This window comes from Isoptericola sp. NPDC058082 (assembly GCF_042885055.1).
Lineage (GTDB): Bacteria > Actinomycetota > Actinomycetes > Actinomycetales > Cellulomonadaceae > Isoptericola.
The window spans coordinates 56,080-168,477 of the sequence record NZ_JBHVSQ010000002.1 but is presented as its reverse complement, the minus strand read 5'-3'; the positions used below and the strand labels follow the sequence as shown (position 1 = coordinate 168,477).

The window sequence follows — 112,398 nt, the reverse complement described above, 5'->3', positions numbered from 1 at the left end:
GATGGGTGAGGGCAACACCTCGCTCATGGTGGGAGCTGTCCATGCTGGCCCGCCCCCCACGAACCCCGTGGGGTAGCCCGAGGGAGGAGAACCACCTCCGTCCCGCGGCGGGCTCGCGCGCTATCCTGGCGCGCGACACACCCCCACGACGTGTCCGCGCGCATCGAGCGGCACCCGAGCCGAGGATCCCCATGCACCAGACCCGGACGCGCGCTGCCCTCGTGGCCGGCGCGCTCGTCGTGGCTGTCGGTGTCCTCGGGGCCTGCTCGCCGGAGGCCGACGAACCCGCCGCCGTCCTGCCGGCCAGCCCGAGACCCTCGCCCACCGTGGACGCGGCCGAGCAGCAGGCTGTCGAGGCCGCCGAGCAGACGCTGCAGGACTTCTACGACCTCGGTGCGAAGGTCGGCAACGACGGCTTCGCGAGCTGGCAGATGATGCAGGGCTTCTGGACCGACGACGAGCAGTGGCAGGCCCAGCGGACGACGTACGAGCAGCGCGTCGCCGACGGCTGGAAGACCGAGGGCGCCGCGACCTTCACGGACGTGGAGGCCTCCGACTTCGACCCGGGCGGGGACTCGCCGGGCGACGAGCGGGTGACCCTCGAGGTCTGCAACGACACCTCCGGCGTCACGACCCTCGACAAGGACGGGGCGAAGGTCCCCCGGGCCGAGGGGGTGCCGGAACGGTTCACGGTCGTCTACACGATGAGCGCGCGCGGGGAGGACCGATGGGGCATCGACAGCCGCGAGGCCGATACGGAGCAGTCGTGCTGAGGCAGGTCGCACGGGTCGTCGCCGTGCTGATGCTGTTCACCGGGGTGGCAGTCGCACCGTCGGTCGCGACCCCTGCCCCCGCGGTCGCCGCACCCTGCACGGGTGAGGGAGGCGCCGACAACGAGGGCAACGTCGGCGGCGAGGTGACCTGCCCGGGCGAGGACGGCGACGACGGCTCGGACCCCGGCGGCGGAGGCGGGGACGGCTCCGTCCGCGAGTGCAAGTACGGCTCGCACGTCATCCCGTGCAAGAAGGGCAAGGCCGTCTACAACAGCGAGCGTGGTTGCTACATGGCGCTGGCCAACCCGCAGCCCCCGAAGGACGACAAGATCTGGGACGGCAAGACCGAGGGCTACATCGTCGCCTGCGTGCCGCCGGAGGACGAGTGCCTGGACGACGTCGAGGGCTACACCTATCTCTGCGCCCCGTTCCGGCTGTGGCAGGAGGACCCGCCGCCGACGGAGGTCGGTCCGTCGCCGCTGGAGCTGGCGGAACGCGCGTTCGCCCGCATGCAGCTGACGATGGGCGAGATCGGCTCGACACCGCCGACGACGGAGGTGGACGGGGCCGCGATCGGGATCGTCGGGATGCCGGTCTGGCTCTGGGTGGCGAACCCGGCGGCGAACACGACCGGCCCCATCACGGAGTCCGAGACGGACGGCGGGCTCACCGTCACCGTCGAGGGACAGCTGGACCGCATCGTGTGGACGCTGACCGACGACGACACCGGCGAGGTCTACGCCACGACCACCTGCGCGGGCTCCCGCGCGCCGGGCACCCCCTGGTCGGAGGCCGTGAGCAGCGACGCCCGCCCGTCCCCGACGTGCGGGTTCGACGGGGCCGAGAACCGGCGCTCCGGGAACATCACGGTGACGGGGACGGCGTACTGGACCGCGGAGTGGGATGGCGGCGGCCTGGACGGCAAGATCGACGTGCCCGCCCAGACGCGCGAGTCGACCCTCGCCATCGGCGAGGCGCAGGTCCTCGTCCAGTAGCGCGACCGTGGTGCGGCGCTGACGCCGTCCCGATGCCTTCGGTGCGACGTCGTGGCACGATCGCGGCCATGACAGTGGCGTTCGTGCTCGGCGGCGGCGGGGTGCGCGGGGCGGTCCAGGTGGGCATGCTGCAGGCGCTGTTCGAGGCGGGGGTGACGCCCGGCCTCGTGGTCGGCACGTCGATCGGCGCGATCAACGGCGCCGCGGTCGCCGCCGACCCGAGCATCGCCGTCGTCGACCGCCTCGGTGCCGCGTGGGCGTCCCCGACGGCGAACGAGGTCTACGGCGAGGCCTGGTACCGACAGCTCGGCCGCCTCGCCAAGTCCCGCACGCACCTGTACGACCCGGCCGCGCTGCGCCGGCTCATCGCGGGCACCCTGGGGGAGCTCACCACCTTCGAGGACCTGACGGTGCCCCTCGTGGTCGCCGCGGCGAGCATCGAGCGTGCGTCGGAGCACTGGTTCGACTCCGGGCCGCTGGTCGAGGCGGTGCTCGCCTCGGCGTCGGTGCCGGGCGCGCTGCCGCCCACCGAGATCGGCGGCGAGCACTACGTGGATGGCGGCATGGTGAACTCCATCCCGCTCGGCGAGGCCGTGCGCCGCGGCGCGACCACGGTCTACGTGCTGCAGGTGGGGCGGGTCGAGGAGCCCCTCACGGTGCCGTCCAAGCCGTCAGACGTCGCGCGCGTGAGCTTCGAGATCGCGCGGCGGCACCGCTACTTCCGGGAGCTGGAGGAGGCCCGCCGGGTCGCGACCGTGCACGTGCTGCCGACCGGCGGCGCGCTGCCGGGGGACGAGAAGCTCGGCGCGTTCCGGCGCATGGACTCCACCGCGTCACGCATCGCCCAGTCGTACGCCGCCGCGCGGGACTACCTCGCGGCAGCGCCGCCGGGACCCGCACCGGGGCCGACGCCCCCGGACGCGGCAGGGCAGCCGTGATCGCGCCCCCGCCCCGCTGGGTCCGGCGGGTCGTGCTGGCGCCGCTCGTGGTGCTGCTGGCGGTGCTCCTGGTGCCGACGTCGATCATGCTCGCCCTGGTCGTCGGCGCCGCGCTGACCTGGCTGCTGCCGGGCCGGCTGCGGGTGGTGCGCCTGCTGTGGATGCTGTCGTTCTACGTGCTGTGGGACGCCGCCGCGCTGGTGGTGCTGTTCGGGCTGTGGGTGGCGTCCGGGTTCGGGCTGGCGATGCACCGCCCCTGGGTGCAGCGGGCGCACGTCGCCGTGGCGCGGGCCGCGCTGGCCGTCCTCTTCTGGCAGGTGCGGTGGACGCTGCGGCTGACCATCGTCGTCGAGGTCGAGAAGGGGGCGAGGCTGCCCGACGTCCCCGTCCTCGTGCTCAGCCGGCACGCCGGTCCGGGGGACTCGTTCATCCTGGTCGACGTCCTCCTCGGTCGCGCCCACCGCGCGCCCGCCATCGTCCTCAAGGACACGCTCCAGTGGGACCCGGCGATCGACGTGCTCCTGGGCCGGCTGCCCGCGGCCTTCGTCACGCCCGTCGCGCGGCGGAGATCGGGGCAGCCCGGCGCCGCGGAGACCATCACGCGCATCTCGGCCGACCTGGGGCCCGGCGACGCCCTCGTGCTGTTCCCCGAGGGGGGCAACGTGACGCCCCGGCGCCGCGCGCAGCGGATCGACGCGCTCCGTGCCCACGGCAAGGACGCCCTCGCCGACCGGGCCGAGCGCATGCCGCACGTCATGGTGCCGCACGCGGGCGGTTTCCTGTCCGCGCTCGACGCCGTCGCGCCCGACGCCGCCGTGCTGGTCGTCGCGCACACGGGCCTGGACCGTCTCGTCACGGTCAAGGACATCTGGCGCGAGCTGCCGATGGACAAGACGATCGTGCTCGGCGGCACCCTGGTGCGCGTCGGCGACCTCCCTGCCGACGTCGAGGGCCGGGAGCTGTGGCTCTTCGAGCAGTGGGAGCGCGTGGACGCCTGGATCACCGCACGCTCCGCGGACCTCGACGCCGCCAGGCCGTGACCGTCGTGGTGGCGCCCGTCGCCCCGCGCCTCTTCCGGGCCGACGACGCCACGCACGCCGTTCTGCGCGCCGGGAGCGGCCGACTGGGGGATGGTGGTGACAAGGCGAGCAGCGCTGAACACCCCGTTCACGGAGGCAGCCGGGCGGTGTAAGGTCTCCCGGCCGCCGAGACCCGGTGGTACAGACCACTCCAGTAAGGAGCCTCAACGATGCAGCTCATGCGGAGGCGCTCGATCGAAGCCACGATCGCGGCGTCCGACGAGCCCCAGCGCCAGCTCAAGCGGACCCTCGGCGCCTGGGACCTCATGGTCCTCGGCATCTCGGTGGTGATCGGCGCCGGAATCTTCTCGAAGGCCGCGCAGGTGTCGGCCACGCAGACCGGCCCGTCGGTCGTGATCTCGTTCGTCATCGCCGGCGTCGTGTGCGCCCTGGCGGCGTTGTGCTACGCCGAGTTCGCGTCGTACATGCCGGTGGCGGGCTCCGCGTACACGTTCTCGTACGCGTCGATGGGCGAGCTGCTCGCGTGGATCATCGGCTGGGACCTCATCCTGGAGATGTTCTTCGCCGCGTCCGTCGTGGCGAAGGCGTGGGGCCTCTACTTCGACAACTTCCTCAACGTCTTCGGCCTCGGCGGCGTCGACTCCGAGGGCGTCGCCTCCGGCATCCACAACACCGTGAGCCTCGGCGGCGTCTCCTTCGACTGGGGCACCGCGATCCTCATCGTCGTGCTCGCGACGCTGCTCGCCGTCGGCACCAAGCTCTCGACGCGTGTCACCGGCGTCCTCACGGCCATCAAGGTCGCGATCGTGCTGCTCATCATCGTGGTCGGCTTCGCGTTCTTCAGCGCGTCCAACCTCAGCCCGTTCGTGCCGAGCCCGGAGTCGTTCGGCGAGTCCACGACGCACAACACCACGATGACGCAGACCCTCTTCTCCTGGATGGCCGGCGCCGAGCTCTCCGTGGGCGGCGTGATGGGCATCCTCGCGGGTGCCGGCACCGTGTTCTTCGCGTTCATCGGTTTCGACGTCGTCGCCACCGCGGCGGAGGAGACCAAGAACCCGCGGCGGAACGTCCCCCGCGGCATCCTCGGCGGCCTCGCCATCTGCACCGGCCTCTACATCGCCGTGTCGATCGCGCTCTCCGGCATGGCCACCCCGCAGCAGCTGCGCGACGCCACCCCCGACGGCGGCGCGTCCGCGACGATCATCACCGCGTTCCAGCTGCAGGAGAACGCCCCGACCTGGGCCACCCAGGTCATCACGGTGGGCATCCTCGTCGGCCTCACCACCGTGGTCATGGTGCTCATGCTCGGCCTCACCCGCATCGTCTTCGCGATGAGCCGTGACGGCCTGCTGCCCCGCGGCATGTCGAAGACGTCGGAGAAGCGCGGCACCCCCGTGACGATCCAGGTCGGCACCGCCGTGCTCCTGGTCGTCGTCACCTGCTTCTTCTCCGTCGACGTGCTCGGCAACATGGTGAACATCGGCACCCTGTCGGCCTTCGTGCTGGTGAGCTTCGGCATCCCGATCCTGCGTCGTCGCCAGCTCAAGGCCGGCGGCGGGGAGGTCAAGGCCGACCACTTCAAGGTGCCGTGGTCGCCGGTGCTGCCGATCGTCTCGGGCGTGCTGTGCCTGTGGCTCATGCTGCAGCTGGACGTCGAGACGTGGCTGCGGTTCCTGGTGTGGCTCGCGCTCGGCTTCGCGATCTACTTCCTGTACGGCTACCGCAACTCGCAGCTGGGCAAGAACCCGTCGCAGCTCGCCGCCGACTACCGCGAGGCCCTGCAGACGGCCATCGGTGTGGACGACGACACCCCGCGGCGCGACTGACCGTTCGCGCCCGGCACACCACGGCGGCCCGCCAGAGCACTCTGGCGGGCCGCCGTCGTACGCGCCGGGACGGGAGGCCTCTCAGCCGGCGAGCGACTCCAGCACCTTCGCGACACGGCGGTCCCGGGTCTCGTCGGTCCTGGCGCCGTCCACGCTGAGGGCGTGCGCCTTCTGCCTGCTCGGCGACAGCTTGCCCCAGGCGGCGGTGGCCGCGGGGTCGGCGGCGAGCGCGGACGCCAGGGCGGGCGGCACCTCGACCGTGCGGGGCGCGTCGTCGACCTCGAGCCGCACCTCGACCTCGTCGCCGGCGCCGCGGCCGGTGGCCGCGCGGGTCTCGGCGTTGAACGAGACCAGGAAGCGCCCGCCCATCGACGACACGGTGGTGCGGTAGGTGTAGCCGCCGTCGACCGTCACGACGACCGGGACCCGCCGGCCGCGCCCGAACGCCGCGACGACGGTGTCCGGCACGGGCAGCCCGACGTTGTTGCCGCCGGTCGCGAGCAGGGTGGTGGTGAAGGTCTGGACCGCGGGCGCGTCGCTCATGGGCACGACCGTAGCGACGGTCAGGCCGACTCGCCCTCGACGAGGCGCGGCACGAAGATCTGGGGCTCGGCGGGCACGTCGGCCCCGCCGAGGACGTCGAGCAGGGTCGCGGTCGCGGCCGTGACCATCTCGACGACGGGCTGCAGCACGGTCGTCAGTCGCGGCGTCGTCCGCTCGGCGCCGAGGGCGTCGAACCCCACCAGGGCGACGTCGTCGGGCACCCGCCGGCCGGACTCGCGCAGCACCTGGAGCGCGCCCGTGGCCATGAGGTCCGACGCGGCGAACACGCCGTCGACGTCGGGGTGCCGTGCCAGGATCCGCTCCATCGCGGCCGCGCCGCCCGCCACGGTGAAGTCGCCGTTCTCGACGGCGGTGGCCGGCAGCCCGGCGTCCTCGAGCGTGTGCTGCCAGGCGTCGTGACGGTCGACGGCCGCGGTCATGTCGAGCGGGCCGGTGATGGTGGCGACCCGGGTGCAGCCGCGGTCCACGAGGCGCTGCGTGGCGGTGCGCCCGCCCGAGGCGTTGTCCACGTCGACGAAGTGCAGGGACTCGGTGTCGAACGGCCGGCCCACGAACACCGACGGCAGGTGCGAGCGCATCAGCTCGGACTCGAGCTGGTCCTCCCGGTGGTGCGACGCCACGATGACGCCGTCCACGTGCCCCGACCGCAGGTAGCGCGCGATGTGGCCCGGCGGCTCGCCCGGCCGGGCGAGCAGCAGCACGAGCTGCAGCTCCGTGCCGGTCAGCCCCTCGCTGACGCCGCGCAGCACGCCCGCGAGGAACGGGTCGGTGAGGATGCGGGCGTCGGGCTCGGGCACCACGAGGGCGATCGAGTCGGTGCGACGGGTGACCAGCGAGCGGGCCGCCCGGTTCGGGGCGTACCCGAGCCGGGCGACGGCGTCGTCGACGGCGGTCTGCGCCTCGGGCGACACCCGGTCACCGCCGTTGATGGCGCGCGAGGCCGTGGACCGCGAGACCCCCGCGGCCCTGGCGACGTCGTCCAGCGTCGGGCTGGCATGCTCGATGACCACGTCCGGAGACTACTCTGCGTCCGCGCCGTCGCGTGCCGGCACGACGCCCGTGCGGGCGACCTCGCCGTACCAGTGTCCGGAGGACTTCACGGTGCGCTCCTGCGTCTCGTAGTCGACGTGCACCAGGCCGAAGCGCTTGGAGTAGCCGAGGGCCCACTCGAAGTTGTCCAGCAGCGACCAGGCGAAGTAGCCGCGCACGTCGACGCCGGCGTCGATCGCGTCACGGACGGCGCGCAGGTGCAGGTCGACGAACGCGAGGCGGTCCGGGTCGTCGACGCGGCCGTCGGCCTGCACGACGTCGGGGTACGCGGCGCCGTTCTCGGTGACGTACATCGAGGTGCCACGGGGGCCGGTGTAGTCGCGCTGCAGCCGCGTCAGCAGGCGGGTGAGGCCCTCCGGCTGCACCTCCCAGCCCATGTCGGTGAGCGGCAGGCCGCGGCTGTGGTGGTAGATGCCGTCGGGCACCGGGTTGGGGGAGCGGGTCTCCCACACCGCGGCGTCGACGCGCTCGCCGCCGGGGTCGGCCGTGCCCGCGGGCGTCTCGCCCGCGGCGCCCTGGGGTCGGGCGGAGACGGCGCCGCCGTTGTAGTAGTTCACGCCGAGCACGTCGATCGGCGTGGAGATCACGTCGAGGTCGCCCTCGCGCACGACGTCGGCGAACCCGAGGTGCGCGACGTCGTCGAGCAGGTCCTGCGGGTAGGCGCCGCGCAGGATCGGGTCGAGGAAGAAGCGGTTGAACATGCCGTCGTCGCGGCGCGCGACGTCGACGTCCGCCGGGTCCGTCGGGTCGACGGGGTCGGAGACGGTGAAGTTGAGCGTGAGGCCGAGCACGGCCTCCGGGTCGCGCCCGCGCAGCGCCCGGACGGCACCGCCGTGGGCGAGCATGAGGTGGTGGGCCGCGGCGAGGCCGTCCGCCGGGGACTTGCGACCGGGGGCGTGCGCGCCCGCGGTGTAGCCGAGGAACGCGGAGCACCACGGCTCGTTGAGCGTCGTCCAGACCTTCACCCGGTCGCCCAGGGCTTCGTGCATCGTCACGGCGTAGTCGACGAAGCGGGCCGCGGTGTCCCGGTTCGGCCAGCCGCCCAGCTCCTCCAGCGCCTGCGGCAGGTCCCAGTGGTACAGCGTCAGCCAGGGCAGCACGTCGGCGGCGAGCAGCTCGTCGACGAGGCGCGAGTAGAAGTCCAGGCCCTCCTGGTTGATCGTCTTGCCGTCCGGGACCACCCGGGCCCACGACGTCGAGAACCGGTACGCGTCGAGGTTCAGGCGCCGCATGAGCGCCACGTCCTCGCGGTAGCGGTGGTAGTGGTCGTCGGCCACGGACCCGTCGTCGCCGTTCACCACGGCGCCGGGGATGCGGCAGAACGCGTCCCAGACCGAGTCCTCGCGGCCGCCCTCGGTGGACGCGCCCTCGATCTGGAAGGCGGCCGTGGCGGTGCCCCAGAGGAAGCCGTCGGGGAACGTGACCGCCCCGGTCGCGTGCGGGGAGCTCGTGAGGGGGGTGCTGGGCGTGAACGGCACGGTCGTGCCGGGGGCCGCCCGGCGGGCGCCGGGGGTGGGGAGGGTCATGAATTCGGATCTTTCCATCGGTGGTGGGCCCACGCAGCCGCACGACGGTGCGGCTGCGTGGGCGTGACGTCAGGCGGGGGCGCCGGCGGGTCAGCCCTTGACGGCGCCGGCCATGATGCCCGCGACCAGCTGCTTGCCGACGAAGGCGAAGATCACCAGCAGCGGCAGCGTCACGAGGAAGATGCCGGCCATCACGAGCGAGTAGTCGACGAAGAAGTTGGCCTGCAGCGACTGCACCACCAACGGCAGGGTCGGGTTCTCGCTGTTCAGCACGATGGACGGCCAGAAGAAGTTGGTCCACTGCTGGACGAACGTGAACAGGCCGAGCATCGCGGCGGCGGGTCGCGCGGCCGGCAGGGCCACGGACCAGAACGTGCGGATCATGGACGCGCCGTCCACGCGGGCCGCCTCGATGAGCTCGTAGGGCAGCGCCTCGGACAGGTACTGCGTCATCCAGAAGACGCCGAACGCGGTGACGAGGGCGGGCACGATGACGGCCTGCAGCTTGCCGATCCAGCCCAGGTCCGTCATGAGGATGTACATCGGGATGACGCCGAGCTGGGTGGGCACGGCCATCGTGGCGATGACGAAGACCAGCAGGGGGCCACGACCGCGGAAGCGCAGCTTGGCGAACGAGTAGCCGGCGAGCGTGGAGAACAGCACCACCGACAGCGAGGTGAGCACGGAGACGATCACCGAGTTGGTGAGGGCCTTCCAGAAGTTGATCCGGGTGGACTCGATCACGGTGGCGAACTGCTGGAACAGGCTCGTGTCGGGCAGCCACTGCGGCACCGCGTTCTTCGCGATCGTGACCGGGTCGGACGACCCGAGCAGCAGCGTGAAGTACAGCGGGAAGATCGAGATCAGCAGCGTGACCCCGAGCAGGGCGTAGGTGACCCAGCCGGGACGGCGCTGTGCGCTGCGGGTGGCCCGCGAGCCGCGGTTCCGGCGCTTGGTGGCCGCGCGGGCGGCGCCCCGGCCGGCGGTCTGGGCGGTGACGGCGACGGAGCTCATCGGCGGTCCTCCCGGTCGGTGGTCGAGGTGGTCGGGGGGAAGGTGGGCGGTCGCGGGGGCCCCTGGTTCGCGCCCCCGCCCGCGGGGGCGGTCGCACCGGTCGCCTGCGCGACCCGGGCGTCCGCCGCGAGGCGACGGGTGTGCCGGCGGCCCACCTTCTCCTTCTTCGGGCCGGAGGTCGCGATCCGCTGCGTGATGAGGAAGTTGACCATGCCGATGACGATGATCAGCAGGAAGAGCAGCAGCGCGACCGCCGACGCGCGGCCGAGGTTCTTCTGGTTGCCCCACGCGACGTCGTACAGGTAGACGACGGTGGTCATCCAGTCCTGGTCCGGTCCGCCGAGGCCCTTCGGGTCGAACATGCGGACCTCGTCGAAGATCTGCAGGCCACCGATGGTCGACGTGATGACGACGAAGATGATCGTGGCGCGGATCTGCGGCACGGTGATGGAGAAGAACTGCCGCGCGCGGCCCGCGCCGTCGATGACAGCCGCCTCGTAGAGCTCGCGGGGCACGGCCTGCATGGCGGCGAGGAAGATGAGCGCGTTGTAGCCGGTCCAGCGGAAGTTCACCATGCTGGCGATGGCGACGTGGCTGGCGACGCGGTCGGTGTGCCAGCCGATCGGGTCGACGCCGACGAACCCGAGCAGCTCGTTGATGAGGCCGTAGTCGTCGGCGAACAGCCGTCCGAAGATCATGGAGACCGCGACCGGCGCGACGACGTAGGGGATCAGCACGCCCATGCGCCAGAAGGTGGCGGCGCGCAGGTTCTGGTCGAGCAGTGCCGCGATCGTGATCGCGAGGATCACCTGCGGGATGCTCGAGAAGACGAAGATCGAGAACGTGTTGACCAGGGACTTCCAGAACAGGGGCTGCGCCAGGACGGCGGCGTAGTTCTCCAGCCCCGTGAACTCGCCCTGGCCGCCGAGCAGGTTCCAGTCGTACAGCGACACGAACAGCGTGTACCCGAGCGGGAACAGGCCGGTGAGCGCGAACAGCAGGAAGAACGGCGAGATGTACAGGTACGGGGAGACCTTCACGTCCCAGCGGCCGAGGCGCTGGGTGAAACCGACGCGTCGGGGAGGACGTGGCCCGGTCGCACCTCGTCGGTGCGTGGGCTGGGTGGGGGAGAGGACGGCCATCTGCTGCTTCCTGTGCTCGCCGGTCCGCCGGCCGCCGGGCGGGCCCGCCGAGAGCGTGTCTCGGCGGGCCCGCCCGGCGGTGCGGCGGGGGTCAGGGACTGGTCAGGGGGTCAGAGCCCGAGCGAGGCGTACTCGTCGAGGGCGCCCTGCCAGCTCTTCTCCGCGTCGTCACCGTTGAGGTCCACGCGGTTGAGCGCGTTCTGCACGGCCGTGTGGATCGCGAAGTAGTTCTTGCCCTTGAACGGGGCACCCTCGATCGCCTGGGCGCGGGCCGAGAAGATCGGGCCGACCGGGGCGTCGTTGAAGAAGTCGTTCGTCGAGTCCTGCACGGCGTCGGACGCCTGGGCGTCGAGCTGCGACGGGAACGTGTTGGCGTTCTCGTACGCCTGGGTCTGGACCTCGGGCGAGGTCAGCCAGGCAGCGAGCTCCTTGGCCGCTGCGGCGTTGTCGCCGGAGGAGGGGACGGTGAGGAACGAGCCGCCCCAGTTGCCGCCGCCGCCCGGGAAGACGTCCGCGACGTCCCAGCCCTCGACGCCGCCGGCGTTCTGCTCGATCGACGCGGTCATCCACGGCGGGCAGAGCATGGTGGCCCAGGCGTTGTTCTGGAAGCCGGCGACCCAGTCGTCGCCCCACTGCTCGAGGCCGGCGGACAGGTCGTCGTCCACGGACGCGGTCAGGACCTGGTCGTACAGGTCCTTGATCTCCTGGTTGGTCTTGAGGTCCTTGGGGTCACCCGTCGCCGGGTCCTCGTAGGCGCCCTCGAGCTGGTTCACCATGCCCTGGTACGTCGGCACCGCGCCGTCGAACCAGGCCGAGTCCGACTTGGCGACGAACTTCTTGCCGGCCTCGAAGTAGTCCTCCCACGTGGCGTCCGCGCCACCGAGAAGGTCGGCGACCTCCTCGCGGTCGGTCGGCAGGCCGGCCTTCTCGAAGAGGTCGGCGCGGTAGCAGATGGCCTCGGGGCCGATGTCCGTGCCGTAGCCGATGAGCTTGCCGTCGGGCGTCGTGGCCTGCTGGACCTTCCAGTCCACCCACCGGCCGTCGAGGGCCGGGTCGCCCAGGTCCTCGAACAGGTCGGGGAACTGCATCAGCTCGGGCAGCCAGTCGACCTCGATGCCCTCGATGTCGGCGAGGCCCTCGCCGCCGGCGGCGAGCTTGGTCGTGAGGTTGTTGCGCGCGTCCTCGGACGTCGCGGCGGTGACCTGCTTGACCGTGACGTTCGGGTGGTCCTCGGTGTACGAGGCGAGGAGCTCGTCGGTGTACCCGAACTGGTTGAAGGTGGCGACGGTCAGGGTGATCTTCTCGTCACCGGAGGCCGCGTCGTCGCCGTCGTCCGAGCCGCCGCAGGCGGTCAGGGCGAGGGCGAGGGTCGCGACGCCGGCGGTCGCCGCGACGACGCGACGGGTTCGGCGGGTGGGTCGGGTGCTGCTGAGCACGGTGACTCCCTTGTCTGGGTCGGGCAAAGACGGAGGTTTGGTAGCGCTCCCACCTCCATGGTGGTAGCGCTCCCACGGCCAGGTGATGATGCTGGCCGTCGGTGGCGACGAAAGTCAAGCCCGCTGAGGGCGTCGATGCCGTTCTGTGACGGAGCGCGCGGCGTCTGTGCAGGTCAGGGGCCTGCGCGCCGAGCGCGTGTCCGGATCGTTACCCGTCTTCACCCGGTCCGGTCGACGCCGCGAGCCACTCCTGACCGGCCGCGCCCTCGGCCTCGAGGGTCGAGCGGACCGCCCGGGCGGCGGCCTCGGCCACCGCGGCGCCGAACAGGGGAACCGTCGCGCGGACCTCGCCGTCGTACACCTGGCGCGTGCCGCCGTCCGCCGTCGACTCGAGGCGCACCGTCCCGGTCACCCGCACGGGTGCCCCGGCGATCTCGACGGCGATGGTCCCGGTGCGCAGACCGCCGGAGGGGGCCTCCCACACCTCCGCCTGGCGCACCTCGAGGTGGTCGCCGACGAACGGTCGCACCTGCGCGGGGATGAGGTCCGTGGGCAGGGTGCGCCGCACCGCGATGGTGAAGCCGTCGGCCGGGCTGCCGGTCACGTCCGCCTGCTCGACGCGGCCGCCGGGGCCGCGCAGCGCCCGCCAGCGGATGAACGCCTCGTCGGCGAGCATCGCGACGACGGCGTCCGCGTCCGCCGCGTAGGTCAGCTCCACGGTCAGGTGCACGAGGTCACCCTACCGAGGCGGGGGCGGGGGGAGAGCGCCCGTAGGCTGGTGGGCGTGTCCGCCATGAGTGACCTCATCGCCCAGAACGCCGACCTCTCCGAGGAAGACGGCGAGTGGCTGCACCTCCTCGTGGGCGACTGGCAGCTCGTGTCCGACCTCGCCTTCGCCGACCTGGTGCTGTGGCTCCCCACGTCCGACGGCGGCTTCGTCGCGCTCGCCCAGTGCCGCCCGTCCACCGGGGCGACCGTGCACTACGACGACATCGTCGGGTCGTTCGCGCCCGACGGGCAGCGTCCGCAGCTCGCGGCCGCCATGACGGAGGTGCGCGCGCAGCGCTCCCGCGAGCCGCGCTGGTTCGGCGCCTACGCCGTCCGCGAGGAGGCGGTGCCGGTGGTGCACGACGGGCGGCCGATCGCCGTCGTCGCGCGGCAGACCAACCTGGGGTCCGGCCGCACGCCCAGCCGGCTCGAGCTCAACTACGTGGAGTCGGCCGACGACATCCTCGCGATGATCGCGCGCGGCGAGTACCCCGCGACCAACGCCGCCACCGGGCCCCGCCGCGGCGCACCGCGCGTCGGCGACGGGCTGATCCGCCTCAACTCCGAGGGCGAGGTGCTCTACGCCAGCCCGAACGCGCTGTCCTGCTTCCACCGGCTCGGGGTCATCGGGCCGCTCGTCGGGCAGTCGCTGGTCGAGGTGACCGCCGACATCGTGCAGTACCAGGACACGGTGGACGAGTCGCTGCCGCTGGTCGTCATGGGCCGCGCGCCGTGGCGCACCGACATCGAGGCCAAGGGCGTGGCGCTGTCCCTGCGCGCCCTGCCGCTCACGGACCACGGCCAGCGCATCGGCGCGGTCCTGCTGTGCCGCGACGTGTCCGAGCTGCGCCGTCGTGAGCGCGAGCTGATGACCAAGGACGCGACCATCCGCGAGATCCATCACCGCGTGAAGAACAACCTCGCCACCGTGGCCGCGCTGCTGCGGCTGCAGGCCCGCCGGATGGACGTGCCCGAGGCACGGGCCGCGCTGGAGGAGGCGATGCGCCGGGTCGCGACCATCTCGATGGTGCACGAGTCCCTGTCGCAGACCCTCGACGAGAACGTGGAGCTCGACGGCATGCTGAGCCGCGCGCTGCGGCTCGCCGCCGACGTCGCCTCGACGCGCACGCAGGTGCGCACCCGCCAGTCCGGGTCGTTCGGGATGGTGCCCGCCCAGGACGCGACCCCGCTCGCGCTCGTGCTCACCGAGCTCGTCACCAACGCCGTCGAGCACGGCTTCCCCGGCCGGGAGTCGGGCAACGTCGAGATCGACGTGCAGCGCGACGGGGCCTCGATGCGCGTGGTCGTCGCCGACGACGGCGTGGGGATGCCGGAGGGCATCGCGAGCCTCGGCCGCGCGTCGCGCAGCGGCCTGGGGTCGCAGATCGTGCAGACGCTCGTGACGAACGAGCTGGGCGGCACCATCGACTGGGAGGCGCGCGAGGGCGGCGGCACCCAGGTGGTGCTGGAGCTGGAGCTGCGCGACGGCCAGGCGCCGCGATAGAGAAGCTCCGCGCGAGACGCAGAAGGCTCCCCGCACGAGAAAGGGGGCGGACCGCAGGCCTGCGGTCCGCCCCCTCTCGCGGGGAGCCTTCTCCGTCTCGCGGAGGTGCTCAGCCGGCGCGGCGGGCGCGGGCGGTACGGCGCTTGAGCGCGCGGCGCTCGTCCTCGCTCATGCCGCCCCAGACGCCGGCGTCCTGGCCGGACTCGATGGCCCACTTCAGGCACGTGTCGACGACGTCGCAGCGACGGCACACGGCCTTGGCCTCCTCGATCTGCAGGAGGGCGGGGCCGGTGTTGCCGATGGGGAAGAAGAGCTCAGGGTCCTCGTCGAGGCAGGCGGCCTTGTGGCGCCAGTCCATGTCATCTCCTCGGTGCAGGGGGACCTGGTCCGTCAGAGGGGCGCGCGCGAGGGCGCGCCAAACCGGGTCCGGTGGGTGGGGGTTGATCTGCCGTCCAGCGTCACACCTCGTGAAGCGCCGCACAAGGGGTTACGTGAAAGTTTCTCCTGCGTGAAGCGTGAGTGCTTCATCACACTGTCGTGAAACCGCAGGTCGCACGTATTCTGACGTGTCATGCGCGCTTCTGTCACCCCCTCGTCCGACGCCGACGGTGTCCCGGAGGGCTCACGCCCGCCGGGCCTGAAGGTCGTCGCCGCGGGAGTCGTGATCGAGGCCGTCCTCCTCGTGGGCGGGGCCCTGCTGGTCGGGGTCGAGCTCGTCCGCGGCGCCTCTCACAGCGTAGCCGTGAGCGTGTTCCTCGTGCTCTTCTTCCTCGGGCTCGCGTGGCTGCTCGTCGGGTCCAGCCGAGCCCTGTGGGCGGGGCGTCACGGCGGCCGGGCGCCCATCGTGGTGTGGCAGATCATGCAGGGCCTCGTCGGCGTCAGCCTGCTCACCGCGGGCGTGCTCTGGGCGGTGCTCGCCGGCCTCGGCCTGCTGCTCGTCGCCGCCGCGGTGCTCGTCGCGGTGATGTCGCGCCGGGTCGTCGAGTCGACGTCCGGCTGAGACCGCCGGGGCCGGGTCCGCGTCCGCCGGCCTGGCCACCTGCACCACCCGTACCCGCCCCGCCTCCACGAGCGCGCCGTGCCCCGCGCGAGCCGGTCCGGGGTCGACGGCGTCCGCGAGCGGGACGCCCCACAGGTCGTCCGCCCCGCGCTCGCCCGGGTGCAGCACCACCCCGGTGCGCCGCGCGCGGAGCTCGGCGAGGGCGCCCCGGTGCGCCAGCGCCGTCCCCGTCGAGCTCGCCGCCGCCACGAGCGCGAGGCCGGTGCCGTCGGTCAGCGCGGCGATCCGTTCCGCCTCGAGCGGGTGCTGCTGGGCGAGGACGTCGAGGTCGTCCACCACGAGCACGTCGTGACCCCGGTGCGTGACGGCGGCGTGGTCGACGAGCCCTTCGCCGGTCGCGCGGCCCGTCAGCCCGTCCTGAAGCCCGTCGAGGAGTCCGGGCAAGGACGCCGGCGACGGCGCCACGGCCGGCGCGTCGCCGGCGTCGCGGCGCAGTGCGGTGTCCCGCGAGACCACGCCGGCCAGCCGTCCCGCCGCCGCCAGCCGCCGGACGACGAGGCGCAGGACGGTCGTGCGGCCGCTGGCGCGCGGTCCGGTGACGAGGGCTCCCTGCGCGACGTCGAGTGCGACCGGGGCTGCCGCGTCGCCCCCGATCCCGACCGGGACGAGGAGCGCGCCGCCGTCGGGCGGGTCGGCGGCGCGGTGGCGGGGCCCGCGCCCGGGCGCCGGGGCCAGATCGGCCTCCTCGACCGTCGTGGGCAACGGCCGGACCCGCAGCGGCGCAGGGGTCGCGCGTTCCGTGCGGCCGCCGGGACCGGCGTCCGGGACGGACGGTTCGCCCGGCAGCAGGACCTGGCACAGGACCGGCTCGCGCGTGAGCCACGCGGCGCGACCCGCGAGCCCGCCGCGCCCGGCCAGGCCCGACGGCGCGCCGAGGAGCACGTCGGCGTGCGCCTCGCTGCCGAGCAGCACCAGCCGCGGCCCGACCCGCGCGGCGAGCCCGCCGAGGGTCGCGGCGTCGGACGCGAGCGCGAACGCGACGCCGACGGCGGCCAGCGCGCGCACCAGCGGGTCCCACGGGTCCGGCCCGGCGAGCGCGGTGCGCAGCTCCTCGACGCCGTCGACCACGACGAGCGTCCGCGGCCGTGCGGGCACCGCGTCCGCCGCTAGCAGGCGCAGCAGCCGTGCCGCGCGCCGGGGCGACGCGGGGCCGGCGAGGGTACCGAGGCCCGGGTGCCCCGTGAGGGCGGTGTACCGGGGGAGCGCGGCGGCCGGTGCCAGCACGTGCACGTGCCAGCCCTCGTCCAGCGCCGCCCCCGCCAGCGTCAGGAGCGTCGTCGTCCTGCCCGAGCGCGCCCGTCCCACGACGCCCAGGTGCCCCGTGTCCGGGTCCCAGCGCACGACGGTACGGCGCTGGCGGTCGGGGTCGTCGCCGAGCGCGAGGCGGAGGCCGGCGGAGTCGTCGTCGACCTCGGGGAGGTCCCGCGCCCGGACGCGGCCGGGCAGCGGGGGCAGCCACGGCGGGGCGCCCGGGCGGAGTCCGCGCGCGGCGGCGGCGTCCACGCAGGCGTCGACGAGCGTGCCGACGCGGCACGACCGCGCGCCGGTCTCAGCGAGGCGCTCGTGCGGGTCCGGCCCCGGCGGTGCGGCCGCGGGCGGCGTCCCCCAGGCCGGGGCGTGGCGCACCCGGCCCTCGGGCGTCGTGGGGTGCCCCGCGGCGAGGGCGCACTGGAGCGCCACCGGGGGTTCGGCCCCGCGGCGCAGGACGGCGCGCCCCGGCGTGCCCGGCAGGATCCGGGCGGCCGCGGGCGTCTCGACCACGTCGAGCGAGTCCGCGGTGTCCACGACCCGCAGCGCGAGCCGCGCCGAGACGTTGGCCCGCACGTCGGCGCTCACGGCGCCCGCGGGCCGTTGCGTCGCGAGCACGAGGTGCACGCCCAGGGAGCGCCCCTGCGCCGCCACGCGCAGCAGGCCGGGCAGGAAGTCCGGCAGGTCGTCGGCGAGGGCGCGGAACTCGTCCACCACCACGACCAGCCGCGGCGGGGCGTCGGGCAGCCCCGGGGGCAGGGCGGCGAGGTCCGCGACCCCGTGCCGGGCGAGGACGTGCTCACGCCGGCGCAGCTCCGCCCGCAGACCGGCCAGGGCGCGTCCCGCGAGCCCGGGGTCGAGGTCCGTGACCTGGCCGACGACGTGCGGCAGCCGCCCGCACGCGCCGAACGACGCGCCGCCCTTGAAGTCGACGAGCGCGAGCGCGACGTCGCGCGGGGACCGCCGCGCCGCGAGCCCCAGCACGAGCGACTGCAGCAGCTCGGACTTGCCCGCTCCCGTCGTGCCGGCGACCAGCAGGTGGGGGCCGTCCGCCACCAGGTCGAAGGTCACGGGGCGGCCGCGGGCGTCACGCCCGAGCGGCACGGCCCAGCCGGCGGCGGTGTCCCAGGCGGGGCCGGGGTCGGGCCGGCCCTCGAACAGGTCGACCAGCGGGACGGCGGCCGGGAGCCGCGGGTCGGTCGGGTCGCCGTCGTCGCCGGGCCCGACCACCTCGTCGTGACCGTCCGCCGAGTCCAGCGCGCCCAGCGACCGTCGCAGTCCCGCCAGGCCGGCGACGAGCCGCGCGGCCTGCTCCGCCCAGGCCGGGTCGACGCCGACGAGCGGGCCGGCCGTGGCCGAGCCGTCGGGCGCGGCCCTCCGGACCCTGCCCGCGCGCACCCGCCACGTCGTGCGGCACCACGACGGCACGGGCGCCCCGTCGGGCAGGCACAGCAGCACGGCGCCGCCTCGCGCGAGCACGTCGTCGGGTCGCCCGGTGACCGCGGCGAGGTCGGACACGTCGGGCACGTCGACGACGAGCAGGGGCGGGCCGGCGGTCGGCAGCCAGCGGCACCACGACCAGGCGTCGAGCGCCCCGACGACCTCCACCGACGCGCCCGCCGCGGCGAGCTCGGCGACCACCGACCGCGCGGCCGCGAGCACCTCCGCGCGCGGCCCCACCACGGCGACCGAGCCGTCGGGGACCAGCCGGGCGAGCGCACCGGCCGCCACCCCTCCCGCCCGGCGTCCACGACCGGAGGTCCCAGCGCCGGCGCCCCCGGGCGTCGTCCCCGCGAGGGGGCCACCGGCGCGGGCCCGGGACGCGGCCCGCGCGCACGCGTCGTCCCACGCGCCGTCGGACGCCTGGTGGGCCGCGACCAGCCGGGCGAGCAGGGGACCGGGGGCCTCGCCCACGACGCGGGGCGGCGCCGCACCGGGCTCCGGCGCTCCACCGGGCACGTGGTCGGCGGCCGGGCCGCCCGGGGCGGACGACGCGCCGGCACCGCCGCGGCGCCGCCGCCGCGCGGCGAGGAGCTGGGGCACGAGGGTCGCGACTCCGAGCAGGGAGAACAGCGCGTAGGCCGGCTGCCGCAGCACCGCGGCGAGGACCAGCGAGCCCACGACGGGCAGCGCCGCGGTGGCGAGCATCCCGGCGCCGGGCCCGGACGGCGACGCGCCCTCGGCGGCCTCGGCACGGCCGGGGGTGGCGTCGAGCCAGGCCGCCACGGTGCCCGAGCGGTGCAGCGTCCACGAGCGCGTCCCGTGCGGTCCGGTCACCTCGAGCACGCCGCCGGGGCGCCAGCGGCGCGGCCGACGCCCCACCGCCCGCGGACGCCGTCGCGCCGGGCCCGTCCCGCGGACGAGCCGCGCGGTCGGGCGCGGCCCGCGGGCACGCCCGTCGCCGGACGGTGGCGTACCGCTCCTCGCGCCCGGGGACACCGTGCTGCCCGTGCCGCGACGGGTGCGCCGCACCGTGACACGGTCCGGCCGCCGAGGGTCCGCGCGCACCACGACGCCGTGCTCGGGAGGCGGGCCCGCGTCGTCGGGCAGTGCCGTCGACGTGCCCGGTGAGAGGGCGACGGTCGCCCCGGCGGCGGGGCCGTCGGCGCGGGCGGCGAGCCACGGCCCGTCGAGGATCGCGGCCGCCGGGCGGGCGGTGTCGTCGCGCAGGGCGACGACGGCCCCGGGCAGGAGCGGGCGGTGCCCGACGACGTCGTCGTCGGACACGAGGACGCCGCCGGCGCGCACCGGGACGTGCCGCAGTTCGGGCCGGCGCAGCAGGTCGGCGAGCCCGGCCCGGCACGCGCCGAACGGCAGCCCCGCGGGCAGGAGCACGTCCTCTCCCGGGCGCACGGTGACGCGGACGTCGCCCGCCCGCCCCCGGCGGAGGCCGGGCGCGGGGACGACGAGGGCGGGCACCGCGGAGGTCGACATGACCTCCAGGGTGCCCGCCCGGGACGGCCGTCGCGGACGGCCTGTGGACAGCTCCCGCTACTCGCTCGCCAGCGCCTCCACCGGCGAGGTCTTCACCGCCGTGCGGGCGGGGGCGACGGACGCCACCAGCCCCGCCACGGCGGCCACGACGAGCATCACCAGCACGTCGCGCCACGGGACCACGATGACGGGCGTGCCCGCCCAGCCGAGCGCCGCCGCGGCGCCGGCCCAGCCGTAGACCAGGCCGAGCAGCACGCCGAGCACGGCGCCCACCAGCGCGATGAGCAGGCCCTCGACGGCGAGCATGCCGCGCAGCTGGCCCTTCGACAGGCCGATCGCCCGCAGCGTGGCGGACTCCCGGCGTCGCTCGATGACCGACAGCGACAGCGTGTTCGCCACGCCGATCAGCGCGATCACGACCGCCGCCGCGAGCAGTCCCACGACGATCCCCAGCGCGGTGTCGATCACCTGCTGGAAGCCGGCGCGCTCGACCGCCGCGCCCATGACGTCGGCGGGCGCCTCGGTGTCGGCCACGGCGTCCTGGATCGACGGCACCACGGAGGCCGCGTCGGACGGGTCGTCGAGACCCACCCACAGGCTGGTCACCGGGGCGTCGGGGTCGAGGGCGGACAGGTCGTCCGGCACCACGACCAGGCTGCCGTCGGCGAGGTCGGTGACCGCGGCCGTCACGTCGAGCGACCCGTCCGGGCCGGTGAGCGTGAGGGTCTGGCCGTCGTCGACCCCCCAGACGTCGGCGACGTCCTCGGGCACGACGACCGTGCCCTTCGCGAGCGGCGCGACCGTCTCCGTGCTGCGCATCACCGACGCCGCGTCGTCCGGCGTCACGCCCCGGACCGTGAGGGCGAGGCCCTCGTCCACGCCGTCGCCGGTGACCGTGGCGGCCGTGGCCGGGGTCTCGACGACGCGGGAGACGCCGGTGACGTCGCCCACGGTGCCGGCGAGCGCCGACGGGACGGGGGTCACGGCGGCGTCACCGGCGGCGACGCTCGTCGGGTCGCTGGACAGGTCGGTCGAGACGGTGACGTCGACCGGGTAGCGAGAGTCGAGCTCGGAGTCCATCGTCACGCGGGCGCTCGCGGCGCCCGTCGACATCATCCCGACGAGGGTGACGCCGATGAGCAGGGCGGTGGACGTCGCCGCGGTGCGGCGCGGGTTGCGCAGCGTGTTCGCGGCCGCGAGCCGCGCCGTCGGGCCCGACGCCCCGACCAGGCGACCGGCGAGCGCCACCACGCGGGGCAGCCAGAACACCGCGCCCACGAGGACGCCGACGAAGGACAGGACACCACCCGCGAGGGCGACCAGGAGTCCGGTGGTGGGCTCCTGGCCGACCGTGCTCAGCGCGACGCCGCCGCCCAGCAGGGCGAAGCCGATCACGGAGACGAGGATCGACAGCACCAGGCGCACGCGGCCGGCGCCGCGGGCCGCCGACGGCGCGTCGGCGGGGCGGAGCGCCTCGAGCGGGGCCACGCGGGTCGCGGCCCGGGCGGGGGAGAGCGCCGCGACCAGCGTCACGAGGGTGCCCACAGCCAGCGGGATGAGGACGACGGCGGGGGTGATCGTGACCGTCGCCGGCAGGGGGACGCCCAGGTCCATGCCGCGGCCGATCGTGAGCGCGGCCTGCGCCAGCCCGACTCCGGCCACCAGGCCGACCGCGGAGGACAGCAGACCCAGCACCGCCGCCTCGAACAGCACGGACCGGCGCAGCTGGCCCTTGTCCGCGCCGACGCAGCGCAGCAGGGCGAGCGTGCGGGTGCGCTGGGCGACCAGCACCTGGAACGTGTTCGCGATGACGAGCGCGGCGACGAGCAGCGCGACGGCCGCGAAGACCAGCACGAACAGCGTGAACATGACGTTCTCGCCGCCGGTCATCTCGCTGGCGACCGCCTCGGCGTGCTCCTCGGGCGTCACGACCTTGAGGTCCGCGGTGTCGGCGCCCGACGCCGTGGCCGCGTTGGTGAGCGCGCCGGTGATGGCCGTGCGGGCCTGCTCGACGTCGGCGGGGTCGTCGAGGGTGACGAGCACGGTCGTGGGCTCGAGGACCTCCTCGCCCGGGGCGTAGAGGTCGGCCTCCCAGCCGGCGACGTCCGACGCGGGAGCGACGGCGGCGCCGCCCTGCATCGAGTACGCGCCGAACGGGTCGGTGAGCGTGCCCGACACGGTGAGCTGCTCGCGGACCTCGGTCCAGGCGTCCTCCTCCGAGCTCTGGTCGCCCTCGAGGACGTTGCGCACGAGGGTGACGGTGTCGCCCGGGGACGCGTCGAGGCGCTCGGCCACGTCGACCGGCAGCGCGATCTCGCCGGAGGCCCCGGGCAGCGCGCCGTCGGCGACCTCGAGCGGCAGCACGCTCGTGTCCGTGGGCTCGGCCAGCACGCCCTGGTAGATGGTGCGGCCGCCGGACTCGAGCTGCTGGTACGTCATGAGCTGGGGGTCGGCCGTCGCCACGCCGTCGGCGCCGCGCACCGCGTCGAGGGCGGCGTCGTCCGCGGGGACGCCGCGGACCACGAGGTCGGCGCCCGTGAACTGGGCGGCGATCGAGTCGTAGGTGGTGCGGGTGATGACGTTGCCCGCCACGAGGGTGATCGCGACGAACGCGGTGCCGATGACGATCGCCAGGCCGGCGGCGGCGAGCCGGCCGGCGCTGCGCCGCATCTGCGACAGGGTGAGGCGGATCATCGCGAGGCCACCGTCCGCAGCGCGTCGAGGCCGGCCAGGGCGGACTCCGGCGTCGGGTCGGTGATGTCGCCCGCGATCTTGCCGTCGGCGATGAGGACGACGCGGTCCGCGTACGCGGCGGCCGCCGGGTCGTGCGTGACCATGATGATCGTGCGGCCGAGCTCGCGGACCGAGCGGCGCAGGAAGCTCAGCACCTCCGCGCCGGAGCGGGAGTCGAGGTTGCCGGTCGGCTCGTCCGCGAACACGACGTCGGGCTGGGCGATGAGGGCGCGTGCGATGGCGACGCGCTGCTGCTGGCCGCCGGACAGCTCGCTGGGGCGGTGCGTGAGCCGCTTGCCGAGGCCGAGGGTGTCGACGAGGGTGCCGAGCCACTGCTTGTCGACGGTGCCGCCGGCCAGCTCGACCGGCAGGGTGATGTTCTGCTCCGCCGTGAACATCGGCAGCAGGTTGAACTGCTGGAACACGAAGCCCACGCGGGTGCGCCGCAGCGCGGTGAGGGCCTTGTCGTTCAGCCCGGTCACCTCGGTGGAGCCGATGAACGACTGCCCGCTCGTGGCCGAGTCCAGGCCGGCGAGCAGGTGCATGAGGGTCGACTTGCCGGAGCCCGACGGGCCCATGATCGCGGTGAAGCGGCCGGCCGTGAAGTCGACGTCGACGCCGTCCAGCGCGCGCACCTGCGCCTCGCCGCGGCCGTACGTCTTGGTCAGGGCGCGCGCCCGCACGGCCGGGGTGACGGTCGGTCGGGCTGCGGTGCCCTCGTCGGGGATCGGGACGTACACGGTCGTGTCCACGGAAGCTCTCCGGTGTCTCGGGGTGGTGGCCCGGGAGCTCCGTGGAGCCCTCGGACCAGGACACCACCGACGCTACGGAGGGCCCGGGGCGCCGACATCGGCCCGGGGGTGGGTCCTCGCGCGCTTCCAGGTCATCCTCAGGTATGACACCGACCCTGACCGACCCCTGAACCGTCCCTGACCTGCACCCCCCGCGACGTGTCAGGACGTGTCAGGGTGGGCGCGGCCTATACCCCGCGCTCGTCCTGACAGGTCGGGGGTCAGGAGCCGGGGCGGACCAGGCCGGTCTCGTAGGCGGTCACGACGGCCTGCACGCGGTCGCGGGCGTCGAGCTTGGCGAGGATGCGCCCGACGTGCGTCTTCACGGTGGCCTCGGCGACGAACAGGTCGGCGGCGATCTCCGTGTTGGACCGGCCGCGGGCCATGAGCACCAGCACCTCGCGCTCGCGGTCGGTGAGGCCGGCGAGCGCGTCGCGCTGCGGCGCGGCCTCGTCGGCGGGCAGGGCGGTGACCAGGTGCTCCAGGAGCCGGCGGGTGGACGACGGCGCGATGACGGCGTCCCCGGCGTGCACGGTGCGGATCGCGGCGAGCATCTCCTCGGGCGGGGCGTCCTTGAGCAGGAACCCCGACGCCCCCGACCGGATGGCCTCGAGCACGTACTCGTCCAGGTCGAACGTGGTGAGCACGATGACGCGCGGCGCGTCGGGCGCGGCGGTGAGGCGGGCGGTGGCGGTGAGCCCGTCGAGGTGCGGCATGCGCACGTCCATGAGCACGACGTCGACGCGGTGGTCGGCGAGCAGCCGCAGCGCCTGGGCGCCGTCCCCGGCCTCGAGCGCGACCTCCAGGTCGGGCTGCGAGTCGATGACCATGCGGAACCCGGCGCGCACGAGCTGCTGGTCGTCGACCAGCGCGACGCGCACGACGCCTCCCGCGGGTCCGGGCGTGGGGCCGGGCGCGGGCGGCGCGACGTCGGCGGGCGGGGTCATGCGTCCTCCTGGGTGGTGGTCGGCGCGGGCGGGGCGGTCACCGGCGCCCCGGGCAGCGGCAGCTCGAGGTGGACGCGGAACCCGCCGCCCCGGCGGGGCCCGGTCTCGAGCGTGCCGCCGTACAGGTTGGCCCGTTCGCGCATCCCGCGCAGCCCGAACCCGGGGTCGTTCCCCGTCGCGGCGGCGCCGCGGCCGTCGTCGAGCACCTCGAGCTCGACGGTCGAGGTCGTCCAGCGCACCGCGACCGTCACGGCCGGGTCGGGGCCGGCGTGCTTGCGCACGTTGGTCAGCGACTCCTGGCACACGCGGTACAGGGTGAGCCCCATGCCCGCGGGCAGCGTGCGCGGCTCGCCGACGCGCACCAGCGACACGCGCTGCCCGCCGTCCCGCGCCTGCGCGACGAGGTCCTCGATCTCCTCGACGCCGGGCTGCGGCGCGGGGCGTGCCTGACGCGGCTCGTCGGCGGCGGCCGACGCCGGTCGTGCGCCGCCGGCCGAGGGGCCGGTCGTGAGCGCGGGCGTCGCCCCCGAGCCGGGCGACGCCTCGTCGCGGGCGGCGTCCTCGTCGTCCTGCGAGCGCAGCACGCCGAGGAGGCGGCGCATGTCGGTGAGGGCGGTGCGCCCGGTCTCGCTGATGGTGCCCAGCGCGCGGACGGCGGCCTCGGGGTCGGACGCCGCGGCGTACCGGCCGCCGTCGGCCTGCGCGACGACGATGGACAGGGAGTGCGCGACGATGTCGTGCATCTCGCGGGCGATGCGGGCGCGCTCGGCGGCGGCGCTGATCCGGGCCTGCTGGTCGCGCTCGATCTCCAGGCGGTGCGCGCGGTCGCGCAGGGCGTCCATGGTGACGCGGCGGGACCGCCGCACGAGGGCGAACGCCCACACGGCGAGGCCCGTGACGAGGCAGAAGATGCCCACGGGCACCATCTCCGCGATGCCGGAGGCGCCCAGCCCGCCGCGGACGGCGACGGCCACGGGCAGCACGATCACGCTCCCGACCGCCGTCGAGCAGATCGCGGTGACGTGCGACCAGGTGGGCCCGTAGACGGTCACGGACCAGAGCGCGACGAGCACCAGCAGGTCGCCGGGCATGATCATCGGGTAGCCGGCGAGGATGTGGGCGAGCGCGACGCCGAAGACGCCGACGGCCGACGCCACCGGCCGGGTCCGCCGCCACGGGAGCGGGGCGAGGAGAGCGACGGTCCAGGCGATGGACTCGCCCCGGCCGAGGTCGGGCTGGGAGGAGTACAGGTCGGTGGCCGCGACGAGCATGACGCCCGCGAGCAGCACCGTCGTCGTCAGGTCGACGCCGAAGCGGTGCGCCTCGAACCAGCGCCCCATCCTCTCGATCCAGCTCATGTCCGCCAGGGTAGGTGGGCGCCGGAGCGGCCGCGTCCGCCCGGGGGCGGACCGCGGGCGCCGCGCGTCGTCCCCCAGGGGGACCGGCCGTCGTCGCAGGTCGACGACGGCACGGGTGCCACCGTCGTGGACGACGACGTGCCGGGGCGTCATCTCCATGTCACACCCGACTGGCCCCGACGCGGCGTGGGGAGGGGTCCAGGACCAGCGACGTTGCCGCTAGCATGAGGGAATGACCCACGTACTGCTGGCCGAGGACGACCCGGCTATTGCCGAGCCTTTGGCGCGGGCTCTCACGCGTGAGGGTTACGACGTCATCGTGCAAGGAACTGGTCAAGGAGCCGTCGACAACGCCGGGAACGCGGACATCGTCGTCCTCGACCTGGGCCTTCCGGACATGGACGGCCTGGACGTGGCGCGGGAGATCCGCGGGTCCGGCCTGACCGTGCCGGTGCTGGTGCTCACCGCCCGCGCGGACGAGGTGGACCTGGTCGTCGGGCTCGACGCGGGCGCCGACGACTACGTGACGAAGCCGTTCCGCCTCGCGGAGCTGCTCGCCCGCGTCCGGGCGCTGCTGCGACGCACGCACGGCGAGACGGGCGAGGACGAGGAGCTGCGCGCCCAGGACGTGCGGGTCGACGTCTCCGCCCACCGCGCGTTCCAGGGCGACCGCGAGCTGCACCTGACCACCAAGGAGTTCGACCTGCTCAAGGTGCTGGTCGCGAACGCCGGGTCGGTCGTGGTGCGCGACACGCTCATGCGCGACGTCTGGGGCTCCGACCCGGTCGGCTCCACCAAGACGCTCGACATGCACGTGTCGTGGCTGCGCCGCAAGCTCGGCGACGACGCCAACGCCCCGCGCTACGTCTCGACCGTGCGAGGGCTCGGGTTCCGCTTCGAGCTCGGCGCGAGCTGACGCCGACGGGACAGGGCTGACCTCGTGCGTCGCCGCGTCCTGCTGGCGACCATCTCCGCGGTCGCCGTCGCCGTGCTCCTGCTCGGCGTCCCGCTCGGCATCTTCGGTGCCCGGTACGTCCTGGCCACCGAGGAGCAGCGCGTCACCAACCGGGTGGACACGCTCGCGCGCAGCGTCGACAACACCCTCGAGCGGGGCGACGTCGTCGAGGAGTCTACGGTGCAGCGCGCGGCCGAGGGCAGCGAGGGCGACCTGCCGGCGTACGTCGTCGTCACGCTGCCGGACGGCACCCAGCTGACGGCGGGAGAGCCGGTCTCCCCGCCGACGATCGACAAGGCGAAGCTCACCGACAAGAACGTCGGCGTCTCGATGACGGTGTCGGCCATCGGCGCGTACGTGAAGTCCGCGCAGACGGTGGTGCTGGTCATCATCGCGGGCATCGTCGCGATCGCGGCCGGCATCGCCGTGGCGGTGTGGCAGGCGAACCGGCTGTCCGCGCCCCTGGTCTATCTCGCGGCGTCGGCGGAGCAGCTGGGGTCGGGCCAGGTGCGCCCGCGCCTCGAGCCGTCGGGCGTCGAGGAGATCGATCTCGTCGCCGCGGAGCTGGCGCGGTCCGCCGACCGGCTCGCCGGACGCCTCGCGGCGGAGCGGCAGTTCACCCAGGACGCGTCGCACCAGCTGCGGACGCCGCTGACGGCGCTGACGATGCGGCTCGAGGAGATCACGCTCGCCTCCGACGACCCCGAGATCGTCGAGGAGGCCCGCATCTCGCTCGAGCAGGTGGAGCGGCTGGTCACCGTCGTCGACGACCTGCTCGCGGCGTCGCGGCGGTCGCAGGGCGGCACGACGGAGGCCGTGGTGCTGGCGGACGTCGTGCACCAGCAGGAGGAGGAGTGGGCGCCGACGTTCGAGCGGGCCGGTCGCCGGCTCGTCATCGAGGTCCCGGACGGGATGCAGGTGCTCGCGACGCCGGGTGCGCTGGCGCAGATCATCGCGACCCTCCTGGAGAACTCGCTCAAGTACGGCGACGGGACGACGACGGTGCGCTCGCGCCCGTCGGGCACGACCGGCGCGGTCGCGATCGAGGTCGCCGACGAGGGGGAGGGCGTGGCCGACGACGTCGCGACCCGCATCTTCGAGCGCGGCACGACGACGGGCGGCAGCACGGGCCTCGGCCTCGCCCTGGCGCGCGACCTGGCCGCCGCCGACGGCGGTCGGCTCGACCTCGTGCAGCGCCGGCCCCCGGTCTTCGCGCTCTTCCTCGCGGGCGTGCCGCGCACGCTCGACCCGCACCTGGTGCTGCCGCCGGGCACGACGATCTCGTCGCGCGGTCGCCGACGGGGCTGGCTGCACCACCACGGCGACTGAGCCGGCCGGTCCGCTGCGGACGGCCGGTGACCGGCGGCCGGTATCCTCGGTGCCCGTGACCGGACCCACCTCAGCCCCAGCCAGCCCTGCCAGTGCCGCCCCTGTCGTCGCCGTCGTCGGCGGCGGCCAGCTCGCCCGCATGATGGCCCCCGCCGCCGCCGAGCTGGGCGTCGGCCTGCGGGTGCTGGTCGAGGACCCGGCGTCGTCGGCCGCGCAGGTGGTCACCGACGCGCCGGTCGGCGTGGCGAGCGACGACGCCGCGATCCGTGCCCTCATCGCCCCGGACGACGGGCGTGCCCCCGCCGCGGTGCTCACGTTCGAGCACGAGCACGTGCCCAACGCCCTGCTGCAGGACCTCATCGACCACGGCACGCCCGTGCGCCCCGGCCCCGACGCGCTGGTCCAGGCGCAGGACAAGATCGTCATGCGGCGCCGCCTCACCGAGCTGGGGCTGCCGTGCCCGCGCTGGGCCGCGCTGCCGACCGACCCGGCCGCCGCGCGCGACGCGCTCGCCGCCTTCCTCGCGGACGAGGCCGGGCACGAGGCCGTGGTGAAGACGTCCCGCGGCGGCTACGACGGCAAGGGCGTGCGCGTCGTGTCGTCGCCCGACGACGTCGCGGACTGGTTGCAGGCCGCGGCCGACGGGGCCCCGCCGCTGCTCGTGGAGCGGAAGGTGCCGTTCGTGCGCGAGCTCGCGGCGCTCGTCGCCCGCCGCCCGTCCGGCGAGGTGCGGACCTGGCCGGTCGTCGAGTCGGTGCAGCGCGACGGCGTCTGCGCGGAGGTGGTCGCCCCGGCGCCCGACCTCGACCCGGCGGTGGACGCCGAGGCGCGCCGGATCGCCGTCGAGGTCGCGGAGGGGCTGGGCGTCACGGGCGTCCTCGCCGTCGAGCTGTTCGAGACCCGGGAGGACGACGGCACGGCCGCGGTGTGGGTCAACGAGCTCGCGATGCGTCCCCACAACTCCGGCCACTGGACCATCGACGGCGCGGTGACGAGCCAGTTCGAGCAGCACCTGCGCGCGGTGCTCGACCTGCCGCTCGGCGACACCGCCGCCCGCGCCCCCTGGACCGTGATGGCGAACGTGCTCGGCTCGAGCCTCGACGCCCTCACCGACGCGCTGCCCGACGTGCTCGCGCGGTTCCCCGAGGCGCGCGTCAACCTGTACGGCAAGGGCATCCGCCCGGGCCGCAAGCTCGGGCACGTCAACGTCAGCGGCTCGGACCTCGACGAGGTGCGCCGTCGCGCCCTCGACGCGGCCGCGCTGCTGCGCGGAGAGAGCACCACCACGGCGACCGCCACGAGCACCGCCACGAGCACCGCCACCACCAAGGAGCACGCATGAGCACGCCTGCCGTCGGCATCGTCATGGGGTCGGACTCGGACTGGCCGGTCATGGAGGCCGCCGCCGACGCGCTGGCCGAGCTGGGCGTCGAGGTCGAGGTCGACGTCGTCTCGGCGCACCGCATGCCGACCGAGATGATCGACTACGGCCGCACCGCGTCCGAGCGGGGGCTGCGCGCGATCGTCGCGGGCGCCGGCGGCGCCGCGCACCTGCCGGGCATGCTCGCCTCGGTGACGCCGCTCCCGGTGATCGGGGTGCCCGTGCCGCTGCGGTACCTCGACGGCATGGACTCGCTGCTGTCGATCGTGCAGATGCCCGCCGGCGTCCCGGTCGCGACCGTCTCGATCGGCGGCGCGCGCAACGCGGGCCTGCTCGCCGCGCGCATCCTCGCCGCGGGGACCGACGCCGGGTCGCTCGCGCTGCGCGAGCGGATGGTCGCGTTCCAGGCCGAGCTCGCCGACGTCGCCCGGGCCAAGGGGGACAAGCTGCGGGCCGCCCGCGAGGGCGCGCGCCGCACGGGCTTCTCGGCCTGACGCCGCATGCAGAAGGCCCCGCGAGCCGTGCAGGCTCGCGGGGCCTTCGTCGTGCTCGCGGCCGCGGTCGGTGGGCCGCCGCGACCTCAGCCGGGCATGCCCCCGACGGTGCTGCCGGGCTTCAGCTCGCCGTCGCGGACGTCGGCCCAGAACTGGTCGACCTCGTCCTCGTCGAGCAGCACCGTCGAGCCGACGCCGGTGCCTGGGTCGTACCCCGGGTTGGCGATCGGCGGGGTGCCGGTGACGCCCTCGGGGCCGGTGGCGGCCTTGAAGGCCAGACCGAGGCGGCCGAGGTCGACGATGCCCGTCTTCTCGTCCACGGTGAGGGCGTCGGTACCGGCGTTGACGAGCTGCACCTGGTTGACCGGGTTGAGCAGCACGCTGGGCTTGACGACCTTCGCGGCGACGGCGGCGATGACCTGCTGCTGCCGCTCGGCCCGGCCGATGTCGCCCTTCGGGTCGGAGTAGCGCATGCGGGAGAACGCGAGCGCGGTCTCGCCGTCGGCCATGTGGCAGCCGGCCTCCCACGTCAGTTCGCTCTTCGGGTCGTCGACGTCGCGGTCGTAGCAGAGCTCCACGCCGCCGACGGCGTCGACGATCTCCTCGACGCTGCCGAACCCGACCTCGACGTAGTGGTCGATCGTCAGGCCCGTGAGCCCCTCGACCGTCTCGACGAGCAGCGGGGCGCCGCCGAACGAGTACGCGGCGTTGATCTTGTTCGGGTCGTGGCCCGGGATCTCCGTGTACGTGTCGCGGGGGATCGAGATGAGGGAGGCGGGCCCGCTCCGCGGCTTCTGGAGCACCATGATCGTGTCGGTGCGGGCGCCCTCGGTGCCGTCGTCGGCGACGCTGCCCGTGCCGCGCGCGTCGGACCCGGCGAGCAGGTAGGTGGTGCCGGGCGTGCCCTTGGCGTCGGACAGGGCGTCGACGTGCTGGATCTTGCCGTTCGCCCAGACGACCAGACCGATCGGCCAGGCCAGGAGCAGCACCAGGAGCAGCACGAGGACGAGGGCCGCGATGCGGCCCTTGCGCACGCGGAACCCGCCGCCCCCGGCGGTGGCCGCCGCGGCGCCCCCGTCCCTGCCGGGCGGGGGAGTGCGGCGGGCCGGGCCCGGGGCCGACGCGGGCATCACGCGCGTGCCCGAGCCCTGCCGGGCCTGGGGAGCGCGCGACTGGGGCGCGCGGGAGGCCGGGGCCGACGCCGAGGATCCGCGGGGCGCGAACGACCGGGGCTTCTGCTGGGCGCCGCCGCGCCGCTCGGGCGGCGTCGTCGGGATCTCGCGCGACGACTGGCGGCGCACGCGCGGCTCGACCGGGGCGGCGTCGTCCCGCCGGCCCACGCGGCCGCCGGTGGGCGGGGCCGAGGGCCGGGAGCCGCCGCCCACGGGGATGGCGTCGCCGGAGCCGCTGGGCCGGTCGGACCGGCCGCCGGACGGCGTGAAGCTCGGCGGGATGCGCTGGTCGTCGTTGCTCATGGTTCCCCCGCGCTCATCCGCACACCGACGTCACGTCGGCGCCCGTGAACGCCTCTTCGCCGGCGTCGCGGGTCCGCTTCGGCTCGGGGTCCTTCTTGCCGTCGCCGGACCCGTCCGTCGTGTCCTCGGTCGACCCGGTGTCGTCGTCGGCCACCGGGGTGGCGTCGACGTCGTCGGTGGACTCGGCGTCCTGCGTGCCCGTGCCGGCGTCGTCCTTCGCGCCGTCCTTCTCGCTGTCCTTCGCGCCGTCCTTGGCGTCGTCGGCGGGCTCCTCCGCGATCGCGTCGCTCAGGGGCTCGTCGTTGTACAGGTTCTTCCAGACCTCGTCCGCCTCGTCCGTGAGCAGGACGTTCGCCGCGTTGTTCGGGTCGTACTGATACGGCGCGGTCATGAACGCGATGGTGTCAGGGCGGACGTTGCGCGCGCTGTACGCGAGCCCGGCGAGTCCCTGGATGGACGCGAAGTTGCTGCTCATCGTCATCGAGCCCGTCACGGCGCCGAGGAACTTCAGCGACTTGGTCGGGTCGGCGAGCGTGCCGGCGCTGAGCACCTGGCGGGCGACGGCGGCCAGCAGCTCCTGCTGGCGTGCGATGCGGCCGAGGTCCGAGCCGTCGCCGAGCCCGGGCCCCTTGCGCGCTCGCGCGTACTTGAGCGCTGTCTTCCCGTCGAGCTCCTGGAGGCCGGCCGACAGCACGAGGTGGTCTGCCTGCGGGGCGTCGATGTCGTTCGGGATGCACAGCTCCACCCCACCGAGCGCGTCGACCATCTTCTCGAAGCCGGCGAAGTCCACGACGACGAACCCGTCCATCTGCACGTCGGTGATCGTCTCGATCGTCTTCATCGTGCACAGCGCCCCCGACTCGACGTCGCCGCCGGTCATGACGCCCTGGGCGAAGGCCGCGTTGAACTTCGAGCCGGACAGCGGGGAGGTCTGCCCGCCGGAGGCGGTCGGGCACGACGGGACGTCGACGGTGGTGTCGCGCGGGATCGACAGCATCTCCACGCGGGACCGGTCGGACGAGATGTGCATGATCATCGTCGTGTCCGAGCGGGCGCCCTGGGTGCCGTCGCCCACGATGTCGGCGTTGTCGCCGCCGCGGCTGTCCGAGCCCATCAGGACGATGTTCAGCGGCATGTCCGCGTTCGGGTCCTCCGGCATCTTCTTCTCGGGCCGGGCCTCACCGAGCAGCTTGTCGGAGTCGACGGCGGTGATGTTCCCGGTGAGCTTCACCGCCGCGGTCGCGCCACCGACGGCGACGAACGCCAGGACCGCGGTCAGCCCCATCCCCAGGGCGCGCGCGACCGTGTGCCGGCGCAGCGCGCGGGCGTGCGAGGGCCCCGTGGTCGTGCCGGGGCGCGAGGCGACGTGGCGTGGGGTGGTGCGGGTCACGGGAAGCGAGCATAGAGGGTCGGTGTTACGCCGCTGCGGTGCCCGAGGACCGGGACGGTAGAGGAAATGTGTGGGTCGAACGTCGGCGCTGGTCCGACGGTCCGCCGGCGGACGGCAGATGAAGAGCGGGCGAACCCTCGCGGCCGGGCGCGGCGGCACGGGGCCGGCGGCCACCAGGTGGGGGACACTGTGGTCGTGACGGACACGACGCCGCACGCGCGCCCGGCCCCCGCGGCGACCGGCACCCCTGATCCCCGCACGGGCGCCGCGCGGCCCCCCGCCGGCCGGCGCTACCGGCGCGCCGTCGCCGCGCTCACGCTCGTCGTGGCGGCGTGGACGGTGGTGTGGGCCGCGGTCACGCCGATGTTCCGCTCGCCCGACGAGCAGAACCACGTCAACAGCGTGCTGCGGATCGCCTACGGCGGCGGCTGGCCGCCGCCCGGGGACGCCTACTTCTCCCCGGCGGTCACGGCCGCGGTGGACGAGGCCGCCTACCCCGCCGACCTGCCGGGCCGGTGGCAGCACCGCGCGGACGCCCGCCAGTTCGTCGACGTCGTCCCCGTGCCGCGCGAGGACCGCACCCGCGTCGACGCCGGCAACGCGCTGGGCGACGCGTCGTCGGGCACCGAGGTGGACCAGATGACGCAGCACCCGCCCGCCTACTACGCGCTCGGCGCGGGCATGCTGCACGTCACGGGCCTGACGGACGCCCGCTGGGACCAGGTCACGCTCGCGCTGCGGCTGCTGGACGCGCTGCTGCTCGCGCTCGTCGTGCCGCTCGCCGCCGAGTCGGCGCGGCGCGCCACCGGGTCGCCGTCGGCGGGGCTGGTCGCCGGGGCGTTCCCGCTCCTCCTGCCGCAGCTCGGGCACGTCATGGGGGCCGTCAACAACGACGCCCTCGTCGTCCTCGCGTGCGCCGCCGCGACGTACCTCGCCGTGCGGGTGGTGACGGGCGACCTGCGCTGGCGCGTGGCCGTGGCGATCGGCGTCGTCCTCGGCCTGGGGCTGCTCACCAAGGTGATGCTCGCGTTCGCGGTGCCCATGGTCGTCGCGGCGTACGCGCTCGCGCGCGGCCGCCGCTGGCCCGGTCGGCTCGGCCGCCTCGCCGTCGCCGGCGCCGTCACGCTCGCCGTCGGCGGGTGGTGGTGGGTGCGCAACGTGATCACCCTGGGCGCCGTGCAGCCGGTCGGGCGGCCCCGCGAGCTGAACATCCTCGCGACCGTGCCCGACGCCGACGTCCCGTCGATCATCGCGGGCCGCCTCGCGCAGTCGTTCTTCGGCAACCTGTCGTGGCTCGAGGTGCACCTGGCCGGCGCGTGGGTGGTCGGGGGCACGGTGGCCCTCATGGCCGCGGCGCTCGCGGCGCTCGTCCTGCCCGGCGCGCGCCGGGCCGCCGTCGTCGTGCTGCTCACCCCCGCGGCGCTCGCGGCGGGCGTCGCCTACAACGCGTGGGACTTCCACGCCGAGACCGGGCGCCTGGTCGCGATCCAGGGGCGGTACGTGTTCGGCGGCGTCGTCGCGCTCGCGACGGCGGTGGCGATCGCGACCTGGCAGCTCGCGCGACGGTCGGACCGGCGCCTCGCGCGCGGCGTGCCCGTCGTCGTGACGCTGGCCCTCGCCGCCGCGGTCGGCGGCCTGCTGTGGGCGTTCGACGCGTTCTACCGGGGGCCCGGCGAGGCGTTCGGCGACGCCGTCGACCGGTGGCTGGCCTGGAGCCCGCTGCCCGGGCCCGCGCTCGTCGTGCTGCTGGCGGTCGCGGCCGCCGTGCTGGTCGGGGGTCTGGTCGTCGGCCTCCCCTGGCCCCGTAGACTCGCGGCGTCGTCGACCGACGCGGCCCCCGGCGCCCTGCCGTCGGCGGCCCCTGGCGCCCCGAAGGATGCGCGATGAAGCTCTTCGTCCAGATCCCGTGCCTCGACGAGGCCGGGACGCTCCCGCTCGTGCTCGCGACGATCCCGCGCGAGGTCGAGGGGTTCGACAGCGTCGAGGTCCTCGTGATCGACGACGGGTCGACGGACGGCACGGCGGAGGTGGCGCGCCGCCTCGGGGTGCGGCACGTCGTGCGGCACACCAGCACGCGCGGGCTGGCGCGGTCGTTCCGCGACGGCGTCGACTACGCGCTCGCCCACGGGGCCGACGTCGTGGTCAACACCGACGGCGACAACCAGTACCCGTCGGAGCGCATCGGCGACCTCGTCGCGCCGATCGTCGAGGGCAAGGCGGACATCGTCGTCGGGGACCGCCAGACCGCGACGATCGAGCACTTCTCCCCGTTCAAGAAGCGGATGCAGCGGTTCGGCAGCCGCGTGGTCAGCGCGGCCGCCGGGACGTCGCTGCCCGACGCCGCGAGCGGCTTCCGCGCCTACTCGCGGGCGGCGCTGCTGCGGCTGAACGTCGTGACCCAGTTCAGCTACACCATGGAGACGATCATCCAGGCGGGGAACAAGCGCCTGCGGATCGCGAGCCTGCCGATCACCACCAACGCGAAGACGCGCGAGTCGCGCCTGTTCACCAACATCTGGCAGCACATGAGCAGGTCCGGGCGGGCCATCGTGCGGTCGGCGATCATGTTCCGGCCGCACCTGGTGTTCCTCACGCTCTTCGCCGTGTTCTTCGTCGCGGCGGCCGTGCCGGCGGTGCGCTTCCTCGTCTTCCTCGCCCAGGGAGACGCCGGCGGCCACGTGCAGTCGCTCGTCTTCGCCGGCGCGATGCTCGTCGGCGCGCTGCTCTGCCTCGCCCTGCTCGTCATCGCCGACCTGCTGCGGACCAACCGCACCCTGATGGAGGAGACCCTCGAGCGGGTCAAGGAGCTCCAGTACCGCCCGCGGCCCGACGACGGCGCCCGTGACGCGCAGCGGCGCGCGGCGCGGGACGACGAGGACGCGCACGCGTGATCGTCGCGTTCGGCACGTACGACGCCGCCCGGCACCCCCGCGTCGGCGTGCTCGTCGCAGGCCTGCGCGACCAGGGGTACACGGTCCGCGAGCTCGACCGGCCGCTCGGCCTGAGCACCGCCGAGCGTGTGCGGATGCTGCGCCAGCCGTGGCGCCTGCCCGGCCTGCTCGTGCGGCTGCTGCGCTGCTGGGTGCTGCTCGCGGGGGACGTCGCGGCGCACCGGCGGGCGCACGGCCGCCCGGACGCGGTGCTCGTCGGCTACCTCGGCCACTTCGACGTCGTGCTCGCGCGCCTGCTGTTCGGCCGTACGCCCGTGCTGCTGGACCACCTCGTCTTCGCGGGCGACACCGCCGCCGACCGGGGCGCCCGCGGGGCACGGGTCACGCTGCTGCGCGGCCTGGACCGCGTCGCCACGTCGTGCGCCGACGTCGTGCTGCTGGACACCCCCGAGCACCTGCGGATGCTCGGCGAGCTCGTGCCCGCCCGCGCCCGCCGCGGGCTCGTGGTCCCGGTCGGGGCGCCGCAGGCGTGGTTCGACGCCGCGCCCGTCCGCACCGGTCCGCCCGGCGACGGCGCGACGGACGACGGCCGACCCCTGCGCGTCGTCTTCTTCGGCCTGTTCACCCCGCTCCAGGGCACCGACGTGCTCGCCGAGGCGCTGGCCGTCGCGCTGCCGCGGGCGGCCGAGGAGGCCGCGCGCGGCGGGCGGGGCCTGGAGGTCACGCTCGCCGGGTCCGGCCAGGACCTGCCCGCCGCGCGCGACCGGCTCCGCGGCACGCCCGGCATCACCTGGCACGACTGGGTGGAGCCCGCCGACCTGCCCGCTCTCGTCGCCGCCCACGACGTCTGCCTCGGGATCTTCTCCGCCACCCCCAAGGGGCTGCGCGTCGTGCCGAACAAGGTGTTCCAGGGCCTCGCGGCCGGCTGCGTGGTGGTCACCTCCGACACCGAGCCGCAGCGGCGGCTGCTGGGCGACCACCTGGAGCTCGTCCCGCCCGCCGACCCGACGGCGCTCGCCGACCGGCTGCTCGCCCTGCGCGACCCGGGCGCCCTGGCCGCCGCGCGTGGCCGCGCGGCGGCCGGGCGGGACCTCGCCCGGCCCGAGGCCGTCACCCGTCCGCTGGTCCGGCTGCTCGCGGCGCGCGGGGTCCGGCCGTGACGGGCGACGCCGCCGGGGACGCGGCGGGGGAGGCCGGCGCGTCGTCCGGGCGGCTCGGCCGGGCGCTCGCGGTGCTGCGGTCGCCGTGGGTGCGCTGGGGCTTCCTCGTCCTCGCGCTCGGGCTCGCGGTGTACGCCGTCGTGGCCGCGGGGGACGACCTCGCCCGCGCGGCGACCGAGCTCTCGTGGCAGCGGCTCGCCGTCGCGCTCGTGCTGTCCGTCGCCTTCGTGGGGTGCACCTTCGTGTCGTGGCGCGTCGTCCTCGCCGACCTCGGCGCCCCGACCTCGCTGCGCGTCGCGCTGCGCGTGTTCGGGCTGAGCCAGCTCGGCAAGTACGTGCCCGGCGGGGTGTGGAATGTGGTCGCGGCGGCCGAGCTCGGTGTCGACCACGGCATCGCGCGCCGTACCTCCGTGACGACGACGGCGGTCGCCACCCTCGTCGGCGTCGTCTCCGGGGCGGTCGTCGGCCTGGTCGCGCTGCCGTTCGTCGCGACCGGCTCGCTCGGTGCCGCCGGGCCGGTGCTGTGGGCGCTGCCCGCCGTCGCCGTCGTCCTGCTGCCGCCCGTGCTGAACCGCCTGGTCGCGTGGGCGCTGCGCGTCGCGCGCCGGCCCCCGCTCGACCGCCCGCTCGGGTGGCGCGGGCTCGGCGCCGCCACGCTGTGGTCCGTCGCCGGGTGGCTGCTCGCCGGCGCGCAGGTGTGGGTCCTGGCCGTCGGTCTCGGGATGCCCGCCGACCCGCGAGGCGTCGCGCTCGCCGTCGGCGGCTACGCGCTGGCGTGGGTGGTCGGGTTCCTCGTCGTCGTCGTGCCGGCGGGCGCCGGTGCGCGCGAGCTGGTGCTGCTCGCGGTGCTGGCCGGGGCGCTGCCGCACGCCGCGGTGCTGCTGCTGGTGCTGGTCAGCCGGGTGCTGGTGACGCTCGCCGACCTCGCCCTCGCCGGCCTGGGGGCGCTCGCCCGGCCCAGGTAGCACCCCGGGAGAGGCGCCGCCCCTCGGCGGGGCGTGGTGCCGCCGCGGCCGACGCGCTGGCAGGCTGGCCCCGGCCGTCGTGCAGCCGCACGGTGCCGCTGGACACCGCCGCCCGAGCCGTCGAGGACGAAGGAACGCCCGTGCCGAACCCCGCCGCCGCCCTGCCCCCGCTCACGCTGTACGGCAGCCTGCGGTGGGACATCGTGGAACCGCTGCTGCCGGGCGCCGCCGGCCGCGTGCTCGAGGTGGGCTGCGGCCAGGGCGCCGTCGGCGTCCGGCTCGCCGCCCGCGCCGCGGCGTACACGGGCGTCGAGCTCGACGCGGACAGCGCGCGCACCGCCGAGCAGCGCCTCGTCGAGGCGGGCGTGCCCGGGACGGTCGTGCAGGGCCCGCTCGACTCCCTGCCCGCCGCCGAGCGCTTCGACCTCGTGTGCGCGTTCGAGGTGATCGAGCACATCGAGGACGACGCCGCGGCGCTCCGCGAGTGGGCCGCGCGGCTGCGGCCCGGTGGCACGCTGCTGCTGTCCACACCGGCCTGGCAGCGCCGGTACGGACCCATGGACGAGGCCGTCGGGCACTACCGCCGCTACGACCCGGCCGCCCTCGTGGCCCTGCTGCGCGACGCCGGCCTGGCCGACGTCGGCCTGCGCCTGTACGGCGTGCCCCTCGGGTACGCGCTGGAGGCGGCGCGCAACCAGCTCGCGCGACGTCGCCCCGGCCTGCGCGAGGAGGGCAGCACCGCCGACCGCACCGCCCGCAGCGGGCGCCTGTTCCAGCCGTCGACGGCGGCGCAGGGCTCGCTCGTGGCCGCCGCGACCTGGCCGTTCCGGGTCGCGCAGCGCGCCTTCCCGCGCACGGGCACGGGGCTCGTCGCCTGGGGCCGCGCCGCCTCCTGACGCAGGAGGAGACGGGCGCTCACCCGAGCACCGTGACCGTCAGGCCGTGATGCGCTCGCTCTCGCGCAGGCGGTCGAGGCGGGCGGGGTCGGCGGCGAGCCCGGCCGCGGTGGCGGCGGACGAGAGCACGACGGAGCCGCCGGCGGCCCAGACGGCGAGCAGCTCGCGCAGCAGGACGCCGAGCGGGCGGGCTCCGTCGACGAGCACGCGGGCTCCCGGCGTGCCGTCGGCGGGCACCAGGTCCGCGAAGGCGACCGGGCCGGTGCCCGTGCCGTCGTCGAGCGCCACGGCGGTCGGGTCGGTCTCGGGGGCCCACCCGATGACGTCGCCGTACGTCATCACCGCGCCCGCGGCGTCGACGGCACCGGGGGGCAGGTCGCCGTCGAACGACCGAGCGAGGGCGGGCAGCGCGACCGCCACGAGGTCGGCGGCACCCGGTCCGGACAGCACCTCGGCCCAGGCGGCGGGCCGGGAGGTGACGACGACGTCGCCGCCCGCGGCGGGGGAGTCGCCCACGAGCTCCACCGTGGCGCCGCAGCGCCACGCGGCCAGCGCCCAGAGGACGCCGCGCCAGTGCGCCGGCAGGTCGAGCGTCACGACCGTGCCGGGCGCGGCGTCGAACTCCTCCACGAGCAGGTTCACGGTCTTGCTCACCCAGTTCTGCAGGACGGCTCCGGACAGCTCGACACGTTCGCCCTCGTCGCCGTACCAGGTGAGGCGGGGACGCCCCGGGTCGGACAGGACGAGATCCATCACCTGAGAGATCGTCGTGGGGGTGCGACCGGCGGCGGGGAGCGGATTCACGCAGGTCAGCCTACGAGTGCCCGGGCTAGCACAGGACGCCAGGCTTGTGAATGGGCAGTGGAGATCGCAATCACTAGCACATTTCGACTTGACGCCTCCGAAGGACACGCGTGTAATTCCAGGTATGCAGTTTCCCTAGAGAACGGCATGGAGGGGCACGCCATGTGGAACTTGCTCGATGGGGACCGGGGGGTCTTCCCGTCAGACGTCGGCCGAGAGCCCGAGCGCGTCGCGCCGGTGCTTCCGCTGTTCGGCGACGCTACGACCGACGACGAGACGCTCCTGGGATGGCAGGAACGGGCGCTGTGCGCCCAGACCGACCCGGAGGCCTTCTTTCCGGAGAAGGGCGGGTCCACGCGTGAGGCCAAGAAGGTCTGCACGTCCTGCGAGGTCCGGGCCGAGTGCCTGGACTACGCGCTCGCGAACGACGAGCGGTTCGGCATCTGGGGCGGGCTCTCCGAGCGGGAGCGCCGCAAGCTGAAGCGCCGCGCCGTCTGACCCGACGCTCGACGGGATGTCCGGCCCGACACGCTCGGGACGGATATCCCACGACCGGATCGGGGCCCGTCGCATCATGGCGGGCAGGATGACTGCTGCGCACCCGATCCCAGCCCGCCCCGGCGGGGAGGTCGCCCCCACGGGCGCGACCGTCGCCGTCGCGCCCGACCGCACGCTCGACGGCACCGGTGCCGTCCCGCTGGTCGTCACGGTGACGGCCGTGGTCGTGACCCGTGGCCGCACCCGCTTCCTCGACGCCACCCTCGACGCGCTCGCGCGGCAGGAGCGCGGCGCGGACGAGGTCGTCGTGGTCGACGTGGGCGCGTCGGAGTCCACCGCGCACCCGGACCTGCGCCTCGGCGGCGCCCGCTTCGTCACGGCGTCGGGGGTCCGCAGCCTCGGGGAGGCGGTGGACCGCGCCCAGGAGGTCGTCGGCGTCCCGGAGACCGGCTGGCTGTGGATCCTGCACGACGACTCCGCCCCCGAGCCCGACGCCCTGTCGCGCCTGCTGCGCGCCGTCGAGCACTCGAGCGCCGTGGCCGTCGCGGGCTGCAAGCAGCGCCGCTGGCCGGTCGCCGCCGACGGCACGCCCGCCCCCGACGCGAGCATGCTGATCGAGGTGGGCAGCACCGTGTCGCCGCTCGGTCGCCGCATGACCGGCATCGACGACACCGAGATCGACCAGGGGCAGCACGACGCCCGCGAGGACGTCCTCGCCGTCGGGCTGGCGGGCGCCCTGGTGCGGGCCCACGTGTGGGCCGAGCTGGGCGGCACCGACCCGGAGCTCGGCCCGTTCGGCGACGGCCTCGACCTGTGCCGGCGGGCCCGGCTCGCCGGCCACCGCGTGGTCGTGGTGCCCGACGCCGTCGTGAAGCACGCGCAGGCCTCGCTGCTCGGCCTGCGCGGGCGCGAGGCCACGACGCCCGACCTCGAGGCGTCCCGCTACGCCCGCCGCCGCAGCCAGCTCTACCTGCGGCTCGTCGAGACCCCGCTGCCCCTGCTGCCGTTCGTCTGGCTCGCCACCCTCCTGTGGGCGCCGTTCGCGGCCATGTACCGGCTGGCGCTCAAGCGGCCCGCGCACGCCCGCGACGAGCTCGTGGCGGCCGTGGTCACGACGCTGCGCCTGGTGCCGCTCTACCGCGCCCGACGGCGCGCGGCCCGCACCCGGCGCCTCCCGCGGCGGGTGCTGACGCCGCTGCTCGGCACGTGGCGGCAGGTGGCCGGCGAACGCCGGGACGCGCGTCTGGCCCGCGCCGAGGCGCAGCGCGCCCGATGGGCGCCGAGCGAGCTGGAGCGCGCCGACCTGCGGCGGCTCGGGCGCACGCGCCGCACGGTGCTGGCGGTCGTGGTGGTCGCCGTGGTGGCGCTCGACGTCGCCCTCTTCGGCCCGTGGCAGGGCGTGCTGGCCGACGGCGGCCGGGTCGTGGGCGGCGGGCTGCTGCCGGCCCCCGGCACCGTGGGCGACGTGTGGGAGGCGGCGACGTCGGGCTGGGTGCGCGACGGTCTCGGGGTCCGCGCGCCGGCCGACCCGCTGCTGCTGCCGCTCACGGCGTTCGCCGTGCTGGCCGGCGGCGGGCTGCAGACGGCGGTGAACGCGCTGGTCCTCGTCGCGCTGCCCCTGGCGGCCCTCGGCGGCTGGTTCGCGGCCGGCGCCCTGACGCGGTCGGTCGTGGTGCGGGCGGTGGCCGCGCTCGCCTGGGCCGCGGCGCCCGGCTTCCTCGCGTCGCTCGGCTCGGGTCGGCTGGGGGCGGTCGTCGTGCACCTCACGCTGCCGTGGCTGCTCGTCGCCGTGCTCCGCACCGTGGGGGTGCACGCGCGGGACGTCGCGCTCGCGCCCGGGCGGCGGCGCGGCTCCCTGGGCGCGGCCGGCGCCGCCGGTCTGCTGCTGGCCGTCGCCGTCTGCGCGGCCCCGGTGCTGCTGCCCGTGGCCGCGGTGCTGATCGCGGTCGGCGCGCTGCTGGTGCGCCGCGCGTGGCGCGCCCTGCTGCTGGTGCTGCTGCCGGCCGTGGTGGTGCCGCTGCCGTTCTGGGGCGAGGTGCTCGGCACGTGGTCGGACGGCGGCTGGCGGCTGCTCGTGGCCGAGCCCGGGGCCCCGCTGGTCGCGTCCGGCACGCCCACGGCCGTGGAGCTGCTGCTCGGCCTGCCCGGGGACACCGCGTGGTTCGAGACCTGGCTCGGGACCGACGGCGCGCTCGGCCGCGCGGCCGTGGTGGGCCCGGCCCTGCTGGGCGGCGCCGTCCTGGCGCTGGCGGCCGTCGCGCTGGTCCGGCCCCGGGCGGTGCGCGGGGTACGCCTGGCGTGGCTCGCCGGGGCCGAGGGGCTGACGACGGCGGTGCTCGCCGTCGCGACGGCGGTGGCGAGCGGGTCGGCGGCCGACGGCACGGCCGCGAGCGTGACCGGCTGGCCCGGCGTCGGGCTGTCGGTGCTGCTGCTCGGGCTGGGCGCCGCCGCGATCTGCGCGCTGCCGTCGGCCGGGCGGGTGCCGACGGCGGAGCCGGTCGCCCGGGAGACGCGCGGGGCAGGGCGGGCCGCGACCGCGGGCGTCGTCGTCGTCGCCGTCGTGGCCCTCGCGCTGCCGGTGGCTCAGCTCGCCTCGTGGGCGCTCGGCTCCTCCGGCGGCCGGGTGGGCGACCTGCGCGCGGCCGAGACCGCCGTGGTGCCCGCCGTCGGCACCCAGATGCAGGCGCCGCCGCGGTCCGCCCGGGTGCTGCAGGTCGACCGGGTGCAGCCGGGCGGCGAGGCCGACGCGTCGGGCACGGCGGTGGTCGACTACGCGCTGCTGCACGCGGACGGCACCCGGCTCGAGGACTCCTCCACCGTGGTGCGTGCCCGGGCCGCCGGCCTGGTGGGCGGTGCCGAGCGCACCGACACCACGCTGCTGGACCAGGTCGTGGCGGAGGTCGCGACCGGGCGCTCGACCGACGTCGTCGACCGGCTCGCGGCGCTCGGCATCGGTGCCGTGCAGGTCCCCGCCGGCGGCGACGCGGAGCTCGCCACCACGCTCGACCTCGTGCCGGGCCTCGCGCGGGTGACCGAGGAGGGCACGCTCGTCTGGCGCGTCACGACCGACGGGCCCGCGCCGGGCTGGGCGACCGTGCTGAAGGACGACGGCACCGACGACGGCACCCGTGACGCCGCGGAGGACGGCGCGCCCACCCCGTTCTTCGCGCCGAAGGACGCGGTGCGGACGGTCCCGTCCGACGGGACGAGCGCCGGCGGCCGGCTCGCCGAGGGCGGCGAGGACCGCACGCTGCGGATCGCGGAGACGGCGGACGCCGGCTGGCACGCGACGCTCGACGGGCGGCGGCTCCCGGCCGTGGACGCCGGGGGGACGCAGGCGTTCGCGGCCGGCCCCGAGGCGGGCCACGTGCGGGTGTGGTTCGAGGCGCCGCACCGCACGGCCTGGCTGGCCGCGGCCGGCCTGGTGCTCCTGGTGCACGCGCTGCTTGCGCTGCCGGTCGGACGGCGGCGGGGACGATGACGGCGCCACGGAAGCGCGCCGGGAAGGCGGACGAGGACGTGCGGACCACCCGGGTGCGGCGCGGCGTGCGCGCGACGGCGGCGGCGGTCACCGGGGTGGCGGCCGTCGGGGCGCTGGCGGCCGTGGCCGTGCTGGGCGACCAGTGGGCGCAGTCGTGGACGGGTGCGGAGCAGCAGGCCGTGGCCGCGGGGACGCGCACCGTCGGGGTGCAGCCGGCGGACGCCACGCTCGTCTGCCCGACGCCGGTCGCGCTGCCGGACGGTGCCGACGTCGGCGACCAGCAGTTCGACGCCACGCCAGTGCCGACGACCAGCGGCCTGGGCGCGCTCGTCCTGGGCGACGCGGAGGACGGCGCGCGCACCACCGCCCTCGGCGGCAAGGACCCGGAGGCGCTCACCACGGGCGAGGCCGCGGCCGCCTGGCAGGGTGGCGTGGACGCCACCCGCGTGCTGCGGGCGACTCCGGTGGCCGACGAGCCGTTCCGCGCGGCCGGGACGCTGGGGTCGGTGACGACGCAGGGCGACCTGCGCGGGCTCGGGGCGGGCGTCTGCACCGCCCCGTCGACGTCGCAGTGGCTGGTGGGCGGCAGCACGGAGGTGGGGTCGACCGCCACGCTCACGGTGCAGAACCCGTCGGAGCAGCCGGCCACGGTGGCACTCGACGTGTACGGGCCGGGCGGCCCCGTGGCCCTCGGCGGTCAGGGGACGTTCACCGTCGCGCCGCACGAGCAGGTCACGACCCGGCTGGAGTCGGTGGCGCCGGAGCAGGACCGGCTCGCGGTCAACGTGCGCGCGGCCGGGGCCCGGGTCAACGCGAGCCTGCAGACCCAGGCCATCGACGGCCTGCTCCCGGCCGGGGTGGACCTGCTGACGGCCGGCGCGTCGCCGCGGGAGTCTCTCGCGGTCGGGGCGGTGCAGAGCCGGGGCGAGGCCGTGGACGACCCGCACGCCCCGCGGCTGCGGCTCCTGGCGCCCGGCGAGCAGGGCGGGACGGCGCGGGTCACCGTGTACGGGCCGTCGGGGCCGGTCGTGCTGCGCGGCGCCGACGAGGTGGAGCTGGACCCCGGCGTGGTGACGGACGTGCCCCTCGGCGGTCTTCCCGAGGGCTGGTACACGATGGTCGTGGACGCGGACGTGCCGGTCGTGGGCGCCGCACGGACGGACCAGCCGGGACGGCAGCCGGACGACGCCGTGGTGGACGGCACCCCGTACGACGTGGCGTGGTCGGCGGCCCAGCAGGTCCGCCGCTCGGACGGCGCCGGGCCCGCGGGCCAGCTGGCGGTGCCGGGGGGCGTGCGGGCCGGCCTCACGCTCGCCGCCGCGCCGGACGACCGCGGCCCCGACGTGGACCCCGAGGGCACGGCGGGCGTCACGGTGAAGGTCTACGACGCGTCGGGGGACGAGATCGGCAGCGAGGACGTCGAGCTCACCGCAGGGGTGACGACGCCCGTCGCGCTCGAGGACGTGGCGGCGGAGGGCACGGTGCCCGCCGGGGTGAGCGTCGACCGCGCCGACGGGGGCAGCGGCGACCTGGCCGTCACGTGGGCCGCGGTGCTCCGCGCCGACGACGGCACCGACGACTCCGGGACCCTGCTGGCCGCCGTCGCGCCGACCGCGGCCGTCACCACCCCGGGCGCCGTCGAGGTGCGCACCGTCGACGCCGGCTGACGACCCGGCCCGACGGACCCCGCGCGGTCAGGAGTCGTAGCCGGGGTCGATCTCCTCGGGCGTGCGTGCCAGCAGGTGCGCCACCTGCTCGACGACGACGTCGCGCACGAGGTCGGCGCGGTCGGTGTCGTCGGCGGCGCGGAAGTCCACCGGGCGGCGGTACACCACGACGCGCGCCGGCCGGCCAGACTCGGCCGGGAAGCAGCGGCCCAGCGGGACGCCGTCGGACTCCCACGGCGCGGGCTCGGACGGCGGCACGTCCTCGACGGCGAACTCCGTGCCCGCGAGCTGCGGGCCCCAGCGGCGCTGCAGCAGCTCGACGACGTCGAGCACCAGGTCGTCGAACTGCTCCGCGCGGGTGCGGTACGCCGGCATCCCGGGCGGCAGGAGAGGCCCGCGCACCCCGCGCCCGCGGCGGTCGCGGCGACGTGTCGGCGGCACGACGGGAGCGGGTCCCGGCTCCGGACGGGGCTCGGGGCGGTCGTCGGGGCGGGAGGCGTGGTGCACGCGTCGAGCCTATGCCGGTGCCGATCCCGGTGCCGATCCCGGTGCCGATGCCGGTCCCGATGCCCGGGTCACGGTGCGGTCACGACCCGCACCGACCGGCGAGCCCCGCGCACGCGCCCCCGACCGCGGCGTATTCTCCCCGCGTGAGATCGGTGAGGCAGTGCTCGCGCACGGCATGCACGCATGCCGCGGTCGCGACGCTCACGTACGTGTACGCGGACTCCACGGCCGTGCTGGGTCCGCTCGCGCAGCACGCCGAGCCGCACAGCTACGACCTGTGCGCCCAGCACGCCGAAGGGTTGACCGCGCCCCGAGGGTGGGAGGTCGTGCGCCTCACCCCTGCGTTCGAGGAACCGGCGCCGTCCCCCGACGACCTGTCCGCGCTGGCGGAGGCCGTCCGCGAGGCGGGGCGGGTGCGCCAGGAGCCGGCGGGCGAGCCGTCGTCCGTCACCGAGACCGCCCGTCGTGGCCACCTGCGCGTGCTGCGCGAGGCCGACTGACGCGTCCCGGTCGTCCGCACGGTCCCGTCAGGGGACCCACGCGCACACCGCGTGCCCGGAGCCGGACAGCCGCAGCTCCCCGGCGTCGTGCGGCACGAACACGGAGCCGCCGCGGTGCAGCGTCGCGGGGGCGGGGCAGGCCTCGGCGGTGAGCTTGAGGTCGCCGGAGAGGCACAGCACGATGCGGGGCCCCTCGGCGGGCAGGTCGACGTCCTCGGCGGGGTCGACGTCGGCGACGGTGAGCGCGAACTCCCGCACCGGGGCGCGGTAGGTGGTCACCTGGCCCCGCCCGCCGGCGGGTCGCGTGCGGGGCGGCTGCGGCGGTCGCGGCACGAACGACGCGCACTCGACGAGCGCGACCTCGTCGACCAGCTTGGTGGTGAGGCCGGCCCGCAGCACGTTGTCGGACGACGCCATGATCTCGACGCCGAGGCCGGACAGGTACGCGTGCACCTCGCCGGCCGGGAGGAAGAGGCCCTGGCCGGGGTCGAGCGTGACCCGGTTCAGCAGCAGTGACGCGAGCGCGGCCGGGTCTCCCGGGTGCTGCTCGGCGAGCTGCAGCACGGTCGCGTCGGCGCGCGACGACGGCGAGCCCCCGGCGAGGCGCGCGGAGACGGACGCGACCGTCGTCGAGACGTCGGCCGGCGCGCCCGGGTCGCGGCGCGCGGCGACGAGGCGGGAGAACGCGGCCTTCACGCCGCCGGGGGAGCGGTCGGCCCGCAGGACGGCGCGAACGGCGTCCACGAGGTCGCCGTCGAGCCCGTCGAGCAGGTCGAGCACGGCGCGCGGCGCCCGGAAGCCGGCCAGCCCGTCGAACTCGGTCAGCGCGACGACCATCTCGGGCTTGTGCTGGTCGTCGTGGAACGAGCGCCCCGGGTCGCCCGGGGGCAGCCCCCGCCGGTTCTCCCGGTTGAACCCCGCGCGTGCCGCGTGCGGCTTCGGGTGCACCTGGAGCGACAGCGCCCGCTCGGCCGCGAGGACCTTGAGCAGGTAGGGCAGCCGCGGCCCGTACTCGTCGGCGACCCGTCGGCCCAGCATCGCGTCCGGGGCCGAGCGCACGAGCTCCAGGAGGGAGCCGTCGCCGTTCACCCGGGACGGTGCGCTGGGATGGGCGCCCAGCCAGAGCTCGGCGGCCGGCGTGCCGTCGGGCTCGGTGCCCAACAGCTCCTGGATCCGCGTGCGCGACCCCCAGTCGGCGTGCTGGACGGTGTTCTCCAGCGGGTAGAGCTCGGGCACGGGACCACCCTTCCACACGCGCGCCCCCGCGGCGCCGCGCGGGGCGGAACTCCGCCCGCAGAACCACCCGCCCCGGGGAGCGGCAGGCACGTACGCTGTGGGTCGTGACGATCGACCTGGCCCGAATCATCAAGGCGTACGACGTGCGCGGCACCGTGCCCGACCAGCTCTCGCCGGACGTGGCCCGCGCGATCGGCGCCGCCTTCGCCCGTGTGGTGGCGGCGCCGGAGGGCGCGACCCGGGTCGTCGTCGGGCACGACATGCGCGAGTCCGGGCCGGAGCTGGTCGACGCGTTCACCGCGGGCGTCACCGCGGCCGGCGTCGACGTCGTGCGGATCGGCCTGTGCTCCACGGACGGGCTCTACCACGCGTCGGGCGCGCTGGACGCCCCGGGCGCGATGTTCACGGCGTCGCACAACCCCGCCGTCTACAACGGCATCAAGCTGTGCCGCGCGGGTGCCCGACCGGTCGGGCAGGACACCGGCCTGGCCGACGTCCGCGAGCTGGCGCAGCGCCTCCTCGACGACCCGCCGGCCCCCGCCTCCGACGACGACGCGACGGCGACGCCGGGGTCGGTCGGCGACGTCGACACCCTCGCCGACTACGCGGCGTTCCTGCGCGGCCTCGTGGACGTGTCGGGGATCCGGCCGCTCAAGGTCGTCGTGGACGCGGGCAACGGCATGGCCGGGTACACCGTGCCGGCGGTGCTGGGCACGGCCGCGGGCCTGCCGGCGCTGCCCCTCGACGTCGTGCCCCTGTACTTCGAGCTGGACGGCAGCTTCCCGAACCACGAGGCCAACCCGCTGGACCCGAAGAACCTCGAGGACCTGCGGGCCGCCGTCGTCGAGCACGACGCCGACCTGGGACTCGCGTTCGACGGCGACGCCGACCGCTGCTTCGTCGTCGACGAGCACGGCGACCCGGTCTCGCCGTCCGCGGTCACGGCGCTCGTGGGGCTGCGCGAGGTGGCCAAGGAGCTCGAGGCGGGCCGCACGCCCACGGTGATCCACAACCTCATCACCTCCCGCGCCGTGCCCGACCTGCTGCAGGCCGCGGGCGCGACGACGGTGCGCACCCGCGTGGGCCACTCGTTCATCAAGGCGCAGATGGCGCAGCACGACGCCGTGTTCGGCGGCGAGCACAGCGCGCACTACTACTTCCGCGACTTCTTCTTCGCGGACACGGGCATGCTCGCCGCCCTGCACGTGCTGGCGGCGCTCGGCGGCCAGCCGCACCCGCTGTCGGTGCTCGCGGAGATGTACTCGCCGTACGTGGCGTCCGGCGAGATCAACTCGACGGTGGCGGACGCCGCCGCGGCGGCGGCGCGGGTGCGCGAGGCGTACGCCACGGCCTACCCGCAGGCGGACGTGGACGAGCTCGACGGCCTCACCGTGGCGCACTGGGACGGCCACCCGCAGTGGTGGTTCAACCTGCGCGCGTCGAACACGGAGCCGCTGCTGCGGCTCAACGTCGAGGCCGCCGACGACGACATCATGGTGAAGGTGCGCGACGACGTCCTGTCGCTCGTGCGGACGGAGGACGCATGACCATCTCCATCGACCCCTGGGTGCGGAGCATCCTGCGCTGCCCGGTGACGGGCGCCGAGCTGGTCGACGCCGTCGGCCCGGACGGCGAGCCCGAGCTGCGCTCGACCGACCCGGACCGGCCCCTGGCGTACCCGGTGCGCGACGGCGTCCCCGTGCTGCTGGAGAGCGACGCCCGCCCCCTGTGACGAGGCCGGTCGCTAGGACACCGCGGTGATCTTCGTGATCCACGCGGCGGGCATCGAGCCCGCCGTGGTGCGCTTGCCCACCGTCGACCGGATCGTGTCGGCCTTACCGGTCACCTTCGCCGTCTTCCCGGTCGACGACGTCGCCGTGAGCGTGCGCGCCTGACCGCTGGACCACTTCGCGGTGACCTTGATCGACTGCACGTTCGACAGCCCGAACAGCGCGCGGGCCTGCGCCTGCGTCAGCTTGCGGGTCCACGACGCGTACGAGTTGCCCGGCGCCGCCTTCGAGTACGGGTCGGACACCGACCGCTCGTAGGCGATCTTCGACGACCACACGTCCTCCGAGTTCGCCGTCCGCCCGCCGCTGGAGGAGAAGTAGTGCGCGGCGACGGCCTTGCCGCCGTAGGTCAGCACCCGGGCCCGGGTGCGGCTCGAGGTGGTGGCGTCGACGCCCTTCTTCCAGACCTTGCCGTACCGGGCGTCCGTCCCCTCGCTCTCCTTCTTCCAGCCGGAGTAGTACTGGTCGCGCACGTCGTCGACGACGTTGCACCGGCACGCGGCGAGGAGCGGCTTGGTCATGACGTACGAGCGGGCGGTGATCGCCTGCGCCGCCAGGGCGGACAGGCCGCCGTTGAGCCCCCACGACGACGGCATCTCCGCGATCCCGTAGAGGTACTCGGTGTTGAGCAGCACGTCGTTGGTGATGTTGGGGACGCCGCCGTGGGCCGTCGTCGTGAGGCGGCCGTGCTTGTACGAGCCGTGCGCCCCGGACACCGTCGCGACCGCCGTCTTCCCCGTGGGCTTGTAATACCGGGTGCCCGACCAGGTGATGCGCAGCAGCTGGTCGTAGTACTTGTCGCCGTTCACCGTGATCCGGGACCGGCCGCCGGCCGTGACCGTGACCGCGAAGGTCTCCGTGCCGGAGCCGGAGGCCAGCGTCTTGCCGTCCTCGTCCGCGAGGCGCCAGTCACCGCCGCGCACCGTGACCGTGGTCGTCGTCTTCGTGTCGCCGTACCCGGACCGCCCGAGCGGGTCCTTGCCGTAGACCTGGACCAGGATGTTGTTGCCGGTCGTGTCCTTCCAGGCGACCTTCCCGCCGGCGTAGTAGTGCTGGAGGACGTCCCAGCTGGGCGCCCCCCGTCGCGCCATCTCGTAGGCGCCGTACTGCGACATCCCCACGCCGTGGCCGAAACCCGAGCCCGTCAGCGTGAAGGACGACGGCACCGCGGCCTCCGCGGACGTCGCCGCCACGACGGTGCCGCTCACCGCCAGGACACCGGCGACGACCGCGGCGAGAGCGGTCCGCGCCCGGCGCGGTCGGCGGGTCGCGGCCCGCCCGGTCGAGAATTCTTGCGTCATGGTCATGCACCCCCTCAAGCACTGTGCACCAGGGGCCGCGCGCCAGCATCCGGAGGCGCGGAGCAGCCCGAGCTCCCGGGTTCGAGGTGCTGACAGGCCGATCCGTCCCTATCGTCGTGCGGGTCAGGTGCCCGGCGCGACGATGCGCCACGCGGGTCGACCGAGGCCCGTCGGTCCGGTCAGACCGATCGGCGATCGACCAGAGCTGGACGAGCGGAGACGAGCATGACGACGACACCCAGGGCTCGACGGGCGGCACGGACCGCCGTCACGACGTCGACCGTCGTGGCGCTGGCCCTCGCGGGGGTCGTGCTTCCCACGGTCTCCCTCCCGGTCCCGAAGGCGCACGCCGTCGCCCCGGACGTGGAGGACGTCCTGGTGCGGGGCATCGACCCCGACGCCCGGCAGGAGAAGGGGGCGCTCGACGACGCCGTCGGGCACGAGCACGACGCCGCGGCCGAGACCGCCGGGGACACCGCCGCGGTGGAGGGGGCGGAGACGCTCAGCGACGTCCCCGCGCCCGAGCCGGACGAGGGGGCGCTCGCGGCGCTGAGCGAACGCACCACCACGCAGGACTTCATGGTGGCCGGGGTGACGTGGGACGAGGCGTCGACCGCGACGGTGACCGAGGTGGCGGTGCGGGTGCGGGAGTCCGGGACGTGGAGCGAGTGGCAGTCGCTCGGGATCGACGACACCGACGTGGCCGGCGGGCGCGCGGGGACCGAGCCGCTCGTGACGGCGGGGGCCGACGGCGTCCAGGCCCGGGTGCGCACCGACAGCGGGGCACCGCCCACCGGCCTGAAGGTGGACGTCGTGGACCCGGGGACCTCGCGGGCCGACGCGTCCGTGGGCCAGGAGTCGGCCCCCGCGGCGTCGGCCGACGCCGGCACCGGGACCGAGATCCGTCCGAAGATCGTCAGCCGTTCCGGGTGGGGGGCGGACGAGTCCCTCTCCGGCCGGTGGCCGGAGCTCTCGGGCAAGCTCAAGGCCATCTACATCCACCACACGGCAGGCACCAACAGCTACAAGGAGAGCCAGTCCGCGGCGCTGGTGCGCGGCGTCTACGCGTACCACACGAAGTCCCGGGGCTGGCCGGACATCGGCTACCAGTTCCTCGTGGACAAGTTCGGCAACATCTTCGAGGGACGCAAGAAGTCGCGGTGGGACAACCCGGTCGGCGCACAAGCAGGCGGCTACAACACCGGCACCATCGGGATCTCGGCGATGGGGAGCTTCGACACGGCGCAGCCGTCGAGCGCCCTCGTCACCGCGCTCGCCCGGGTCGTCGCCTGGAAGAGCTACACGTACGGGATCAACCCGCGCGGGACCGTGGTGCTCCCGACCGGCGGGAGCACGGGCTCGGGGACGCGCGCCAAGCCCGGCACCGACGTCCGGGTGCCGACGGTGCTCATGCACCGCACCACCAACCTGACGGCCTGTCCGGGGCAGTACCTGGCGGCCAAGATGGGCACGATCCGCGCGGGCGCCGACTCGCGGCGCGACGCCGCGATCAAGAAATACGGCTCGATCGTCCCGAAGGTCAAGGCGCCCACGCGCGTCGATCCGACGTCGAACCAGGTCCCGGTGCAGTGGAACGGCAGGTCGACCTACCGGTGGAAGCCCGTCTCGGGCGCGGTGAGCTACCAGGTGCTGCAGCGCTACGCGAAGTGGAACGAGGGCATGCCGTACACGTACTACTGGCGGGAGGTGAAGCTGACGTCCGCGACCTCGATCACGCTCAGCCAGAGCACCGGTCAGTCCCGCGAGCTCGCCGTGCGCGCCGTCGACTCGGACCATCGCCGTGGACCGCTCACCAGCCTGGCGCGGACCAACAGGGCGGTCAGCCCCTCCAGCTGGAAGCGGTCGTCCGGGTGGAAGAAGGTCACCAGCTCGTCCTACTTCGGCGACTACGCGTACCGCACCACGACGAAGGGCGCCTACGTCCAGCTCCCGGGCGCCAAGCAGGTGCGTCGCGTCGTGATCCGCGGGGCGACCAGCCCCTCGGACGGACGCCTGCAGGTGCGCGTCGGCGGGAAGGCGATCGAGACGTTGGACTTCGGCAGGGCGTCCGACGGGGACCGGATCTTCACGGTGTGGGTACCGAGGACGAGCGGCACGGTCACGCTCAAGACGCTGGACTCCGGCAAGCCGGTGCGGATCAGCAAGATCGCCGTGGCGAGGTGGTAGCGGGCGGGGCATGAGGAGCCGGGAGGCCGGCCCGGCCGGCGGCGGACGCTAGGGTCGGGCGCGTGCACCTGGCGCAACAGCTGATCCTGACGCTCCCACCCGACCGCCGAGCCCTGACCGTGGAGGAGGGGCCCGCCGTCGTCGACGACGGCGCGGTCCGTGTCCCGGCGGGCGCGAGCCAGGGGTTCGCCACGTACTTCTCCGCGTTCCCCGCCTCGTACTGGGTGCGCTGGGCCGGCGTGGGCACCGTGCGGCTGGAGGCCGCGGCCGCCGGCGCCGGCACGCTGCGTCTCGTCCGCTCGGACGCACGGGGAGTGGCGTCCGTCGTGGCGTCCTCGCCGGTCGACGGCGGCACGGTGGTGCTCGACGCCGACGTCTCGGGCATGGCCGACGGCGGCTGGCTCTGGTTCGAGGTGGACGCGGGCGACGCCGACGTCGTGGTCACCGGCGCGCGCTGGCTCGTGGACGTCGCGCCGCGGCGGACGGGCGACGTGTGCCTGTCGATCACCACCATGGACAAGCCGGAGTACTGCGTCGCGACGCTGCGCCGGATCGCGTCGTCGCAGGTGCTCCGCGACGCGGTCGGGACGGTGTTCGTGGTCGACCAGGGCACGCGACGCCTGGTCGACCACCCCGACTACCCGGAGGTCGCCGCGGCCCTCGGCGACCAGCTCACGGTCGTCGAGCAGCCCAACCTCGGCGGCTCCGGCGGGTTCTCTCGCGGCATGCTCGAGACGCTGGACCACGACGGCGCGGACGCCGTCCTCATCCTCGACGACGACGTCGAGGTGGAGCCCGAGGCGCTGCTGCGCGCGATCCGGTTCCACCGCGCCGCGCGCGAGCCCGTCGTCGTGGGCGGGCACATGTTCGACCTGAACCGCCCCACGGTGCTCAACTCGTTCAGCGAGGTGGTGCACGAGCGGAGCTTCAACTGGGGCCCGCCCGAGGCCGACCAGCAGTGGCACGACCTCGCCGCCGCGCCGCTGCGCGGCACCCCCTGGCTGCACGCGCGCGGCGAGAGCGACTTCAACGGCTGGTGGATGTGCCTCATCCCCACCGCGGTCCTGCGCGACGTCGGTCTGTCGCTGCCGCTGTTCCTCAAGTGGGACGACGCCGAGTTCGGCCTGCGCGCGCGCGACGCCGGCCACGCCACCGTGTCCCTCCCGGGCGCGGCGCTGTGGCACGTGGCGTGGACGGAGAAGGACGACACCGTCGAGTGGCAGGCGTACGTCCACGTGCGCAACCGCATCGCGGCCGCGCTGCTGCACGCCCGGCGCCCCCGCGGCGGCCTGCTCCTGGCGACCCTGCTCGCCACCGACCTCAAGCTGCTGCTGGGGATGCGGTACTACCCGGTGGACCTGCACGTCCGGGCGCTGCGCGACCTGCTCACCGGCCCTGGCGACCTGCACGCGGGGCTCGGCGACGTCGTCCCCGCCTCGCGCGCGGTGGGCGCGGCCTACCCCGAGACGATCACCTACCGGCCGGGGGAGGCGGTGTTCGACGCCGCGGCCGCACGGCGCTGGACGGCGCCGGCCCGACCGAAGCCCACCTCGGCGGGGGCGCTCGTGCGGCTCACGCTGCGCGGCCTGGCGCGCAACCTCCGCCCCGCACCCCGGGGGATGCCGCGGGGCGCGCTGAGCCGCGACCAGGCCACCTGGTGGGAGGTGCCCGAGCACGACTCCGTGCTGGTGCTGGCGGGCGACGGCGCCTCCGGGACCTGGCTGCGCCACGACCGGCGCCGCGCGTGGCGCCTCGCGGGCGCGACGGCGGTGGCCCACGTGCGTCTCGCGGCGCGGTGGGGCGCGGTGTCCCGGCGCTGGCGCGCCGCGGCCCCGGCACTGGCGGCACCGGCGACGTGGCGCGCGACCTTCGCGCGTTCCGCGGACGCCGCGCACGACGGACCGGGCGGGGACCACCGCCCCTCCGAGCACCACTAGGATGTGCGGGATGTCCACTCCCACCGTCGTCGCGGTCGTCGTGTCGTACAACAGGGCCGCGCTGCTCGTCGCGGCCCTCGACGCGCTGGCCGCCCAGAGCCGGCCCGTCGACCGCGTGGTCGTGGTCGACAACGCGTCGACCGACGACGCCCTCGAGGTCGCCCGCACCCATCCCAGCGCCCCCGACGTCGTGGCGCTCCAGCGCAACACCGGCGGCGCGGGCGGGTTCGCCGTCGGGCTCGCGACCGCCGTCGCCGACCTCGACGCCGACCTCGTGTGGCTCATGGACGACGACACCGTCCCCACCGAGACGGCCCTCGAGGCCCTGCTCGGCGCGCGCGACGCCTATGCCGGCGACGTATCCGCGATGGCCAGCCGCGTCGTGTGGACCGACGGCAGCGACCACCCGATGAACACGCCGCGCAGCCGGCCGGGCGCGTCGCCGGCCGAGCTGGCGCGGGCGCGCGCCGCCGGCGCGATGCCGGTGCGGTCCATGTCGTTCGTGTCGATGCTGGTCGACGCGCACGCGGTGCGCGAGCATGGCCTGCCCGTCAGCGACTTCTTCATCTGGAACGACGACTTCGAGTACTCGACCCGACTGCTGCGCCGCGGCACCGGTCTGTACGTCCCGGGCAGCGTCGTCGAGCACCGCACCGCCCGGCTGGTCGGCACCGACCACGACCCCGGCCCGCGCTTCTACTTCGAGGTGCGCAACAAGGTGTGGACGTTCACGCGCTCCTCGGCGCTCGCGCCCTCCGAGCGGCTGCTCTACGGCGGCTCCACGCTGCGGCGCTGGGCCCGCACCGTCGTGCGCTCCTCCGCCCGCGGCACCCTCCTCAAGGCCGGCGGCCGGGGGCTGTGGCACGGGATCGTGCGCCGGCCGCGCGCCGACACCGAGGTGCTCGCCGGGGTCGGGCCCGCCGCCCTCAGCGTGGCGCGGCTGGAGCTCGCCCAGGACGACGCCGCCGGGCGACCGGCCGCCCGCAAGGCCGCGGCGACCACCGTGCCCGCCGTCGTCCGGGGCGCCCTCGACGACCACCGGTTCTCCGTGCTGCTGCCCGTGTACGCGGGCGACGACGCCGCGCACCTGGAACGCGGCTTCCTGTCCGTCACGCGGGACCAGACGCTGCGCCCGGACGAGGTCGTGGTCGTCCGCGACGGGCCCGTCGGCGACGACGTCGCCGCCGTGCTCGGCCGCCTGCACGAGCTCACCGACGTCCCCGTGACCCTGGTGCCCCTGGAGAAGAACGTCGGCCTCGCCCGCGCGCTGGAGGCCGGGCTCGAGGCGTGCAAGCACGAGATCGTGGCGCGCGCCGACGCGGACGACATCTCCCGGCCCGAGCGGTTCGCCGTGCAGGTGCCGCTCGTGGCCGCCGGGTGCGACATCGTCGGCTCCGCGATCCAGGAGTTCGACGACGACGAGCACGCGCCCGGCATGGTGCGCGTGCCGCCGACGGGCGCGGACATCGCGACCACGGCCCGGTTCCGCGACCCCTTCAACCACCCGTCGGTCGTGTACCGGCGCTCCGCCGTCGCCGCGGCGGGCGGGTACGAGCACCTGGACCTCATGGAGGACTACCTGCTCTTCGCCCGCATGATCGCGGGCGGCGCGGACGCGGAGAACGTCACCCGGCCGCTGGTCCTGTACCGCGTCGGCGCCGGGGCGTACGCGCGCCGCGGTGGCCGCCGTCTGCTGGCGTCCGAGCTCGCGCTCCAGCGCACGCTGCACGCCGAGGGCTTCCTCACCGGGCCGCAGATGGTGCGCAACGTCGTGGTGCGCGCCGGCTACCGCGTGGTGCCGGAGTCGGTGCGCAAGGCCGGGTACCGCGCGTACACCCGCCTGCGCGGCGGCTACGAGCCCGACCGACCGACCCCCTGACCAGGAGGACAGCATGACCGACCTCGTCGTCGTCGGTACCGGGCTCTTCGGCCTGACCGTCGCCGAGCGGATGGCCGAGCAGGGGCGCAAGGTGCTCATGATCGACCGTCGTGACCACCTGGGCGGCAACGCGTACAGCGAGACCGACCCGGACACGGGGATCGAGGTGCACCGGTACGGCGCGCACCTGTTCCACACGTCGAACGAGCGGGTGTGGGAGTACGTCAACCGGTTCACGTCGTTCACGTCGTACGTGCACCGCGTGTACACGACGCATCGGGGCGAGGTGTTCCCGATGCCGATCAACCTGGGCACGATCAACCAGTTCTTCCGGTCGGCGCACGGGCCGGACGCGGCGCGGGCGCTGGTGCGCGAGCAGGCGGCGGAGCTCGAGGGCCGACGCCCGACGAACCTGGACGAGCAGGGCGTGTCGTTGATCGGTCGGCCCTTGTACGAGGCGTTCATCCAGGGGTACACGGCCAAGCAGTGGCAGACGGACCCGCGCGAGCTGCCGGCGTCGATCATCTCGCGCCTGCCGGTGCGGTACACGTACGACAACCGATACTTCAACGACACGTACGAGGGCCTGCCGACGGGTGGGTACACGGCGTGGTTGGAGCGGATGGCGGACCACCCGAACATCGAGGTGCGGCTGTCCACCGACTTCTTCGACGACGCGCAGCCGGTGAGCAAGCAGGCCGTGGTGGGTCAGGTGCCGGTGGTGTACACGGGGCCGGTGGACCGCTACTTCGACGACGCCGAGGGGTCGTTGTCGTGGCGGACGCTGGACTTCGAGCGCGAGGTGCTGCCGGTGGGGGACTTCCAGGGCACGCCGGTGATGAACTACGCGGACACGGAGGTGCCGTACACGCGCATCCTGGAGTTCCGCCACTTCCACCCGGAGCGGGAGTACGCGGGCGACAAGACCGTCATCGTGCGGGAGTACTCGCGCTTCGCCGAGCGTGGTGACGAGCCGTACTACCCGGTGAACACGCCCGCCGACCGGGACCGGCTCAAGCGGTACCGCGAGCTCATGGCCGACGAGCCGGACGTGCACTTCGGGGGCCGGCTGGGCACGTACCAGTACCTCGACATGCACATGGCGATCGGCTCCGCCCTGTCCATGGTGGACAACAAGCTCACCGCCTGACACCGAACGAACCCTCCTGCTGCCGAACAGGCGGTTGACACCGTTATGGGCGCCACTCGACACCCATAACGGTGTCAACCGCCTGTTCGGCGGGCCGCAGCGAGAGCATGGCGGACCGCGCTGCCGACCACCCCGCGGGCGACGTGCCCGCCGTCGAACCTCAGCAGGTGGATCCCCAGCACGGTGAGCGAGTTGTCGCGGTCGCGATCCCTCCGGTCACCGCCGGGGAGGTCGTCGTGCCAGGCACGCCCGTCCATCTCGACGACGAGCCATCCGCCGGGCACCCGCCAGGCGAGGTCGCCGACGGCGAGGAGACGACCCGACCGACCGTGCAGGGGAAGCTGGAGCGTGTCCGGCGGCACGCCCTCCTCGAGGCACTGCCAGCGAGCCATCGACTCCATCGGTGACGCGGCGCGCGGGTCGGCCAGGTCCCACAGGTCGTGACGGGACGCGACGCCGCGGCGCCCGCGGGCGTGGTCATGGGAACGCCCGAGGCCATGACGGTCGACGGCCTCGAGCCGCAGCGCCGAGTCCAGCACCGCGAGCGCATGCGCCATCGGGAGCTCCGGAACCGCTTGGGCGAGGGCCCACGGGGCGGTCGCGATGCGGCGGTGCCCGGTGCGACGGTCGCCGAACTCCACCGTCGAGAGTCCGTCGTCGAACTGTCGCAGGGGCACTCCGGGACGTGAGGCACGTCGGGACGCCGACGGCAGCGCTGCTTCCGGACGGGTCACGATCGGCAGCCCTTCCACCCCGTGCATCGCGAGCGCGGACGTCCCGACAGCGATGGCGTCGGGTCCGTAGGCGAGCATGCCGATCCACGCCTCTCTGCGACGCAGGTGGCCGTGCAGGATGTCGCCCGGTGACTTCGGCGGCCATGGCGCCAGGAGCGGCACACGGGCGGTGGCGAGCGGTGGGACCGCGCGCCGGGGCACGTCGGACGCGGTCCGCGCACGCGGGGGGACAGGCACGACGTCGAACACCCCACGCACCACGGCGTGCCATCGGCCGGCGGCGACGAGCCGCGAACGGCGCGCCGCACCGACACCGTGCCGTTCGCACTGGGAGGAGCCGAGCAGTCCCTCCTGGGCGTCGGCCACCTCCTGGAGCAGAGGGGGGATCCCGGCGAATGTGCGCATCCCGCCACCGCACCACCTGTAGCGAGACGTCAGCGGTGGCCGGGCGCGATCTGTGGACGGTCGGTACCTGTGGGCAGCCTCCGCACCTTGCTGCCGAACAGGCGGTTGACACCGTGATGGGCGCCGAGGAGCGTCCATCACGGTGTCAACCGCCTGTTCGGCGCTGGGGGAGGAGGCCGGTCAGACCGGGAGGCCGACGTCGCGCAGCTCGCGCTCGAGGTAGGGCGTCATGGTGAGCGCGTACGTGGCGGTGAGGTGGTGCGTGTCCCGGTACACGTTGACGCCGCCGATGACGGCGGGGCAGGTGCCGTCGTCGCAGTAGAGCGACGTGAGGTCGACGAACGAGGCGCCGGGCACCTCGTCGGCGGCCTCCTCGTACACCTGCGGGTCGGGGAACGCCTGGTCCTCGGGCAGGTCGCACCGGGTGGGGTCGGCGGCCAGGCCGCCGTCGAGGCACTGCGACGGCTCCTGGTCGTGCTGCGGGTTGTCCGAGAGCGCGACGACGGGGACCCCCCGCTCGGCGACGGGCCGCCACGCGGCGGCGAGGTCGGACGCCTGCCGGTCCGGGCTGCCCGAGAGGAAGTCGAGGTACCCCGTGGTGACGACGGCGTCCGTGGACCCGGCGTTCCGCTCCAGCCACGGCTCGAGCCTGTCCCGCCACTCCTCGCAGGTGCGGGCGCGCTTCCCGTCGGCGTCGACCGGCCCGGTCGTCCAGGCGCACGAGTTCTTCAGGTGAGCGGTGACGCTGAGCCGCCCCTCGGCGGCGAGCTGCCGGAACGCGGGGAGCAGGGCGCGGGCGTGCGAGTCGCCCACGAGCACGACGTGCGGCACGTCGGGGTCGTCGACCGGGCCGAAGGAGCAGTCCGCCAGCGCGGTCCCGTCGACGTCGACGAAGCAGTCCCGGGGCCCGGCGACGTCGTCTGCGACCGCGACCGGCGCGGGGACGACGACGTCGTCGAGGGCGGGGTTGTCGCAGGGCTGCTCGGTGTCCATCTCCTCGGCGCCGAAGCAGGACGGCGGGTCCGCGACGATCCGGTCGGCGATCGCCTCCTGCTCCTGCGCGTGGTGCTGTGCCAGGGCGAGCCCGCCCCCGGCGACGAGGGCGAGCGCGGCGGTCCCGGCGGCGGTGACGCCGAGGGCACGTCGGGGGACGTGCAGGCTCCAGCGTTCCGTGAAGCGCGCCGGGTCCTCCACCCAGCGCTTGGTCGCCGCGGCCAGCAGCACGACGCCGGCGAGCAGGACGACCCGTTCGACCAGGCCGGCCTCGTGCCCCAGCACGAAGGGGGCCAGGACGATCGCGGGCCAGTGCCACAGGTACAGCGCGTAGGAGATCTCGCCGGTCTGCTGCACGGGCCGCCAGGCGAACAGGGACGTCGGGGCGAGCCGCCCGGACGGTGCGCCGGCGGCGACGACGGCGACGGTGCCCAGCACCGGCACGAGCGCCGCCGTGCCGGGGAACGGCGTGGAGTCGTCGAAGGCGAGGGCGCACGAGACGAGGACGGCCAGGCCGGCCCAGCTGAGCACGGTGCGGGCACCGTCGCCCGTCGGGCGCCGTGCCGGCCGCGAGAGCCAGAGGGCGAGCAGCGCGCCGGCGCCGAACTGCCAGGCGCGGGTGGTCGTGGCGAAGTAGGCGGGCGCCGGGTTCGCCGACGTCAGCCACAGCGAGTACGCGAACGACGCGACGGTCGCGGCGACGAGCAGCAGCGACGTCGTGCGGCGCACGGTCGCCCCCCGCCGGGCGGCGACGACGGTGCCGAGCACCACGAGCAGGGGCCAGACGAGGTAGAACTGCTCCTCGGTCGACAGCGACCAGTAGTGCTGGACCGGCGACGGGTCGCCGTCCGAGGCGAGGTAGTCCACGGCGTCGCCGGCGAGCACCCAGTTCTCGACGTACAGGGTGGCGCCGAGGGTCTCGCGGAACCACTGCTGCCACAGCGACTGCGGGGCGAACAGCAGCGTCGCGACGAGGGTCGCCGCGAGGACGAGGTACGCGGCGGGCAGCAGGCGGCGTGCCCGGCGCGCCCAGAACCGCGCCAGCCGGATCCGGCCCGTCGACTCCGCCTCCCGCAGCAGGTGGCCCGTGATGAGGAAGCCGGAGATGACGAAGAAGACGTCGACGCCCACGTAGCCGCCCGGCAGGCGGCCGGGCCAGAAGTGGTAGAGGACGACCAGCCCCACGGCCAGCGCCCGCAGCGCCTGGATCTCCGGGCGGAAGCGTCGCGGCGGGCGGCGGGTGTCGCCGTCCGCCGCGGCGGGCGGGCCGGACGGATGGTCGCGGACGAGCGTCGTCATGCGCAGGGGTCACCGTGGAGATCGGGGGCGGAGGGCCGGAAAGGCTAACCACGAACCCGATGCCGAGGGCAAGCCGGCTCGCGCACGGGGGCCTCGGGAGACGCCGGACGCGGACCGACGTGGGCCCCGCGGGTCACGAGGCGGCGGGCAGGACGACGCGCGGGGGCGGGCCGGCGACGGGGGCGGCCGCGGCGTGCACCGCGAGCTCGTGCGCGGCACGGAGGCGGTGACGCTGCTCCGGCGTCGCGCGGTCGGTCCACCAGGCCTCGGGGACGGCGTGCGGGGTGACGGTGACGCCGCGCGGCACGAGCAGCCGCGAGAGCGTGAGGGCGGCGGCCGACGGCAGCGTGACCACGCGCTGGCCGGGCCGCAGCCCGCGGAGCCGGATCTCCACCGGCGCGCCGGGTGCGTCCACCTCGATCCCCGGAACCTGCTCGAGGAGCGCCGTGACACGGGGGTCGTGGCGGCGGTGCGGCACGTAGCGCACCGGTCCGTCGGCGGCGACGCCGCGCACCCACGCCAGGTACCGGTCGGGGTGCAGCAGACCGTCGGCCGCCAGCGCCGACCCGACCACCACCGTCCGCTCCGCAGGCGCCTCGGCCGGGGGCCTGCCCTGCAGCCACTCGAACCCGTGCTCGAGCACGTCGATGCCCAGCAGGCGGAGCCAGGCGCGCAGGTCCGGGTCGAGCGGGAGGGCGGTGCACAGGCTCAGCCCGCCCGCCTCGGCCACGCGTCGCATCCGGAGCGCCGCCAGCGCGCCGAGCCCGAAGCGCAGCGACCCGGGCGGGGCGCCGATCCGCACCAGCGAGCTGCCGGACGTCAGGCGGTGGGCGAGGTCGAGGGTGGCGAGCCCGTCGTCCACCACGACGATCCGCGTCGGCGGCCGCAGCGTCCGGACCAGCGCGGACTGGAAGGCTCCGGAGAAGGGGTCCCCGACCACCACGACGTCGTGCGGCAGGTGCCGCGGCACGGGTGCCAGGTCCACGTCGAGGTCGCCGGGCAGGCCGAGGGCGCGCACGGCGTCCACCCCGGCGGTGAGAGCGGGGACGTCGGCGCGCGCCAGCACCCGGGTGCGGGGACCGGCGTGCCCGGCGGCGTGCGCCTCGACGGCGCACAGCAGCTGGAGCGGGGACTCGACGAACGCGGTCACCTCTCCACTGTCACCGCGTCGGGCGACGAGCAGGGGACGTCGGCGTGGCCGGGGGATGAACGCTCGGTGCTCGTCCGGGGGCGCACCCGTGGCTGCCCGGCAGTTCCTGAGGTTCGATGGGTACATGTCCGGACGGAGCGTGCGAGACCGGTTCGTGGCCGCGCTGCGCGGGCGGTCCGCGTCGGACCGGGCGGGCCGTGACGAGGACGCCGCCGCGCTCCGCGCGGAGCTGGACGCGCGCAGCGCCGAGGTGCGCCGGCTGCGCCGCCGGGTCCGCGAGCTGGAGGCGGGCCTGCTCGACGACCTGCCCGAGCAGGTCGGCGCCGTCGCGCGCGCGGTGCGCGCCGAGCACCTGACGCTGCTCGGCGCCCGCCCGCTGCACGACCTCGCGCACGCCGTGCTCGACGCCGAGGCGCGGGCACTGCCCGGCGTGCTGATGGAGTGCGGCACGGCCCGCGGTGGCTCGGCCGTCGTGATGGCGGCGGCCAAGGCGCCCGGGCGCCGGCTCTTCGTCCACGACGTCTTCGGCCTCATCCCGCCGCCCACGCAGGAGGACGGTGCGGACGTCCACGCCCGGTACGCCACGATCGTCGAGGGGCGTGCGAAAGGTCGTGGCGGGGAGACCTACTACGGCTACCGCGACGACCTGTACGGCGAGGTGCGGGACTCGTTCGCCCGGCACGGTCTGCCGGTCGACAGCTCCGGCGTGACGCTCGTCCGGGGGTTGTTCGAGGACACCCTGACGGGCGACGACCCGATCGCCGTCGCGCACCTGGACGGCGACTGGTACGCGTCGACCCGCACCTGCCTGGAGCGCGTGGTGCCGCGCCTCGTCCCCTCGGGCCGGGTCGTCGTCGACGACTACTTCGCCTGGTCGGGCTGCCGCAGGGCGGTCGACGAGTTCCTCGCGCGCGACGGCGCGAGGTACGGCCTGGTGCGCGAGATGCACGCGCGCCTCCACCTGGTGCGCGCCGGCTGAGTCAGCGCCCGGCGGTGTCGAGGCCTCTCTCGAGCCCGGACCGGACGCCCTGGCGCAGGCGGTCGTGCACGCGGTTCTCCACGAGGTGGTGCAGCACGACCGCGAGGGCCAGGGAGAGCGCGGTGGCGAGCCCCAGCACCACCCAGCGGGGCGCGTCGTCGTGCAGCACGTCGATCACCGCGAACCCGAACTGGCCGTGCACCAGGTACAGCGGGTAGGTGAGGGCGCCGAGCGTCGACAGCACCCGCCAGTCGAGGTGCCGCAGCGGCCCTGCGCTGAGCGCCCAGAGGAGCGCCACCATCGCGACCACCGCGGCAGCGCAGACGACCGCGGAGACGGGCGCGCCCACCAGCTCGGAGGCCCGGTCGGCATAGAGGTACGCCTGGCGCACGCACAGCACGCTCGTCAGGGCGACGGCCAGCCACACCGCGAGGTCGCCGCCGTCGCGGTAGACGAGGAAGAGCAGCATGCCGACGGCGAAGTAGGGCGCGTAGGAGGGGATCAGCACCGCGCTCAGCAGGTCGGCGTCGTTCGCCCTGGCGAGCTGCGCGACGAGCGGCCACAGGACCGCGAGGGCGATGACCCGGCGGCGGGTGATCCCCACGAGGATGAACGCCCCCACGATCAGGTAGAAGAGCATCTCGAACCAGAGGGTCCAGAACGGGCCCTGCACGTCGGTGGCGTCCCAGGCGTTCTGGATCATCGTGAGGTTGAGCAGCGAGTCCACCGCCGAGGCGTCCCGCCCGTCGTGCCACACGAGATGCAGCATCACCGTCAGGACGACGGCGGCCCAGTAGGCCGGGAACAGCCGGGCGACGCGCGACGCGGCGAAGGCGCTGACCGGGCGGCCGTACGCCGTCATGAGGATGACGAACCCGCTGATCATGAAGAACAGCTGGACGCCGAGGAACCCGTAGCGGGTGACCTGGTTGAGCCCGGGGAAGACGTCGGACGGCGCGGCGCCCCAGTGCGGCATGCCGATCCCCGTGTAGTGGTAGCCGAGCACGAGGAGCGCGGCCAGGAATCGCAGCCCGTCCAGCCCGCGGAGGCGCGGACGGGACCCCACCCGTGCTGGGGCGGAGCTCCCGGCGGACGGTACGGACGTGGTCGGCAGGGAGAACATGGGCGGCGACGATACCTGGTCCGGTGACCTGGGCGACCATCCCGGGAGGAGAGCTCGGACGAGAGGTGGTGCGGCGCGGTTACCGAGCGGCAGGGTGCACGGACCCTGTCACCCGCTCGTGCCACAGCTCCTGACGCGCGACGTAGGCGTCGTCCCACGGCTTGGTCGGGTCGGCCCAGTGCACGAGCCGTGCCGGGGCGTCCGGCAGGTCCCGCGTCGGCACGTGGTCCCAGGCCGCGTCGAGCTCGGTGCGGTGCGGCCCGACGTACAGGTGCAGGGCCTCGCGCGCGTCGATCCGGAACTCCCGCATCGCGACGAGCGACTCCGCCGCGTACCCGTCGGCCCGCAGCCGCGCGAGGTCGAGCACCAGCACGTCGGCGTCGAACGCGTTGAAGTCGAAGACGTGCCGGGCGTGGATGCGGCGGTAGAAGTCGTACGCCGTCGCCGGTGCGTCGTCCAGGCGGCGGGCCGCCCGGTACAGCAGGCCGAAACCGCTCGGGTCGGCGTGCGACGTGTGCCGGGCCGCGACGGCCGTGGAGCCCAGGTCGACCGCCGCGAGCTCCGCGACGTCGTCCAGCACGACGGCGTCGACGGGCAGCACCACCGCGCGGTCCACGCCGGGGAGCAGGTGCGGCAGCAGCACGTGGTGCGCCCGCTGCGACGAGTCCAGGCCGAGCGAGCCGACGTCCAGGGCCGTGGTGGGCACCCGGTGCACGGAGGTGCGCTCGGAGAGCTCCGGCAGGCTGAGCGTGGCGACGCCCGGCCCCACGAGCCAGACGCGCAGCGGCACGGACGCGGACGAGTCGAGCGCCCGCACGGCCTCCGCGACGTGGGGGAGCTGGGGGCGCCGGGGCAGGAGGACGACATCGACGGCGCCGTCCACGGCAGGGGCCGTGACCGCGGCGGGGGCGGCCACCGTCGCCGGAGCGGCGGGGAGCGCCGGCAGCGGTGTCGCCGCGGCGTGCCGGGCCCGGGCCGCCTCGACCTCGGGTGCGACGGTCTCCCGCCACAGGGCGTAGACGTGCTCGGCGTCGCGGCCCTCGAAGACCGCCGTGAGGACGGGCTCGAGCCGCGCGATCATGCCGGTGCGGATGGCCTCGAAGCCGTCGTGGTCCAGCGGGTGCAGACCGCTGAAGCGCACGTCGGCGAAGTTCGCGGGCTGGAAGTCGACGTCCAGGCCCAACGACGTCGTGGGCAGGTAGCAGTGCAGCCGCTTCGTCACCACGTGCGTGAACGACGTGCGGTACCACTCGAGCAGCCGCACCGCCTCGCGCATGTTCTCCACGAACGTGCGGTCCTTCACCTCGCGGTAGCTCTGCTTGATGTTGTCGTGCCCGTCCGGCACGGGCTCGCGCACGGCGTCGACGTACACGGTGGCGGGCGCCGGGCGCTGGTCGAGCTCGGGGAAGACGGTGCTGACGGTGGTCGTGAGGCAGCCGGAGAAGAAGGCCGGCACGTCGAGCGACAGCAGCAGGTCGACCGTGGTCCAGTCGCGGCAGCCGACCGGGCCGTGGGCGCGGAGGTAGTCGAGCACCTCGGGGGTCAGCAGCCCGCGCTTGTTGCAGTGGAAGGAGACGAAGATCGGCCGCAGGTTCTCGTGCATCGGGAAGTCCCAGACGCCGGTGCCCGCCAGGTCGTGGGAGTGCCAGCCGAACTCGAGCAGCCAGGTGCCCTCCGGGAACGACTGGAAGGACGACCCGTCGCGGTCCACGCGGTAGAGCTCGACGTCGGTCGCCTCGCCGTCGAGCCGCAGCTCCGGGCGCACCCGCTCCTGCATGTCCTGGGCGAGGCCGACGAGGTCGTCCCGGCCGTGGAAGCGCAGGTTCTGGCGGCGCACGACGTGCCCGAGGGAGGACAGCGTCTGCACGTGGTCGCCGATGTTCTGCGACGACTTCCCCTTGCCTGGCTGCACGTAGTCCATCACCGCGAAGGGCACGCGGGTGCCGGGAGCCGGGGTGGTGGTGTGCCGGTCGGCCCCGCGCCAGCGCTCGAGCCACGCGACCTCGGCGGCGCCGCCGGGCCACTGCTCCTCGTTCCCGCGGTACGCCGCGACGAACCGGTCGTGCACGGCGTGCCGCAGGGCGTCGTCGCCGTGTGCGAAGACGTAGCGCAGCGCCGCGTGCCAGGTCCGCGCGCCCGGGGCCGCGCCGGCGCCGTCGAGCCAGGTGCGCACGAGGGCGAGCCCGCGCTGCGGGTCGACGCGGAAGAGCGACTCGACGTAGGGCACGGGCGCCACGGCCAGTGCGTCGCCCGCGCGGTCGAAGAGGTCGAGCGCCCGCTCGTGCAGGTGGCGGCGGTGCGCCACCAGGCCGCCCGCGACGAGCGCGTCGGGGCCGGGGGACGGCGCGGCCAGGGCCTCGTCGACGCGCGACTGCGCGCCCTTGAGGTCCTTGGCGTGCAGGAGGCCGCGGACCTCGTGCACCACCGGGTGCGTCCGGGCGAAGACTTCCCGGGCGGAGGGTTCCGGCCGTCCGAGCGCGGCGCGCAGAGCGCGGCGGGCGCCGCGCAGCAGGGTGGCGGGGTGCAGCGGGCGAGAGGGCATCAGATCTTCCGGTTCCGGGACGACGGGCCGGCCGATACTACATCGGACGACTCGGATTACAGCGGCCTCGTCTCGTCCGTCCACCGCGGGCGGCCCCGTGTCCGGAGGGGCGCCGCGGAAGAAGGACCGAGCGAACCTCAGACCCTACGATGGGCCGGTGCCCCACAGCCACGGACCGACGACGACCCGCCTGCCCGACGGCGGGCATGCCGCCGCGACCTGGTCGATCCCCGCGGACTTCGGAGGGATGACGTCGGCCCTGCTCCGGCGCTCCCGGGCGTTCGTGGAGCAGGGCGGGGCGCCGGTGCGGGTGCTCACCTTCGACCCGGCGCTCGACCTCGACGCGGCTCGTGCCCGCCTCGAGGAGCATGGCCAGCTCGTGCCGGGCGTGACGCTCCACAACCTGTGGGCCGACGTCCGCGCGATGTCGGACGAGGAGGTCGGGGCGCGCGCCGGCGCCGCCGCGCGCCCCGACCTCCCGCGCGGAGCGCCGGGGGAGCGGGCGCGGCTGGAGAGGAGCGGGGAGACCACGCGGCACCTGCACTTCCGGCCGGACGGCTCCGTCGCGGCGGTGGACGAGAGCACCCCGACCGGTCGCGAGGTCAGGTTCTACACCGGCGACGGGCGCCCGGGGCACCGGTGGTCCACCGTGTGGGCCCTGTACCGGCACTGGGTCGGCACCGTCCTGCCCGAGCGTCCTACGTACGTCGTCGTCGACTCGAAGGCGCTGACCAAGTTCTTCGCCAACCTCGAGATCAAGGGGATCTACACGCTGCACCTGGTGCACGGGGCGCACCTGACCGCTGCGGCCACTGACGCGCACGGGCCGCTCGCCGGGACGCGTGCCCCGATGATCGAGCACGTGGGGGACTACGACGCGGTGGTGTTCCTCACCGAGGGGCAGCGGCGCGACGTCCACGACCGGGTGGGCGCACGGGACAACACGTACGTGGTGCCGAACAGCACCGACCTGCCCGACGGCGCGCTGCCCGCGCACGCCGACCGCTACCGCGGGGTGATGCTCGCCAGCCTCAGCCGCCGCAAGCGCGTCGGCCACGCCATCGCGGGGCTGCGCCGCGCGAAGGCCGGCAGCGGCCTGCCGCTCACCCTCGACGTCTACGGCGAGGGACCGGAGCGGGAGCGTCTCGAGCCCCGCGCGGCGAAGGTTCCCGGCGTGACGCTGCACGGGTACGTCACGGGCGCGGCGGACCGCCTCGCCGACGCCTCGTTCCTGCTCCTCACCAGCAGGGCGGAAGGGCTGCCGCTGGTGTTCGCCGAGGCGATGGCGCGCGGCTGCGTGCCGATCGCGTTCGACGTCCGCTACGGCCCCGCCGACATCATCACCGACGGCGTCGACGGCTTCCTCGTCCCGGACGGCGACGTCGACGCGCTCGCCGCGGCGATCGTGCGGTTCGTGTCGCTCGACGACGACGTCGTGCGCCGCATGCGCGAGGCCGCGGTCGCGACCGCGCAGCGGTACTCCGACGTCGCGGTCGTCGGACGCTGGGCGGAGGTCTTCGAGGACGTCGCCCGTCGTCGGCCGGTGTCTCCGCGGACCGCAGGCCGGCCTGCCGGCCCGCCGCGGTACCGGCGCTCCGCGCTGTCCCGGGCCGCGCGGAAGGTGGCCGGTATGCTGCGACGCGCCGGTCGCCGACCACACCGGACCGCACACCTACACCCTGAGGAGGGGCCTTGACCGCCACACCCCGCGGCGCCACGTGGCGCCGACGGATCCGGTCCCTGGGGGGCAAGGCCATCCGGCGGCTGGGGCTGCTGCCCGGCGGCATGCCGGACGGGCTGGGCGAGGACCAGGAGCTCCTCGGCACGTCGTGGCCGTACGAGGTGCTCGTGTACTTCGCCGACACGCCCGACGCGCTCTACCAGATCGAGCAGTGGTACGAGACGTTCCGCGCGCTGCACGCCGAGCACCCCGTGGTCGTCGTGACCCAGGACTCCCGCACGGCGCGCGCGATCCGCCGCGACAGCGGGCTCGACGTGCGCACCGTGGCGCACTACACGACGCTCGACGACGTCCTCGGCCGCTCGCCGACGAAGCTCGCGCTCTACGTCAACCACAACCCGCAGAACTTCACCTGCCTGCGCTTCGGGCAGCTCGTGCACGCGTCGCTGATGCACGGCGACAGCGACAAGCTCGTCACGGTGTCGAACCAGACCAAGGCGTACGACTTCTCGTTCGTCGCCGGGCAGGCCGCGGTCGAGCGCATGGCGCGGTTCAGCACCCTGTACGACGCGCACGAGCGGTGCGTGCCGGTGGGCCGCCCGCAGCTCGACGACCAGCTGCGCCTGCGCGCGAGGACTCCGCGCGGGCCCCTGCCCACGGTCCTGTACGCCCCCACGTGGGAGGGCGGCCAGCCGTCCGCGGAGTACGGCACGGTGGCCACGCACGGGCTCGCGATCGTGCGCGCCCTCGTGGAGTCGGGCCGGTACCGGGTGCTCTACCGCCCGCACCCGCTCACCGGGGTCCGGGTCGCGGCGTACGGCGAGGCCGACAAGGCGATCAGGGCGTACCTGGCCGGCGCGCCCGCCCCCGCCGAGGGCCCCGCCCACGGCACCGACACCCACGGGGACGTCGCCCCGGCGTTCGCGGCGGCCGACCTCCTGGTCTGCGACGTGTCCGGCGTGGCGATGGACTGGCTCGCCACCGGCGAGCCGATCGTCGTGACCCGGCCGGTCGGCGACGTGATCATCGCGGCGAGCCCGCTGCTGGAGCTCGCGCCGTCGCTGCCTGTCGCCGCCCTCGGCGACGTGCTGGCCACCGTGGACCGCGAGCTCACCGAGGACCCGACGCGCGACCGGCGCCACGCGCTGCGCGAGCACTACCTCGGCGACACGACTCCCGGCGCCTCCACGCGGCGGTTCGTCGCCGCGTGCGAGCGCCTCATGCAGATCCGCGACCGCGAGGTCGCCCGGGTCGAGGCCCACGGCGCGCCGAGCGCCGCACCGACAGGTAACGAGAGAGGAACGCGATGAGCATCCAGACAGTGATCCTGGCGGCGGGCATGGGGACCCGCCTGGGCCGGCCGCACCCCAAGCCGCTGACGGAGCTGCGGGACGGTCGCACGATCCTCGCCCAGCAGCTCGGCAACCTCCGCTCCGTCTACGGCCGCGAGGCCGAGGTGCTGATCGTCGTCGGCTTCAAGCTCGAGATGATCCTCGAGGCCGCGCCGAACGTCGCCTTCACGTACAACGAGGTGTACGACCAGACGAACACGTCGAAGAGCCTCCTGCGCGCCCTGCGGGTCACCGGGGACCGCGGCGTGCTCTGGCTGAACGGCGACGTCGTCTTCCACCCGGACGTGCTGCGCCGCGTGCAGCCCCTCATCGACGAGGGCCGGTCGTTCGTGTGCGTCAACACGTCCTCCGTCGGTGACGAGGAGGTCAAGTACACGGTCGACGACGACGGCTACATCAACGAGCTGTCGAAGAAGGTCGGCGACGGTGCGCTCGGCGAGGCCGTGGGGATCAACTACGTCGCCGCCCAGGACAAGGCGAAGCTGCTGCAGCGCCTCGACGAGGTCGACGACCAGGAGTACTTCGAGGGCGGCCTCGAGCTCGCCATCGCGCACGACGGCGTGAAGGTGCTGCCGGTGGACATCTCCGACCTGTACGCGGTCGAGGTGGACTTCGCCGAGGACCTGGAGCGGGCGAACCAGGAGCTCTGAGCACCTGGCTCGACGGGCCTGGCTCGACGGGCCCGGCTCCGTGCAGGGGCGACGACCGGCAGGTCGTCGCCCCTCCGTCGTCCCCCCGTCGGGGGTGCCGACAGGCTCAGCCGGCCTGGTCGACCATGGCGTCGCGGCGTGCGACGCAGTCCGCGACGAACTCCAGGAACCGGCGGCTGCTGTCGCCGCGCGCGAACCCGAAGTAGTGGTCGCGCACGCGCTCGCGGGCGTCGTGGTGGGGGTCCTGGGCGAGGTTGGCGGCCAGGAGCGTGCCGACGTCGCCCACCGTGTCGCCGTCCACGATGTCGACGGCGCTCGCGACGGGGGCCTCGGCGACGATCCGGGCCCGGTCGGTGCGGCGGTCGGTGAGGACGATCGGGACGCCCGGACGCAGGTAGAGGAAGTCGAGGCCGACCGACGAGATGTCGGTGACGAGCAGGTCGGTGTCCTCGAACAGGCCGAGGATGTCGGCCTCCAGCGGCAGCTCGTGCGGCGCGCCCGCCTCCCGCGCGGCGGTGACGAGCCGCACGATCTCGGCGTGGGCCGCGGCGACCGCCGGGTCCTCCGCGGTGAGCACGCGGGGGTGCGGCTTGTAGACGAGCCGGACGTCCGGGCGGTCCAGGAGCGCGCGCACGACGGCGGTGCCGTACAGGTCGAGGGACGTGTAGTTGTTGGCCTCGTCCTCGCCGGACCAGGTGGGGGCGTAGAGCACGGTCCGGCGGCCGTCGGCCGGCGCGAGCGCCGAGGCCACGTCGAGGTCGAGCTGCGGGCGACCGCACACGACCAGCTTGTCGAGGTCGAAGTTGATGAGGGCGCGCCGGTGGCGCTCGACCGCGGCCTGGCCGGCGACGACCACGTGGTCGTAGGCCTTGGCCTGGTTGGAGACCATCGAGACCTTGTCGGACTCGCCGTGGTTGACGTGCACGTGCAGGGCCCGCTGGTAGATGAGCGACTGGAAGTTGCGCCAGCCGTTGTTGACGTAGACGACCGTCTTCACGTCGATCTGCTCGTAGAGCCGGCGCAGACCGTCCAGGCGCCGGACGAAGAGGACGGGCAGGTCGGTGGTCTCGCGGAGCTGCTCGGTGAGCTCCCAGTGGCGGGTGACGATCGCCACGGGGTGCTCCGCGGCGACGCGTTCGAGCACGGGCAGCCACTGCTGCAGCTGGTACGCCTGGTTCGGGGTGTCCGCGAAGTACGCCACCACGGGGAACCGGGGCAGGCCGTCCAGCTCGGGGGAGTGCTCGGGCTCCTCACCGGCGATCGTGCTGGTCACGACCCGCTTGACGCGCGAACCCGCGCTCAGCAAGATCTGTGCGGCAAGCTTGCGCACGCGGTCCGTGATCGTGGGCTGCTGCGGTGGGGTGACGTGCGACATCCGTGCCTTCCTGGTGGCGGGGTCCCGTGGCGCGACGAGTATTCCACGGCGTCCTGGGGCCTTCCCCAGGGGGCGTCGGCGAGAGGAGCGCACACCTCGCCGCTGTACTATCGACAGGGCCCGGCAGCCGCTGGCCGTACCTCGAAAGACGGGTATGCAAGTTACGTGACCACCGACACCACCACGGACGCCACCTCGGGTGACCGCGGGAAGCCGGAGCCCGGTCGTGACCCGCTCCGCCCGCCGGAGCCGCTCGTGCCGGCCACGACGTCGCAGGAGCGACGGGCGATCGCGGAGCAGTTCGGGCTGCAGCAGATGGGCGTGCGCCCGCCGCTCGGCAAGTACATCCGCGACGTCGCCTCCCGCTGGGCGTTCATCCGCGTCCTCGGCACCGCGACGGCCTACTCCAAGAACCAGAACAACTATCTGGGCCAGCTGTGGGCCGTCCTCAACCCGATCCTCAACGCGACCGTCTACGTGCTGATCTTCGGCATCCTGCTCGGGGCGAACCGCGGTGTGGAGAACACCATCGCGTTCATCACCATCGGGACGTTCCTGTACCGGTTCTTCGAGCAGTCGGTGCACGCCGGGTCGCGGTCGATCGCGCAGAAGACCAACCTCATCCGGTCGCTGCACTTCCCGCGCGCCGTGCTGCCCATCGCCCAGGTGGTCTCGCTGCTCACCACGCTCGTGCCGGCCCTGGTGGTCATGTGCGCGATCGTGCTGCTCAGCGGGCTGCTCCCGGCGTACCCGACGGTGCACGTCACGTGGAGCTGGCTCCTGCTGCCGGCCATCGTGGCGCTGATGTGGATCTTCAACACGGGCATCGCGTTCATCGTGGCCCGCGCCGTGGCGATCACTCCCGACCTGGACAACATCATCGGCTTCGTGCTGCGCCTCGTGATGTACGCCTCCGGCGTGATCTTCCCGGTGATGCACTACGTCAAGGACCTGCCCGCCCAGGCGGCGGCCATCGTCGGACCGATCCTCGAGTACCAGCCGATCGGCGTGTTCCTCTACGTGGCCCGCTCGATCCTCACGCAGGAGCCGTCCATGCCGCAGGACCCGTGGATGTGGTTGTGGGCGGCCGGCTGGGCGATCGTGACCTTCGTGGTCGGGTTCATCGTTTTCTGGCGCGGAGAGGAGCGGTACGGCCGTGACTGAGTCCGACCTTCATCTCGACGTCGACCTCGACGAGGACTTCGAGCCCGAGGATCTCGAGGGCCCGAAGCCCGTCGCGACCGTCGGCGACCCGGTGCTCGTCGTCGACGACCTGCACATCGTCTACCGCGTCTTCGGCGGCAAGGCGAAGCAGGTCGCCGCCAAGGGCGCCGACAACGTGCGCGAGGCCAAGGCGCCGAAGCGTTCCCTCCTGCGCCGCCTGGTGAGCTCGACGTCGCAGCACGTGGGCGCGGTGAGCGAGGTGCACGCCGTGCGCGGCATCTCCTTCGTCGCCCGGCACGGGGAGTCCATCGGCATCGTCGGCATCAACGGCTCCGGCAAGAGCACGTTGCTGCGCGCCATCACCGGCCTCATCCCGCCGCGGTCCGGCGGCGTGTACGTGGCGGGGGAGCCGGCGCTGCTCGGCGTCAACGCCGCGCTGATGCCGCAGCTCACGGGCGAGCGGAACATCTGGATCGGCGGCCTGGCTCTCGGCCTCACCCCCAAGCAGGTCGAGGAGCGCTTCGACGAGGTCGTGGAGTTCGCGGACATCGGCGACTTCGTCTACATGCCCATGAAGACGTACTCCTCCGGCATGGGCGCCCGGCTGCGGTTCGCGATCTCCTCGGCCGCGACCCCGGACATCCTCATGATCGACGAGGCGCTGGCCACCGGTGACGCGGCGTTCAAGGCCCGCTCCAAGGCCCGCATCGACGAGGTGCGCAAGAACGCCGGCACGATCTTCCTCGTCAGCCACTCGATCAGCACGATCGAGGCGATGTGTACCCGCGTCCTCTGGGTGCACCAGGGGGAGCTCGTCATGGACGGCGGCACGGAGGACGTGCTCGCCGAGTACCGCAAGTTCGTCCGCGCGCACCGCCTGGCCCGTTCGTCCGCACGCGCCGGCGGGGTCGGTCCGCGCGCCCGCACCAAGCAACGTGCCAAGAAGCAGGCCGGGCCGTGATCTCGGGCAGGCCGCCCGGTCGCTGAGGCCGGCGGACCCACCGGTTACCATGGGCCCGCGAGCGGCCCCTGCCGCGGTCGGTGTCGGCCGATCAGGGTCAGAGCCGTTCGACAGGGATGGCGCGCCAGCGTCCGTCAACCGTCCACCGCATGCTAGGTGTCTTCCACTATGTCTTTTTCGCCTCGCCAGATCGCCGCTGTCGCTCTGATGGCGGTGTGCATGGTCGTCGCCGTGCTCGTGTGCCTGCTCGCCCCGGTACGGGTGGGCCTCGTCGCCGTGCTGGTCACGATCGGGGTCTGCACGGCGATCGTCCTGCTGTTCCTGCGCAAGGTGCTCTCGGCCGTCTACCGGCTCGGGCAGAACGGCGCACGGAAGGAGTCCGAGGCGTCGCGCTCGACGGCCCGGGCGACGGAGCGCGAGCTCGCCCTGGTGAACGAGCGTCTCGAGCGGATCGAGCAGCACCTCCCCGAGCGGCTGGCGGCACGGATCGCGTTCGAGCTCACGCAGTCTGAGCGGGACTCGTCCGGCCTCCGGGCGTCCGGCTCGGCCGACCTCTAGGACGCGGCACCGACATGTCCCTCCCCGCAGCGCCTCAGTCGTTCGCGCACGCGCACCCCGACGTTCCCGCACCGGCGTTCCAGGAGCTCACGCCCGAGGAGTTCCTCGTGCGGAACCGGCAGTCGCCCTGGCGTGCGCTCGCCGTCGGCAGCCGGATGCGCTCCGCCGCCTACCTGGACCTCCTCGCGCTGGACGGCACGGGTGCCACCCATCGCTGGGAGGCCCTGCGCCAGGCCATCGAGTCCGGTGTCTCCCGGGAGCAGATGCTGCGCTGGGACGTCCCCCGGGTGCTCTGCGCGGCGCTGCTCGCCTGCGTGCTCGAGCCCGAGGAGGCTCACCTCCAGGCCGTCACGAAGGTGCTGCTCACGGCGCTCGACCGTTCGCAGCTGTGGGAGCCCGACGCGTCGGCGGCGCTGCGGCTCGCCACCCAGGTCGCGGTGATCACCCGTGCCGAGGCGCTGTTCGAGGAGCTGGCCTCGCTCCCCACCGCCGAGGAGAGGATCGCGTGGGCGGGCCGTACCGACCTGCTGCGGCCGCCCGGTCTGGCGGACCGCACGGGCGCCGGTCCGGCCCCGGTCGACGGCGACCGGCTCGAGCGCTGGTGGGCCCAGTTCAACAAGCCGTTCACGGACCGCGGTCTCGCCCCGTTCGTGCTCGCCGTCGACGACCTGGGCGGAGCCGGCGAGGTCTTCGCGAGCATCGAGGCCCCCGAGGCCGCGCCGTGCAGCGTGCCGCGCGACGAGCAGCCCCTGGTGTCGGTCGTCGTGCCGACCTACAACCCGGACCGCGGCTTCCGCCACACGATCGACTCGCTGGTCCGCCAGTCGTGGTCGAACCTCGAGATCCTGGTGGTCGACGACTGCTCCACGAGCGGTCGGGAGCACCTGGACGCCGCCGCCGCGACGGACCCCCGGGTGCGGGTCGTCGCGCGCGAGCACAACGGCGGTACCTACCAGGCGCGGAACTCGGGGCTCCGGGAGGCGCGGGGCGAGTACGTGACCTTCCAGGACGCGGACGACGTCTCGCACACGCAGCGCATCGAGCGGCAGCTCCTCCCGCTGCTCGCGGACCCGCGCAAGATGGCGTCCGCGTCGAAGAGCCAGCGGGTGCTGGGCACGGGCGGCGTCACCTATCTCGGCTATCTGCCGGAGCGGGCCAACGAGTCGTCGCTCCTGTTCCGCCGGGAGGCCGTGCTCGACCGGCTCGGCCGGTTCGACGACGTGCGGAAGGCCGGGGACAGCGAGTTCTCCGAGCGCCTGAAGCGGGCCTTCGGGAAGTCCTCCGTGGTGAACGTGCGCGAGCCGCTCTGTCTGGTCCAGCTCAAGGTCGGCTCGCTCTCGCGCTCCGACTTCCGGCCGAACTGGATGGCGGGGGCGCGGTTCGCCTACAGCAAGCAGTTCGGCGCCGCCCACAGCCGCATCAAGGCCGCGGGCTCCGAGCACTGGAAGCTCGACGACTCGCGTCCGTCGATCTGCTGGGCGCCGCCGGGGGTCCGGGGAGAGCAGCCGCCGCAGCGCCTGTCGCACGCGGTGCTGGCCGACTGGAGCTCCGCCCTCGAAGGCTCGCGGGACGGCCTGCGCAGGATCCGGGCCCTCCTGCCCGGGACGGACGGCCCCGTCGGCCTGCTGAGCGGGTTCCGTCCCCGGTCCAGCCGCAGCCTCCGCACCGTCCAGTCGCGACGCCGGATCACCGACGCGGTCGAGCAGGGCGAGCTCCGGTGGATGAGCTGGCGCGACACGACCCACGTCGACACCCTGATCGTCGACAACCCGGAGTACCTCCTCGCGCTCCCCGCCGAGCCCGAGGTCGGGATCGTCGTCGACCGGGTGCACGTCGTGCTCGACGAGACCGTGCGGCGCGCGGACGAGTCCCTGCTCCCGCCGGTCGCGTGGTGCGAGGAGCAGGTCCGGACCGTCTTCGGCGCGCGGATCAGCTGGATGGTCTCGTCGCCCGAGCTGTTCCGGTACCTCCAGGGCAAGGGTGTCGACGTCGCGCTCGTCCAGGGACGAGCGGCCGAGCGGAGCGCCCTCGGGGACCACCCGAGGATCGGCGTGGTCCTGCCCCGGCACGTCGACCTCGCGGACTGGAACCTCGACGTCCTGCGGTCCGTGTTCGTCGGCTCCGGCGCCTCCCAGGTCGTGTTCTACGACGAGGGACGGCGGCTGACCGCCGAGCGGGCCGACGCCGCGGGGATCACGGTGGTGCCGAGCGACCAGCTCGACCGTGCGGAGTTCCTGGACAGCATCGACGTCCTCGTGCCCGACATGCTGGGTCAGCGGCTCTATGCCGCCGAGTCCTGGTTGTGGCTCGCGCGCGAGCACGACGTGGTGCCGCTGCTGCCGGACGGGCTCGAGACGGTGCAGCAGGTCCCGGTGCTGCGGTACTCCGAGTTCGGTGCGGGGGAGGTGGTCTCGGCCCTGGCCGCCGATCCCGAGCTCGCCCGGCGTCTCCCGGGCGCGGGGGCGACCGACGCGCGCGTCGAGGGCCCCACGACGGGGACGGCCGGCCCCACGACGAACCAGGGACCGCGCCGTACGACCAAGATCCGCTACGTCGTCGTCGGCGAGGACGGGACGCTGGCGCACCTGCGGACCCGGCTCTCCGTCGCGCAGGTCGAGCGGGACGCGGATCTCCGCACGGTGCAGGACCGCTCCTTCGGCGCGCTCGTGGAGGCCGGGGTCTTCGCCGGCCTGGCTCCGGGCGACAGGCTGTGCCTCGTCGACGCCGGGGTGGAGTTCGAGGCGGACTCGTTCGACCGCCTGGACGCCGACGCGGCCGAGGACCTGCACGTCTTCACCGACGCGACCGCGGGCCACACGCTCCACGCGAAGGTCGACCTCGGCGGACGGGTGCCCCTCACCGAGCACGCCCCGCTGTGGGTGGGCTCCAGCCCGGTGCTCGTCCGCGCGGACATCCTCTGGGCCGCCGTCCGGAAGCACCCGGCCGCGCGCACGCGCGGCCTCGCCTTCGCCGCCGCGCTGTCGATCAGCGGCGGGTTCGGCGTGCTCGGCGAGGTGCGCTCCCACGGCGTGCTCGACGACGGCGCCGAGCAGTCCGCCGAGGTGCTGACCCGGGACTGGTACCTCGACTTCGCGCGGGACTGGGCGGACCTCCTCGAGGCGACGGACGCTCTCGGCGCGAGCCACACCTACCTCCAGCGCCTGTTCGTGCACCTGCTCGCCGGGCGGGTCCGGCACAACACCGGCGGCACGCCGAAGCGCATCTTCGCCGAGGAGGACCTCGCCGCCTACGAGCGCGTCCTCTCGCGTGCGCTGCGGCACACGGCCGACGAGCTGATCTGGTCCCCCCGACGCCCCACCCGGATCCCGTCCCCGATCGTGCGCATGCACCTGCTGCGGCTCAAGCACGGGGCGGCCTTCGAGCCGGCCCTGGGCCACGACGCACAGGGCCCGTTCGCGGAGTTCCGAGGGCTGGAGCTGGAGCGTCCGGACGACGTGACCGTCTCGATCGACTCGATGGCCGCCCGCGACGGCGTCCTGACGGTCAGGGGCCGGATCCCGCTGGCCTTCAACCACCCGGGGCACCGGCTCGAGGTGCACGTGGGCGGGCGCTCGATCCCGCTCGCCGACCGGCAGCGCTACGCCGACACCTCGCTGCACGGGGTCGCGCTCCACCGCGCCTTCACCTTCACGGCGTCGGTCCCGTTCGCCGAGGCCACGGAGCGGCTGGAGTTCCGGTACGCGTCGTCGGACGCGTGGTACACCCCGCTGCGCCTCCGCTTCACGCGGGCGACCGCCAAGCTCAGCGGCGAGCCCGCGGCGTACTGGGCCGTGCCCGGACTCGGGATCCTGACGGTGGGTCGCCGCGGGATCGACATCGCGCCCTACTCGGAGTCGGCCCGGGACGCGGCCGAGCAGAACCTGCAGCGGTCGCTGCGGGAGTCCGGCGACCCGGTGCGGATCGAGGCCGCACGGCTCCGCGGCGAGTACTTCTCGACCCTGCCCGCCTACCGCGGCCGCAGGATCTGGATGTACGCGGACCGCATCGTCAAGGGCGGCGACAACGGCGAGTACGCGTACCGCTACGCGCAGGCACAGCGCGACGGGGCCGAGACGCACTACGTGGCCCAGCCGGGCACGGCCCTCGCGGCGCAGCTCGACGCCGACGGCGTGGAGTACCTCGCCTTCGGGACGGACCGGCAGCGGCTGCACTACCTCCACGCGTCGATCGTCTTCGCCACGCGCATCGGGACGAGCAACACCTTCGGGTTCCAGCTCGACCAGACGTACTTCCGCGACCTGTTCGACGCGCGCGTCGTCTACATCAACCACGGGCTCGTCGTGGACAAGCTCGACAACCTGCTGAACATCGGGTACTCGAACTTCGAGCGGGTCCTGGTGGTCTCCGAGCTCGAGCGTCGGAACCTGCTCCAGCCGAACTACGGCTACGAGGCCGACCAGGTCGAGGTCACGGGGTTCGCGCGCTACGACGGGCTCCGTTCCCGGGCGGAGCGGACGATCCTCCTCGCGCCGACCTGGCGGACGTACCTGCACAGCCCGCAACGGGGCGTCGAGCAGACCCTCAGCCACCGCGCCTTCCGAAAGACCGACTACTTCCAGGTCTTCCACTCGCTCATCAACAGCCCGAGGCTGCACGCGGCCCTGGAGAAGCACGGCTACCGCTTCCTGTTCCTCCTCCACCCCAACACCGGGACGCAGCTGACGGACTTCGTCTCGCAGAGCGAGCTCGTCGAGGTGCGTGCCGCCACGGAGGACGTCAGCTACGAGCAGCTCCTCACCGGGTCGGACCTCATGATCACCGACTACTCCGGGGTCCAGTTCGACTTCGCGCAGATGCACAAGCCGGTGCTGTACTACCAGCCCGACTCGATCCCGCCCCACTACCCCGCCGCGTCGTTCGACTACGCGACCGACGCGTTCGGCGAGGTCGCGAAGGAGGAGTCGGACCTGCTCGACCTGCTGGAGCGCTACCTGGAGCGGGGCTGCGCGCCGGAGCCGGAGTTCGAGCAGCGGGTCGAGACGTTCTTCTCCTACTTCGACCACGAGAACTCGAGGCGGATCTACGAGGTCGGGCTGGAGATCGAAGGCCTGAAGGAGCGGAAGGGCCGCGATGACTGACATCGACAGGACGGACATCAATCGCCCCGAGGGCGAGTGGGACGGCCTGGCACCCCACACGAGCCTCGTCATCGCCTGCTACCGCGTCGGCCCGTACCTTCCCGCGTTCCTCCGGTCGCTCGACGAGCAGGTCGCGGCGCACGCGGGCTACGAGCTGATCTTCGTCATCGACGGCTGCCCCGAGGACTCGGAGGAGGTGGTGCGGGCGTGGATGCCCACCACCGACTACGCGGTCCGGGTCGTCACGAAGGAGAACGGGGGCGTGGCCTCGGCGCGGAACACGGGCCTCGCCTGGGCCCGCGGCACCTGGGTCTCGCACCCGGACCCCGACGACCGGCTGGACCCCCGGTACCTGCTCGAGATCGAGCAGGCACGGGAGCGGTTCCCGGACGAGACGATGTACGTGGGCCGGGCGATCCTCACCTCGCCCGACGGTTCCACGATCGGGCACACGCTGGACGCCCGGTACGTCGGCGCCCCCAGCTCGGTCGTCGACCTGCACCGGGAGCCGCGCAAGATCCACACGCTCGGTGGGGTCGCGTTCTTCCGCCACGACGTGATCGTTCGCCACGGCCTCCGTTTCGACGAGCAGATCCTGCAGTCCTCCGACACCGACATGATCGGGCACTTCCTGCTGTGCAACGGCGCGCGGTACGTGCTGGTCCCGGGGGCGGAGTACTTCTACCTCCGCCGTGCCGACGCGTCCTCGATCGTGTCCAAGCACAGCGGCAACATGTCCCGCTACGCGTCGCTGTTCGGGATCTCGCACCGCGGCATGCTCGACCGTGCCGGCGACGAGTGCCCGCCGTGGCTGGCGAACCTGCTGCTGTACTTCGTGTTCATGCTGTTCCGGCGGAACCGACGCGTGAACACCCCCGTCGACCTCGCCTCCGAGGAGCAGCTGGCCCTCATCCGTGAGCGTCTGACCGAGAACCTGCGGCAGATCGGCGCGGCCAACATCCAGGGCTTCGACATCTTCGCCGTGCCGCTGGAGATGCGGTTCGCGTGGCTCGCCGCCGTCGAGGAGGTCACGTCCTCGCCCGTGGAGCGGCTGCGCTGGCACCCCGAGAGGGGCGCGTGGCGCGCGGCCGTCTACGGCAGCGCCAGCGACTTTCCGGAGCTGCAGGTCGTCGTCGGCGACGCCGAGGTCCTCGAGACCAGGAGCCGCGGGATCGAGTTCCTCGGGAAGACCTGGCTGTACCAGCTGGTGCTGCTCGTGCGGATGGAGCGGGGTGACGAGGTCGGCCTGGCCTCGACCGACCCGCGCTTCACGCTCGATCTCGACGGCACGATCCTGAAGGCCGGCGCCGTCGACGAGCGTGCCGGGAGACGGCCGCCCATCGACGTCAAGCCCGCGGCGCCGAAGGCCGGTCCGACCACGACCACGGCCGCGTCGCCGGCCCCGACCCCCGCGCCGGGCTCGGCCCCCAGGCCCGCCGCCGCGCGGTGGCGGCGCCTCGCACGGGCCGTGACGGGATCCGTGCGGACCGCGGTGCCGCCGCAGGCCGGCGCGCCTGCCGGGCCGGCGGCCACGCGCGGCGAGACCTGGGTGTTCGTCACGGGCGACGACGCCGACGCCTCGCCGTCGCAGAGCGAGCTGCTCTACGAGTACGTGCGGGAGCAGGTGTCCGACGTCGAGGTGCGGTTCGTGACCGAGGCGGGGTCGGAGGCCGAGTCGCGGCTGCGCCGGGCGGACGTCGGGTGCGTGACCGCCGGCTCGCCCGAGCACGCGGCTCTCCTGCGCCGGGCGGACCTCCTGGTCACGTCCCGCATGTCACGGCGCGCCCACACCCCGCTGCCGGGGCAGGGGATCCCGCGCGAGTGGCGCGTGGCGCTGCTGCCCGCCGGCGGGGTCGGCAGGCTGCTCCACCGGGACTCCTGGGCGTCGCAGGCCGACCTCATCACCGTCTCGTCGGCGATCGAGCTCGTCCGAGCAGGCGGCCCCTACGGGAACCAGGCCTACCTCCCGAGCGAGGTCGCGCTGACGGGGCTGCCCTCGCACGACCGGCTCGAGGAGCTGCGGGCGCCGGCCGAGCACATCGTCGTCCTGCCCGGCTGGCGGGCGGACACGTTGCGGCCGTCGGACCCGGCCTCGGCCGGGCGGGCGGTCGACGAGTTCCGCGCCCTGCCGTTCGTCGCCGCCTGGCGCCAGCTCCTCGAGTCCGCCGAGCTCGCCGCTCTCGCCACCCGGGAGGGGCGCCGCGTTCGGCTGGTCCTCCCGTCGGGGGTCGGGCCCGAGGTCTTCTCACCCCCGCCCGGGGTGGAGGTCGTCCCTCAGGACGACCTGCTGGCGGCCCTGGCTTCGGCGGCGGTCCTCGTCACCGACTACTCCTCCGCCCGTGCGCTCGACCTCGCCTACCTCGGGCGGCCGACGGTCTATCTCCAGGTCGACCGGGAGGCCGTGCTCGGCGCCCCCGACAGCGCCCGCTCCCGGGCGGCGGGGTTCGAGACGTCCGGGTTCGGCCCGGTCGTCACGAGCCCCGAGGAGGGCCAGCGGGCCGTCGCCGACGTCCTCGGGGCCCTGCCCGACCTGTACGCGGAGCGCATCGACCGCGCGTTCGCCTACCGGGACGGCAAGGCGCGCGACCGGATCCTCGCGGCGCTGCGCGGCTGAGGCCCAGGCGACGGGCCTCCGCGGTCAGCGGGGCGGGCCGGACCGGTCGCCGCCGGCCGCGTCCAGCGCCGCGCGGACCCGCGCCACGGCGTCCTCGACGCTCACCCGTGCGGTGTCGATGACCAGGTCGGCGTCGGTCGGCGCCTCGTACGGCGAGGAGATCCCGGTGAAGTCGGGGATCTCGCCGCGCCGGGCCCTGGCGTAGAGGCCCTTGCGGTCGCGGGCCTCGCACACCTCCAGCGGCGTGCTGACGTGCACCAGCAGGAAGGTGCCGGCGGCCTCGGCGAGCTCGCGCACCCGGGCGCGGCCCGACGCGAACGGCGCGATGGGCGCCGCCACGGCGACACCCCCGTGCGAGGAGACGAGCGACGCGACGTAGCCGATGCGCTCCACGTTGAGCTCGCGGGAGGCCTTGTCGAAGCCGAGGCCCTTGGACAGGTGGTGGCGCACCTCGTCGCCGTCGAGCAGGGTGGTGTGCAGGCCCTCGTCGTCCAGCTCGGCGGCCAGCGCGCGGGCCACGGTCGACTTCCCGGACCCGGACAGGCCCGTGAAGAAGACCACCGCACCCCGCGGCCGGGCCGTGCCGGCGGCGCGCACCACCTCGGCCGCCGGTACCTCCGGGTAGAGCCCGGCGACCGCGTCGGACCAGAGCGTGCCGAGCCCCCCGACGGCGTCGTGCGCGGCGGGGGAGCGGTGCGCGACGAGCACCTCCGTCCGCACGGCGCCGTAGCGCGTGCCGACGTCCGTCCAGCGCAGCGCGTCCGGGGCGTCGGCGGGCCAGGGCACGACGACGACGCTCGCGTGGCGCGAGCCGTCGGCGAGCCGGTCGGCGAGGTCCCGGGCGACGCGCACCAGCCCGGGGGCTCCCACCTGCCCGGCGGCGGGGGACCGGCGCGCGGCGGGGACGAGCAGCAGCACGGCCCCGGCGTCGCCGACGAGCGCGGGCAGGGCGTCCACCTCCGAGCGCGTGGGCGGCTCGGACACGACCAGGGCGACGGGTGCGACGCCGTCGGGCACGTCGTCACGCACCGCGCGGGCCGTGCGACGCAGGGCGGGGTCCCAGTGCGGCCCGGCGGCCCGGGCGAACGGGCGCACGGCGCGCGGGGCCTCGTCGCCGGGGACGCCGACGACGGCGAGCGGCGTGTTCTCGGCGTCCGTGAGCGTCGCCGGGCCGGCGGGCAGCCCGGCGGGCGGGACCCAGGGGCCGCCGGCGAGGGCGAGCTCGAGGAGGTCCAGCTCGTCGGGGGACAGGACGCGGGTCACGGAAGGCAGGTCGGCGGGCAGGTCGGAGGGCACGGGCGTGGGCTCGGTCATGATCGCGTCGTCGTGTCCTTCTTCTCGGGGTTCGGTGCGGGAGCCGGGACGGTGCCGGGCGCCGTCGGCCTGGGTGGGAGCCGCTTGATGCGCTCCCGGACCACGATCCACAGCACGTTGCCGACGACGAGGGCGCCGACCGCGGCCGCGACGACGACGCCGAGCGAGGCGCCCAGCAGCTTGAGGCCGGAGGCCAGCAGGAGGATCGCGAGGGCACGGCGGATGATGCCGCCCGGGGCGCGGCTGGACACGTGGGCGCCGAACCAGGCGCCCGGGACGGCGCCGACCAGCAGCGACGTCGTCAGTCCGAGCTCGAAGTCCCCGTAGAGGATGTGGCCCAGCGACGCGGCCGCGACCAGCGGGACGGCCTGCACCAGGTCGGTACCCACCAGCTGGGAGGCCTTGAGGGCCGGGTAGAGCAGGAGCAGCACCACGATGATGATCGAGCCGGCGCCCACGGACGTGAGGCCGACCATGAGCCCGGCGACGGCGCCGAGGATCAGCGTGGGCACCTTGCGCACGACGACGTCCGGGCTGCTGGGCGCGGCGGGTCCTTCGCCGAGCGCGGTGCGGCGCTGGAGCATGCCGAGCACCGCCCGCACGACCAGCCCCGCCGAGGCGATGAGCAGCGCGACCCCGAGGATCTGCTTGAGCACCTCGTCGAACCCGTCACCGAACGGCAGGTAGCGGATGAGCAGGGCACCGGAGAACGCGGCGGGCACCGAACCGATGCACAGCCACAGCACGAGCTGCAGGTTCACGGTGCGCCGGCGCAGGTGCACGACGGCGCCGGCGGGCTTCATGAACAGGCTGGCCACGACGTCGGAGGAGACGGCGGTGAGCGGGTCGACGCGAAAGACGAAGATGAGCATCGGCGTCATCAGGGCGCCGCCCCCCATGCCCGTGAGGCCCACGACGAAGCCCACGACGAGTCCGCCGACGATCAGCGGGAGGTCGAGGCTCAAAAGCGCACCATTCCTATCGGAAAAACAGAATTCAACAATGTGAACTCTCGGGGAATCGTCCAATTCGGAATGGTAGCGTCGGCCGCGGCCCGCCCGGGCCCCCGTCCAGAGCCTCAAGCCGAGGAGTCCCATGTCCGCGTCCGCCCCGTCCTTCCCGGACCCGGGCCTGCCCGACGGCGTGCTCGCCGTTGCGCTCGCGCAGGGGGCCGGTGAGGTGCTCCGCGGCCTGCGGGCAGAGGTCGACGCCGCCGGCGGAGCGTTCGTGGCGGGCGAGCTCAAGGACGCGGGCGACGCGGCCAGCCAGTCGTGGCTCGCCGCCGCGCTCGCGCACGCACGCCCGGCCGACGCCGTCCTCTCCGAGGAGGCCGCCGACTCCGCCGCTCGCCTGACGGCGGACCGCGTGTGGATCATCGATCCGCTCGACGGCACCCGCGAGTTCGCCGAGCGCGCCGGCGACGGCGCCCGCTGGCGGGACGACTTCGCGGTGCACGTCGCCCTCTGGGACCGCGGCGTCGCCTGCTCCGACCGGCTGGCCGCCGGGGCGGTCGGGCTGCCCGCCCGCGACGCCGTCCTCAGCACCGTCACGACCGACGCCGGGCCGCGGCGGGCCGGCGACACGGCCACGGACACGGACGCTGTCCTGGCCGGCCGCCGCCCGCTGCGCCTCGCCGCGAGCCGCAGCCGCCCGCCGCAGTTCGTGCAGGACCTCGCCGCCCGTGCCGACGTCGAGCTCGTGCCCATGGGGTCGGCAGGCGTGAAGGTCGTGTCCGTCGTGGACGGCACCGCGGACGCGTACGTGCACGCCGGCGGCCAGTACGAGTGGGACTCGGCGGCACCGGTCGCGGTCGCCCTCGCCGCGGGCCTCGAGTGCACCCGCCTGGACGGCACCCCGCTCGAGTACAACCGCCAGGACCCCTGGCTCCCCGATCTCTTCGTCAGCCACCCGGCCGTGGCGGCGCACCTGCGTGCGGCGCTGACGGAGGTCGGGGTCGACATCAAGGAAGGTGCCCAGCCGTGACGTCTCACGTCCTGAGCCAGCTCCGCAGCCTCGAAGCGGAGAGCATCCACATTTTCCGCGAGGTGGTCGCGGAGATGCAGCGCCCCTGTCTGCTGTTCTCGGGCGGCAAGGACTCGATCGTCATGCTCCACCTGGCCGCCAAGGCCTTCGCGCCGGCGCGGATCCCGTTCCCGATCATGCACGTGGACACGGGCCTGAACTTCCCGTCGGTGCTGGACACGCGCGACCGCTGGGTCGAGCGGCTCGGCGTCCAGCTCGTCGTCGCCTCCGTGCCGGAGGCCATCGAGCGCGGGCTGGTGCAGGAGGAGCCGAACGGCTCCCGCAACCGCATCCAGACCCCCGTGCTGCTGGAGGCCGCCGAGAAGAACGGCTTCGACGCGCTCTTCGGCGGCGGACGCCGGGACGAGGAGAAGGCGCGCGCCAAGGAGCGCGTGTTCTCCTTCCGCGACGACTTCGGCCAGTGGGACCCCAAGAACCAGCGCCCCGAGGTCTGGGACCTCTACAACGGGCGCGTCCACCAGGGCGAGTCGATCCGCGTGTTCCCGCTGTCCAACTGGACCGAGCTGGACATCTGGGCCTATATCGAGGCCGAGGACATCGATCTCCCCGACCTGTACTTCGCGGCGGAGCGCGAGGTCGTGGACCGGGGCGGCATGCTGTTCGCGGTCAACGAGTTCACGCCGCTCAAGGACGGCGAGACCGCCGAGTTGCGGTCCGTCCGCTACCGCACGGTGGGGGACGCGAACCTCACCGCCGCCGTCGCGTCGACGGCGGCGACCCGTGCCGAGATCGTCGAGGAGGTCGCCGCCGTGCGCCTCACCGAGCGTGGCGCCACCCGTGGCGACGACAAGGTGAGCGAGGCCGCGATGGAGGACCGCAAGCGAGAGGGCTATTTCTAAGCCATGAGCACCGAGACCTTGACCGAGACCGCCTCCCCGGCGATCGACACCTCGGCCGACCTGCTGCGCTTCGCGACCGCGGGCTCCGTCGACGACGGCAAGAGCACCCTCATCGGCCGCCTGCTGTTCGACTCCAAGACGATCTTCGAGGACCAGCTCGAGTCGGTGGAGCAGGTCAGCAAGGACCGCGGCAACGACTACACCGACCTGGCGCTGCTCACCGACGGCCTGCGGGCCGAGCGGGAGCAGGGCATCACGATCGACGTCGCGTACCGCTACTTCGCCACGCCCCGGCGCAAGTTCATCATCGCGGACACCCCTGGCCACATCCAGTACACGCGGAACATGGTCACCGGGGCGTCGACGGCGGACGTCGCGCTCATCCTCGTGGACGCGCGCAAGGGCGTCATCGAGCAGAGCCGGAGGCACACGTTCCTCGCGACGCTCCTGGGCGTGCCGCACATCGTGGTCTGCGTGAACAAGATGGACCTCGTGGACTACGCCGAGGAGGCCTTCGAGAGCATCCGCCGCGACTTCACGGACTTCGCCTCGCGCCTGCGCGTGCCGGACCTCACGTTCATCCCGATCTCGGCGCTCGTCGGCGACAACGTGGTGAACCGCAGCGAGAACATGCCCTGGTTCGACGGGCGCCCGCTGCTCAGCCACCTGGAGTCCCTGCACGTGGCGAGCGACCGCAACCTGCAGGACGTGCGGTTCCCGGTGCAGTACGTCATCCGGCCGCAGTCGCACGACGCACGCGACTACCGCGGGTACGCGGGCACCGTGGCCGGCGGGGTGCTGAAGAAGGGCGACAAGGTCCGGGTGCTGCCGTCCGGGCTCGAGACCACGATCGAGGGGATCGACACCGCCGACGGCCCGGTCGACGAGGCGTTCCCACCCATGTCCGTGACGGTGCGGCTGGCGGACGAGATCGACATCTCGCGGGGCGACATGATCTGCCGCCCGAACAACTCGCCCGCGGCGCTCCAGGACATCGACGCCCAGATCTGCTGGATGGACGAGTCGGCGCCGCTGGTGCAGGGCAAGAAGTACGCGATCAAGCACACCACCCGGTGGGCGCGCGCCGTGGTGAAGGACGTCAAGTACCGCGTCGACGTCAACACGCTGCACCGCGACGAGGACGCGACCGAGATCCGCCTCAACGAGATCGGCCGCATCCAGCTGCGCGTCACGCAGCCCCTGTTCGTCGACCCCTATCGCCAGAACCGGCGCACGGGCGCGTTCATCCTGGTCGACGAGGCCACGAACAAGACCGTGGCGGCGGGGATGGTCGGGACCCTTCCGCACACCGCCTGAGGACGAGGTGATCGACATGGCCGTGACCGCGACCGCTCCGCTGACGGCGGAGCACGCGACCGCGCCCAACACCTGGGTGCTGCCGGAGCACAAGGTCCTGTTCACGCACCTGGCGAAGAACGCGTGCACGAGCCTGAAGTGGCTCGTCGCGGAGCTCAGCGGACAGGATCCCGAGCAGTTCACCAGCGTGCTGAGCTGCGAGGCGACGCCGCGCATGATGATCCACCACCGTCGGCTCTGGCGCGGCGTGCGGTCGCTCAAGCAGCTCGAGCCGGCCGAGCGGGCGGAGATCTCCCCCGCCAACGGCTGGTTCGTCTTCGCGGTCGTGCGCGACCCGCGCCTGCGGGCGTTCTCGGCGTGGCAGTCCAAGTTCCTCGTGGGCGACCCCGTGTACACGGGGCGGAAGTTCGCCGGGGCCGAGTGGCTGCCGGACGCGCCGGGCTCCGTCGAGGACGTGGTCCGCGACTTCGCGCGGTTCGTCGAGGTGCTGCGCGACCCCCGCGGCCCGGTCCGCGACACGCACTTCGCGCCCCAGTCGACGCGGCTGCACGAGGACACGATCCCGTACTCGCGTCTCTACGACATCAGCGAGATCCCCACGCTGCTCGGTGACCTGAGCGCCCACCTCGACGAGGTCGGGCGCCCGCACGAGGTGTCCCTCGGCCGGGAGAACGACACCCCGCTCAAGGCGGCGTCCGAGGTGTTCGAGGGCGGCGTGCGCGAGGCGCTCGAGGAGATCTACGCGGCCGACGTCGACCGCTTCGGCGACCGGTGGGACTTCGACCCCGTGATGCAGGAGCCGGCGCGGTGGTCGGCGTCGGACTTCCGCGACATCGCCGCGCGCCGCAGCCTCGGGGAGCGGATCGCCACCCTGTACGGGATCGCGAAGGACGAGCGCGACGAGATCAAGGACCTGAAGCAGGAGCGGGCCGGGCTGGTCCGCGCCAACAGGGACCTGGAGCACAGCCTCGCGCAGGCGACGCGGACGCCGCTGAGGCGCGTCGCCTCCAGGGCGAAGCGCATGGTGACGCGCTCGGGCGACTAGCGGTGCCGGGGCGCCCGACGCGGGCCGGGGACGACCTAGACTGTCGTGGCCGCCGCGGTGTGTCCGCGGGTAGTCGTGGGGAGTATCGATGGCTCGACTGGAGCGCGGGTGCGACACGCCGTCGCGCCCCGACGCGTGCAGGCCTGCGCTCGTCGTCCGCGCGGCGCGGCCGCGGTGAGGCGAGGGGGGCTCCGTCGATGGGCCCGTCGAACGGCACGTGCTCTGCGCCCGGCATCGGTCGCGGGGTCGGGCATGCAGCGCCTCGAGGTGGGCCTCCGCGACGGTGACGTCGTCGTCGAGGGGACCCCGGTGCGTCCCGGCTGGAAGGTCGGCGAGCTGTCGGCGGTCTTCCGCGGCAGCGGGGTCGAGGTCCGGGTCCCGGCGAGCGGGCTCGAGACGTTCTCGGCGCGGCTGTCGCTGGACGAGCTGCGGCGCCGCTCCGTGCCCGGGGACGACGTCGCCGACCTGTGGTTGCACCCGGTGCCGACCGCGGCTGGCGCGGCCTCGCGCCGGGGCACCGCCGAGGCGACCGCCCCCGTCCGGCTCGGCAACTTCCGGTCGACGACGCGGGTCGACGTCGCGCGGTCGTCCGGAGCCGGCGCGGCCGACGACCGCCTGGCGGTGACCCAGAACGGCAACCTCAGCGTGCTCCTGGGAGGCGCCCCGGCGCGCAAGTTCCTCATCGACGTGGACGGGCTGCGCCTGGGCGCCGACGGCGTGGCCCTGCGGCTGCGGGTCCGCGGCGCCGATCGTGGTGCCCGTGCCGCCCGGCTGGTGGCGGCGTCCCGCGAGACGGGACGACGGTACGACTTCGACGTGCCCCTCGAGGAGATGCCCGACGAGTCCCGTCGTGACCGAGGGCGGTTCGTCCACCGTGGGGCCCTCGCGCTGCCGGTGTCCGCGCTCGTGACCCGTCTCGACGCGCGGGACGAGACGCTGGACCTCAGCGTCGAGGTCGAGGACCCGGAGGGCCGTGTCCAGGCCCGCCGCATCGGGACCAGGGCGCAGCCGGTCGTGCTCCGGCCAGGCCGAGCCGTCGTCGGGGGCGTCGTCACGCAGCTGCTTCCCTACGAGACCTTCCGCGGGTCCAACGTGTCCGTGCGGGTCGAGCGCACGTCGCCGGAGGCCGACGCGTACCTGCGGCGATGGACCCGCCTCGCCTGGATCCTTCCGCTGGTCCGCCCGTTCCTCGGGATCTGGCTGATCGGGGAGCTGCCGTACAAGGCGCAGGACAACGGCTACCACCTCTTCCGGTGGCTCCGGGAGCACGAGCCGCGGCGACGCGCCTACTACGTCGTCGCCGAGGACGCGCCCGACCGTGCCAGGCTCGACGGCCTCGGCAACGTCGTGCTCCACGGCTCGCGCGAGCACGTCCGCGTGGCGTTCCTGGCCTCGCGGATCGCCGGGACGCACCACGCCGAGTACCTCCTGCCGTCGCGGCACCCGGCCGTCGTCGCCCGGGTGCGGGCCGTGCGCGTCTTCCTGCGCCACGGGATCTCCGGCACGAAGAACATGACGGCCAACTACGGGCGCTTCGCCCCGGGCTTCGCCACCGACCGGTTCCACGTCAGCTCGGACCGGGAGCGACGCGTCGCCGTCGACGCGTTCGGGTACCGGCCCGCCCAGGTGCGGGTGACGGGGCTGCCGCGGTTCGACCACCTGCTCGCACCGCTCGACCGGGACCCGGAGGGCCTGCTCGTCATCCCGACCTGGCGAGAGTGGCTGGGCAACCGCGACCGGTTCCTGGACAGCGAGTACCGCGCGCGGTGGCAGGAGTTCCTCGGCCACCCGCGCCTCGCGCGGGCGATGCGCGACGGCCTCCGCGTGACGTTCATCCTCCACCCGAACATGCGGCACTACGTCGACCTGTTCGACGTGGAGGGGGTCCGCGTGCTCCAGCAGGGGGAGGTCGACGTGCAGACGCTCCTGCGGGAGCACGCCGGCCTCGTCACCGACTACTCGTCCGTGGCCTTCGACTTCGCGCTGCAGCGGCGACCGGTCCTCTACTTCCAGTTCGACCAGGCACGGTTCTTCGGGGACCAGGGGTCGTTCCTCGACCTGGACGCGGACCTCCCGGGGACGATCGTCACCGACGTCGACCGGCTGGTCGAGGAGGTCGAGACGACGGCTGCCGACGGTTTCGCGATGCCGGAGGAGCACTGGGCCCGCGCGCAGCGGTCGGTTCGATACCACGACCGCCACAACTGCGAGCGGGCGGCCGAGTCCGTGCGCACGGCGGGCGGCCCCAGGGTCCTGTGGTGGCGGTGGACGGACCGGCGACGGTCCGACCGGAAGGCCCCGGGGAACGGGGGAGCGTCGTGAGACGATCCGGACCGGAGGACGCCCCGACGCCCTCCGGCTCTGGTAGAAAAGGGCCGGACCTCCCCTTCTCCGGACCACGATTCCTAGTGAGCGGCTGGTGAACGACGTGCATGTGAGCGACGTGGATGCGCCGCGGCCGGACCTCGCCATCGTCTTCGTCGTCGGCGAGGGCCGGGCAGGGAGCCTCGGGCCTGCACTGGCCCAGCTCCGGAAGCTGCCCCGCTTCCGCCGCGCCCCGATCGCGGTCGTGCACGACCCCGGCATGGACGTCGGGGCGGTGCTCGCTCGCCACAAGGTCTCCGGGGTGGAGGCGGCGTCGAGCCTGAGCAAGGACCGGAACGACGCCGCGTGCGACTGGTTGCTGGCCTCCGGCGCCCGCTACGGCACCATCGCGACCCTTCTGCGGCCCGCCAGGCTCGACGAGTGGACCCGACACCTGTGGCACGAGGTCAAACGGCTGGACAAGCTCCCGCTCACCAGCCCGACGCCCCTCCTGCTCTGGACGGATCACGGGACGAAGCTGAGCGTGGCCCGCTACGTCCACCGGATGCTCGCCGAGCACGACGTGGAGCGGGGGTCGCTGCTCGCCGACTTCCTGGGGCGCCTCGCGCTGTCCGCGGCGACACCGTGGCTCGAGGCGGTGGACCCGGCAGGAGGGGACATCGAGATCCTGGCATTCCTCTCCGTCGCGTTCGTCCCGGAGATGTCCGAGCCGCCGTGGCGGTATCGCCTCGCGCTGACCGGCCCGTCGGGCGACGTCGCCCGTTCGGGCCCGGTGCCGCTGACCCCGCGCGTCGGCAACCGCGGCGAGGCCCAGTGGGCGGGCCTGGGGACCCGCCTCCCGCTCGTCGGCACGGGGAGCGGCCACCGGCGCTTCGTCCTCGAGCTCGACACCGAGGTGCCGGAGCTGCGGCTGCGCCGCAACCTGCGGCCGCGGGTGGGCGCGCTGATCAGCGCGCGGACGGTCGGGATGCATGTCGAGGCGGACGAGACCGCCGGAAGGTCGCGGCAGACCACCGTCAGGTACCTCCTGCACACGGTCGGCGACGGAACCGCGGCCTTCCTCACCACCCAGGAGGGCGCGGGGCTCGGGGCGCGTCTGCGGTGGGCCGGCACGCTGCTCAAGAAGGACGCGGGATTCATCGCCAGGGGGCCCGGAGCCCGTCGGATGCGGCTGCTCCGCCTGCTCAGGCTCGTGACCCGACCGTTCTTCGCCGGTCGCGAGATCTGGTTGATCGGCGAGCGGAAGGACACCGCGCAGGACAACGGCATCCACCTGTTCCGGCACATCCGTGAGTCGGATCCTCGGCGCCGGGCCTACTACGTCATCGATCGTTCGAGCCCCCAGTACGACCGGGTGGCCCCGTACGGACACGTCGTCGCCCACTCGTCGTGGCGGCATCAGCTGCTCCTGCTGCACGCCACCGTCCTGGCCAACGCCTACATGATCGGCTACCTGGTGCCGGACGGGTGGGACGTACGGGACTACACGCGGCACATCGTCTGGCGGGTCGGGGCGCTGCGCGTGTATCTCAAGCACGGCGTCCACCTCAGCCCCTACGCCGTGAAGCGTGGCACGACGGGTTACGACATCTGCCTGACGGTGACGCCACGGGAGACCGAGGCGTTGCGTGCCGCGTCGGGGTACGACCGGCAGCTCGTCGAGGCCGGGATGCCTCGGTACGACGCCCTGACGCCGACCCCGCCCAGCCGGACCATCCTCTTCATGCCGACCTGGCGGAACTATCTCGCGACGACCGCGCTCAAGGGGTCGCAGGACGGCGAGGTCCCCTACGAGGGATCGACCTACCAGCGGTTCATGTCGGGTCTCCTGGAGAGCCGGCGTCTGCACGAGATGCTCGAGAGGTACGACTACAGGCTGACCTTCCTGCCCCACTACAACATGGCGTCCCGGTTCGAGGGGGCGACCGTGGCGGGAGACCGCATCGAGATCGCCGACACGAACGCCGTCTCGTTCCAGGACCTGATCCGAGGGTGCGACGCGTTCGTCACGGACTATTCCTCGGTGCAGTTCGACGTGGCGTACCTGGGGACTCCGATCGTGTACGCGCGCTTCGACGAGGACGAGTTCGAGAGCAAGCATTCGTCGCCGACGTGGTTCGACTACGAGCGGGACGGGTTCGGCCCGGTCGTGCACACCCTCGACGAGACGCTCGACGCCGTGCAGGACCTGCTCGAGCGCGACTGCCGGCCCGACCCCTTCTACCAGAAGCGCATCGACGCGGCGTTCCCGGTACGGGACCAGCGGAACTGCGCGCGGACCGTGGCGGCGATCGAGGAACGCATCCCCGCGCGGCCGCGATGACCACGAGGGGCCGCGCCCCCGTCGGGTGCGTGGCCCCCGTGTCCGCTCAGCACCACCAGCAGAAGTCCCTGTCGACCGAGTTCGAGGAGCAATCGTGCCCCAGCTCTCGAGGACGAACGTCCTCACGTCTCTCACCGCGCTCGCCGGGGTGGTCGCCGCCGTCGGTTTCGCGATCTCCAGCACGGAGGTGGGCGGTGCCGCGCTCGGCGTGGCCGTCGTCCTCCTGGCGGGGCTGGTGCACAGTGTCGGCCGCACCCTGGCCACCCGGATCGACGAGGGCACCGACCGGCTGACGGCCAAGGCCGACCTCGTCCTGGCGGGGCAGAAGAAGAGCGACCGGGCCGCTGCCGCGCACGCCGAGCACGCCGACGCGATGGCGCGGCGCATCGTCGCCGACGTCGGCGCCGCCCGCCTGGAGGCCGCCGAGCGAGGGCACGACGGCGTCCGCTGACCTACGAGGGGGCGGTCAGGCCGGAGGAGGGGGCCGTGGCGCCCAGGGCCTCGACGAACCGCTGCCCGGAACCGTCGAACCGGTCGTGCGCCCACTGCCATCCGCGCCGTGACCGGTCGCGGAAGGCGGCCTCGTCCGCCCGCAGCCGACCGGCGAGGCCGGCCACCTCGTCCGGTGCGCAGGTCAGCACGGCGTCTCCGAAGAACGGCGCGAGCTCCGGCGCGACGACGGCCACGCACCCTTCGGCCAGCGCCTCCTCCACCGTGCGCACCGCTCCGGTCGTCGCCGACCGGGGGAAGGCGACGACGACGTCGAGCTGGTGCAGGAACTGGCGGGCGGCGACCTCGCCCGTCTCGTAGACGAGCCAGTCGGTGGGGATCCCGCCGAGGGCGCCGTCCAGGACGCGGCGACAGCCGACGAGCCGGACGTCGACCGAGCCGTCGACCGGGAAGACACGCCGCAGACGCTCGGCCCCGTCGGTCGTCGTCGGCTCCTCGCCGCCGAAGACCCAGCCGACGACGGGCCGGTCGCTCCGGAAGCGCCGGGGCTGCCTGCCGGGTCCCGACGGCACGTCGAGGACGCGCGGGAGGTCGTCCAGGGTGATCCACTCCGGGGCGACCTGGAAGAGCGCCTCGGCGTTCCGGTCGCAGTCCTCGGCGACCCAGCGCACGCCGGAGCCCTCGCGGGCGCCGCCTCCCGCGTCCGAGACGATCACGACACGGTCCGTGGTCAGCGACACGGGGCGAGACGTGGGGAACTCGAGCACGTCGGGCTGACGCACGACGATCGTGGGGATGTGGTCGGACTCCTCGAGCGACGCGAACGTGAGCGTGCGGTCGGCGAGCGCACCGCGCACGGTCAGGGACAGCGGGGCTCGGCGCGGCGCGTCGCTGAACGCGCTGCGCACGTGGAGGAGACCGACACGCAGCCCGGTGCGCGCGAGCGCCTCCATCTCGGCGACCGCGGACCGCTGGGTGGCGCCGTCCATCGTCCAGTCGGCGACGAAGGCGACGTCGATCGGCTGCACGGGGAGCCCGATGTCGCGCAGGAACGGTCGAGGGGCGGTCAACGGGCGCTGCGTCACGTCAGCGGGGATCCGAGGGCTGGCACCGGCCTCGATCTGCCGGTGCCAGTGGATCATCGCGGCGCGGTACTCCATGCGGGACGGATGCATCCAGCCGGGCCGGACGTCGTTGCGGGAGAGCGAGTCCGCCTGGAGGCGCACGACGGCCAGCGGCTCGCGCAGCTCCAGCCGGCGGCCGGGGAACACGGCCTCCAGCCGCCGGTCGAACTCGGTGTCGGCACTCTTGCGGACCCAGTCGAAACGGCCGACCGTGTCGAGGACCGACCGGCGGAACAGGTGGGACGACGCGTTGGCGTGGACCGGGCTGTTGCCCAGGTGCTGGAAGACGAGGTCGTCGCCGCACCGCAGCGAGAGGCTGAGCGTCCGCACGAGGGTCGGGTCCTCGAGAAGGGGGCGGACCTGCCGCTCGAGCCGTTCGGGATGCGACCAGTCGTCGGTGTCCTGGAAGGTGACGAAGTCCCCGCGCGCCTCCTCCAGCGCGCGGTTGCGTGCCGCGTAGGTGCCCCTGTTGACGGGTTGACGCAGCACCCGCACCCGCGGGTCGAGACCCTCGAGCTGCGCGAAGACGTCCTCGAACTCGTCTCCGGAGGCGTCGTCGACGACGAGCAGCTCCCAGTCCTGCCACGTCTGCTGCACGACGGACCGCACCGCCGTGACGGACTCCGGTCCGGGCCGGTAGGCCGGCATCACCACGGTGATCAGCGGGCCCGGGCCCGCGGTCCGGGTCGTTCCGGGCTGCAGGCGGTCGAAGGGGGTGGCGCCCCGTGGCGCCAGTCCCACGGGGGCGACCCCGTAGGTCCGCAGGCACGCGTTGAGGGTGTCGAGCCACGAGTCCGACCCGACGCCGTGGTCCATCCCCTCGAGGTCGAGCTTGAGGAACGCTCGCGTCCCGGGCTCGAGCGACCTCAGCAGGGCGGCGTCGCGCCGGAGGCGGTCGCGGTCGCCGTGGGCCCACAGGAGCTGGGCGAACGCACGGCGGTCGGGGACGGACCAGCGGCCGACGGGGGCGCACCGCCGCGCGGCGGCGAAGAGCGCGAGCGCGTGCGGCACGTCGTCCTCGGCCCCCTGCTGGTGCCCGACCATCCGGGCGAGCGAGCAGAGCAGCTCTGCGGTCCGCGTGGTCCTCGCGTCGAGGAGGTCGGACGACGAGGGCTCGAGGGCCGCCGCGACGACCGTGGCGTAGTCGGCGTCCGGGGCGATCATCCGCGCGACGATCTCGCGTGCGGTGACGGCCTGCATGTCGAGCGCCAAGGACGTGACCCGACCACCTGTGCCGCCGAGGCCCTCGGCGTGCCGCGCGGCGGCGAGCGCGACGTCGGGGTGGGTGACGAACGCCGTGGCGCTCACGACGCGCGGGCCTCCTCGATCACGGGGGTCAGGCGGCTGTCCAGGATCGGGGTCGCGGACTTCACGTACGTGCGGGAGAGGTGCGAACCCTGGCGGTAGGCGAGGACGTCACCGATCACCGGAGGGCAGACGTCGGTGCAGACCAGGTCGTTCATGCTGACGACGTCGACCGACGGCAGGAGGTCGGCCGCCGCGAGCATCGCCGGGGTGCCGCTCTTGTCGAGCCCGGCCTCCTTGGAGAAGGCACAGCTGGACAGGGAGTCCATGTACTCGGCGACGCACTTGTAGACCTCGCCGTCGCCCGCGGGGAGGTCGACCGGATCGGGGTTGTCCGCGATGGCGATCACGTCGATCCCGGCGTCCTCGATCGTCTTCCAGGTGGACTCGAGCGAGTCGACCATCGCCTCCTGCGTCCGCTCGCCCGAGCTGTCGTAGGAGTAGCTCGTGGTCTGCGAGACCATGATGGCGTCGGGCTTCTCGTCGAGCACCATCTGGAGCAGCGCCTCGTTGTACTGCGTGCAGCTCACGTAGGGGTCGCCCTGCCCGTCGTTGATCTGCGCGCTCGAGAAGCCGCAGGCGCTCTTGGTGGCGACGTCGAGCTTCCACCCGTGGTCCTTGGCGATCGGGTCGAGCGCGTCGATCCACTGGAGGGCCTTGGAGTCGCCGAGGAGCATGAGGTGCGTGTCGCCCTCCCGGTCGCCGTAGGCGCAGGGCTTCGGCACCGCCACCTTCTGGTCCACCTGGCAGCCGCGGTCGTACGCGTCCGGCTTGTCGGCCGCGGCGTCCTGGGGGAGCGGGGTGAAGCTCTCGACCGAGTCGGGGTTGGGGATCCCCGTGGCCTCGCCGTCCTTCATCTCGAGGCTCTGCGCGCCCTTGCCCTCGACGCTGGCGTTCGCGGGGGCGCTCGAGGGGGTGCTGCTCGTGAGGAGGAGCCCGGCGATCACGGTGAGGGCGGTGAGGTTGAGACCCACGGAGAGCGTCATCCGGGGGGACCAGCGCTCCTGGGCGATCCGCCGCATGGGGTTCTCGACGAGCTTGTACGACAGCCACGCGGGGATGACGGCGAGCACCACGATGAGCAGCCCGCGCTTCTGGCCGAGCTCGCCCCACACCCAGGTCGCGGCGATGAGCAGCGGCCAGTGCCACAGGTACAGCGAGTACGAGAGCCCGCCGAGCCACACCATGAGCTTGTTGCCGAGGAACCCGGGGGCCGAGCTGCTCGCCCCCGCGATGATCACGGCCGCGGTGCCGAGGACCGGGACGAGGGCCAGGGAGCCCGGCCAGACGGCGGTCTCGTCGAGGAGCAGCGCACCGGCGAGGATGGCGGCGATGCCGCCCCAGCCGAGGATCAGCGCGACCACGCGCGGCACGCGGGGCCAGATCGCGACGCCGACGGCCACGAGGCCGCCGATCCCGAGCTCCCACAGTCGGGTCGTGGTCACGAAGAACGCGTTCGCCGGGCTCGCGGTGGACATCACGATCGACCAGACGAACGACGGGACCACGATCAGGCACAGGCCGGCGGCCATCACGATCCGCGCGGGCCAGTGGAACCGTCGCGCCAGGAAGGCGACGACGACGAGCAGCAGCGGCCAGACGATGTAGAACTGCTCCTCGACGGACAGCGACCAGAAGTGCTGCACCGGCGAGACGCTGACACCCTCCGCCAGGTAGTCGACGGCGCGACCGGCGAGGCGCCAGTTCTCCACGTAGGCGGCCGCGGCGACGATGTCGCCGCCGAAGACCCGACGGTCGACGATGCTGCCCACGAAGAACACCAGGGCGGCGGTGACGGCCAGGACGAGCGCGGCGGCCGGCAGGAGGCGTCGTGCTCGACGGGCGTAGAAGCGGATCATGGACACGCGCCCGCTCCGCTCCAGCTCGCGCACGAGCTGGCCGGTGATGAGGAACCCGGAGATGACGAAGAAGACGTCCACGCCGATGAAGCCGCCGGGGATGAAGACGATCCCGGCGTGATAGAGCAGCACGCTGCCGATCGCGATCGCGCGGAGTCCTTCCACGTCGGGGCGGAAGCGCGTGGCGCGCGGAGCAGCGGAGGTCGCGGCGGAGGCCGCGACGTCCGGGACGGCGCGCGAGTCGACGGTCATACGGAGGCTTTCGTGCAGGGGACGGGCGGGCAGTCGAGGTTACTCATAGGTCAGCACCTCGGAGACATCGTTCTTGTAGCCGGCGCGGCGGAGGCGCGGCAGCTCGTCGAGCCAGTGCTCGATCGCCTGCCTCTCGTCCTCGCGGTGCACGTCGTCGACCAGGACGTGAGAGTCGGGGAGCAGCGCCCCGTGCAGGACGGGGAGCGCGGGGTACCGGGCGAGCGGACCGGTCGCCTCGGGCGGCCCGTCGACGACGAGCAGGTCGATCGGCCCGAGGGTCGCGGGTTCGACGTCGTACCACGGGAACTCGCCGCGAGGGGTCGGCGTCGTGACCAGCGGTGTATGACGGACCTCGGCCACCTCGGACAGGCCGTGCCGCTCCAGGGTGGATCGGGTCCGCCCGGCGAACTCGTCCAGGTGGTCGAGCGCGGTGACCCGCCCTCGGCCGTTCTGGCGCAGGGCCATGGCGATCCAGAAGGTGGAGGTGCCGCTCCCGCACTCGACGACGTGCTCCGGACGCCGACGCTCGATCTCGTCGACGAGCCAGAGGAGCGCGGTGGGATCGAGGGCCCACCCCCCGACGTCCGGCAGGGGACCGGAGACGTCGAACTTGGCCCGGAGCTGCCCGAGCGCCTGCATCTGGGTGAGCAGGGGCCCGGGCCGCGCGGCGTTGACGAGGTTCCGGACGGTCTCGACGCGTCTCCGCAGGTGCCGGAGGTCGGAGTCCAGGCCGTCGAGCCTGGCCGAGACCTTGTCCAGCGGTGGCGCGACACCGGCGTGCACCGTCGCCTCGAGGTCGGACTGCCACCGCGCGACCGACCTGTCGGTGCGGGCGACCTGCCGACGGATCTGCTCGGTCGCCGTCGACGTGGCCTGGTGCTGGCGCGCCAGGTCGTCGCGGAGCCCCCGAAGCAGGCGGTCGGCGGCGTGCGCGCGAGCGGCCGCCGCGCCGGCCCGTCGGTAGGTCAGCACACCGAGCACCGCGACCCCGCCGGCCAGCACGACGAGGACCGCCAGGGCGACGTCGAGGCTGCCCAGGAGGGCGGCGACGACGCCCACCACGGCTGCCACGGCGATCGCCGAGAGGGCCGCGAGGCTTCGGGGGCGCATGGAGCTCCTTCGACGTCAGGTGTGCGGCGCCGGTCCGGACCGGCCCTCGCCGGTCAGAGCCGGATGGCGTCGGGGTGCGTCGTCGCGCCCTTCGTGTCGAAGAAGCGCACCGACTTCTCTGCCAGTACATCGACATCGTAGGCGCTGTGGTTCTGCACCAGGATGACCAGGTCGGCCTCGAGGATCGCCGTGTCGAGGTCCTCGACCCGGTCCAGGACCTCACCGTTGACGTGCCACCGGGCCACGTGCGGGTCGTGGAACACCAGCTCCGCGCCCTGGGCCACCAGCGCCCGGGCGACCGCGACCGCGGGCGACTCACGCTGGTCGGCGATGTCCGGCTTGTACGTCACGCCCAGCACCAGCACCCGCGAGCCACGCATCGCCTTCGCGTCCTCGTTGAGGATGTCCTGCGCACGCCGCACCACGTAGGACGGCATGGTCGCGTTGATCTCCTGCGCCAGCTCGACGAACCGGAACGGGTAGCCCAGACGCGAGCGCACGTTGTGGCTCAGGTAGTTCGGGTCGATCGGGATGCAGTGCCCGCCCACCCCGGGACCCGGGTAGAACGCCTGGAACCCGAACGGCTTGGTCTTGGCCAGCCGGATCACGTCCCACAGGTCGATGCCCAGCTCGTGGCAGAACCGCGCCATCTCGTTCACCAGCGCGATGTTGATGTGCCGGTAGGTGTTCTCCAGCAGCTTCGCCGTCTCGGCCTCGCGCGCGCCCTTGGCGACCACGACCGTGTCCACGAACCGCGAGTACAGCGCCGCAGCACGCTCGGTCGCCTCCGGGGTGAGCCCGCCCACGACCTTCGGCGTGTTCTTCATCCCGTACGTCGGGTTGCCCGGGTCGATCCGCTCGGGCGAGAACGCCAGGTGGAAGTCCTCACCGCACCGCAGGCCACCCTCCTCGAGGATCGGCTTGAGGACCTCCTCGGTGGTGCCCGGGTACGTCGTCGACTCCAGCACCACGACCATGCCCGGCTCGAGCACACCGGCCACCGTGCGGGTCGCCGCGATCACCGCACCCAGGTCGGGCCCACCGTCCTGGCCCAGCGGCGTCGGCACGCAGATCACCACGGCGGCCGCACCACGGATGTCCTCCACGTCGGCAGTCGCACGGAAACCCGCCTCGACCATCGAGGCCACGTCCGCGTCCGAGATGTCGTCCACGTGGGAACGACCCTCGTTGAGGGCATCCACGACCGGCGTCGTCACATCGAAACCACGCACCTGCAGGCCGGCGCGCACGGCCTCACGCGCCAACGGCAGTCCGACATAACCAAGGCCGATCACGGCAAGGTCGAGAGGCATGGGGCCCAGGTCCTTTCGATCTGTGGTCGAGCCCGGGAGGAAGCATCCTCGAACGGGACCAGGCCACGGCGATGTGTGGGTCAGCCGGGGGACCGCAGAGCGGAGCTCCGGTGAACGCCGTCTGAACGGCTGAAGGTCGAAGGAGAGGATACCCGCCTTCGAGGGGGCGCCGTGTACCACCCGTCCGGCCCGGTCCGCCCGGAAACATCGCCAAGCGGACGAACTGCTCGTGGTCGGCGAGACCATGGACGGGACGTGGCGTGGAGACGTCCGGGACGTGTCGTGAAGGCCCGGCCCCGCCGCGCCCGCGGACGGGCCCGACCGCGCCTGTCACCGGTCGTCGGGCTATCCTCCGAGGCGGTCCCCGCGAGACCGTGCGCCGGCCCGTCGAGCCGCCACGTCTCGAGCTGCCACGTCGGGACCGACCCGACCCTGGAGCGCTGCGTGACCACCCTGTCCCCGCCCGTTCCCGCCGGCTCGACGGCGGGCACGTCGACGCGCACCGAGGTCCGCACCGACGTGCAGGGGCTGCGCGCGCTGGCGGTGAGCGCGGTGCTGGTCTACCACCTGCTGCCGGGCACGGTGACGGGCGGCTACGTGGGGGTGGACGTCTTCTTCGTCATCTCGGGCTTCCTCATCACGTCGCACCTGCTGCGCCGCCCGGTGCGCGGGGTGGGTGACCTGCTGGAGTTCTGGGCGCGGCGGGTGCGCCGCCTCATCCCCGCGGCGACCGTGGTGCTGGTGACCACGCTGGCCGCGACGCTGCTGTGGCTGCCCTCGACGGTGCACGCCCGCGTGGCGCGGGAGGTCGCGGCCGCGGCGCTGTACGTGGAGAACTGGGCGCTGGCGCGGTCGGCGACGGACTACCTGGCCGCCGAGGAGCTGGCGTCCCCGGTGCAGCACTACTGGTCGCTGTCCGTGGAGGAGCAGTTCTACGTGCTGTGGCCGGTCCTGGTGGGGCTGACGGCGTGGCTCGCGGTACGCCTGCGCCGGCGCGGCAGGGGGCTCGCGGCGTGGCTGCCGACGGCGGTCGTCGGGCTGGTCGTCGTCGTGTCGCTCGCCTGGTCGGTGCACCTGACGGCGACCGACCCGGCCGCGGCGTACTTCGTCACGACGACCCGGCTGTGGGAGCTCGCGCTGGGCGGGCTCGTCGCGGCGGCGGTGACCGTGCGGCCGTGGCGGTGGTCGGCACCGGTCCGGGCGGCGACCGCGTGGACGGGGCTGGCCGCCGTCGTGGCGGCGGTGGTCCTCTTCGACGGGACGACGCCGTTCCCCGGCGTCGCGGCCGCCCTGCCGACGGTGGGCACGGCCCTCGTGATCGCGGCGGCGGCCGACGGCGCCCGCGGCGGGCCCGGCGGCCTGCTCGCGCTGCGTCCGGTGCAGTGGCTGGGCGACGTCTCGTACAGCGTGTACCTGTGGCACTGGCCGCTGATCGTCGTCGTGCCCTACGCGCTCGGCCGCGCGCTGGGCGGCGTCGAGCTGGTGGCCGTCGTCGTGGCGTCGCTCGTGCTGGCCGCCCTGACCAAGCGGTGGGTCGAGGACCCGCTGCGCCGCCAGCAGGTGCTGGTCCGTCGGCGCGCCGCGACGTTCGGGCTGCTCGCGGTGTGCGTCGGCGTCTCCGCGGTCTGGGGCGTCTCGGCGGCGTCGGCCGCCGACGAGCGCACCCGTGAGGCGGTCGCCTCCGCCCCGGCGCGGGTCGCGGACGCCGGTGCGTGCGCGGGGGCGGGCGCCGTGCGCGACCCGTCCTGCGACGTCCGGGGCCTGCTCACGCCGCCGGAGGCGGCCGCGCAGGACAAGCCGGCCGTCTATGCCGACGGCTGCTGGAACGACCCGCCGTTCACGACCCGCCACAGCTGCACGTACGGCTCCGACGACGCCCCCGTGCGGGTCGCGCTGCTCGGCAACTCGCACGCGGGCCACTGGGCCCCCGCCCTGGAGGCGGGGGAGGACGCGGGGGACTGGCAGGTCGACACGTACCTGCAGTCGTCGTGCTACCCGGTCGAGCAGCTCCTGGAGTACGACGCCGCCGCGGACGCGCAGGGCTGCCTCGACACGACACGGTGGGCGGTCGACTCCGTCGTCTCGGGCGGCTACGACCTGGTGGTCATGTCGGCGCGGACCAACCAGCTCCTGGCGGACGTCCCGGAGGGCGAGCAGGCGGACGCCGCCCAGGACGCCTACGCCGCGACGCTGGCCACGTTCACCGACGCCGGCATCCCGGTGCTCGTGCTGCGGGACACCCCCGCGATGCCGGACAGCGTCCCCGACTGCCTCGCCACCGGGCCCGTCTCCTGGGACGACTGCGGGGCGCCGCCGTCGCAGGCGCTCGAGCCGGACCCCCTCGCCGCGGCCGGGCGCGCCGACGGCTCCGGGCTGGTCACGGTCCGCGAGGTCACCGACCTCATGTGCGACGACGAGGTCTGCCACCCCGTGGTCGGCGGCGTCGTCGCGTACTTCGACCACGGGCACCTCACCGCGACGTTCGCGCGCACGCTCGCCCCCGAGGTCACCGACGGCCTGCGGGCCGCCCTGCGGGCCAAGCCCTCCTCGTGAGGGGAGCCCCTCAGACCGGGCTCGCGACCGCCCGTGGCGACGACGGCACGCACCACCGGTCGCAGCCCGGGACGGTGCGCGGCCAGCTCTCCATGCCGTCGGGCTCCGAGCCCGCGGGGTAGAGCCACGCGGAGGGATGCGCTCCCCAGACGAGCCCGCGCGGCCGACCGGCCGCCTCGTCCTGGAGGACCCGCACGCGGGCGTCGAGCCACGCGGACCCCAGTGCGAGGTCGTGGTCGAGGTGGTACTGCTGCGGGTCGCCCGGGGCCGGCGTGATCTCGCCGAAGCGGATGCCGTCGGGAGTGTCGTAGAAGTCGAACCGGCCGAAGTCCGCCCCGGTGGCCAGGGAGAGGTGCCGTGCCGCCGCGAGGATCTCCGGCAGGCTGTCGGGGACGGGGATGTCCGGTCGGTACGTCACCCCGGGGAGGACCTCACCGAGGTCGGCGCCGGTGACCGGGTCGAGGTAGCGGCGTCCGGCGTCACGACGGCGGGGACCGGCAGGACGCATGAGCAGGACCTGCGCGGGCTGCCCGTAGAACGTGTAGACCTTGATGTCGTCGGGGACGGGCGACCCGCCGGAGGACGGCAGGAGCGCTTCGGCGAAGTACGGTCCGCGAATGCGGTCGCCGAAGGCGCGCAGCCGGTCCTTGATGTCGTCGCACGAGACCCGTTCGCCGGTGTCGATCCTGACGAGGGAGCCTCCCGTGCGGCGGATCGGGACGACGCCGCGCGCGCTGGCACCACCGTCCGCCTTCAGGACGAACTCGTCCGGCAGGGAGCCGAGGTCGATCTCGTCGATGGTGCCCCACGCCTGGAAGACCGGGGCGGTCGGGACCCCGTGGCTCCGGGTGAACGCGACGTTGTGCAGCTTGTACTCGGTGCGTGCCATCGGGTGGTGGGCGTGGCCGCCGGTGTCCCGGAGCCGACCGTACAGCGACCGCTGCTGCGCCAGCAGCGCGCTGAACGTCGGCTCGGCGCCGCGCGAGATCCGGCGCTTCGCCGACCTGAGCGCGGCGAGACGCTCCCGGGACGTCGTGTCGTGGGCCACCGCCTTCTCGCGCTCACGCCGGACCTGAGCCCGCAGGCCGGCGACCTCCGCCTGGAGGTCGGCGACGCGCTCGCGCTGCTTGCGGAGGGATCGCGCACGCTTCCGTACCACGCCGGAGAGGCGGCGGATCTCGGCGTCGCGGCGCGCGACCGGGGGCAGGCCGGCGAACGCGCGGGCCACAGCAGCACGAGGGGAGGGCATGGCGGAGTTATGCCACAGGCGCCGACGGGAGGCAATCCCGGCACCCCCCGCCCGGTCGGCGCCGCGACGCGGGCGGCCGCTCAGCTGTCGGTGTGCCGGACGAGGACGTCCTGGACGTGGGTCCGCTTCGACCGCGGCACCAGGACCTGCTGGTCGTAGTGGCCGACCGCGACGAACGAGATGAACACCTCGTTGTCGGGGACGTCGATGATCTTGCGGATCGCGGCGTCCTTCGCGCTCCCCATCGCGGTGTTGAGCGAGCAGGAGCCGAGGCCCACCTCGGTCAGGCCGAGGAGCAGCGACATCATGAACAGCCCGCCGTCGACGAACGGCTGGTTGCGCTCCGGGGCGAAGAGGAAGGCGTCGAGGTCCGCCGTGACCAGCAGCAGGCGGGGCGGCATCTCGTAGCCGTTGAACCCCCCCTGGATGTCCAGCACCGACCTGATGACGTCCGGGTCCTGGAACTGGTGCACGCGGGCGGCCTGGCGGTTGCACACCGAGGGCGACTGCATCGCGATCTGCACGGCCCGGGTGACGTCCCCGTCGGCGACGGGCTCGTCGGTGAACTCGCGCACGCTGCGCCGCCCGTAGACGACGTCGAGGAAGCCGCGCCGGTCGTCCGCCTCGAGGCGGATCTCGCGGGTCTGCTCGGCGGGCAGCACGCCGCCCTCCTGGTGCCGCGTCGCGTCGATGAGGTCCTGCGCCGCGCCGGAGAAGAGCTGGCGGAAGGCCGAGACGTCGGTCTTCAGCTCCGCGTGCCGCCCGAAGTAGGTCTTCATCACGGCCGCGGAGCTCTGCAGGTAGGGATCGTCGATGCTGAACCCGGACGCCAGCCAGGAGTTCATCTCCTTGGCGAGCCCCGGGACGGCGATCTTGCCGAAGCCCGCGCGGAAGTTGCTCCGGCTCAGACCCTTCTCGATCGCGTGCGCGTGGAAGATCATCCGCGCCCGGGCGCCGGAGATCCTGTCGGCCGAACGGGCGCGATCGTACGAACGCACCTGGCGTTCGTAGTCCGCCAGCGCCAACGCCCTGGCCTGCCCCGCGAACCCCTTGGCCGGCGGCCTGCCCGAGGACGTGCGTCGTGACGCGGCGGCGACCGCTGCGGGCACCTCGACCACCTCGATACCGCGTACCTCCGCGCCCGCGTTGCGGCCGGTGAAGTGCAGCCCGCCCAGCATGATCTCGGAGAAGCCCGGGTCGGAGACGGTGAACGTGACCGCGTCTCGGCGCGCCGTGCCCGAGCCCTGCTCGACGTTCACCTTGCCGACGGCGCGGAACTGGCCCGTCTCGGGGTTGCGGAGGTGGAGGTTGACGGCCGGCGCGTCGGTCCGAGGGGTCCAGTCGATCGTCAGCTGGTACGCCGATCCCGGCGTCAGCGGCTCCGGCAGGGCGGTCCAGGCATGATGGCCGACCGCCGCGCCGTCCCGCGCGACCTTCAGCCGAGTGCCGCGCGCCCGGTGCGAGACGCGCCAGGCCTTGCTGTTGGCCGCGAACGCGGGCTTGTCGAGGGCGAACCGCTGGAACGGGCGGATCGCGGCGGAGCCCCCGGTCTCGGGGTCCAGCGCGGTGCTCAGCCAGTCCAGCGACGAGGCCCGGCCGGACCCGATGTACTCGCGGGCCTTCGTGAAGTCGATCTCCCGGGTGACGTACTCGTTCTCGGCGATCGTCGCGGCGGTGTCGGTCTCCAGGACGCGACGCTGGTCGTCGAATCCCATCGCCGCCATGAGGTTCTTGAACCGGTCGGCGCCCCGCTTGGTGTTGTAGATCGACGAGAAGGGCTTCTCGAAGATCGCCGCGAAGGCCGAGCCGTGGTAGCTGTCGGTGACGACATAGCCGGCGTCGCGGTAGGCGCGCAGGAAGTTCTCCGGGGCGTCCTCGGCCAGGACCTCGACCCGCGGCTCGTCCGCGAACAGGGACGTCACCTTCTCGCGCCCCTCGTCGGGGTTGGGGATCACCAGGATCTTGTCGAAGCCCAGCTTGTCGGCGATCGCCCGGGCGACGGACACCTTCTCCGGGTGGGGGTCGAGGTAGAAGACCGCGAGGTACTCGCCCTCGGGAGCCACCGTCGCCCTGTCGGCGAGGCCGTCGTAGTGCTCCTTCGGCAGCAGGAACACGGGGTCGACGACGAGCGCCGCCTTCGCGCCGAAGACGTCCCGCGCGGTGTCGATCGCGTACTCCTCGCGCACCGAGATCGCGGTGAACTGCTGCAGGTTCGCGGCGTGCTTCGCGACGAACGGCACCTTGAACTTGTCGGTCCCGCGGTTGCCGAACGACGTGCCGTACGCCACCCGGTGGTTCTCCGGCGCGACGAAGTCCAGGAAGAGGTCGTCGTTCACCCGCCCGATCAGCGGGTTCCACAGCTGGTCGCTGCCGACGACGAAGGTGCGGGCGACGTCGTTCAGGCGCGGCAGCGCGGAGTAGTGCTCCTGGTCGGTGTGCTCGTAGCCGACGCGCCGGGCGAACTCCATGGAGACGATGTCCGTGGGCCAGTGCACCCGGTAGCCGTTGTAGCCGAGCGGCTCGTGGACCATGAGGACCGAGCGGCCGAGATTCTCGACGGCACGGTTCAGCCCGTAGTAGGTCAGGATCGAACCGTAGTTCTTGCCGTACCACCATCCGAGGATGGCGACGTCGTACGTCTTCGCCGGATCCGTCATGCGCTGTGTCCCTGCCTGCTCGTGACGCCCGCGTGGTGCCGGCATCGTGTCTTCACTCGTTCTCGTCGACACCGTGGGTGTCGAACGTCGCGCGCCACTCGTCGACCGAGGTGAACGACGGCATGGCCTGCCGGTACCGCCGGCTCAGCGGCGCCCACTGGCCGCGCAGCTGCCGGTGCAGCCGCAGGCTGCGGACCAGGTAGGCGCGGAACTTCTTCGGGTCACGGACGTACATCGAGGCGCCGGTGCCGTCGGCCGACGTGACGACCGCGGAGTCGAGGTGCGACAGGCGCCACCACCGGGCGGCGGAGGTCGAGACCCTCTCCTCGGGCACGTCGAGCGCCTCCGGGCGCACCGAGCGCAGCTGCTTGGCCATGCCGGTCAGAGCCGAGGCGACCGCGACCGGCCTCCCCGCGGGAGCCGACGGCACCCTGCCCCTGCGGGAGGGGCGGTGGCGCCTGGTGAGCGGGAAGGCGCCCGGGTCCTTCTCCACCACGGCATCGGGGAACTGCGCCCGCAGCGCCCGCACCTCGGGCAGCGTGGAGCCGATCGTCGCGTGCAGGTGCTCGGGACCGCGGAGCAGGTCCTCCAGGGCCCGCAGGCGCAGCTCGACGGCCGAGTACTGCAGCTGCAGCAGGTGCTTGACGTCGCCGACGAAGCTCGCCCGCGGCAGCTCGCCACCGCCGCGGTACGGCGAGTGCAGCATGGCCGCGAGCCACCGGTTGCGCTGGTGGTAGTAGGCCTGCCAGTCGATCGCGTCGTCCTTGTCGACCCACGGCACGTGCCAGACCGCCGCCCCGGGCAGGGAGACCGTCGGGATGCCCTTGTCGGTGGCGCGCAGGCTGTACTCGGCGTCGTCCCACTTGATGAACACGGGCAGCGACAGGCCCACCGTGCGCAGGGCCTCGACCGGGATCAGCGACATCCACCAGCCGTTGTAGTCGACGTCCACACGCTGGTGCAGCCACGGCGTCGTGCGCAGGGGGTGCAGCGAGAAGTCGTGACGGTCGAAGGTGTTCTCGATCTTGCCCCACCAGAACGTGTAGCGGTTGACCCGCTCGCCGAAGGTGTGCAGGCACGACTTCTCGTACATCGAGAACATGTGACCGCCGACGATCGTGGGCGTCCGGGCGAAGTCGCCGAAGGCGACCGCGCGGGCGATGCCCTCGGGCTCCGAGACGACGTCGTCGTCGAGCAGCAGCACGTAGTCGGACTCGCCGGCCTGCAGCGTCTCCGCCATGCCGCGCGAGAACCCGCCCGAGCCCCCCAGATTGCCCTGCCGCACGAGCGACAGGCGTCCGCCGAGCCGGGCCGCGGCCTCGGCGAAGTCGGGCTGGTCCTGGACGAGCCTCGTCCCCTGGTCGACCACGTAGATCCGGTCGACCACGTCCTTGAGGACGTCGTCCGCGCCGAGCGCGTGCAGCTGCGCGACGCAGTAGTCGGGGCGGTTGAACGTGGTGATCGCGATGGAGGCCGTGCCGTGCTTGCGCGCGTGCGCCCCGTCGACGCTCCATTCCGCGGACTCGAGGGTCACGGCGCCGTCGGAGGCGTACAGGTCGAACCAGTACCAGCCGCCGTCGCCGAAGGACGCGAGCGTCAGGTCGACGTCGACGACGCCGTCCACGCTGTGGATCAGTCGCACCCGCTGCGGGTTCCCCCGCGCGTTCGACTTGTACACCGCGACGCTCGCGGCGCCCGAGAGCCGGATGCTGAGCCGCACCTCGGCGACGTCGGTCCAGCGCCGCCAGTACCCGGCGGGGAACGCGCCGAAGTACGTGCCGAACGACGCCTCACGGCCGTGGTCGAGACGCAGCGACCGGCGACCCAGGACCTCGGCTCCTGCCTCGGCGGGGGCGACGTCCGGGTGCGCCTCCTCGGCCGCACGCGCCATCGTGAAGTCCACGTACAGCGGGAGCGTGTCCGGATCGGCGTCCGGCGGCAGCACCACCTGGTGCACGACGCGGCGTGACACCGCGGCCTCCGCGGCCGCCTCGAGCTCTTCCACGAGAGTCATGCCGCACCCCCGAACACCGCGCCGAGCTTGTTGTCGACCATGGAGAGGGCGGAACCGATCGCCATGTGCATGTCGAGATATTGGTAAGTACCCAGCCGACCGCCGAAGAACACGTCCTTCTCGCCTTCCATGAGCTTGCGGTACAACTGCAGCCGATCGCGGTCGGCCCAGGTGTTGACCGGGTAGTACGGCTCGTCCCCGCGTTCGGCGAAGCGGGAGTATTCCCGCACGATCACGGTCTTCTCGCGCTGATAGTCGCGTTCGGGGTGGAAATGGCGGAACTCGAGGATGCGCGTGTACGGCACGTCCAGGTCGGCGTAGTTCATGACCGGGGCGCCCTGGAAGTCGCCGACGGGCAGCACCTCCTGCTCGAAGTCCAGGGTGCGCCACGACAGCTCGCCCTCGGAGAACTCGAAGTAGCGGTCGACGGGGCCGGTGTAGACGACGGGCAGCTGTCCGACGGTCGCGGTCCTGTTGACCGGCTGCTCCTCGTCGAAGAAGTCGGTCTCGAGCCGGACCTCGATGCGCGGGTGGTCGGCCAGCCGCTCGAGCCAGGCGGTGTAGCCGTCCACCGGCAGTCCCTCGTACGTGTCGTTGAAGTAGCGGTTGTCGTACGTGTAGCGCACGGGGAGCCGCTTGATGATCGACGCGGGGAGGTCCGTGGGGTCGGTCTGCCACTGCTTGGCCGTGTAGTCGCGGATGAACGCCTCGTAGAGGGGCCGGCCGATGAGCGACACGCCCTGCTCGTCGAGGTTCTCGGGGTCCTTGCCGGAGAGCTCGCCCGCCTGCTCGGCGATGAGCTCCCGGGCCGCGTCCGGGCCGTGCGCCGACCGGAAGAACTGGTTGATCGTGCCCAGGTTGATCGGCATCGGGAACACCTCGCCCCGGTGCGTGGTGTACACGCGGTGCACGTAGCTGGTGAACGCCGTAAAGCGGTTCACGTACTCCCACACCCGTTCGTTCGAGGTGTGGAAAAGGTGCGCGCCGTACTGGTGGACCTCGATACCGGTCTCGGGCTCCGGCGCGCTGTACGCGTTGCCCCCGACGTGGTGGCGCCTGTCGATGACGAGAACGTTCGCGCCGTACTGCTCGGCGAGCCTCTCGGCGACGGTCAGGCCGAAGAACCCCGAGCCCACCACGACAACGTCCGTCATGCGACGACCTCCTCAAGAAGAACGACAGCGGTGCCGTGAACGTCCACGGCGGGAGCATGACCACCAGGCGCGTGCCGGGCTGGTCACGAGATTCGAGATTAGGGCCACCGGAGGCCGTCAAAGGCCCGAATTGAACGTTGTCTCCTGATGATCGGAAAGTGTTCATCCGGGCGTTACCCGGAGGTCAGGAAACTCCCGCGACGCCGACCCGGAGCACGTTCGGCGGGCTCCACGGGCCCGGGCGCTCTAACGTCACCTGGTGACGGTCGCAACGAGGCGACCGCACCTCTCGAAGGGGACACCATGAGCCTGCGCACCACCCATCGCGCGCGTCTGGTCGCCGTCGGCGCCGCCACGGCCCTCCTGATCGCGGGCGCCGGCAGCGCCGCCGTCGCCGCCGGCACCGCGGCCGAACCGCCGTCCACCCCGGTCCCGGTGGCCACCCCCGACGGCCAGACCTTCTCCTACGTCGTCAACGCCAAGCACGCGAACCCCGGCCAGACGCGTCTCGCGGAGCGGGCCGTCGAGGCGGCGGGCGGCGTCGTCGTCCAGTCGTGGCCGGAGATCGGCGTCGTGGTCGCGCACGCGGCGCGAGCGGGCTTCCGCGCCGACGTCGTCCGTCTCGCGCGCGGGCACGCCGTCGAGTCCGTCGGGGTCACCCGCACCGTCCCGGTGAGCGAGGGCACGCCCGCCGTCGCCGGCGAGGTGCCGGGGGCCAAGGGCGGGCCCTGGAAGTCGAAGGTCACCAAGAAGCCCGGCGCGGGCGCGGAGGACGGCACCGGCACGACGGCGGTCCCGGACCCGGGCGAGGCCACCCAGTGGGACATGGCGATGATCAAGGCCGACCAGGCGATCGAGATCAACCCGGGCTCGCCGGACGTGCTGGTGGGTGTCCTCGACTCCGGCATCGACGTCACGCACCCCGACCTCGCGACGCAGGTCGACACGGCGGCGTCGGTGAACTGCACGGCGGCGGGACGCCCGGACACGTCGGCCACCGGCTGGCTGCCCACGACGTCCGACCACGGCACGCACGTGGCCGGGACGATCGCGGCGGCCGACAACGGGCTGGGGATCGTGGGCGTCGCGCCGGGCGTGAAGATGGCGTCGGTGAAGGTCGTCAACGACGACGGCTTCATCTACCCCGAGTACGCCGTCTGCGGCTTCGTCTGGGCGGGCCTGCACGGCGTGGACGTCACCAACAACTCCTACTACATCGACCCGTTCGAGTTCTGGTGCGACGACCAGCCCGACCAGGCGGCGGCGAAGGAGGCCGTGCGCCGCGCGATCGACTTCTCCACCGACCGGGGCGCCGTGCACGCCGCGGCGGCCGGCAACTCGTCCACCGACCTGGCGAACAACACCCGCGACACCGCGAGCCCCAACGACTCCACCCCCGTGGCCCGCACCATCAACTCAGGCTGCGAGGACATCCCCACCGAGGCGGACGGCGTCGTGACGGTCTCGTCGGTGACCAGCACGGGGGCGCTGAGCTCCTTCTCCAACCGCGGCCTCGGCAAGATCGACGTCGCGGCGCCGGGCAGCGCCATCGTCTCGACCGAGCTGAACGGCACGTGGGACACCAAGAGCGGCACGTCCATGGCGTCGCCGCACGTCGCGGGCGTGCTCGCGCTCATGAAGTCGGCGCACCCGGGCTGGACGCCGGCCCAGCTCGAGCAGGCCGTGCGCGACCAGGCGGACGACCGTCCCTGCGGGACGACGGCCGTCGGGCCGGCGTGCGTCGGGACGCCGCAGGAGAACTCGTTCTTCGGCGACGGGATGGTCGACGCGCTCGACGCGGTGACGCTCGGCTGATCGATCACGACGGATCACGACGGAACACGAAGGGAGCCGAGGGCGGCCCGCAGCCTGCTGCGGGCCCCCCTCCGCCGTCCCCCCGGGACTCCCCCCGTTGGGCCCGGGGAAAAACGCCCTGACCCGGGATTACAC

At 74.0% G+C, this 112,398-nt stretch carries 78 protein-coding genes; 43 read left to right on the top strand and 35 right to left on the bottom strand.

The window, feature by feature from the left end:
* Positions 1-191: 191 nt before the first annotated feature.
* The 5 genes from ACFVS0_RS03720 to ACFVS0_RS03700 all read left to right on the top strand — a co-directional run bounded on the left by ACFVS0_RS03720 (position 192) and on the right by ACFVS0_RS03700 (position 5,575).
* Positions 192-773 (top strand): hypothetical protein, encoded by a 582-nt coding sequence (locus tag ACFVS0_RS03720; protein ID WP_430587199.1) that lies wholly within the window; start codon positions 192-194, stop codon positions 771-773.
* Positions 767-1,768: a hypothetical protein gene (locus ACFVS0_RS03715; RefSeq protein ID WP_430587198.1), complete on the top strand. Its 1,002-nt coding sequence runs from the start codon at positions 767-769 to the stop codon at positions 1,766-1,768. Before ACFVS0_RS03720 ends, ACFVS0_RS03715 begins: the two co-directional genes overlap by 7 nt.
* Before the next feature lie 68 nt (positions 1,769-1,836).
* A complete protein-coding gene (locus ACFVS0_RS03710; RefSeq protein WP_430587197.1) occupies positions 1,837-2,706 on the top strand; it encodes a patatin-like phospholipase family protein in 870 nt (289 codons plus the stop codon).
* Positions 2,703-3,746 (top strand): 1-acyl-sn-glycerol-3-phosphate acyltransferase, encoded by a 1,044-nt coding sequence (locus tag ACFVS0_RS03705; RefSeq protein ID WP_430587196.1) that lies wholly within the window; start codon positions 2,703-2,705, stop codon positions 3,744-3,746. Before ACFVS0_RS03710 ends, ACFVS0_RS03705 begins: the two co-directional genes overlap by 4 nt.
* A 209-nt stretch (positions 3,747-3,955) precedes the next feature.
* Positions 3,956-5,575 carry an APC family permease gene (locus ACFVS0_RS03700; RefSeq protein ID WP_430548904.1) on the top strand — a complete coding sequence of 540 codons (1,620 nt, stop codon included), beginning with the start codon at positions 3,956-3,958 and terminating at the stop codon, positions 5,573-5,575.
* 81 nt (positions 5,576-5,656) lie between these two features.
* On the opposite strand, the gene ACFVS0_RS03695 is transcribed toward ACFVS0_RS03700, so the two are convergent.
* From ACFVS0_RS03695 to ACFVS0_RS03665, 7 genes are all read right to left on the bottom strand, one after another.
* Entirely contained in the window at positions 5,657-6,118 is a 462-nt protein-coding gene (locus ACFVS0_RS03695) for a YdeI/OmpD-associated family protein (RefSeq protein ID WP_430548905.1), read from the bottom strand.
* Positions 6,119-6,138: 20 nt separating this feature from the next.
* A complete protein-coding gene (locus ACFVS0_RS03690; RefSeq protein WP_430549036.1) occupies positions 6,139-7,143 on the bottom strand; it encodes a LacI family DNA-binding transcriptional regulator in 1,005 nt (334 codons plus the stop codon).
* Positions 7,144-7,158: 15 nt separating this feature from the next.
* Positions 7,159-8,715 carry a glycoside hydrolase family 1 protein gene (locus ACFVS0_RS03685; RefSeq protein WP_430587195.1) on the bottom strand — a complete coding sequence of 519 codons (1,557 nt, stop codon included), beginning with the start codon at positions 8,713-8,715 and terminating at the stop codon, positions 7,159-7,161.
* Positions 8,716-8,805: 90 nt separating this feature from the next.
* Positions 8,806-9,729, bottom strand: coding sequence for a carbohydrate ABC transporter permease (locus ACFVS0_RS03680; RefSeq protein ID WP_430565062.1), 924 nt, complete (start codon positions 9,727-9,729; stop codon positions 8,806-8,808).
* Positions 9,726-10,871: a carbohydrate ABC transporter permease gene (locus ACFVS0_RS03675; protein ID WP_430584674.1), complete on the bottom strand. Its 1,146-nt coding sequence runs from the start codon at positions 10,869-10,871 to the stop codon at positions 9,726-9,728. Before ACFVS0_RS03675 ends, ACFVS0_RS03680 begins: the two co-directional genes overlap by 4 nt.
* Positions 10,872-10,981: 110 nt before the next feature.
* On the bottom strand, positions 10,982-12,307 hold the full coding sequence (locus ACFVS0_RS03670; RefSeq protein WP_430548909.1) for an ABC transporter substrate-binding protein: 1,326 nt from the start codon (positions 12,305-12,307) through the stop codon (positions 10,982-10,984).
* A 208-nt stretch (positions 12,308-12,515) separates the two neighbouring features.
* Entirely contained in the window at positions 12,516-13,037 is a 522-nt protein-coding gene (locus ACFVS0_RS03665; RefSeq protein WP_430548910.1) for a DUF2505 domain-containing protein, read from the bottom strand.
* 63 nt (positions 13,038-13,100) lie between these two features.
* On the opposite strand from ACFVS0_RS03665, the gene ACFVS0_RS03660 reads away from it, so the two are divergent.
* Positions 13,101-14,579, top strand: coding sequence for a sensor histidine kinase (locus ACFVS0_RS03660; protein WP_430587341.1), 1,479 nt, complete (start codon positions 13,101-13,103; stop codon positions 14,577-14,579).
* A gap of 109 nt (positions 14,580-14,688) precedes the next feature.
* Here ACFVS0_RS03660 and ACFVS0_RS03655 read toward each other — a convergent pair whose 3' ends face one another.
* From ACFVS0_RS03655 to ACFVS0_RS03630, 6 genes are all read right to left on the bottom strand, one after another.
* On the bottom strand, positions 14,689-14,937 hold the full coding sequence (locus ACFVS0_RS03655; RefSeq protein WP_166849954.1) for a WhiB family transcriptional regulator: 249 nt from the start codon (positions 14,935-14,937) through the stop codon (positions 14,689-14,691).
* A 264-nt stretch (positions 14,938-15,201) separates the two neighbouring features.
* Positions 15,202-19,821: an FtsK/SpoIIIE domain-containing protein gene (locus tag ACFVS0_RS03650; RefSeq protein ID WP_430587194.1), complete on the bottom strand. Its 4,620-nt coding sequence runs from the start codon at positions 19,819-19,821 to the stop codon at positions 15,202-15,204.
* Between the two features lie 57 nt (positions 19,822-19,878).
* Positions 19,879-22,515, bottom strand: coding sequence for an ABC transporter permease (locus tag ACFVS0_RS03645; protein WP_430587193.1), 2,637 nt, complete (start codon positions 22,513-22,515; stop codon positions 19,879-19,881).
* The gene (locus ACFVS0_RS03640) at positions 22,512-23,306 is read right to left on the bottom strand and encodes an ABC transporter ATP-binding protein (protein WP_430548913.1); all 795 of its coding nucleotides are present in this window, start codon (positions 23,304-23,306) and stop codon (positions 22,512-22,514) included. The genes ACFVS0_RS03645 and ACFVS0_RS03640 overlap by 4 nt, the downstream gene beginning before the upstream one ends.
* A 260-nt stretch (positions 23,307-23,566) precedes the next feature.
* Positions 23,567-24,292 carry a response regulator gene (locus ACFVS0_RS03635; protein WP_430548914.1) on the bottom strand — a complete coding sequence of 242 codons (726 nt, stop codon included), beginning with the start codon at positions 24,290-24,292 and terminating at the stop codon, positions 23,567-23,569.
* A complete protein-coding gene (locus tag ACFVS0_RS03630) occupies positions 24,289-25,650 on the bottom strand; it encodes a sensor histidine kinase (protein WP_430587192.1) in 1,362 nt (453 codons plus the stop codon). Before ACFVS0_RS03630 ends, ACFVS0_RS03635 begins: the two co-directional genes overlap by 4 nt.
* Positions 25,651-25,882: 232 nt before the next feature.
* Here ACFVS0_RS03630 and ACFVS0_RS03625 point away from each other — a divergent pair, with 232 nt between their 5' ends.
* From ACFVS0_RS03625 to purE, 4 genes are read left to right on the top strand one after another with little or no spacing between them, the layout of a single operon-like run.
* Positions 25,883-26,566: a response regulator transcription factor gene (locus tag ACFVS0_RS03625; protein ID WP_079569979.1), complete on the top strand. Its 684-nt coding sequence runs from the start codon at positions 25,883-25,885 to the stop codon at positions 26,564-26,566.
* A 24-nt stretch (positions 26,567-26,590) separates the two neighbouring features.
* Positions 26,591-27,934, top strand: coding sequence for an ATP-binding protein (locus tag ACFVS0_RS03620; RefSeq protein ID WP_430587191.1), 1,344 nt, complete (start codon positions 26,591-26,593; stop codon positions 27,932-27,934).
* Positions 27,935-27,989: 55 nt separating this feature from the next.
* Positions 27,990-29,276 (top strand): 5-(carboxyamino)imidazole ribonucleotide synthase, encoded by a 1,287-nt coding sequence (locus ACFVS0_RS03615; protein WP_430587190.1) that lies wholly within the window; start codon positions 27,990-27,992, stop codon positions 29,274-29,276.
* Positions 29,273-29,809, top strand: a complete 537-nt coding sequence (gene purE / locus ACFVS0_RS03610) for a 5-(carboxyamino)imidazole ribonucleotide mutase (protein ID WP_430548918.1) — start codon at positions 29,273-29,275, stop codon at positions 29,807-29,809. Before ACFVS0_RS03615 ends, purE begins: the two co-directional genes overlap by 4 nt.
* A gap of 86 nt (positions 29,810-29,895) precedes the next feature.
* On the opposite strand, the gene ACFVS0_RS03605 is transcribed toward purE, so the two are convergent.
* Both ACFVS0_RS03605 and ACFVS0_RS03600 read right to left on the bottom strand, forming a co-directional pair.
* Positions 29,896-31,284, bottom strand: a complete 1,389-nt coding sequence (locus tag ACFVS0_RS03605; RefSeq protein WP_430587189.1) for an LCP family protein — start codon at positions 31,282-31,284, stop codon at positions 29,896-29,898.
* A 13-nt stretch (positions 31,285-31,297) separates the two neighbouring features.
* Positions 31,298-32,674: an LCP family protein gene (locus ACFVS0_RS03600; RefSeq protein WP_430548920.1), complete on the bottom strand. Its 1,377-nt coding sequence runs from the start codon at positions 32,672-32,674 to the stop codon at positions 31,298-31,300.
* 195 nt (positions 32,675-32,869) lie between these two features.
* Here ACFVS0_RS03600 and ACFVS0_RS03595 point away from each other — a divergent pair, with 195 nt between their 5' ends.
* The 5 genes from ACFVS0_RS03595 (at position 32,870) to ACFVS0_RS03575 (ending at position 38,586) form a co-directional block, all read left to right on the top strand.
* Positions 32,870-34,561: a DUF2142 domain-containing protein gene (locus ACFVS0_RS03595; protein WP_430587188.1), complete on the top strand. Its 1,692-nt coding sequence runs from the start codon at positions 32,870-32,872 to the stop codon at positions 34,559-34,561.
* Positions 34,558-35,565, top strand: a complete 1,008-nt coding sequence (locus tag ACFVS0_RS03590) for a glycosyltransferase family 2 protein (protein ID WP_430587187.1) — start codon at positions 34,558-34,560, stop codon at positions 35,563-35,565. The genes ACFVS0_RS03595 and ACFVS0_RS03590 overlap by 4 nt, the downstream gene beginning before the upstream one ends.
* A complete protein-coding gene (locus ACFVS0_RS03585) occupies positions 35,562-36,725 on the top strand; it encodes a glycosyltransferase (RefSeq protein WP_430587186.1) in 1,164 nt (387 codons plus the stop codon). The genes ACFVS0_RS03590 and ACFVS0_RS03585 overlap by 4 nt, the downstream gene beginning before the upstream one ends.
* Entirely contained in the window at positions 36,722-37,690 is a 969-nt protein-coding gene (locus tag ACFVS0_RS03580) for a lysylphosphatidylglycerol synthase domain-containing protein (protein ID WP_430584683.1), read from the top strand. Before ACFVS0_RS03585 ends, ACFVS0_RS03580 begins: the two co-directional genes overlap by 4 nt.
* 92 nt (positions 37,691-37,782) lie before the next feature.
* Positions 37,783-38,586 carry a class I SAM-dependent methyltransferase gene (locus ACFVS0_RS03575; RefSeq protein WP_430587185.1) on the top strand — a complete coding sequence of 268 codons (804 nt, stop codon included), beginning with the start codon at positions 37,783-37,785 and terminating at the stop codon, positions 38,584-38,586.
* A gap of 39 nt (positions 38,587-38,625) precedes the next feature.
* Here ACFVS0_RS03575 and ACFVS0_RS03570 read toward each other — a convergent pair whose 3' ends face one another.
* Entirely contained in the window at positions 38,626-39,390 is a 765-nt protein-coding gene (locus ACFVS0_RS03570) for a TIGR03089 family protein (RefSeq protein WP_430587184.1), read from the bottom strand.
* Between the two features lie 162 nt (positions 39,391-39,552).
* Between ACFVS0_RS03570 and ACFVS0_RS03565 the strand changes: the two genes are divergently transcribed.
* From ACFVS0_RS03565 to ACFVS0_RS03555, 3 genes are all read left to right on the top strand, one after another.
* The gene (locus tag ACFVS0_RS03565; RefSeq protein ID WP_429733639.1) at positions 39,553-39,888 is read left to right on the top strand and encodes a WhiB family transcriptional regulator; all 336 of its coding nucleotides are present in this window, start codon (positions 39,553-39,555) and stop codon (positions 39,886-39,888) included.
* Between the two features lie 88 nt (positions 39,889-39,976).
* A complete protein-coding gene (locus ACFVS0_RS03560; RefSeq protein WP_430587183.1) occupies positions 39,977-43,369 on the top strand; it encodes a glycosyltransferase in 3,393 nt (1,130 codons plus the stop codon).
* Positions 43,366-45,036, top strand: coding sequence for a DUF5719 family protein (locus ACFVS0_RS03555; protein WP_430548928.1), 1,671 nt, complete (start codon positions 43,366-43,368; stop codon positions 45,034-45,036). Before ACFVS0_RS03560 ends, ACFVS0_RS03555 begins: the two co-directional genes overlap by 4 nt.
* Positions 45,037-45,063: 27 nt before the next feature.
* Here ACFVS0_RS03555 and ACFVS0_RS03550 read toward each other — a convergent pair whose 3' ends face one another.
* The gene (locus ACFVS0_RS03550) at positions 45,064-45,543 is read right to left on the bottom strand and encodes a metallopeptidase family protein (protein WP_430548929.1); all 480 of its coding nucleotides are present in this window, start codon (positions 45,541-45,543) and stop codon (positions 45,064-45,066) included.
* A 143-nt stretch (positions 45,544-45,686) separates the two neighbouring features.
* Between ACFVS0_RS03550 and ACFVS0_RS03545 the strand changes: the two genes are divergently transcribed.
* Positions 45,687-46,043: a DUF3499 domain-containing protein gene (locus tag ACFVS0_RS03545; RefSeq protein WP_429764601.1), complete on the top strand. Its 357-nt coding sequence runs from the start codon at positions 45,687-45,689 to the stop codon at positions 46,041-46,043.
* Between the two features lie 27 nt (positions 46,044-46,070).
* On the opposite strand, the gene manA is transcribed toward ACFVS0_RS03545, so the two are convergent.
* Positions 46,071-47,279, bottom strand: coding sequence for a mannose-6-phosphate isomerase, class I (gene manA, locus ACFVS0_RS03540; protein ID WP_430548930.1), 1,209 nt, complete (start codon positions 47,277-47,279; stop codon positions 46,071-46,073).
* A gap of 104 nt (positions 47,280-47,383) precedes the next feature.
* On the opposite strand from manA, the gene ACFVS0_RS03535 reads away from it, so the two are divergent.
* The gene (locus ACFVS0_RS03535; protein ID WP_430587182.1) at positions 47,384-48,826 is read left to right on the top strand and encodes a phosphomannomutase/phosphoglucomutase; all 1,443 of its coding nucleotides are present in this window, start codon (positions 47,384-47,386) and stop codon (positions 48,824-48,826) included.
* On the top strand, positions 48,823-49,011 hold the full coding sequence (locus ACFVS0_RS03530; RefSeq protein ID WP_430548932.1) for a Trm112 family protein: 189 nt from the start codon (positions 48,823-48,825) through the stop codon (positions 49,009-49,011). The genes ACFVS0_RS03535 and ACFVS0_RS03530 overlap by 4 nt, the downstream gene beginning before the upstream one ends.
* A 12-nt stretch (positions 49,012-49,023) precedes the next feature.
* On the opposite strand, the gene ACFVS0_RS03525 is transcribed toward ACFVS0_RS03530, so the two are convergent.
* Positions 49,024-50,370: a SpoIID/LytB domain-containing protein gene (locus ACFVS0_RS03525; RefSeq protein ID WP_430564263.1), complete on the bottom strand. Its 1,347-nt coding sequence runs from the start codon at positions 50,368-50,370 to the stop codon at positions 49,024-49,026.
* A 225-nt stretch (positions 50,371-50,595) separates the two neighbouring features.
* Between ACFVS0_RS03525 and ACFVS0_RS03520 the strand changes: the two genes are divergently transcribed.
* The 4 genes from ACFVS0_RS03520 (at position 50,596) to glf (ACFVS0_RS03505) (ending at position 57,523) form a co-directional block, all read left to right on the top strand.
* On the top strand, positions 50,596-52,557 hold the full coding sequence (locus ACFVS0_RS03520; protein ID WP_430584690.1) for a peptidoglycan recognition protein: 1,962 nt from the start codon (positions 50,596-50,598) through the stop codon (positions 52,555-52,557).
* A 62-nt stretch (positions 52,558-52,619) separates the two neighbouring features.
* Positions 52,620-54,494, top strand: a complete 1,875-nt coding sequence (locus ACFVS0_RS03515) for a glycosyltransferase (RefSeq protein ID WP_430587181.1) — start codon at positions 52,620-52,622, stop codon at positions 54,492-54,494.
* Between the two features lie 10 nt (positions 54,495-54,504).
* Positions 54,505-56,373, top strand: coding sequence for a glycosyltransferase (locus ACFVS0_RS03510; RefSeq protein WP_430587180.1), 1,869 nt, complete (start codon positions 54,505-54,507; stop codon positions 56,371-56,373).
* A gap of 13 nt (positions 56,374-56,386) precedes the next feature.
* On the top strand, positions 56,387-57,523 hold the full coding sequence (gene glf / locus ACFVS0_RS03505) for a UDP-galactopyranose mutase (protein WP_430564259.1): 1,137 nt from the start codon (positions 56,387-56,389) through the stop codon (positions 57,521-57,523).
* A 74-nt stretch (positions 57,524-57,597) separates the two neighbouring features.
* Here the strand turns inward: glf (ACFVS0_RS03505) and ACFVS0_RS03500 are convergent, their stop codons facing one another.
* From ACFVS0_RS03500 to ACFVS0_RS03490, 3 genes are all read right to left on the bottom strand, one after another.
* Complete coding sequence (locus tag ACFVS0_RS03500) at positions 57,598-58,080, bottom strand: hypothetical protein (protein ID WP_430587179.1); 483 nt, start codon at positions 58,078-58,080, stop codon at positions 57,598-57,600.
* Positions 58,081-58,842: 762 nt separating this feature from the next.
* The gene (locus ACFVS0_RS03495; RefSeq protein ID WP_430587178.1) at positions 58,843-60,954 is read right to left on the bottom strand and encodes an acyltransferase family protein; all 2,112 of its coding nucleotides are present in this window, start codon (positions 60,952-60,954) and stop codon (positions 58,843-58,845) included.
* Between the two features lie 133 nt (positions 60,955-61,087).
* Complete coding sequence (locus tag ACFVS0_RS03490) at positions 61,088-62,104, bottom strand: hypothetical protein (protein ID WP_430587177.1); 1,017 nt, start codon at positions 62,102-62,104, stop codon at positions 61,088-61,090.
* A 124-nt stretch (positions 62,105-62,228) separates the two neighbouring features.
* Here ACFVS0_RS03490 and ACFVS0_RS03485 point away from each other — a divergent pair, with 124 nt between their 5' ends.
* The gene (locus ACFVS0_RS03485) at positions 62,229-63,083 is read left to right on the top strand and encodes a TylF/MycF/NovP-related O-methyltransferase (protein WP_430587176.1); all 855 of its coding nucleotides are present in this window, start codon (positions 62,229-62,231) and stop codon (positions 63,081-63,083) included.
* A 1-nt stretch (position 63,084) separates the two neighbouring features.
* Here ACFVS0_RS03485 and ACFVS0_RS03480 read toward each other — a convergent pair whose 3' ends face one another.
* Both ACFVS0_RS03480 and ACFVS0_RS03475 read right to left on the bottom strand, forming a co-directional pair.
* Positions 63,085-64,206, bottom strand: a complete 1,122-nt coding sequence (locus tag ACFVS0_RS03480) for an acyltransferase family protein (RefSeq protein WP_430587175.1) — start codon at positions 64,204-64,206, stop codon at positions 63,085-63,087.
* Between the two features lie 79 nt (positions 64,207-64,285).
* The gene (locus ACFVS0_RS03475; protein ID WP_430587174.1) at positions 64,286-66,748 is read right to left on the bottom strand and encodes a hypothetical protein; all 2,463 of its coding nucleotides are present in this window, start codon (positions 66,746-66,748) and stop codon (positions 64,286-64,288) included.
* A 157-nt stretch (positions 66,749-66,905) separates the two neighbouring features.
* On the opposite strand from ACFVS0_RS03475, the gene ACFVS0_RS03470 reads away from it, so the two are divergent.
* Genes ACFVS0_RS03470 through ACFVS0_RS03460 form a run of 3 tightly spaced genes read left to right on the top strand, consistent with a single transcriptional unit; the run spans position 66,906 to position 70,431 of the window.
* Positions 66,906-68,444, top strand: coding sequence for a glycosyltransferase (locus ACFVS0_RS03470; RefSeq protein WP_430564053.1), 1,539 nt, complete (start codon positions 66,906-66,908; stop codon positions 68,442-68,444).
* Complete coding sequence (locus tag ACFVS0_RS03465) at positions 68,441-69,739, top strand: CDP-glycerol glycerophosphotransferase family protein (protein WP_430564054.1); 1,299 nt, start codon at positions 68,441-68,443, stop codon at positions 69,737-69,739. Before ACFVS0_RS03470 ends, ACFVS0_RS03465 begins: the two co-directional genes overlap by 4 nt.
* Complete coding sequence (locus ACFVS0_RS03460; protein ID WP_430548946.1) at positions 69,736-70,431, top strand: NTP transferase domain-containing protein; 696 nt, start codon at positions 69,736-69,738, stop codon at positions 70,429-70,431. The genes ACFVS0_RS03465 and ACFVS0_RS03460 overlap by 4 nt, the downstream gene beginning before the upstream one ends.
* Before the next feature lie 106 nt (positions 70,432-70,537).
* Here the strand turns inward: ACFVS0_RS03460 and ACFVS0_RS03455 are convergent, their stop codons facing one another.
* Complete coding sequence (locus tag ACFVS0_RS03455) at positions 70,538-71,806, bottom strand: CDP-glycerol glycerophosphotransferase family protein (RefSeq protein WP_430587173.1); 1,269 nt, start codon at positions 71,804-71,806, stop codon at positions 70,538-70,540.
* 165 nt (positions 71,807-71,971) lie between these two features.
* Between ACFVS0_RS03455 and ACFVS0_RS03450 the strand changes: the two genes are divergently transcribed.
* The 5 genes from ACFVS0_RS03450 (at position 71,972) to ACFVS0_RS03430 (ending at position 82,202) form a co-directional block, all read left to right on the top strand.
* Entirely contained in the window at positions 71,972-72,970 is a 999-nt protein-coding gene (locus ACFVS0_RS03450; protein ID WP_430548948.1) for an ABC transporter permease, read from the top strand.
* Positions 72,963-73,931 (top strand): ABC transporter ATP-binding protein, encoded by a 969-nt coding sequence (locus ACFVS0_RS03445; RefSeq protein WP_430548949.1) that lies wholly within the window; start codon positions 72,963-72,965, stop codon positions 73,929-73,931. The genes ACFVS0_RS03450 and ACFVS0_RS03445 overlap by 8 nt, the downstream gene beginning before the upstream one ends.
* A 219-nt stretch (positions 73,932-74,150) precedes the next feature.
* Entirely contained in the window at positions 74,151-74,489 is a 339-nt protein-coding gene (locus ACFVS0_RS03440) for a hypothetical protein (RefSeq protein WP_430564056.1), read from the top strand.
* A 14-nt stretch (positions 74,490-74,503) separates the two neighbouring features.
* Entirely contained in the window at positions 74,504-79,588 is a 5,085-nt protein-coding gene (locus ACFVS0_RS03435; protein ID WP_430587172.1) for a CDP-glycerol glycerophosphotransferase family protein, read from the top strand.
* The gene (locus tag ACFVS0_RS03430; protein WP_430587171.1) at positions 79,581-82,202 is read left to right on the top strand and encodes a glycosyltransferase; all 2,622 of its coding nucleotides are present in this window, start codon (positions 79,581-79,583) and stop codon (positions 82,200-82,202) included. The genes ACFVS0_RS03435 and ACFVS0_RS03430 overlap by 8 nt, the downstream gene beginning before the upstream one ends.
* 24 nt (positions 82,203-82,226) lie before the next feature.
* Here ACFVS0_RS03430 and cysC read toward each other — a convergent pair whose 3' ends face one another.
* A complete protein-coding gene (gene cysC / locus ACFVS0_RS03425) occupies positions 82,227-83,516 on the bottom strand; it encodes an adenylyl-sulfate kinase (RefSeq protein ID WP_430587170.1) in 1,290 nt (429 codons plus the stop codon).
* On the bottom strand, positions 83,513-84,481 hold the full coding sequence (locus ACFVS0_RS03420; RefSeq protein WP_430586159.1) for a sulfite exporter TauE/SafE family protein: 969 nt from the start codon (positions 84,479-84,481) through the stop codon (positions 83,513-83,515). The genes cysC and ACFVS0_RS03420 overlap by 4 nt, the downstream gene beginning before the upstream one ends.
* Before the next feature lie 130 nt (positions 84,482-84,611).
* Between ACFVS0_RS03420 and ACFVS0_RS03415 the strand changes: the two genes are divergently transcribed.
* The 7 genes from ACFVS0_RS03415 to ACFVS0_RS03385 all read left to right on the top strand — a co-directional run bounded on the left by ACFVS0_RS03415 (position 84,612) and on the right by ACFVS0_RS03385 (position 93,859).
* The gene (locus ACFVS0_RS03415) at positions 84,612-85,499 is read left to right on the top strand and encodes an inositol monophosphatase family protein (RefSeq protein ID WP_430587169.1); all 888 of its coding nucleotides are present in this window, start codon (positions 84,612-84,614) and stop codon (positions 85,497-85,499) included.
* On the top strand, positions 85,496-86,398 hold the full coding sequence (gene cysD, locus ACFVS0_RS03410) for a sulfate adenylyltransferase subunit CysD (RefSeq protein ID WP_430587168.1): 903 nt from the start codon (positions 85,496-85,498) through the stop codon (positions 86,396-86,398). The genes ACFVS0_RS03415 and cysD overlap by 4 nt, the downstream gene beginning before the upstream one ends.
* A gap of 3 nt (positions 86,399-86,401) precedes the next feature.
* Complete coding sequence (gene cysN, locus ACFVS0_RS03405) at positions 86,402-87,715, top strand: sulfate adenylyltransferase subunit CysN (protein WP_430587167.1); 1,314 nt, start codon at positions 86,402-86,404, stop codon at positions 87,713-87,715.
* Between the two features lie 16 nt (positions 87,716-87,731).
* Positions 87,732-88,760 carry a sulfotransferase family 2 domain-containing protein gene (locus ACFVS0_RS03400; RefSeq protein WP_430586163.1) on the top strand — a complete coding sequence of 343 codons (1,029 nt, stop codon included), beginning with the start codon at positions 87,732-87,734 and terminating at the stop codon, positions 88,758-88,760.
* Between the two features lie 252 nt (positions 88,761-89,012).
* Complete coding sequence (locus ACFVS0_RS03395; RefSeq protein ID WP_430587166.1) at positions 89,013-91,082, top strand: CDP-glycerol glycerophosphotransferase family protein; 2,070 nt, start codon at positions 89,013-89,015, stop codon at positions 91,080-91,082.
* A gap of 112 nt (positions 91,083-91,194) precedes the next feature.
* The gene (locus ACFVS0_RS03390) at positions 91,195-93,408 is read left to right on the top strand and encodes a CDP-glycerol glycerophosphotransferase family protein (RefSeq protein WP_430587165.1); all 2,214 of its coding nucleotides are present in this window, start codon (positions 91,195-91,197) and stop codon (positions 93,406-93,408) included.
* 94 nt (positions 93,409-93,502) lie between these two features.
* Positions 93,503-93,859, top strand: coding sequence for a hypothetical protein (locus ACFVS0_RS03385; protein ID WP_430564066.1), 357 nt, complete (start codon positions 93,503-93,505; stop codon positions 93,857-93,859).
* 1 nt (position 93,860) lies between these two features.
* On the opposite strand, the gene ACFVS0_RS03380 is transcribed toward ACFVS0_RS03385, so the two are convergent.
* Genes ACFVS0_RS03380 through ACFVS0_RS03365 form a run of 4 tightly spaced genes read right to left on the bottom strand, consistent with a single transcriptional unit; the run spans position 93,861 to position 100,821 of the window.
* The gene (locus tag ACFVS0_RS03380) at positions 93,861-96,290 is read right to left on the bottom strand and encodes a glycosyltransferase family 2 protein (protein ID WP_430587164.1); all 2,430 of its coding nucleotides are present in this window, start codon (positions 96,288-96,290) and stop codon (positions 93,861-93,863) included.
* Positions 96,287-98,398 carry an acyltransferase family protein gene (locus ACFVS0_RS03375; RefSeq protein ID WP_430548963.1) on the bottom strand — a complete coding sequence of 704 codons (2,112 nt, stop codon included), beginning with the start codon at positions 98,396-98,398 and terminating at the stop codon, positions 96,287-96,289. The genes ACFVS0_RS03380 and ACFVS0_RS03375 overlap by 4 nt, the downstream gene beginning before the upstream one ends.
* Positions 98,399-98,437: 39 nt before the next feature.
* Positions 98,438-99,508: a class I SAM-dependent methyltransferase gene (locus tag ACFVS0_RS03370; protein ID WP_430587163.1), complete on the bottom strand. Its 1,071-nt coding sequence runs from the start codon at positions 99,506-99,508 to the stop codon at positions 98,438-98,440.
* 53 nt (positions 99,509-99,561) lie between these two features.
* Positions 99,562-100,821 (bottom strand): nucleotide sugar dehydrogenase, encoded by a 1,260-nt coding sequence (locus ACFVS0_RS03365; protein ID WP_430548965.1) that lies wholly within the window; start codon positions 100,819-100,821, stop codon positions 99,562-99,564.
* A 444-nt stretch (positions 100,822-101,265) separates the two neighbouring features.
* On the opposite strand from ACFVS0_RS03365, the gene ACFVS0_RS03360 reads away from it, so the two are divergent.
* A complete protein-coding gene (locus ACFVS0_RS03360; protein ID WP_430587162.1) occupies positions 101,266-103,374 on the top strand; it encodes an acyltransferase family protein in 2,109 nt (702 codons plus the stop codon).
* A gap of 10 nt (positions 103,375-103,384) precedes the next feature.
* On the opposite strand, the gene ACFVS0_RS03355 is transcribed toward ACFVS0_RS03360, so the two are convergent.
* The 4 genes from ACFVS0_RS03355 to glf (ACFVS0_RS03340) form a co-directional block, all read right to left on the bottom strand.
* On the bottom strand, positions 103,385-104,623 hold the full coding sequence (locus ACFVS0_RS03355; protein ID WP_430587161.1) for an ATP-grasp fold amidoligase family protein: 1,239 nt from the start codon (positions 104,621-104,623) through the stop codon (positions 103,385-103,387).
* Between the two features lie 80 nt (positions 104,624-104,703).
* On the bottom strand, positions 104,704-107,280 hold the full coding sequence (locus ACFVS0_RS03350) for a polysaccharide pyruvyl transferase family protein (protein WP_430587160.1): 2,577 nt from the start codon (positions 107,278-107,280) through the stop codon (positions 104,704-104,706).
* Between the two features lie 52 nt (positions 107,281-107,332).
* The gene (locus ACFVS0_RS03345) at positions 107,333-109,294 is read right to left on the bottom strand and encodes a glycosyltransferase (protein WP_430587159.1); all 1,962 of its coding nucleotides are present in this window, start codon (positions 109,292-109,294) and stop codon (positions 107,333-107,335) included.
* Positions 109,291-110,448, bottom strand: coding sequence for a UDP-galactopyranose mutase (gene glf, locus ACFVS0_RS03340; protein WP_430587158.1), 1,158 nt, complete (start codon positions 110,446-110,448; stop codon positions 109,291-109,293). The genes ACFVS0_RS03345 and glf (ACFVS0_RS03340) overlap by 4 nt, the downstream gene beginning before the upstream one ends.
* Positions 110,449-110,751: 303 nt before the next feature.
* Between glf (ACFVS0_RS03340) and ACFVS0_RS03335 the strand changes: the two genes are divergently transcribed.
* Positions 110,752-112,263: a S8 family serine peptidase gene (locus ACFVS0_RS03335; protein WP_430587157.1), complete on the top strand. Its 1,512-nt coding sequence runs from the start codon at positions 110,752-110,754 to the stop codon at positions 112,261-112,263.
* Positions 112,264-112,398: the final 135 nt, after the last annotated feature.

Excerpts from the sequence above, each read along its gene's own strand:
- ACFVS0_RS03720 (WP_430587199.1), top strand. The coding sequence starts at position 192 with ATGCACCAGACCCGGACGCGCGCTGCCCTCGTGGCCGGCGCGCTCGTC.
- ACFVS0_RS03710 (WP_430587197.1), top strand. The coding sequence starts at position 1,837 with ATGACAGTGGCGTTCGTGCTCGGCGGCGGCGGGGTGCGCGGGGCGGTC.
- ACFVS0_RS03700 (WP_430548904.1), top strand. The coding sequence starts at position 3,956 with ATGCAGCTCATGCGGAGGCGCTCGATCGAAGCCACGATCGCGGCGTCC.
- ACFVS0_RS03695 (WP_430548905.1), bottom strand. The coding sequence starts at position 6,118 with ATGAGCGACGCGCCCGCGGTCCAGACCTTCACCACCACCCTGCTCGCG.
- ACFVS0_RS03685 (WP_430587195.1), bottom strand. The coding sequence starts at position 8,715 with ATGACCCTCCCCACCCCCGGCGCCCGCCGGGCGGCCCCCGGCACGACC.
- ACFVS0_RS03680 (WP_430565062.1), bottom strand. The coding sequence starts at position 9,729 with ATGAGCTCCGTCGCCGTCACCGCCCAGACCGCCGGCCGGGGCGCCGCC.
- ACFVS0_RS03675 (WP_430584674.1), bottom strand. The coding sequence starts at position 10,871 with ATGGCCGTCCTCTCCCCCACCCAGCCCACGCACCGACGAGGTGCGACC.
- ACFVS0_RS03660 (WP_430587341.1), top strand. The coding sequence starts at position 13,101 with ATGAGTGACCTCATCGCCCAGAACGCCGACCTCTCCGAGGAAGACGGC.
- ACFVS0_RS03655 (WP_166849954.1), bottom strand. The coding sequence starts at position 14,937 with ATGGACTGGCGCCACAAGGCCGCCTGCCTCGACGAGGACCCTGAGCTC.
- ACFVS0_RS03650 (WP_430587194.1), bottom strand. The coding sequence starts at position 19,821 with ATGTCGACCTCCGCGGTGCCCGCCCTCGTCGTCCCCGCGCCCGGCCTC.
- ACFVS0_RS03645 (WP_430587193.1), bottom strand. The coding sequence starts at position 22,515 with ATGATCCGCCTCACCCTGTCGCAGATGCGGCGCAGCGCCGGCCGGCTC.
- ACFVS0_RS03635 (WP_430548914.1), bottom strand. The coding sequence starts at position 24,292 with ATGACCCCGCCCGCCGACGTCGCGCCGCCCGCGCCCGGCCCCACGCCC.
- ACFVS0_RS03630 (WP_430587192.1), bottom strand. The coding sequence starts at position 25,650 with ATGAGCTGGATCGAGAGGATGGGGCGCTGGTTCGAGGCGCACCGCTTC.
- ACFVS0_RS03625 (WP_079569979.1), top strand. The coding sequence starts at position 25,883 with ATGACCCACGTACTGCTGGCCGAGGACGACCCGGCTATTGCCGAGCCT.
- purE (WP_430548918.1), top strand. The coding sequence starts at position 29,273 with ATGAGCACGCCTGCCGTCGGCATCGTCATGGGGTCGGACTCGGACTGG.
- ACFVS0_RS03605 (WP_430587189.1), bottom strand. The coding sequence starts at position 31,284 with ATGAGCAACGACGACCAGCGCATCCCGCCGAGCTTCACGCCGTCCGGC.
- ACFVS0_RS03590 (WP_430587187.1), top strand. The coding sequence starts at position 34,558 with ATGAAGCTCTTCGTCCAGATCCCGTGCCTCGACGAGGCCGGGACGCTC.
- ACFVS0_RS03565 (WP_429733639.1), top strand. The coding sequence starts at position 39,553 with ATGTGGAACTTGCTCGATGGGGACCGGGGGGTCTTCCCGTCAGACGTC.
- ACFVS0_RS03560 (WP_430587183.1), top strand. The coding sequence starts at position 39,977 with ATGACTGCTGCGCACCCGATCCCAGCCCGCCCCGGCGGGGAGGTCGCC.
- ACFVS0_RS03555 (WP_430548928.1), top strand. The coding sequence starts at position 43,366 with ATGACGGCGCCACGGAAGCGCGCCGGGAAGGCGGACGAGGACGTGCGG.
- ACFVS0_RS03530 (WP_430548932.1), top strand. The coding sequence starts at position 48,823 with ATGACCATCTCCATCGACCCCTGGGTGCGGAGCATCCTGCGCTGCCCG.
- ACFVS0_RS03525 (WP_430564263.1), bottom strand. The coding sequence starts at position 50,370 with ATGACGCAAGAATTCTCGACCGGGCGGGCCGCGACCCGCCGACCGCGC.
- ACFVS0_RS03520 (WP_430584690.1), top strand. The coding sequence starts at position 50,596 with ATGACGACGACACCCAGGGCTCGACGGGCGGCACGGACCGCCGTCACG.
- ACFVS0_RS03510 (WP_430587180.1), top strand. The coding sequence starts at position 54,505 with ATGTCCACTCCCACCGTCGTCGCGGTCGTCGTGTCGTACAACAGGGCC.
- glf (WP_430564259.1), top strand. The coding sequence starts at position 56,387 with ATGACCGACCTCGTCGTCGTCGGTACCGGGCTCTTCGGCCTGACCGTC.
- ACFVS0_RS03500 (WP_430587179.1), bottom strand. The coding sequence starts at position 58,080 with ATGGCGCATGCGCTCGCGGTGCTGGACTCGGCGCTGCGGCTCGAGGCC.
- ACFVS0_RS03495 (WP_430587178.1), bottom strand. The coding sequence starts at position 60,954 with ATGACGACGCTCGTCCGCGACCATCCGTCCGGCCCGCCCGCCGCGGCG.
- ACFVS0_RS03485 (WP_430587176.1), top strand. The coding sequence starts at position 62,229 with ATGTCCGGACGGAGCGTGCGAGACCGGTTCGTGGCCGCGCTGCGCGGG.
- ACFVS0_RS03480 (WP_430587175.1), bottom strand. The coding sequence starts at position 64,206 with ATGTTCTCCCTGCCGACCACGTCCGTACCGTCCGCCGGGAGCTCCGCC.
- ACFVS0_RS03475 (WP_430587174.1), bottom strand. The coding sequence starts at position 66,748 with ATGCCCTCTCGCCCGCTGCACCCCGCCACCCTGCTGCGCGGCGCCCGC.
- ACFVS0_RS03460 (WP_430548946.1), top strand. The coding sequence starts at position 69,736 with ATGAGCATCCAGACAGTGATCCTGGCGGCGGGCATGGGGACCCGCCTG.
- ACFVS0_RS03455 (WP_430587173.1), bottom strand. The coding sequence starts at position 71,806 with ATGTCGCACGTCACCCCACCGCAGCAGCCCACGATCACGGACCGCGTG.
- ACFVS0_RS03440 (WP_430564056.1), top strand. The coding sequence starts at position 74,151 with ATGGTCGTCGCCGTGCTCGTGTGCCTGCTCGCCCCGGTACGGGTGGGC.
- ACFVS0_RS03435 (WP_430587172.1), top strand. The coding sequence starts at position 74,504 with ATGTCCCTCCCCGCAGCGCCTCAGTCGTTCGCGCACGCGCACCCCGAC.
- ACFVS0_RS03430 (WP_430587171.1), top strand. The coding sequence starts at position 79,581 with ATGACTGACATCGACAGGACGGACATCAATCGCCCCGAGGGCGAGTGG.
- cysC (WP_430587170.1), bottom strand. The coding sequence starts at position 83,516 with ATGACCGAGCCCACGCCCGTGCCCTCCGACCTGCCCGCCGACCTGCCT.
- ACFVS0_RS03415 (WP_430587169.1), top strand. The coding sequence starts at position 84,612 with ATGTCCGCGTCCGCCCCGTCCTTCCCGGACCCGGGCCTGCCCGACGGC.
- cysN (WP_430587167.1), top strand. The coding sequence starts at position 86,402 with ATGAGCACCGAGACCTTGACCGAGACCGCCTCCCCGGCGATCGACACC.
- ACFVS0_RS03400 (WP_430586163.1), top strand. The coding sequence starts at position 87,732 with ATGGCCGTGACCGCGACCGCTCCGCTGACGGCGGAGCACGCGACCGCG.
- ACFVS0_RS03395 (WP_430587166.1), top strand. The coding sequence starts at position 89,013 with ATGCAGCGCCTCGAGGTGGGCCTCCGCGACGGTGACGTCGTCGTCGAG.
- ACFVS0_RS03375 (WP_430548963.1), bottom strand. The coding sequence starts at position 98,398 with ATGACCGTCGACTCGCGCGCCGTCCCGGACGTCGCGGCCTCCGCCGCG.
- ACFVS0_RS03370 (WP_430587163.1), bottom strand. The coding sequence starts at position 99,508 with ATGCGCCCCCGAAGCCTCGCGGCCCTCTCGGCGATCGCCGTGGCAGCC.
- ACFVS0_RS03365 (WP_430548965.1), bottom strand. The coding sequence starts at position 100,821 with ATGCCTCTCGACCTTGCCGTGATCGGCCTTGGTTATGTCGGACTGCCG.
- ACFVS0_RS03355 (WP_430587161.1), bottom strand. The coding sequence starts at position 104,623 with ATGCCCTCCCCTCGTGCTGCTGTGGCCCGCGCGTTCGCCGGCCTGCCC.
- ACFVS0_RS03350 (WP_430587160.1), bottom strand. The coding sequence starts at position 107,280 with ATGACGGATCCGGCGAAGACGTACGACGTCGCCATCCTCGGATGGTGG.
- ACFVS0_RS03345 (WP_430587159.1), bottom strand. The coding sequence starts at position 109,294 with ATGACTCTCGTGGAAGAGCTCGAGGCGGCCGCGGAGGCCGCGGTGTCA.
- glf (WP_430587158.1), bottom strand. The coding sequence starts at position 110,448 with ATGACGGACGTTGTCGTGGTGGGCTCGGGGTTCTTCGGCCTGACCGTC.
- ACFVS0_RS03335 (WP_430587157.1), top strand. The coding sequence starts at position 110,752 with ATGAGCCTGCGCACCACCCATCGCGCGCGTCTGGTCGCCGTCGGCGCC.